The sequence below is a fragment of the Pseudomonas sp. Wu6 genome (genome assembly GCF_019891515.1).
Lineage (GTDB): Bacteria > Pseudomonadota > Gammaproteobacteria > Pseudomonadales > Pseudomonadaceae > Aquipseudomonas > Aquipseudomonas orientalis_A.
This window is the reverse complement of record NZ_JAFLXH010000025.1, coordinates 1-96,042: the sequence shown is the minus strand read 5'-3', so window position 1 is coordinate 96,042 and position 96,042 is coordinate 1. Positions and strand designations below refer to the sequence as shown.

The 96,042-nt window shown below is 61.1% G+C and carries 85 protein-coding genes and 1 tRNA gene; 49 read left to right on the top strand and 37 right to left on the bottom strand.

Going from position 1 to position 96,042, the window contains the following annotated elements; translation table 11 throughout:
* Window positions 1-278 precede the first annotated feature (278 nt).
* From J1G34_RS17970 to J1G34_RS17955, 4 genes are all read right to left on the bottom strand, one after another.
* Window positions 279-1,319 carry an ABC transporter substrate-binding protein gene (locus J1G34_RS17970; RefSeq protein WP_065894189.1) on the bottom strand — a complete coding sequence of 347 codons (1,041 nt, stop codon included), beginning with the start codon at window positions 1,317-1,319 and terminating at the stop codon, window positions 279-281.
* Between the two features lie 43 nt (window positions 1,320-1,362).
* Window positions 1,363-2,475, bottom strand: coding sequence for an ABC transporter ATP-binding protein (locus J1G34_RS17965; RefSeq protein ID WP_222994434.1), 1,113 nt, complete (start codon window positions 2,473-2,475; stop codon window positions 1,363-1,365).
* Between the two features lie 204 nt (window positions 2,476-2,679).
* On the bottom strand, window positions 2,680-3,309 hold the full coding sequence (locus J1G34_RS17960) for a response regulator (RefSeq protein WP_057723679.1): 630 nt from the start codon (window positions 3,307-3,309) through the stop codon (window positions 2,680-2,682).
* Between the two features lie 18 nt (window positions 3,310-3,327).
* Complete coding sequence (locus tag J1G34_RS17955) at window positions 3,328-5,322, bottom strand: sensor histidine kinase (protein WP_222994433.1); 1,995 nt, start codon at window positions 5,320-5,322, stop codon at window positions 3,328-3,330.
* 75 nt (window positions 5,323-5,397) lie between these two features.
* Between J1G34_RS17955 and J1G34_RS17950 the strand changes: the two genes are divergently transcribed.
* The gene (locus J1G34_RS17950) at window positions 5,398-6,366 is read left to right on the top strand and encodes an alpha/beta hydrolase family protein (protein WP_065894186.1); all 969 of its coding nucleotides are present in this window, start codon (window positions 5,398-5,400) and stop codon (window positions 6,364-6,366) included.
* Window positions 6,367-6,957: 591 nt separating this feature from the next.
* On the opposite strand, the gene J1G34_RS17945 is transcribed toward J1G34_RS17950, so the two are convergent.
* From J1G34_RS17945 to J1G34_RS17935, 3 genes are read right to left on the bottom strand one after another with little or no spacing between them, the layout of a single operon-like run.
* A complete protein-coding gene (locus J1G34_RS17945) occupies window positions 6,958-7,725 on the bottom strand; it encodes a TerB family tellurite resistance protein (protein WP_222994432.1) in 768 nt (255 codons plus the stop codon).
* Between the two features lies 1 nt (window position 7,726).
* On the bottom strand, window positions 7,727-8,401 hold the full coding sequence (murU, locus tag J1G34_RS17940) for an N-acetylmuramate alpha-1-phosphate uridylyltransferase MurU (RefSeq protein ID WP_222994431.1): 675 nt from the start codon (window positions 8,399-8,401) through the stop codon (window positions 7,727-7,729).
* The gene (locus J1G34_RS17935) at window positions 8,398-9,423 is read right to left on the bottom strand and encodes an aminoglycoside phosphotransferase family protein (protein ID WP_222994430.1); all 1,026 of its coding nucleotides are present in this window, start codon (window positions 9,421-9,423) and stop codon (window positions 8,398-8,400) included. The genes murU and J1G34_RS17935 overlap by 4 nt, the downstream gene beginning before the upstream one ends.
* A 130-nt stretch (window positions 9,424-9,553) precedes the next feature.
* On the opposite strand from J1G34_RS17935, the gene J1G34_RS17930 reads away from it, so the two are divergent.
* The 11 genes from J1G34_RS17930 to J1G34_RS17880 all read left to right on the top strand — a co-directional run bounded on the left by J1G34_RS17930 (window position 9,554) and on the right by J1G34_RS17880 (window position 23,691).
* On the top strand, window positions 9,554-12,352 hold the full coding sequence (locus J1G34_RS17930; RefSeq protein WP_222994429.1) for an LPS-assembly protein LptD: 2,799 nt from the start codon (window positions 9,554-9,556) through the stop codon (window positions 12,350-12,352).
* Window positions 12,333-13,667, top strand: coding sequence for a peptidylprolyl isomerase (locus J1G34_RS17925; RefSeq protein WP_082632017.1), 1,335 nt, complete (start codon window positions 12,333-12,335; stop codon window positions 13,665-13,667). Before J1G34_RS17930 ends, J1G34_RS17925 begins: the two co-directional genes overlap by 20 nt.
* A complete protein-coding gene (gene pdxA / locus J1G34_RS17920; RefSeq protein WP_065937060.1) occupies window positions 13,664-14,653 on the top strand; it encodes a 4-hydroxythreonine-4-phosphate dehydrogenase PdxA in 990 nt (329 codons plus the stop codon). The genes J1G34_RS17925 and pdxA overlap by 4 nt, the downstream gene beginning before the upstream one ends.
* Entirely contained in the window at window positions 14,650-15,468 is an 819-nt protein-coding gene (rsmA, locus tag J1G34_RS17915; RefSeq protein WP_065885507.1) for a 16S rRNA (adenine(1518)-N(6)/adenine(1519)-N(6))-dimethyltransferase RsmA, read from the top strand. The genes pdxA and rsmA overlap by 4 nt, the downstream gene beginning before the upstream one ends.
* A 201-nt stretch (window positions 15,469-15,669) precedes the next feature.
* A complete protein-coding gene (apaG, locus tag J1G34_RS17910) occupies window positions 15,670-16,050 on the top strand; it encodes a Co2+/Mg2+ efflux protein ApaG (protein WP_065885506.1) in 381 nt (126 codons plus the stop codon).
* Window positions 16,050-16,901 (top strand): symmetrical bis(5'-nucleosyl)-tetraphosphatase, encoded by an 852-nt coding sequence (locus J1G34_RS17905; protein WP_065897251.1) that lies wholly within the window; start codon window positions 16,050-16,052, stop codon window positions 16,899-16,901. Before apaG ends, J1G34_RS17905 begins: the two co-directional genes overlap by 1 nt.
* Before the next feature lie 9 nt (window positions 16,902-16,910).
* Window positions 16,911-17,240 carry a thiosulfate sulfurtransferase GlpE gene (gene glpE / locus J1G34_RS17900; RefSeq protein WP_065894173.1) on the top strand — a complete coding sequence of 110 codons (330 nt, stop codon included), beginning with the start codon at window positions 16,911-16,913 and terminating at the stop codon, window positions 17,238-17,240.
* A gap of 285 nt (window positions 17,241-17,525) precedes the next feature.
* Window positions 17,526-19,448, top strand: a complete 1,923-nt coding sequence (locus J1G34_RS17895; protein ID WP_065885503.1) for a PrkA family serine protein kinase — start codon at window positions 17,526-17,528, stop codon at window positions 19,446-19,448.
* A gap of 113 nt (window positions 19,449-19,561) precedes the next feature.
* Window positions 19,562-20,833, top strand: a complete 1,272-nt coding sequence (locus J1G34_RS17890; protein WP_065885502.1) for a YeaH/YhbH family protein — start codon at window positions 19,562-19,564, stop codon at window positions 20,831-20,833.
* Entirely contained in the window at window positions 20,830-22,395 is a 1,566-nt protein-coding gene (locus J1G34_RS17885) for a SpoVR family protein (RefSeq protein WP_065885501.1), read from the top strand. The genes J1G34_RS17890 and J1G34_RS17885 overlap by 4 nt, the downstream gene beginning before the upstream one ends.
* Before the next feature lie 63 nt (window positions 22,396-22,458).
* Window positions 22,459-23,691 carry a multifunctional CCA addition/repair protein gene (locus J1G34_RS17880; protein WP_065937062.1) on the top strand — a complete coding sequence of 411 codons (1,233 nt, stop codon included), beginning with the start codon at window positions 22,459-22,461 and terminating at the stop codon, window positions 23,689-23,691.
* A 72-nt stretch (window positions 23,692-23,763) separates the two neighbouring features.
* Here the strand turns inward: J1G34_RS17880 and folK are convergent, their stop codons facing one another.
* Together folK and folB are read right to left on the bottom strand one after the other, a co-directional pair.
* Window positions 23,764-24,282, bottom strand: a complete 519-nt coding sequence (gene folK / locus J1G34_RS17875; protein ID WP_065894167.1) for a 2-amino-4-hydroxy-6-hydroxymethyldihydropteridine diphosphokinase — start codon at window positions 24,280-24,282, stop codon at window positions 23,764-23,766.
* Window positions 24,273-24,626, bottom strand: a complete 354-nt coding sequence (gene folB / locus J1G34_RS17870; protein ID WP_065894165.1) for a dihydroneopterin aldolase — start codon at window positions 24,624-24,626, stop codon at window positions 24,273-24,275. The genes folK and folB overlap by 10 nt, the downstream gene beginning before the upstream one ends.
* Window positions 24,627-24,700: 74 nt before the next feature.
* On the opposite strand from folB, the gene plsY reads away from it, so the two are divergent.
* On the top strand, window positions 24,701-25,270 hold the full coding sequence (gene plsY, locus J1G34_RS17865) for a glycerol-3-phosphate 1-O-acyltransferase PlsY (protein ID WP_057723660.1): 570 nt from the start codon (window positions 24,701-24,703) through the stop codon (window positions 25,268-25,270).
* An 18-nt stretch (window positions 25,271-25,288) separates the two neighbouring features.
* Here plsY and tsaD read toward each other — a convergent pair whose 3' ends face one another.
* Window positions 25,289-26,314, bottom strand: coding sequence for a tRNA (adenosine(37)-N6)-threonylcarbamoyltransferase complex transferase subunit TsaD (gene tsaD, locus J1G34_RS17860; protein ID WP_065885497.1), 1,026 nt, complete (start codon window positions 26,312-26,314; stop codon window positions 25,289-25,291).
* A 202-nt stretch (window positions 26,315-26,516) separates the two neighbouring features.
* On the opposite strand from tsaD, the gene rpsU reads away from it, so the two are divergent.
* From rpsU to J1G34_RS17825, 7 genes are all read left to right on the top strand, one after another.
* A complete protein-coding gene (gene rpsU, locus J1G34_RS17855; protein WP_002551877.1) occupies window positions 26,517-26,732 on the top strand; it encodes a 30S ribosomal protein S21 in 216 nt (71 codons plus the stop codon).
* Window positions 26,733-27,174: 442 nt separating this feature from the next.
* On the top strand, window positions 27,175-29,145 hold the full coding sequence (gene dnaG / locus J1G34_RS17850; RefSeq protein ID WP_222994428.1) for a DNA primase: 1,971 nt from the start codon (window positions 27,175-27,177) through the stop codon (window positions 29,143-29,145).
* A gap of 67 nt (window positions 29,146-29,212) precedes the next feature.
* The gene (gene rpoD, locus J1G34_RS17845; protein WP_065897245.1) at window positions 29,213-31,063 is read left to right on the top strand and encodes an RNA polymerase sigma factor RpoD; all 1,851 of its coding nucleotides are present in this window, start codon (window positions 29,213-29,215) and stop codon (window positions 31,061-31,063) included.
* Between the two features lie 135 nt (window positions 31,064-31,198).
* The gene (locus J1G34_RS17840; RefSeq protein WP_222994427.1) at window positions 31,199-34,570 is read left to right on the top strand and encodes a bifunctional diguanylate cyclase/phosphodiesterase; all 3,372 of its coding nucleotides are present in this window, start codon (window positions 31,199-31,201) and stop codon (window positions 34,568-34,570) included.
* Window positions 34,571-34,587: 17 nt separating this feature from the next.
* A tRNA-Ile gene (locus tag J1G34_RS17835) sits at window positions 34,588-34,664 on the top strand.
* Window positions 34,665-35,008: 344 nt separating this feature from the next.
* Window positions 35,009-35,299 carry a Phd-YefM gene (locus tag J1G34_RS17830; protein ID WP_065894157.1) on the top strand — a complete coding sequence of 97 codons (291 nt, stop codon included), beginning with the start codon at window positions 35,009-35,011 and terminating at the stop codon, window positions 35,297-35,299.
* A 9-nt stretch (window positions 35,300-35,308) separates the two neighbouring features.
* Window positions 35,309-35,596: a type II toxin-antitoxin system RelE family toxin gene (locus J1G34_RS17825; protein ID WP_122463041.1), complete on the top strand. Its 288-nt coding sequence runs from the start codon at window positions 35,309-35,311 to the stop codon at window positions 35,594-35,596.
* Between the two features lie 164 nt (window positions 35,597-35,760).
* On the opposite strand, the gene J1G34_RS17820 is transcribed toward J1G34_RS17825, so the two are convergent.
* Window positions 35,761-36,009 carry a CsbD family protein gene (locus tag J1G34_RS17820; protein ID WP_065885492.1) on the bottom strand — a complete coding sequence of 83 codons (249 nt, stop codon included), beginning with the start codon at window positions 36,007-36,009 and terminating at the stop codon, window positions 35,761-35,763.
* Window positions 36,010-36,272: 263 nt separating this feature from the next.
* Here J1G34_RS17820 and J1G34_RS17815 point away from each other — a divergent pair, with 263 nt between their 5' ends.
* From J1G34_RS17815 to pqqE, 9 genes are all read left to right on the top strand, one after another.
* Window positions 36,273-36,719, top strand: a complete 447-nt coding sequence (locus J1G34_RS17815; RefSeq protein ID WP_065885491.1) for an Lrp/AsnC family transcriptional regulator — start codon at window positions 36,273-36,275, stop codon at window positions 36,717-36,719.
* Between the two features lie 167 nt (window positions 36,720-36,886).
* Complete coding sequence (locus J1G34_RS17810) at window positions 36,887-38,569, top strand: flavin monoamine oxidase family protein (protein ID WP_065885542.1); 1,683 nt, start codon at window positions 36,887-36,889, stop codon at window positions 38,567-38,569.
* A 10-nt stretch (window positions 38,570-38,579) separates the two neighbouring features.
* Entirely contained in the window at window positions 38,580-39,374 is a 795-nt protein-coding gene (locus J1G34_RS17805) for a carbon-nitrogen hydrolase family protein (RefSeq protein WP_065894153.1), read from the top strand.
* A gap of 48 nt (window positions 39,375-39,422) precedes the next feature.
* Window positions 39,423-41,798, top strand: a complete 2,376-nt coding sequence (pqqF, locus tag J1G34_RS17800) for a pyrroloquinoline quinone biosynthesis protein PqqF (RefSeq protein WP_222994426.1) — start codon at window positions 39,423-39,425, stop codon at window positions 41,796-41,798.
* Between the two features lie 159 nt (window positions 41,799-41,957).
* Entirely contained in the window at window positions 41,958-42,032 is a 75-nt protein-coding gene (gene pqqA / locus J1G34_RS17795) for a pyrroloquinoline quinone precursor peptide PqqA (RefSeq protein WP_003194766.1), read from the top strand.
* 70 nt (window positions 42,033-42,102) lie between these two features.
* Window positions 42,103-43,014 (top strand): pyrroloquinoline quinone biosynthesis protein PqqB, encoded by a 912-nt coding sequence (gene pqqB / locus J1G34_RS17790; RefSeq protein WP_065894149.1) that lies wholly within the window; start codon window positions 42,103-42,105, stop codon window positions 43,012-43,014.
* A gap of 10 nt (window positions 43,015-43,024) precedes the next feature.
* A complete protein-coding gene (gene pqqC, locus J1G34_RS17785; RefSeq protein ID WP_065885487.1) occupies window positions 43,025-43,777 on the top strand; it encodes a pyrroloquinoline-quinone synthase PqqC in 753 nt (250 codons plus the stop codon).
* Window positions 43,774-44,049, top strand: coding sequence for a pyrroloquinoline quinone biosynthesis peptide chaperone PqqD (gene pqqD / locus J1G34_RS17780; RefSeq protein ID WP_065885486.1), 276 nt, complete (start codon window positions 43,774-43,776; stop codon window positions 44,047-44,049). Before pqqC ends, pqqD begins: the two co-directional genes overlap by 4 nt.
* Window positions 43,991-45,172 carry a pyrroloquinoline quinone biosynthesis protein PqqE gene (gene pqqE / locus J1G34_RS17775; RefSeq protein WP_065894145.1) on the top strand — a complete coding sequence of 394 codons (1,182 nt, stop codon included), beginning with the start codon at window positions 43,991-43,993 and terminating at the stop codon, window positions 45,170-45,172. Before pqqD ends, pqqE begins: the two co-directional genes overlap by 59 nt.
* A gap of 5 nt (window positions 45,173-45,177) precedes the next feature.
* Here pqqE and J1G34_RS17770 read toward each other — a convergent pair whose 3' ends face one another.
* The 4 genes from J1G34_RS17770 to J1G34_RS17755 form a co-directional block, all read right to left on the bottom strand.
* Complete coding sequence (locus J1G34_RS17770) at window positions 45,178-45,336, bottom strand: YqaE/Pmp3 family membrane protein (RefSeq protein ID WP_003194776.1); 159 nt, start codon at window positions 45,334-45,336, stop codon at window positions 45,178-45,180.
* A gap of 93 nt (window positions 45,337-45,429) precedes the next feature.
* A complete protein-coding gene (locus J1G34_RS17765; RefSeq protein ID WP_065885484.1) occupies window positions 45,430-45,750 on the bottom strand; it encodes a helix-turn-helix domain-containing protein in 321 nt (106 codons plus the stop codon).
* A complete protein-coding gene (locus J1G34_RS17760; RefSeq protein ID WP_222994425.1) occupies window positions 45,734-46,099 on the bottom strand; it encodes a type II toxin-antitoxin system RelE/ParE family toxin in 366 nt (121 codons plus the stop codon). The genes J1G34_RS17765 and J1G34_RS17760 overlap by 17 nt, the downstream gene beginning before the upstream one ends.
* A gap of 223 nt (window positions 46,100-46,322) precedes the next feature.
* A complete protein-coding gene (locus J1G34_RS17755; RefSeq protein WP_122463034.1) occupies window positions 46,323-47,585 on the bottom strand; it encodes an aspartate aminotransferase family protein in 1,263 nt (420 codons plus the stop codon).
* A 209-nt stretch (window positions 47,586-47,794) separates the two neighbouring features.
* Between J1G34_RS17755 and J1G34_RS17750 the strand changes: the two genes are divergently transcribed.
* Window positions 47,795-48,694, top strand: coding sequence for a LysR family transcriptional regulator (locus J1G34_RS17750; RefSeq protein ID WP_065885481.1), 900 nt, complete (start codon window positions 47,795-47,797; stop codon window positions 48,692-48,694).
* Window positions 48,695-48,920: 226 nt separating this feature from the next.
* Here J1G34_RS17750 and J1G34_RS17745 read toward each other — a convergent pair whose 3' ends face one another.
* The 10 genes from J1G34_RS17745 to bioB all read right to left on the bottom strand — a co-directional run bounded on the left by J1G34_RS17745 (window position 48,921) and on the right by bioB (window position 61,854).
* Complete coding sequence (locus J1G34_RS17745; RefSeq protein ID WP_065894139.1) at window positions 48,921-50,699, bottom strand: acyl-CoA dehydrogenase C-terminal domain-containing protein; 1,779 nt, start codon at window positions 50,697-50,699, stop codon at window positions 48,921-48,923.
* A gap of 145 nt (window positions 50,700-50,844) precedes the next feature.
* A complete protein-coding gene (locus tag J1G34_RS17740; protein ID WP_128876019.1) occupies window positions 50,845-52,614 on the bottom strand; it encodes an acyl-CoA dehydrogenase C-terminal domain-containing protein in 1,770 nt (589 codons plus the stop codon).
* Window positions 52,615-52,704: 90 nt separating this feature from the next.
* Window positions 52,705-53,994 (bottom strand): GGDEF domain-containing protein, encoded by a 1,290-nt coding sequence (locus J1G34_RS17735; RefSeq protein ID WP_222994424.1) that lies wholly within the window; start codon window positions 53,992-53,994, stop codon window positions 52,705-52,707.
* Window positions 53,995-54,335: 341 nt separating this feature from the next.
* Window positions 54,336-56,141, bottom strand: a complete 1,806-nt coding sequence (locus tag J1G34_RS17730) for a phenylacyl-CoA dehydrogenase (RefSeq protein ID WP_065885477.1) — start codon at window positions 56,139-56,141, stop codon at window positions 54,336-54,338.
* 795 nt (window positions 56,142-56,936) lie between these two features.
* Window positions 56,937-57,218 carry a pyrroloquinoline quinone biosynthesis protein PqqE gene (locus tag J1G34_RS17725; RefSeq protein WP_065894133.1) on the bottom strand — a complete coding sequence of 94 codons (282 nt, stop codon included), beginning with the start codon at window positions 57,216-57,218 and terminating at the stop codon, window positions 56,937-56,939.
* Between the two features lie 106 nt (window positions 57,219-57,324).
* Window positions 57,325-58,005, bottom strand: a complete 681-nt coding sequence (bioD, locus tag J1G34_RS17720) for a dethiobiotin synthase (protein WP_065897227.1) — start codon at window positions 58,003-58,005, stop codon at window positions 57,325-57,327.
* Window positions 58,002-58,814, bottom strand: a complete 813-nt coding sequence (bioC, locus tag J1G34_RS17715; RefSeq protein ID WP_222994423.1) for a malonyl-ACP O-methyltransferase BioC — start codon at window positions 58,812-58,814, stop codon at window positions 58,002-58,004. The genes bioD and bioC overlap by 4 nt, the downstream gene beginning before the upstream one ends.
* Window positions 58,807-59,538, bottom strand: coding sequence for an alpha/beta fold hydrolase (locus J1G34_RS17710; RefSeq protein WP_122685014.1), 732 nt, complete (start codon window positions 59,536-59,538; stop codon window positions 58,807-58,809). Before J1G34_RS17710 ends, bioC begins: the two co-directional genes overlap by 8 nt.
* Window positions 59,531-60,712: an 8-amino-7-oxononanoate synthase gene (bioF, locus tag J1G34_RS17705; protein ID WP_222994422.1), complete on the bottom strand. Its 1,182-nt coding sequence runs from the start codon at window positions 60,710-60,712 to the stop codon at window positions 59,531-59,533. The genes J1G34_RS17710 and bioF overlap by 8 nt, the downstream gene beginning before the upstream one ends.
* Window positions 60,713-60,795: 83 nt before the next feature.
* Window positions 60,796-61,854 carry a biotin synthase BioB gene (gene bioB / locus J1G34_RS17700; RefSeq protein ID WP_065937069.1) on the bottom strand — a complete coding sequence of 353 codons (1,059 nt, stop codon included), beginning with the start codon at window positions 61,852-61,854 and terminating at the stop codon, window positions 60,796-60,798.
* 92 nt (window positions 61,855-61,946) lie between these two features.
* Between bioB and J1G34_RS17695 the strand changes: the two genes are divergently transcribed.
* From J1G34_RS17695 to rarD, 5 genes are all read left to right on the top strand, one after another.
* Window positions 61,947-62,684 (top strand): ComF family protein, encoded by a 738-nt coding sequence (locus tag J1G34_RS17695; protein WP_222994421.1) that lies wholly within the window; start codon window positions 61,947-61,949, stop codon window positions 62,682-62,684.
* A 57-nt stretch (window positions 62,685-62,741) separates the two neighbouring features.
* Window positions 62,742-63,506: a TOBE domain-containing protein gene (locus J1G34_RS17690; protein WP_222994420.1), complete on the top strand. Its 765-nt coding sequence runs from the start codon at window positions 62,742-62,744 to the stop codon at window positions 63,504-63,506.
* A 79-nt stretch (window positions 63,507-63,585) separates the two neighbouring features.
* A complete protein-coding gene (locus tag J1G34_RS17685; RefSeq protein ID WP_222994419.1) occupies window positions 63,586-65,484 on the top strand; it encodes a PhoX family protein in 1,899 nt (632 codons plus the stop codon).
* A 167-nt stretch (window positions 65,485-65,651) separates the two neighbouring features.
* A complete protein-coding gene (locus tag J1G34_RS17680; RefSeq protein ID WP_003176519.1) occupies window positions 65,652-66,626 on the top strand; it encodes a serine/threonine protein kinase in 975 nt (324 codons plus the stop codon).
* A gap of 191 nt (window positions 66,627-66,817) precedes the next feature.
* Window positions 66,818-67,702: an EamA family transporter RarD gene (gene rarD / locus J1G34_RS17675; protein WP_222994418.1), complete on the top strand. Its 885-nt coding sequence runs from the start codon at window positions 66,818-66,820 to the stop codon at window positions 67,700-67,702.
* A 110-nt stretch (window positions 67,703-67,812) separates the two neighbouring features.
* Here rarD and J1G34_RS17670 read toward each other — a convergent pair whose 3' ends face one another.
* Window positions 67,813-68,325 carry a glycine cleavage system transcriptional repressor gene (locus tag J1G34_RS17670; protein WP_065937073.1) on the bottom strand — a complete coding sequence of 171 codons (513 nt, stop codon included), beginning with the start codon at window positions 68,323-68,325 and terminating at the stop codon, window positions 67,813-67,815.
* 363 nt (window positions 68,326-68,688) lie between these two features.
* Here J1G34_RS17670 and J1G34_RS17665 point away from each other — a divergent pair, with 363 nt between their 5' ends.
* Window positions 68,689-70,866, top strand: coding sequence for a malate synthase G (locus tag J1G34_RS17665; RefSeq protein ID WP_222994417.1), 2,178 nt, complete (start codon window positions 68,689-68,691; stop codon window positions 70,864-70,866).
* An 83-nt stretch (window positions 70,867-70,949) separates the two neighbouring features.
* On the opposite strand, the gene J1G34_RS17660 is transcribed toward J1G34_RS17665, so the two are convergent.
* On the bottom strand, window positions 70,950-71,396 hold the full coding sequence (locus J1G34_RS17660; protein WP_065894120.1) for a response regulator: 447 nt from the start codon (window positions 71,394-71,396) through the stop codon (window positions 70,950-70,952).
* Between the two features lie 244 nt (window positions 71,397-71,640).
* Between J1G34_RS17660 and J1G34_RS17655 the strand changes: the two genes are divergently transcribed.
* From J1G34_RS17655 to J1G34_RS17620, 8 genes are all read left to right on the top strand, one after another.
* Entirely contained in the window at window positions 71,641-73,563 is a 1,923-nt protein-coding gene (locus tag J1G34_RS17655; RefSeq protein ID WP_170876035.1) for a putative nucleotidyltransferase substrate binding domain-containing protein, read from the top strand.
* Entirely contained in the window at window positions 73,560-74,267 is a 708-nt protein-coding gene (locus tag J1G34_RS17650; protein WP_222994416.1) for a 3'-5' exonuclease, read from the top strand. The genes J1G34_RS17655 and J1G34_RS17650 overlap by 4 nt, the downstream gene beginning before the upstream one ends.
* Window positions 74,268-74,361: 94 nt before the next feature.
* Complete coding sequence (locus J1G34_RS17645; RefSeq protein WP_222994415.1) at window positions 74,362-74,880, top strand: RNA polymerase sigma factor; 519 nt, start codon at window positions 74,362-74,364, stop codon at window positions 74,878-74,880.
* On the top strand, window positions 74,877-75,845 hold the full coding sequence (locus tag J1G34_RS17640; protein WP_222994414.1) for a FecR domain-containing protein: 969 nt from the start codon (window positions 74,877-74,879) through the stop codon (window positions 75,843-75,845). Before J1G34_RS17645 ends, J1G34_RS17640 begins: the two co-directional genes overlap by 4 nt.
* Before the next feature lie 203 nt (window positions 75,846-76,048).
* Window positions 76,049-78,478: a TonB-dependent siderophore receptor gene (locus J1G34_RS17635; protein ID WP_065896280.1), complete on the top strand. Its 2,430-nt coding sequence runs from the start codon at window positions 76,049-76,051 to the stop codon at window positions 78,476-78,478.
* Between the two features lie 62 nt (window positions 78,479-78,540).
* The gene (locus J1G34_RS17630) at window positions 78,541-79,644 is read left to right on the top strand and encodes a PepSY-associated TM helix domain-containing protein (RefSeq protein ID WP_065885459.1); all 1,104 of its coding nucleotides are present in this window, start codon (window positions 78,541-78,543) and stop codon (window positions 79,642-79,644) included.
* Window positions 79,641-79,823, top strand: coding sequence for a hypothetical protein (locus tag J1G34_RS17625; protein WP_065894115.1), 183 nt, complete (start codon window positions 79,641-79,643; stop codon window positions 79,821-79,823). The genes J1G34_RS17630 and J1G34_RS17625 overlap by 4 nt, the downstream gene beginning before the upstream one ends.
* 165 nt (window positions 79,824-79,988) lie before the next feature.
* Window positions 79,989-80,618 carry a glutathione S-transferase family protein gene (locus tag J1G34_RS17620; protein WP_122561767.1) on the top strand — a complete coding sequence of 210 codons (630 nt, stop codon included), beginning with the start codon at window positions 79,989-79,991 and terminating at the stop codon, window positions 80,616-80,618.
* Window positions 80,619-80,637: 19 nt separating this feature from the next.
* Here J1G34_RS17620 and rloA2 read toward each other — a convergent pair whose 3' ends face one another.
* A complete protein-coding gene (gene rloA2 / locus J1G34_RS17615; protein ID WP_459077117.1) occupies window positions 80,638-81,153 on the bottom strand; it encodes a retropepsin-like aspartic peptidase RloA2 in 516 nt (171 codons plus the stop codon).
* A gap of 171 nt (window positions 81,154-81,324) precedes the next feature.
* Between rloA2 and J1G34_RS17610 the strand changes: the two genes are divergently transcribed.
* Window positions 81,325-82,206 carry an acyltransferase gene (locus J1G34_RS17610; protein ID WP_065937077.1) on the top strand — a complete coding sequence of 294 codons (882 nt, stop codon included), beginning with the start codon at window positions 81,325-81,327 and terminating at the stop codon, window positions 82,204-82,206.
* Window positions 82,207-82,208: 2 nt separating this feature from the next.
* On the opposite strand, the gene J1G34_RS17605 is transcribed toward J1G34_RS17610, so the two are convergent.
* Complete coding sequence (locus J1G34_RS17605) at window positions 82,209-82,781, bottom strand: DUF2780 domain-containing protein (protein ID WP_065885455.1); 573 nt, start codon at window positions 82,779-82,781, stop codon at window positions 82,209-82,211.
* A gap of 124 nt (window positions 82,782-82,905) precedes the next feature.
* Between J1G34_RS17605 and J1G34_RS17600 the strand changes: the two genes are divergently transcribed.
* Window positions 82,906-83,364, top strand: coding sequence for an anti-sigma factor domain-containing protein (locus tag J1G34_RS17600; RefSeq protein ID WP_065894111.1), 459 nt, complete (start codon window positions 82,906-82,908; stop codon window positions 83,362-83,364).
* A 157-nt stretch (window positions 83,365-83,521) separates the two neighbouring features.
* On the opposite strand, the gene fdhA is transcribed toward J1G34_RS17600, so the two are convergent.
* The 8 genes from fdhA to J1G34_RS17560 all read right to left on the bottom strand — a co-directional run bounded on the left by fdhA (window position 83,522) and on the right by J1G34_RS17560 (window position 93,531).
* Entirely contained in the window at window positions 83,522-84,721 is a 1,200-nt protein-coding gene (gene fdhA / locus J1G34_RS17595; protein ID WP_065885453.1) for a formaldehyde dehydrogenase, glutathione-independent, read from the bottom strand.
* 196 nt (window positions 84,722-84,917) lie between these two features.
* Window positions 84,918-85,775, bottom strand: a complete 858-nt coding sequence (gene purU / locus J1G34_RS17590; protein ID WP_016977808.1) for a formyltetrahydrofolate deformylase — start codon at window positions 85,773-85,775, stop codon at window positions 84,918-84,920.
* Between the two features lie 161 nt (window positions 85,776-85,936).
* Window positions 85,937-86,569: a sarcosine oxidase subunit gamma gene (locus J1G34_RS17585; RefSeq protein WP_065892464.1), complete on the bottom strand. Its 633-nt coding sequence runs from the start codon at window positions 86,567-86,569 to the stop codon at window positions 85,937-85,939.
* Window positions 86,570-86,685: 116 nt separating this feature from the next.
* Complete coding sequence (locus tag J1G34_RS17580) at window positions 86,686-89,703, bottom strand: sarcosine oxidase subunit alpha (RefSeq protein ID WP_065892463.1); 3,018 nt, start codon at window positions 89,701-89,703, stop codon at window positions 86,686-86,688.
* Complete coding sequence (locus tag J1G34_RS17575) at window positions 89,700-90,002, bottom strand: sarcosine oxidase subunit delta (protein WP_065885450.1); 303 nt, start codon at window positions 90,000-90,002, stop codon at window positions 89,700-89,702. Before J1G34_RS17575 ends, J1G34_RS17580 begins: the two co-directional genes overlap by 4 nt.
* 15 nt (window positions 90,003-90,017) lie before the next feature.
* Window positions 90,018-91,268 (bottom strand): sarcosine oxidase subunit beta, encoded by a 1,251-nt coding sequence (locus tag J1G34_RS17570; RefSeq protein WP_010207084.1) that lies wholly within the window; start codon window positions 91,266-91,268, stop codon window positions 90,018-90,020.
* 22 nt (window positions 91,269-91,290) lie between these two features.
* Window positions 91,291-92,544, bottom strand: coding sequence for a serine hydroxymethyltransferase (gene glyA, locus J1G34_RS17565; protein ID WP_065896284.1), 1,254 nt, complete (start codon window positions 92,542-92,544; stop codon window positions 91,291-91,293).
* Between the two features lie 258 nt (window positions 92,545-92,802).
* The gene (locus tag J1G34_RS17560) at window positions 92,803-93,531 is read right to left on the bottom strand and encodes a TraX family protein (protein WP_222994413.1); all 729 of its coding nucleotides are present in this window, start codon (window positions 93,529-93,531) and stop codon (window positions 92,803-92,805) included.
* Window positions 93,532-93,621: 90 nt separating this feature from the next.
* Between J1G34_RS17560 and J1G34_RS17555 the strand changes: the two genes are divergently transcribed.
* The 3 genes from J1G34_RS17555 to J1G34_RS17545 all read left to right on the top strand — a co-directional run bounded on the left by J1G34_RS17555 (window position 93,622) and on the right by J1G34_RS17545 (window position 95,670).
* Entirely contained in the window at window positions 93,622-94,662 is a 1,041-nt protein-coding gene (locus J1G34_RS17555) for a threonine aldolase family protein (RefSeq protein ID WP_057723604.1), read from the top strand.
* A 187-nt stretch (window positions 94,663-94,849) separates the two neighbouring features.
* On the top strand, window positions 94,850-95,053 hold the full coding sequence (locus J1G34_RS17550; RefSeq protein ID WP_065892460.1) for a hypothetical protein: 204 nt from the start codon (window positions 94,850-94,852) through the stop codon (window positions 95,051-95,053).
* A gap of 83 nt (window positions 95,054-95,136) precedes the next feature.
* The gene (locus J1G34_RS17545; protein WP_065892459.1) at window positions 95,137-95,670 is read left to right on the top strand and encodes an REP-associated tyrosine transposase; all 534 of its coding nucleotides are present in this window, start codon (window positions 95,137-95,139) and stop codon (window positions 95,668-95,670) included.
* Window positions 95,671-96,042 lie beyond the last annotated feature (372 nt).

Sequence of the window (96,042 nt, the reverse complement as noted above, 5' to 3'; positions counted from 1 at the left end):
CACGGGCCAGGCGCTGCTTGAGGGTGGGAATGGCGAGGGCCATGACTGAACTCCGGATCTTGAAGATAAATGCAGATCCCCTGTGGGAGGGGGCTTGCCCTAATGCCAGTCTGTAGGAGCGAGCTTGCTCGCGAAAAACTCACAGGCGCCGCGTTCATTCAGGAAGCACGCGTTATCGTTGACGTTTTTCGCGAGCAAGCTCGCTCCTACAGCGGGCGTACGCTTAACTGACTGGCATTAGGGCAAGCCCCCTCCCACAGGGTTAGCGGTGCTGCTGGTTATTTAGCGGCCCAGGAATTGAAGCGCTGCTCAAGCTGCTCGCCGTTATCGGCCCAGAAGCTCACATCGATCTGCACCTGATTGGCGATATTTTCCGGCGTGGTCGGCATGTCCTTGAGCACGTCTTTGGCCAGCAACGGCACGGCCTGGGTGTTGGCCGGGCCGTAGGCGATGTTTTCCGAATAGATCTTCTGCTGCTGCGGCTGCACCGAGAAGGCGATGAATTTTTTCGCCGCTTCGGCGCGATCCTTGGCCAGGCCTTTTGGAATGGCCCAGGCGTCGAAGTCGTAGATGCCGCCGTTCCACACCACTTTGAGGTTGCTTTCTTTCTGCACGGCGGCGATCCGGCCGTTGTAGGCCGAGCTCATCACGACGTCACCCGAGGCCAGGTATTGCGGCGGCTGTGCACCGGCCTCCCACCACTGGATCGACGGCTTGAGTTCGTCGAGTTTCTTGAATGCACGGTCCTGGCCATCTTTGCCGGCCAGCACTTTGTAGACATCCTTGGGCGCTACGCCGTCGGCCATCAGCGCGAATTCCAGAGTGTATTTGGCGCCTTTGCGCAGGCCACGCTTGCCCGGGAATTTCTTGGTGTCCCAGAAATCCGCCCAACTGGTCGGTGCACTGGCGAGTTTGTCGGCGTTGTAGGCCAGCACTGTCGACCACACGAAGAAGCCCACGCCGCAGGGCTGGATCGCGCCTTTGACGTAGTCGGCGCCGTTGCCGAACAGTTTCGGGTCGAGGGGCTCGAACATGTCTTCGTCGCAACCACGGGACAGTTCAGGCGACTCCACTTCCACCAGGTCCCAGGACACGCTCTTGGTGTCGACCATGGCTTTGACCTTGGCCATTTCACCGTTGTATTCACCTGCAATGATCTTGCCGTTGCCCGCGCTTTCCCACGGGGCATAGAAGGCCTTGACCTGGGCCGCCTTGTTCGCGCCGCCAAAGGAAACGACGGTCAGGTCCGGGCCTGCCATGGCCTGTGTCGCGCCCATCAGGCCGATAGCCAGGGCCGAATACTTAAGGGATCTCAACATTGTTGTGCTCTCCACGTGCAGGGTTGGTGAAGCCAGGGGGCGATCAATTCGCCTCTAGAAGTGGGTCGAGTGCGCGAACGTGCTCGACTTGCCAGCCAATCGGTACTACGTCGCCGACCGTCAGGGCCGGGTCCAGCTCGGCGATCGGTTGTTTCACGAAAAAATCGGTCTTGCCGCAAACTTCCAGGCGCACACGCACGTGGTCGCCCAGGTAGATGAACTCCGCCACCCGCCCGGAAAAACGGTTGATGCAGCGGTCACTTGCGCCATTGAGGCTGACGCGCTCCGGACGCACCGACAGCGTCACCGGGCCGTTGATCGAGCCGACGTTCACCGCCAGCGCCTCGACCTTTTCGCCGCGCGCCAGCTCCACCACACAGCGCTCGCCGGTGTGGCTGTGCAGACGGCCATTGAGACGGTTGTTTTCGCCGATGAAGTTGGCCACAAAGGTATTTTTCGGCTCTTCATACAGGCTGCGCGGCGCGGCGATCTGCTGGATTTCGCCCTGGTGGAACACCGCCACGCGGTCGGACATGGTCAAGGCTTCGCCCTGGTCATGGGTCACATACACCACGGTCACGCCGAGGCGCTGATGCAGGTGCTTGATTTCCATCTGCATGTGTTCGCGCAATTGCTTGTCGAGGGCGCCGAGGGGTTCGTCCATCAGCACCAGCTGCGGCTCGAACACCAACGCGCGAGCCAACGCCACCCGCTGTTGCTGGCCCCCGGACAGTTGCGCCGGGTAGCGCTGGGCGAACGCGTCGAGCTGGACCATGCTCAGCACGCGCTTGACCCGCTCGCTGATGTCGGTCTTGCTCAAGCCACGCACGGACAGCGGAAACGCCAGGTTCTCGGCCACGGTCATGTGCGGGAACAGCGCATAGTTCTGGAACACCATGCCGATGTCGCGCTTGTGCGGCGGCACGTTATTGATCGAGCGCCCGGCCAGCTGGATTTCGCCGGCGGTGGGTGTTTCAAAGCCGGCCAGCATCATCAGGCTGGTGGTCTTGCCCGAACCGGACGGCCCGAGCAGGGTGAGGAACTCGCCCTTGCGAATCTCCAGGTTGAGGTCTTTGACGATCAGGTTTTCGCCATCGTAGCTTTTCTGCACGCCACGAAAGCTGACCAGCACATCATTTGAATCCACCTCGCTCATACCCGCACCTTTGTGTTTTGGACCGCTGTGACACAAGCGTAGTCCAGGCGCGAGGCCCCGGAAATCGGGGGCCAGGAGAGAATTCCATCAGCCGGATGGAAGGTTCGGGGTAGGGATCGCCCTACACGGATGGCGGGCATGGGACAGTGCAGCGGCAAGCCTTCGCCGGGCGGCGCTTGCGCGGTGTCGTTAATGGATACGCCGCTACAGCAGCTTGTGTTCCATGGCGTATTTCACCAACTCGGCCAGGGAGGTGATGTTGAGCTTTTGCATCAAGCGCGCCTTGTGCGTGCTGATGGTTTTGCTGCTCAGGGCCAACTGCAGGGCGATGTCGTTGACGTTGGCGCCTTGTGCCAGACGTTCGAACACCGAAAACTCGCGCTCCGACAGCAGCGAGTGCAAGGGGCGCGAATCCGTCAGGCCGACTTCGAAGACCATGCGGTCTGCCAGGTCCGGGTCGATATAGCGCCCACCCGCCGCGACCTTGCGAATCGCCATCAGCAGCAATGCCGGGTCGCTGTCCTTGGTGGCATAGCCGGCCGCACCCACCTTCAGGGCGCGGGCGGCCATTTGCGCCTCATCGTGCATGGACAGCACCAGGATCGCCGGCGGGTTGCTCAGCGCGCGGATACGCGCGATAGCCTCCAGGCCATTCACGCCGGGCATGGAGATATCCAGCAACACCACCTCGCACGGCACATGGCGCAGGGTCTCGAGCAATTGCTCGCCATTGCTCGCTTCGCCTACCACCAGCAGGTCCTTGGCCAGGCCGATCAATTGCTTGATGCCTTCGCGGACAATGGTGTGGTCTTCGGCTACCAGTACGCGGATCACAGGGGTTTCCTCTTATCGTTATGCATCCAGCGGCACCGTGACGCTCAGGGTGGTGCCCTCTCCCAACTCGCTGACCAGGCTCAACTGCCCGCCCATGATCAGTACCCGTTCGCGCATGCCGACCAGGCCGAACGATACCGCTCGCCCCTGCGTCTGCACGAAGCCGATACCGTCATCGCTGATGGTCAGCCGCAGGTTCGGGCCATCCACGCCCAGCGTCAGCTCCACAGTATGCGCCTGGGCATGGCGCATCACATTGGTCAGCGCCTCCTGCAGGATGCGGAACAGGCCGATGGCCTTGGCGTCGCTCAGTAGCGGCGGGTTTTCCGGGACGCGTACCAGGCAGGGAATCTGCGTGCGCGCTTCGAAGCGTCGTGCCTGCCATTCGATGGCCGAGGCAATGCCGGCGTCGAGAATCGGCGGGCGCAGCGCCGTGGCGACATCACGTACCAATTGAAAAAGCTGGGCTATCAGGCGCTTCATGCTGTTCAAGCGCTCGTTCAGGCCCGGGTCGAGTTGCGCATAGGCCAATTCACACATTGAGGTTTCCAGCTTGAGCACGGTGAGCATCTGCCCAAGCTCGTCGTGTACTTCGCGGGCGATACGCGCCTTTTCTTCTTCGCGCACCGTTTCCAGGTGGGCTGACAATTGGCGCAACTGTGCCTCGCTTTGCAGCAGGGCGGCCACATAACGGCGGCGCTCGGTGACGTCAGTCAGGTAAACCACCAGGTACTCGCCGTCGGCAAAGCGCAGGAAACTCAACGACACGTCTGCCGGCAGGATGCTGCCGTCGGCGCGCAGGCAGTCGGTGGCGAAGGTCTGCGCGCCCTCCTCGCTGGCCCGCCCTCGTTTCCACAGATTGAGCCAGCGGTCCATGGTCAATGTCGGGTCGAAATCGATCAGCGGTCGCTCGATCAATGCGCCAGCGCCATAGCCGAGCATGGTTTCGGCGGCGCGATTGGCGTAACGCACGTGACTGTCCCAATTGACCCACAGGATGCCGACCGTACTTTGATCGATGGAAAACTGCGTCAGGCGCAAGGCTTCAGCGCCAGCGGCGCGCGCCGCACTTTCCTCTCGCGCCGCCAACAGGTCGTGCTCCAGGTTGCGTTGTTGGCGGCGCTGCCAGAGCACCGCCGCGAGGCTGGCGAGCAGCATCAGGCCCAGCAGCACGCTGAGGTTTTTCCACACACCCATGGCGTTTGATAAGCGCGGGTACTGAGGCTGCAGCCAGCGGCTGTGCAATTGGTCGAGGTCGCGGGCGGGTATCGCCCGCAAGGCGCTTTGCATGATGCCGGCCAGCTGCGGCCATTCACGCCGCGTGGCCACCCGCAGCAACTGCGGCAGGCCGATATCGCCGACCACCGCCAGCCCGGCAAACTCCGCCTCGCCGGACAACCGGCCCAGTTGCGCCTCATCCACCACCGCATAGCGGGCCTGCCGGCTCACCAGTAACTGCAGGGCCTGACGCTCCATGGGCACGCCTTGCAGGTTGAGGTTGGGATAGGTGCTGCGCAGGTAGTCGGCCACCGTGCTGGGCATGCGCACCGCGATGCGCGATTGTGCGTCGAGTTTTTCCAGCTCCACCGCGCCGCCGCCTTCACGAATACCGACAATATGCTGGGGCACGCGCATATAAGGGTCGCTGAACAACCACAGGCGCAAGCCGGCCGGGGTTTGCTGCAGGCCGGGGGCGATGTCCACCTCGCCGTCGCGCACGGCGGCCTCCAATTGCTGCTGATCGGTAAAGTTGCGCCAGGTCAGCTCGATGCCCAGTGCCCTGGCCAGCCACTGCATCAACTCGACATTGGCCCCGGACAACCGCTGCAGCCGTCGGTCGTATTGCGCGTAAGGCGCCTGCAACACCAGGCCCACCCGCAATTGCGGGTGCTGCGCCAGCCACGCACGCTGCTGCGCATCCAGTTGCGCCTGGGGCACGACGGGGGCAGGCGCTGCGTTCGCCATCAAGGCAACACACAGACAGCCGATAACCAGCAGCAAGCGAAAACCCATGATCCACGTCTCACATCACTGACAAATACCGATCAACCCATTAGGCTGCTGAGATCTTCCGGCCGGGATTTAACGATGCCACCTCTAAACCGTTCGGCACTGCCAGCATTGTGCCTGTCGCTGCTATTTACCAGCGCCTTTTCTGTTCAAGCCGCCGATGCGCCTGCAGCCGTCGCGGAAAAACCCGCCGAGCGCCAGCCCTTGCCCGAGCGCAGCGAGGCAGAAGCCCGCGCGCTCGAACGCCAGGTTGCGCAACAGGAACAACAACAATTGCAGGCCGGCAGCGAGTCGTTCCTGGCCCTGTGGAGGCCCGCCAACAGCGCCGAACCCCAGGGCGTGGTGATTATCGTGCCAAGTGCCGGCGAAAATGCCGACTGGCCGCAAGCGATCGGCCCGTTGCGGCGCAAACTGCCGGACGCTGCCTGGGGCACCCTCAGCCTGTCATTGCCGGACGTCAATCTGGACACCTTGCCGCCACGCGTCATCGAGCCGCCCAAAGCGGCGGTCGATACCAGCAGCAAGGACGGCAGCACGGTCGCCAAACCCGTCGAACAGGCCGCCAGCGCGGAAGCCGAAGGCACTGACCCGGCGGTGGTACCGGGCGCGGATGAACAGGACAAGACCGACGCCAAACGTATCTTCGACCGCATCGACGCTGCCGTCGCCTTCGCCCAGACCCAGGGCGCCCGCAGTGTGGCACTGCTCGGTCACGGCACCGGCGCATGGTGGGCTGCGCGTTACCTGAGCGAGAAACAACCCGCCCAGGTGCAGAAATTGGTGATGGTGGCCGGCAAGACACCCGCCGCTCGTCAACCGGACCTGCAGCAATTGGCCCCAGCGCTGAAAGTACCTACGGCGGATGTGTTCTACCAGGACGGCGCCCAGGACGGCAAAAACGCACTGGCCCGTATCCAGGCGGCCAAGCGCGGCAAGAACGAAGGCTACAAGCCGGTGCAACTCCACGCCCTGCCCGGCAACGATGCCGCCGAGCAGGAACAGCTCTACCGGCGAGTTCGCGGCTGGTTAAGCCCGCAGGCCGATTGAACACATTTTTCGAAAGTGTTGAATAACCAATGTGGGAGGGAGCTTGCCCCCGATAGCCATAAGTATCTACACAACTCAACAGCGCCCAACCGTAACCACGATGCGAAGCGAGCCGCTCTTGACTTGATCTGCTTTTGATCTCAGGCGCCCCGTTAAACCACGCTGGCCGAACGCAGGCTTGAATCCGTGGGCAACCCGGCAGGACGCCGGGTTAGCCGCCCCGCGCCATGGATGGCGCGTGGCGGCGGCCCACGGATTCAAGCCTGCGTTCGGGCACACCGAGCCTAGGCGAGGTGCCGAGTGGTGGGGCAAGAGCGTTTTGCTTACTTTTGCGCTTTTCAAAAGTGAGCCGCCGTCAGGGCGGAACCCTAAGCAGCCGTTACCGCAGAAACGGATATGTACTCGGTCCAATCCAACATCCTGGCTAGCCCAGAGGCCGCCATCGGGGGCAAGCCCCCTCCCACATTTTGACCTCGGAGCGTCAGGTAGATACGCGTTAGCTCCCTCGCCACAGGTGCGGTGTAGCACCAAAACTGTGTAGATACCTATGGCCATCGGGGGCAAGCCCCCTCCCACATTTGATCGGCGCTCTCAGCGAAAGTCCCGCCGCTCGCGAATCAACGCATAAGCGTTATGCAACTCACGGGTACGCTCGGTCGCCTCACGCACTTGCGCGGGGCTGGCGCCACTGCCGGCGATCTTGTCCGGGTGATGGCGGCTGAGCAGGCGGCGATAGGCGCGCTTGATCACCGACGGCTCAGCGGTCGCCGTCACCCCCAGAATCCGCAGCGCCTCCTGATAAGCCCCGACACGGTCCACCAACGGCTTGCGCGTCGGCGCGTAATCGGAGGCCAACGCGCGGATTTGTTGCGGCGTCCAGCCCAGCCATTTGCCCCACCGTTCGATCAGGTCACGCTCGGCATCATCCGCCCGGCCATCCGCCCAGGCCATCCGCCAGCACGCACGTAGAACGCCCTCGGCGGCATGGGGTTGCGCCTTGAGCACGCGCAGATAACTGCGCACACGGTCAGTGCCGGACTTGCCACGATTAAACGCCATGATGGCTCGGCGCTGGGCCGGCTCGGTCATGTCCAGTGCGCGCATTTCCTGGCGCGCCTGCTGGATATGCCCGTCCACAATGCGACCGTTGCTTTTGGCCAAGCGCCCCAGCAGCACGAACAACAATTCGTCGTTGCGCAACGCGGGGCGGCCGCCAAGGCGTTCGCGCAACTGCGCCCAGCTGTGTAATTGCAGGCGCCGGTCCAGCGCCTGCCCCAGCAATGCACCCAACAAAGCCCCCGGAATGCTGGCAATCGCAAAGCCAGCCCCGGCGCCGATCAGCGTCCCTGGCCACAGCATCCTATCGTCCCGCTGTCAGCAAGGTTTCGACCTGCGCCAGACGTTCAAGCGTTCCGACATCCACCCAGCGTCCCTTCATGTGTTCACCCGTCACCCGACCGTTGGCCATCGCCGCGCGCAGTAACGGCGCCAGCTTGAAGGCACCCGCACTGCAACCCGCGAACAATTGAGGGTCGAGCACGGAAATGCCACTGAAGGTCAGGTTATCGGCACCGGGCGCCGCATCATGAAGCACGCCGTCGTCCAGGTAGAAATCCCCGCCGGACGGATGATGTGCCGGGTTGTCGACCATCACCAGATGGGCCAGGCCCTGGAGCGGTCGCTTCAATTGGCTGAAGTCGTAATCGGTCCAGATATCGCCGTTGACCACCAGGAACGGCTCGTCACCCAGCAACGGCAGCGCCTGGAAAATCCCGCCGCCGGTTTCCAGCGGCTCGCCTTCGGCTGAATAACGGATACGCACGCCGAACTGGGCACCGTCACCCAGGTAGCTTTCGATCTGCTGACCGAGCCAGGCATGGTTGATCACGATCTCGGTGAAGCCGGCCTTGGCCAGCGCTTCAAGGTGATACTCGATCAGCCGTTTGCCGCCTACCTGCACCAGCGGTTTGGGCGTATGCAGCGTCAGCGGGCGCATGCGCTCGCCCTTGCCGGCCGCCAGGATCATCGCTTTCATACGCAAGCCTCGGCCGGTTGGCGCAGGCTGCTGAGCAGCTCACCCAGGTCACTTAACTCCGGCCGGTCGGCCAGCACCGCTTCTATATAAGCAAAGAAGCGCGGCACGTCCGCCAGATAGCGTGGTTTGCCATCGCGGTGGCAGATCCGCGCGAAGATGCCGATGACCTTGAGGTGACGCTGCACGCCCATCAGGTCGCTGGCACGCAGGAACTCTTCAAAATCATCCTGCACAGGGATGCCCAACTGCCCGGCGCGTTCCCAGTAGCCGCGCTGCCACGCGCGCACGCGGGCCTGGGGCCAGCTGAGGAAGGCGTCTTTGAACAGACAGGTAATGTCATAGGTCACCGGGCCATAGACCGCATCCTGGAAATCCAGCACCCCAGGGTTAGGCTCGCTGATCATCAGGTTGCGCGGCATATAGTCGCGGTGCACCAGCACATTGGGCTGGGCCAGGGCGCTGTCGATCAAGCGGTCACTGACGCGTTGCCAGAGGGCCTGCTGGCAGGTATCAAGCTCGATACCCAGGTGCCGGCGTACGTACCATTCAGGGAACAACTCAAGCTCGCGACGCAGCAGGGCGACGTCATAGCTGGGCAACGGCGCGTCCATCGGCAACTGCTGGAACGCCAGCAGCGCATCGATGGCGTCGGCGAACAATTGATCGGCGTTTTGCTCGTCAATCACGTCCAGATAGGTTTTTCGGCCCAGGTCATTGAGCAAAAGAAAGCCTCGGGGCAAATCTTCTGCATAAATTTTTGGCACATTAATTCCCGATTTCGCGAGCAAATGTGCGATATCGACGAAAGGTTTGCAGTTTTCCTGGGGCGGTGGCGCGTCCATTACGACGAATGTATGCGCCCCACCCTCCCACCGGAAGTAACGCCTGAAACTCGCGTCGCTGCTGGCCGCGGTCAATGTGGCCGGGGGTACGGGGCCCCAGTCCTGAGCGTTGAAGAGAATCGGTAACTGCTCATCCAGCCAGACTTCCAGCTGTTGTAAACGTAGATCGTGCTCGGGCATTACAAGGGTCTCCGACGGCGCTAGCCGTCAAGCGGGGCATGCTTTATTATCACGCATCTTTTTCAGACCATCGAGAGGCGTGCGGCCCAAACCGCGGGCAGATGGCACGCAGGAAGCCCGGACTAATAAGATGGCATTGAAATCCCCCGCGTTTCGTAGAAAATTTCCGTTGCTGGTAACCGGCAGTCTGCTGGCCTTGCAACCTTTCGCCACCTCATTCGTGGTCGCCGCGGAACAGTATGACTGCTCAGTCTCTGCTTCGGGTGCCTGGGATTGCGCGCCGAAAACGGCCGCCGCCCCATTGCCACCGCGCCCGGTGCATGACGGTTCTGCCGTCAGCTCGGCCAACAGCACGCCGCAGGGCGAGGCTGGCGGCAGCGTCGACGCCGAGCCCAAGACCATGCTGGTCACCGAAGCCAAGGGCCGTGGGCTGCGTTCGCGCAGCAAAGACTACAGCCACCTGGACTGGGTGCCTCGCGAGAAACTGACCGCAGCACAGTTGGCCGAAACCGGCCCTTACTGCGGCGGTGCCTACATCGAGCCGACGCGTCCTGGCATGAATGACAAGACGAACAAGAGCGATGCGCCGACCTTCATCGGTGCCAAGGCTTCTCGTTACGAGCAGGAACAGCAGGTCGCCACACTGGCCGGTGACGTCGTCATGCGCCAGGGCAGCATGCAGCTGGAGTCCGACGAAGCCAGCCTGTACCAGGCCGAGAACCGTGGCGAGCTGAACGGCAACGTGCGCCTGCGCGACAACGGCGCGCTGATCGTGGGCGACCGTGCCCAGGTCCAGCTCGACACCGGCGCGGCCCAGATCGACAACGCCGAATACGTGATGCACAAGTCGCGTATCCGCGGTAACGCGCTGTACGCCAAGCGTGCCGAGAACGCGATCATCCGTCTCAAGGACGGTACGTACACCACCTGCGAGCCGGACAGCAACGCCTGGCAGCTCAAGGGCAACAACATCACGTTGAACCCGGCCACCGGTTTCGGTACGGCGACCAACGCGACGTTGCGGGTCAAGAACATCCCGATCCTGTACACCCCTTACATCTACTTCCCGATTGACGACCGCCGTCAGTCCGGCTTCCTGCCGCCGAGCTTCAGCACCGGCAGTGAAACCGGCTTTACCCTCGTGACGCCGTACTACTTCAACCTGGCACCGAACTACGACGCCACGTTGTACCCGCAATACATGACCAAGCGCGGCCTGTTGATGGAAGGCGAATTCCGCTACCTCACCAAGTCCAGCGAAGGCCAGTTCGGCGGGGCGTACCTGAACGACGACAACGACGAGCGCAAGAACCAGACTGATAGCGAAAAAACTCGCTATATGCTCAATTGGCAGCATAAGGGCGGGTTGGATTCACGTCTGACGTCGATGGTTGATTACACCAAGATCAGCGACCCCTACTACTTTCAGGATCTGAAGTCCTATGAAGAAGGCGTGGAGAATCGCAACTTCGTCAACCAACAGGGCACCCTGACCTATCGCGGTGATACATATCAGGCCCGCGTGAACGCTCAGGCGTACCAGCTGGCAACGGTTTCGGAGTTCACTCCGTACGACCGCCTACCGCAGATCACCTTTAATGGTGCACTGCCGTATCATCCCGGCGGCCTGGACTTTGCCTACGAAACTGAAGCAGTGCGGTTCGATCGAGATCTCCAGAAGGGCTCCTACACCGACAAAGACGGAGCGGTCTCCTCCCGCCTCGACAACAACGTCTTAGGGCTGAGCCGTGCCAATGGTACTCGTCTGAGCGCCGCTCCTAGCGTCTCTCTGCCGCTGAACTGGACCTACGGATTCATTACGCCAAAACTCAAATATGTCTATACCAAATATGACCTCGATTTGGACAACACCGGCAAGAACGACCTGCTAGTCAACAGATTAGGGGCCTCGTCCCTGGGTGAGACCTTCAATAGCTCCCAAGACCGTGCCTTACCCATTGCCAGTATCGACAGCGGCCTCTACTTCGACCGCAACACTCAATATTTTGGTAGTAATTACAGGCAAACTCTGGAACCACGCTTGTTCTATCTCTATGTCCCCGAGAAAGATCAGAAAAACATTCCAGTATTCGACACCAGCGAAACTCCGTTCAGCTTTGACTCGCTGTTCCGCGACAACCGCTTCACTGGCGGTGACCGTATAGGCGATGAAAACAAACTGTCGCTGGGCCTAACCAGCCGCTGGATACGAGACGACGGCCTCGAACGCCAACGTATTAGTATTGGCCAAGCTGTGTACTTCAAAGATCGCGAAGTGCAACTGCCTGGTGTCGATGCAAAAACGCGTGACGACGCCCACGAGGATGTTTCTCCGATCGCTCTGGACTACTCATTCCGTTTCAACCGCGATTGGCGTGCTACAGCCGACTACAATTGGGACCCTACAAGCCACAGTCCTCGCTCCGGCAGCGCAATGTTTCACTACCAGCCGGAAGACAACCCGAACAAGGTTATTAACGTCGGCTACCGCTATCGCAATGACCAAGTGGTATACAACCAGCTGACCGGCAAATGGCAATTCGGGGGTGACTACGGCTCTGAAGGTAATCCTAATTTCATCAAGGATTACTACAAAATCCAGCAACACGACTTCTCGATGATGTGGCCGATCATTCCTCAATGGAACCTGATCACCCGCTGGCAGTATGACTATGCACGTAACCGTACCCTGGAAGCCTTTGGTGGTTTCGAGTACGACAACTGCTGCTGGAAACTGCGCGTCATCAACCGTTACTGGGTTTCCAACGACGAATACAGCCAGATCGCCCCGCTTAACGAAAAGGGTGACCACGGGCTCTTCTTCCAGATCGTCCTCAAAGGACTCGGCGGCCTGACCGGCGCCAAGGTAGAGAGCTTCCTCGACAAAGGCATTGAAGGTTATCGTGAACGTGAAGACAAAGCTTTCTGAGTGTTTGCGCCCGCTAGTGCTGGGCGCGCTGTTCCTGGGTGCCGCCTCGGCGCATGCCGCGGTGCAACAGCTGGATAAAGTCGCAGCCATCGTCGATAACGACGTGATCATGCAGAGCCAGCTGGACCAGCGGGTCAAGGAAGTTCAGCAGACCATCGCCAAGCGTGGCGGTGGTGTGCCGCCGACCAGCGTCCTGGAGCCCCAGGTGCTGGAACGCCTGATCGTCGAAAACCTGCAACTGCAGATCGGCGAGCGCTCCGGCATCCGTATTTCGGACGAAGAGCTCAACCAGGCCGTCGGCACCATCGCTCAACGCAACAACATGAGCATCGATCAGTTCCGCGCAGCCCTGGCGCACGATGGCCTGTCCTATGAGGACGCGCGCGACCAGATCAAGCGTGAAATGATCATCAGCCGTGTACGTCAACGTCGCGTAGCGGAGCGGGTGCAGGTGTCGGAGCAGGAAGTGAAGAACTTCCTGGCCTCGGACCTGGGCAAGATGCAACTCTCCGAAGAGCTGCACCTGGCCAACATCCTGATCCCGACGCCGGACAGCGCCAACGCCGAGCAGCTCAATGCCGCCGCAGCCAAGACCCAGGCGATCTACGACCGCCTCAAGGCGGGTGCTGATTTCGCTCAAATGGCGATTGCCCAATCCGGCAGCGACAACGCGCTCGACGGTGGTGACATGGGCTGGCGTAAAGCCGCTCAACTGCCGCCGCCGTTCGACCGTGAGCTCAGTGCCATGAACGTGGGTGACATTACCCAGCCGGCACGTACTCCAGGCGGCTTTATCATCCTCAAGCTGCTCGGCAAGCGCGGCGGCGAGACCTCGCTGAAGGACGAAGTACACGTTCGTCATATCCTGGTCAAACCCAGCGAAATCCGCACCGAAGCACAAACCAAGGAACTGGCCCAGAAGATCTATGACCGCATCGAAAGCGGTGAAGACTTCGCCACCCTGGCCAAGAGTTTTTCGGAAGACCCAGGCTCGGCCCTCAACGGCGGCGACCTGAACTGGATCGACCCGAAAGCCCTGGTGCCGGAGTTCCAGCAGGTGATGGCCGATACGCCGCAAGGTGTGCTGTCCAAGCCGTTCAAGACCCAATACGGCTGGCATGTACTGGAAGTCCTTGGCCGTCGCGCCACCGACAACACCAACCAGGCCCGCGAGCAGCAAGCCCTGACCGTACTGCGCAATCGCAAGTACGACGAAGAGCTGCAAACCTGGCTGCGTCAGATCCGTGACGAAGCCTACGTAGAAAACAAACTGCCGGCCGCTGAGCAAACAGGCACAGACCAGGCAGCGCAGTGAAACCCCAGCGTTTCGCGGTAACACCCGGCGAGCCGGCCGGCATTGGTCCAGACCTGTGCCTGCTGCTCGCCTCGCAACCCCAGCCACACCCCCTGATTGCCATTACCAGCCGCGACCTGCTCCTTGAGCGGGCCGCGCAGCTGGGTGTGGCTGTCAACCTGCTGAGCGTTGCACCGGGCAACTGGCCCGACCTGCCGGCGCCGGCGGGCAGCCTGTATGTGTGGGACACCCCGCTGCATGCCAAGGTCGTCGCCGGGCAACTGGACAAGGCCAATGCGGCCTTTGTGCTGGAAACCCTGACCCGCGCCGGCCAAGGCTGCATCGACGGCGACTTCGCCGGCATGATCACCGCGCCCGTTCATAAAGGCGTGATCAACGAATCCGGTATCGCCTTCTCCGGCCATACCGAATTCCTGGCCGAACTCACCCACACCGAACAAGTCGTGATGATGCTGGCCACCCGTGGCCTTCGCGTCGCGCTGGTCACCACCCATCTGCCGCTGCGCGATATCGCCGACGCCATCACCGCCGAGCGCATAGAACGCGTCACGCGCATCCTGCACGCCGACCTGCAACACAAATTCGGCATTGCCCAACCGCGCATCCTGGTCTGTGGGCTCAACCCCCACGCCGGTGAAGGCGGCCATTTGGGCCATGAAGAAATCGACATCATTGAACCGACATTAGAGCGTCTGCGCCAGGAAGGCATGGACCTGCGCGGCCCATTGCCCGCAGACACTCTGTTTACCCCCAAATATCTGGAGCACTGCGATGCAGTGCTGGCGATGTACCATGACCAGGGGCTGCCCGTGCTGAAATACAAAGGCTTCGGCGCCGCAGTCAATGTGACACTGGGCCTGCCGATCATCCGCACCTCCGTCGACCATGGCACTGCCCTGGACCTGGCGGGCAGCGGCAAGATCGATACCGGCAGCCTGCACGTGGCCCTGGAAACCGCCTATCAGATGGCCGAGACCCGTATATGACCGAGCATTACCAACACCGGGCGCGCAAGCGCTTCGGGCAAAACTTCCTGCACGACGCTGGCGTGATCGACCGCATCCTGCGCTCCATCCATGCCAAGCCAGAAGACCGCCTGCTGGAAATCGGCCCGGGCCAGGGCGCACTGACCCAAGGCCTGCTGGCCAGTGGCGGGCAACTGGATGTGGTGGAGCTGGACAAGGACCTGATCCCGATCCTCAATCAGCAATTTGCCGGCAAGCCCAACTTCAACCTGCATCAGGGCGATGCGCTGAAGTTCGACTTCAACACCCTCAACGCCGCGCCCAACAGCCTGCGCGTTGTCGGTAACCTGCCGTACAACATCTCCACCCCGCTGATTTTCCACCTGCTGAACAACGCCGGGATCATCCGCGACATGCACTTCATGCTGCAAAAAGAAGTGGTGGAGCGCCTGGCCGCTGGCCCAGGTGGCGGTGATTGGGGCCGGCTGTCGATCATGGTCCAGTACCACTGCCGCGTCGAACACCTGTTCAACGTCGGCCCGGGCGCGTTCAACCCGCCGCCGAAGGTCGACTCGGCCATCGTGCGCCTGGTGCCCCATGCCGTCCTGCCGCACCCGGCCAAGGACCACAAACTGCTCGAGCGCGTCGTACGCGAAGCGTTCAACCAGCGCCGCAAGACCCTGCGCAACACGCTCAAGGCGCTGTTGAGCAATGCCGAGATCGAAGCTGCCGGCGTCGATGGCAGCCTGCGTCCCGAGCAACTGGACCTGGCCGCATTCGTGCGCCTGGCCGACCAGTTGGCTATCCAGCCTGCGCCAGCAGCAGAGCAGGTGTAAGGACAAATGTGGGAGGGGGCTTGCCCCCGATGAGGTTGTGTCAGTGCAGGAAGGTTTAACTGAACCACCGCTATCGGGGGCAAGCCCCCTCCCACACTTGAACCCTGTCATACCCGACAGCATGTCTGGCCTAGTGCCCACCTCTTGGCCTAGACTGATCCGCATCTGCTGTCCTCCGCTTTTGCTTTTAAGGCCTCTTGCATGTCCGATCCTCGCTACCAGATCGACGTCAGCGTCGTCACCCGCTTCCTGGCGGACCAATCGCAACCCGAACTCAACCGCTTTGCCTTTGCCTACACCATCACGGTGAAAAACAACGGGCTGGTGCCGGCCAAGTTGCTGTCACGCCATTGGGTGATCACCGACGGTGACGGTCAGGTTGAAGAAGTACGCGGCGCGGGCGTTGTCGGCCAGCAACCGTTGATCGACATCGGCGCCAGCCATACCTACAGCAGCGGCACGGTGATGACCTCCAGGGTCGGCACCATGCAGGGCTCGTATCAGATGAAAGCCACCGACGGCCACTTGTTCGACGCGACCATCAAGCCCTTCCGCCTCGCGGTGCCCGGAGCCCTGCACTGATGGCGACGTACGCGGTCGGTGACCTGCAAGGGTGCCTGGAGCCCCTCAAGTGCCTGCTTGAACAGGTCGCCTTCGACCCCGTGAATGATCGCCTGTGGCTGGTCGGCGACTTGGTCAACCGTGGCCCGCAGTCGCTGGAAACCCTGCGCTACCTCTATAACCTGCGCGATTCGCTGGTCTGCGTACTGGGCAACCATGACCTGCACCTGCTCGCGGCCGGCCAGAACATCGAGCGCCTGAAAAAAGGCGACACCCTGCGCGAGATCCTCGAAGCACCGGACCGCGCCGAGTTGCTGGAATGGTTGCGCCGACAAAAGCTCATGCACTACGACGAGGCCCGTAACATCGCCCTTGTCCACGCCGGCATCCCACCGCAATGGACCTTGAAGAAAGCCCTCAAGTGCGCCGCCGAAGTCGAAAGCGCCCTGGCCGATGACAATCTGTACACCGCCTACCTCGACGGCATGTATGGCAACGAGCCAGTGAAGTGGGACAACGAGCTCACCGGCGTTGCCCGCCTGAGAGTGATCACCAACTATTTCACGCGCATGCGTTTCTGCACGGCGCAGGGCAAGCTGGACCTCAAGAGCAAGGAAGGCGCCGACACCGCCCTGCCCGGCTACCAGCCCTGGTTCGCCCACAAGGAACGCAAGACCCGGGACACGAAGATCATCTTCGGCCATTGGGCCGCCCTTGAAGGCAAATGCGAAGAACCCCGCGTGTTCGCCCTCGACACCGGCTGCGTGTGGGGCGGCGCCATGACCCTGATGAACATCGACACCGGCGAGCGTATCAGTTGCCAGTGTGAATCCCCTGCACCCACCCTACAGACGGCCGCCGCCAAGCCCTAGGAGCCCGCCATGAGCGAATTCAAACGTATCCCTCCCGAACAAGCCCAGGCCCTGCGCGAGCAAGGCGCCGTGGTCGTCGATATCCGTGACCAGCCGACTTACGCTGCAGCCCACATTGCCGGCGCCCAGCATCTGGACAACGTCAACATCGCCGACTTCATCCGCGCCGCCGACCTCGACGCGCCGGTGATCGTGGCGTGCTATCACGGTAACTCCAGCCAAAGCGCCGCAGCCTATCTGGTCAGCCAGGGCTTCTCCGACGTTTATAGCCTCGATGGCGGCTTTGAGCTGTGGCGCGCGACCTATCCTGCGGAAATTTCTTCAAGCGATTCGCAATAATTTTTTTCACACCCCGCTACCCCGCGTGACGCTTGGGCTTGCGCCGTTTCTGACGAACGGCGCAGCCAAACTAATTACGTATCGCGCCTTGAACTCCCCGATTACCAACTATCCTTAAGTGCAGGCCATCCAAATCAGGGGAGAGCCGGTACACCGGCGCGCGGGTCATCGGTAGCGTTTCAGGGTGTTCTGGGGGGAAAACAGCCATTGGGGAACGCCAATGGCTGCCAGCATCGACTGATTGATCCGGCGTCGGCTCCACGTATCGAGCGAGGTGACGACGTCATGAGTATCTTTAGCCACTTCCAACAACGTTTCGAGTCCACACAGCAGGAAGAACTCACGCTTCAAGAGTATCTTGAGCTGTGCAAACGGGACCGCAGCACCTATGCGTCTGCCGCCGAACGCCTGCTGCTGGCGATTGGCGAGCCGCAGCTGGTAGACACCTCGAACAATTCGCGCCTGTCGCGAATATTCTCCAACAAGGTGATCCGGCGTTACCCGGCCTTTGAAGACTTCCACGGCATGGAGGAATGCATCGACCAGATCGTCTCCTACTTCCGCCATGCGGCCCAGGGCCTGGAAGAGAAGAAACAGATCCTCTACCTGCTCGGTCCCGTTGGTGGCGGCAAGTCGTCCCTGGCGGAAAAACTCAAACAACTGATCGAGAAGGTGCCCTTCTACGCCATCAAGGGCTCACCGGTGTTCGAGTCGCCTTTGGGGCTGTTCAACGCCACCGAAGACGGTGCGATCCTCGAAGAAGACTTCGGCATCCCCCGGCGCTACCTCAATACCATCATGTCGCCCTGGGCCACCAAGCGCCTGTCCGAGTTCGGCGGCGATATCAGCCAGTTCCGGGTGGTCAAGCTCTACCCATCGATCCTCAACCAGATCGGCGTCGCCAAGACCGAGCCGGGCGACGAGAACAACCAGGACATCTCGGCGCTGGTGGGCAAGGTCGATATCCGCAAACTCGAAGAATTCCCGCAGAACGACGCCGACGCCTATAGCTACTCGGGCGCACTGTGCCGGGCCAACCAGGGCCTGATGGAGTTCGTGGAGATGTTCAAGGCGCCGATCAAGGTGCTGCACCCACTGCTCACGGCCACCCAGGAAGGTAACTACAACAGTACCGAAGGCCTGGGCGCGATTCCGTTCACCGGGATCCTGCTGGCGCACTCCAACGAATCGGAATGGCACACCTTCCGCAACAACAAGAACAACGAAGCCTTCATCGACCGTATCTACATCGTCAAGGTGCCGTACTGCCTGCGGGTCAGCGATGAAATCAAGATCTACGACAAACTGCTGTTCAACAGCTCGCTGGCCAAGGCCCATTGCGCCCCCGACACCCTGAAGATGCTCGCCCAGTTCACCGTGCTGTCGCGCCTCAAGGAGCCGGAGAACTCGAATATCTACTCGAAAATGCGCGTGTACGACGGTGAAAACCTCAAGGACACTGATCCCAAGGCCAAATCAATCCAGGAATACCGTGACACGGCGGGCGTCGATGAAGGCATGAACGGCCTGTCGACACGCTTCGCGTTCAAGATCCTCTCCAAGGTCTTCAACTTCGACCCCCACGAGATCGCCGCCAACCCGGTGCACCTGCTCTACGTGCTGGAGCAGCAGATCGAACAGGAACAATTCCAGGCCGAAACCCGCGAGCGCTATCTGCGTTTCCTCAAGGAATACCTGGCGCCGCGCTATATCGAATTCATCGGCAAGGAAATCCAGACCGCCTACCTGGAGTCCTACAGCGAGTACGGCCAGAACATCTTCGACCGCTACGTGCTGTACGCCGACTTCTGGATTCAGGACCAGGAATACCGCGATCCCGAAACCGGCGAAATCCTCAACCGCGTGGCGCTCAACGAAGAGCTGGAGAAGATCGAGAAACCCGCCGGCATCAGCAATCCGAAGGATTTCCGCAACGAAATCGTCAACTTCGTGCTGCGCGCCCGCGCCAACAACAACGGCAAGAACCCAACCTGGCTCAGCTACGAGAAACTGCGGGTGGTGATCGAGAAGAAAATGTTCTCCAACACCGAGGATCTGCTGCCGGTTATCAGCTTCAACGCCAAGGCGAGCAAGGAGGACCAGCAAAAACACAACGACTTCGTCACACGAATGGTCGAGCGCGGCTACACCGACAAACAGGTACGACTGCTCTCCGAGTGGTACCTGCGGGTGCGCAAATCGCAATAAGGCAGCGACAGGTGCTCACTGCCAGGCGTTACGCCTGGCAGTCGACCGCTTGTCCTTAAGCTTCCAGCTCGCGGCTTGAAGCTTGTAACGTGAAGCTGCCCGGAGGGCTCCCCATGAGCTATGTGATCGACCGACGCCTCAATGGCAAGAACAAGAGCACGGTAAACCGCCAGCGTTTCCTGCGGCGTTACCGTGACCATATCAAAAAGGCGGTTGAAGAGGCCGTCAGCCGCCGCTCCATCACCGACATGGAGCATGGCGAACAAATCAGCATTCCGGGACGCGACATCGACGAACCCGTGCTGCACCACGGCCGGGGCGGCAAGCAGACCGTTGTGCATCCCGGCAACAAGGAGTTCACCACGGGTGAACACATTGCGCGCCCTCAAGGAGGCGGTGGAGGCAAGGGCGCGGGCAAGGCCGGCAACTCCGGCGAGGGCATGGACGAATTCGTGTTCCAGATCACGCAGGAGGAGTTCCTCGAATTCATGTTCGAGGACCTGGAGCTGCCCAACCTGGTCAAACGCAACCTGACCGGCACCGACACCTTCAAAACCGTACGCGCCGGTATCAGCAACGAGGGCAATCCGTCCCGTATCAACATCATCCGCACTTTGCGCTCAGCCCACGCCCGTCGGATCGCCCTGTCAGGCAGCAGCCGTGCAAAGCTCAAGCACGCCAAGGAAGAATTGGCGCGTTTGAAGCGCGAAGAACCGGATAATTTCGGCGATATCCAGGAAATAGAAATCGAAATCGAGAAACTCAGCGCGCGTATTCACCGTGTGCCGTTTCTTGACACCTTCGATTTGAAATACAACCTGCTGGTCAAGCAACCCAACCCCAGCTCGAAGGCCGTGATGTTCTGCCTGATGGACGTGTCCGGCTCCATGACCCAGGCCACCAAGGACATCGCCAAGCGTTTCTTTATCCTGCTGTACCTGTTCCTGAAACGGAACTACGACAAGATCGACGTGGTGTTTATCCGCCATCACACCAGCGCCCGGGAAGTCGACGAAGAGGAATTCTTCTACTCGCGCGAAACCGGTGGCACCATCGTCTCCAGCGCACTGAAACTGATGCAGGAAATCATGGCCGAACGCTACCCGGCCAATGAGTGGAACATCTATGCGGCCCAGGCTTCCGACGGTGACAACTGGAACGACGACTCGCCGATCTGCCGGGATATCCTGATCAACCAGATCATGCCTTTCGTGCAGTACTACACCTACGTCGAAATTACCCCCCGTGAGCACCAGGCGCTGTGGTTCGAATACGAGCGCATCGGCGAAGCCTTTGCCGACACGTTCGCCCAGCAGCAACTGGTCTCGGCCGGCGATATCTACCCGGTCTTCCGTGAACTCTTCCAGCGCAGGTTAGTGACATGACCGCCAAAAAAGAGCATAAGCGCCAACCTATCTCCACCGGGTCCGAGTGGACCTTTGAACTGATCCAGGCCTATGACCGGGAAATCAGCCGCATCGCGGCCGGTTATGCGCTGGACACCTACCCCAACCAGATCGAAGTGATCACCGCCGAACAGATGATGGACGCCTACGCCTCCGTCGGCATGCCGCTGGGTTATCACCATTGGTCCTATGGCAAACACTTCCTCAGCACCGAAAAGTCCTACACCCGCGGCCAGATGGGCCTGGCCTACGAGATCGTGATCAACTCCGACCCGTGCATCGCCTACCTGATGGAAGAAAACACCATCTGCATGCAGGCGCTGGTGGTGGCCCACGCATGCTACGGGCATAACAGCTTTTTCAAGGGCAACTACCTGTTCCGCACCTGGACCGACGCCAGTTCGATCATCGATTACCTGGTGTTCGCCAAGCAGTACATCATGCAATGCGAGGAGCGCCACGGCATCGACGCGGTAGAGGATTTGCTCGACTCCTGCCACGCCCTGATGAACTACGGCGTCGACCGTTACAAACGGCCCTATCCGATTTCGGCAGAAGAAGAGCGCCTGCGCCAGCAGGAGCGTGAGGAACACCTGCAGAAGCAGATCAACGATCTGTGGCGCACCATTCCAAAGCGTGCCGGCAAAAACAGTGACAAGGACAATGCACGCTTCCCCGCCGAACCTCAGGAAAACATCCTGTATTTCCTGGAAAAGCACGCCCCGTTGCTGGAACCCTGGCAGCGGGAAATCGTGCGCATCGTGCGCAAGATCGCCCAATACTTTTATCCGCAGCGCCAGACTCAGGTGATGAACGAGGGCTGGGCGACGTTCTGGCATTACACCCTGATGAACGACCTGTACGACGAAGGCCTGGTCACCGACGGTTTCATGATGGAGTTCCTCACGTCCCACACCAGCGTGGTGTTCCAGCCCGGGTTCGATAGCCCCTATTACAACGGCATCAACCCCTACGCACTGGGCTTTGCGATGTACCGCGACATCCGGCGCATGTGCGAGCACCCAACCGAAGAGGATCGCCGCTGGTTCCCGGAAATCGCCGGCAGCGACTGGCTGTCCACCATCAAGTTCGCCATGAGCAGTTTCAAGGACGAGAGCTTCATCCTGCAGTACCTGTCCCCGCAGGTGATTCGCGATCTGAAGCTGTTCAGCATCATGGACGACGACCTCAAGGAGGACCTGGTGGTGCCGGCCATCCATGACGAGCCGGGCTATCGGACTATCCGCGAGACCCTGGCGGCGCAGTACAACCTGGGCAACCGCGAGCCCAACGTGCAGATCTACAGCATCGATGTGCGCGGGGATCGCTCGCTGACCTTGCGTCACCAGCAGCACGACCGCAAACCCCTGGGCGAATCTACCGAAGAAGTGCTCAAGCACCTGCACCGGCTATGGGGCTTCGACATCCACCTGGAAACCCTGCAGGGCGACCAGGTGATGAAAACCCACCATGTCCCACCGCGCAGCGATCACAACGATAACGACTACGGCCGCCTGGACCTGGCCGTCGTGCATCTCTGAAACGGCAAAGCATCCATTGGCCAGGCACAGGCGGTATCCTGTGCCGCTAATGGAGGCTTTTTCATGAAAATCTACAAAGTCGGCGGTGCGGTGCGTGATCGCCTGCTGGGCATCAAGGTCACCGACATCGACCGCGTCGTTGTCGGCGCTACCACCGAAGAGATGCTGGCCAAAGGCTTCAAGCCGGTCGGTGCTGACTTCCCCGTGTTCCTGGACCCAAAAAACGGCGATGAATACGCCCTGGCCCGCACCGAACGTAAAAGTGGCCGGGGTTACGGCGGCTTCGTATTTCACGCCAGCCCCGAAGTCACGCTGGAAGAAGACCTGATTCGTCGCGACCTGACCATCAATGCCATGGCTGAAGACGATGAGGGCAATCTGACCGACCCTTACCACGGCCAGCGCGATCTGGACGCGCGTATTTTACGTCACGTATCGCCCGCTTTCGCCGAGGATCCCTTGCGAGTGCTGCGCGTTGCGCGCTTTGCCGCGCGTTATGCGCACCTCGGATTCACCGTGGCTGCGCCAACGCTTGCGTTGATGCGTCAGCTCAGCGAATCCGGCGAACTGGAGGCGCTGACCCCGGAGCGCAGCTGGAAAGAAATTTCCCGGGCACTGATGGAAGATCAGCCTCAGGTGTTTATCCAGGTGCTGCGCGACTGCAATGCGCTGAAAACCTTGATGCCGGAGGTGGATGCGCTGTTCGGCGTACCGCAGCCCGCAGCCCATCATCCCGAGATCGACACGGGCCTGCACACATTGAGCGTGTTGGAGCAGGCGGCCTTGTACAAGCAACCGCTGACCGTACGCTGGGCCTGCCTGCTGCACGACTTAGGCAAGGGCCTGACGCCTGTGGATAAGTTGCCGCAGCATATTGCCCACGAACATCGGGGCTTGAAGCTGATCAAGACCGTCAATGAACGCTTCAAAGTGCCAAGGGATTGCCAGGAACTGGCGCTGCTGGTGGGCCAATATCACACCCACGGCCATCGAGCCTTGGAACTGAAGGCCTCGACACTACTGGAGTTGCTGCAGAGTTTTGACGTCTACCGTCGCCCGCAACGCTTTGAGGAGTTTGTGCTCGCCTGCGAGATGGATGCGCGGGGTCGCAAGGGCTTTGAACAGCGAACTTATCCACAGGCCGATTATTTGCGTGGCGCGGCGAAGGTTGCGCGCGAGGTGCAGGTAGCACCGTTGCTGGAAAAAGGCTTCAAAGGCCCCGCGCTGGGTGAGGCGCTCAAGCGCGAACGGCTTAACGCACTCAAAGCCTACAAGGAACAACAAAGCCCATTGTAGGAGCGAGCTTGCTCGCGAAAAACCTGAGAGCGCCGCGTTATCGTTCACGTTCTTCGCGAGCAAGCTCGGCTCCTACAGAAGCACGTCTGCCGTGAGTTGCCGGCCCTGCCATTCAAACGCCACGGGCGCCAGCACCTGTTCAATTTGCGCATCTCGCCACAGCTCGGCCATGGTCTTGCCCGCCTCCGGGTGAACACGATCCGGCGCCATCATCGACAGCGGCCACAGCACAAAAGCGTTTTTCAGGATTTCTGCGCGCGGCAGGATCAAACCGTCGAAATTACCCACCAGGTCGCCATACAGCAGCACGTCGATGTCCAACGGCAAGCCTTTGCGATCGGGCGCATAACGACCATTGTCGGCCTCGATGGATTTCAACCGGCGGTCCAGCTCCATCAACGGCAGGTCGGTGCAGCCCGACACCACCAGATTGAAGAACGGCCCGCTCTTGATACCCACCGGCTGGCTTTCGAACACCGCCGAACAGCGCATGTCCGTCAAAAAGCTCGCCAGCGCATCAAGGCCCGCACGTAAATTGAGCTCGCGCTCGATATTACTGCCAAGGCCAAGGTAAACCTGAGTCAGCGACATCCGCGCTCGATCTCCACGCCCACGCCCTTGGCGGCCGGGACGGCTCCTGGCTTGGTCAATTTGAGGTGCAGCCAGGGAATCTGGAATTCACTCATCAGCACTTGGGCAAGGCGCTCGGCGAAGGTTTCCACCAGTTGGTATTGGGACTGTTCGGCAAAGGCCTGGATACGCGCGGACACGCTGGCGTAATCCAGGGCCAGGCTCAGGTCGTCACCGGCGGCGGCCGGACGGTTGTCCCAGGCAAAGCTCAGGTCCAGGCGCAGGCATTGACGGATGCCGCGCTCCCAGTCGTAGGCGCCGATCACGGTGTCGACTTCCAGGCCTTCGATAAACACTCTGTCCAAGCACTCTTCTCCGCAGCACGACAAGGGCGCGATGCCCCGTTAGAATCAGGGCGTCCTCGCCCGGAATAGTTAGCATGTTTTGGTCACTGGCGATTCTCGCCTACCTGCTCGGCTCGCTGTCCTTTGCCATTTTGCTCAGCCGCCTGACGGGAAATCCCGATCCGCGAATGAGTGGCTCAGGCAATGCCGGCGCCACCAATATGTTGCGCCTGGCCGGCAAAAAACTTGCCGTACTGACGCTGCTGGGCGACCTCTGCAAGGGCCTGCTGCCCGTACTGATCGCCAGCCTCGCGGGCCTTACCCTGCAACAGCAGGCCTGGGTGGGCATCTGCGCCGTCCTCGGCCACCTGTTCCCCCTGTACTTCCGCTTTCGCGGCGGCAAAGGTGTCGCCACGGCGGCCGGCATGCTGCTGGGCATCTACCCTCCGGCAGCCTTACTGGCGGTACTTGCCTGGCTGCTGACGTTCTACCTGACCCGTACCAGCTCACTGGCGGCACTGATCGCCACACCGCTCACCCTGCCCTTGCTGGCCTGGCAGGAACCGGCGGCGCTGCTGCCGATGAGCGTACTGACACTGCTGATCGTCTGGCGCCACCGCGGCAATCTACGCGACCTGTTTGCCGGGCGCGAACGGCATTTTTAACAGGGTCCACGTTACCCCCTACAACGGCGACAACTGCTCCATCGGCCAACGCGCCTGCACGCTGATCGCCAGGCTTTCATGCTGCCCGGCCTGCAGGCGCTGGCAGCCGGCGTAGGCGATCATTGCGCCATTGTCGGTGCAAAACTCAGGACGCGCGTAAAACACATCGCCCTTCATCTCCCCGAGCATCTTCTCCAGCGAACTGCGCAAGGCCTTGTTGGCGCTGACGCCGCCGGCAATCACCAGCCGCTTCATGCCGGCCTGCTTCAGGGCACGCTTGCACTTGATGGTTAAAGTCTCTACCACGGCCTGCTGGAACGCCAGCGCGATGTCGCAACGGGCTTGCTCGCCGTCGTCCCCGGCGCTGACGCTCTGCTGCCAGGTATTCAACGCCGAGGTTTTCAGGCCGCTGAAGCTGAACATCAAACCAGGGCGATCACACATCGGCCGTGGGAATGTGTAACGACCGGCCACGCCTTTTTCGGCGAGCCGGGCGATTTCCGGACCGCCGGGATAATTGAGCCCCATCATCTTCGCGGTCTTGTCGAATGCTTCGCCGGCGGCGTCGTCCAGCGACTCGCCCAACAACGTGTATTGACCGATGCCGTCGACCTGAACCAGCTGCGTATGCCCCCCCGAAACCAACAAAGCGACGAACGGGAACGCCGGCGGTGTTTTTTCCAGCATCGGGGCCAGTAAATGACCTTCCATGTGGTGCACACCGAGGGCCGGAATGCCCCAGGCAAATGCCAGCGCCTGAGCACAGGAAGCCCCAACCAGCAGGGCTCCGACCAATCCGGGGCCTGCGGTATAGGCAATGGCATCGATCTCGGTCGGCACGCAGCCGGCTTCATCCAGCACCTGGCGGATCAATGGCAGCATACGTTTGACGTGATCACGGCTGGCAAGCTCCGGCACCACGCCGCCATAGGCGCGATGCAGGTCGATCTGACTGAACAGTGCATCGGCCAGGAGCCCGCGTTCACTGTCGTAAAGTGCGACACCGGTTTCGTCGCAGGAGGTTTCAAGTCCCAGTACTAGCATGGGTTTGCGCCTTGTAGAGGCTGAATTCGAAGGCGCGCATAATAGTCGCCACTCCCCCTCCCGCCTAGCGGTTTTCGATCAGAGGCTTTGCATTCCTGCCAATGAGGGGTTAACATCCGCAACCCTTAAAAACCGACGACCTCAGCCGCGAATTTTTTGCGACGAGAACGTTGATCCCGGTAATGAAAGAAGGTAGCTCTGGATGCCAGCCGTCAAAGTAAAAGAGAACGAACCCTTCGACGTAGCTCTGCGTCGTTTCAAGCGCTCCTGCGAAAAAGCCGGTGTTCTGGCTGAAGTTCGTAGCCGCGAATTTTACGAGAAGCCAACTTCTGAGCGTAAGCGTAAAGCAGCAGCCGCTGTTAAGCGTCACGCCAAGAAAGTTCAGCGCGAGCAGCGCCGCGCCGTTCGTCTGTACTAATACACAGACGTTCGTAGCAAGCTTCTGCCAAGCCCGGCCCTCAGCCGGGCTGTTGGCATTTGCGGATATCGCTTGATGCTTCATCGTCGACGCCGCACACGCGACCGAGACACCGCTTCAAACGTCAGGACTGGCTCTTTTGCCAGCGGTGCACGTCTCTTCTGACGAGCCTAACAAGGCTACTGACGAGCACACCTAATTCTTCAAGCAGGCGATCATACTGTGTCGACTGTGCCCATAGCTGAGCTTCCGAGACCGCCCACAGGTCAAGACCGGACTCACGGGCAACTTTTATTCGTCGAACACTGATAGAAACTAACGTCAGCGAATGTTCGACAGATACACTCTCTGACATCCCATGCAGACGATAATGATCAGGCACCCAACGTGCGCTTGAACATTTCACGGGCCCTCATTTACACGCAGTGATGACGAGAACGCCATGGCCGGGCTGATTCCCCAGAGCTTTATTGACGACCTTCTGAACCGCACCGATATCGTCGATGTCGTCAGCTCACGCGTGCAACTGAAAAAAGCCGGCAAGAACTACACCGCCTGCTGCCCGTTCCATAAAGAAAAAACCCCGTCGTTCAGCGTAAGCCCGGACAAGCAGTTCTATTACTGCTTCGGTTGCGGTGCAGGCGGCAACGCCCTCGGCTTCCTGATGGACCACGACAACCTGGATTTCCCCCAGGCCGTCGAGGACCTGGCAAAAGCCGCCGGCATGGAGATCCCCCGCGAAGAAAGTGGCCGCGCGCACAAACCGCGACAGCCCACTGACTCGCCGCTGTATCCACTGCTGACCGCCGCCGCCGACTTCTATCGACAGGCACTTAAAAGCCATCCGCAGCGCAAAGCCGCCGTCGATTACCTCAAGGGCCGCGGCCTCACCGGTGAAATCGCCCGGGACTTCGGCCTCGGTTTTGCACCGCCCGGCTGGGACAATCTGTACAAGCACCTGAGCAGCGATACGCTCCAGCAAAAAGCCATGATTGATGCCGGCCTGCTGGTGGAAAACGCCGAGACCGGCAAGCGCTATGACCGCTTCCGTGACCGCGTGATGTTTCCGATTCGCGACAGCCGCGGCCGCATCATCGCGTTCGGTGGCCGCGTGCTGGGGGACGACAAGCCCAAGTACCTGAACTCTCCGGAAACCCCGGTTTTCCATAAGGGCCAGGAACTCTACGGACTGTTTGAGGCACGCAAGAACAACCGCAACCTCGACGAAATCATCGTGGTTGAAGGCTATATGGACGTGATCGCCCTGGCCCAGCAAGGCCTGCGCAATGCGGTGGCAACGCTCGGTACCGCCACCAGCGAAGAACACATGAAACTCCTGTTTCGCGTGGTGCCCAGCGTGCTGTTCTGCTTCGACGGCGACCAGGCCGGCCGCAACGCCGCCTGGCGCGCACTCGAGGCCACGCTGTCGAGCCTGCAGGATGGGCGCCGCGCACGTTTCCTGTTCCTGCCCGAAGGCGAAGACCCGGACACCCTGGTGCGTTCAGAAGGTACCGACGCGTTCCGTGCCCGCATCAATCAACACGCACAGCCGCTGGCGGACTATTTCTTCCAGCAACTGACCGAAGAGGCGGACCCGCGCTCGCTTGAAGGCAAGGCCCATATGGCCACCCTCGCAGCGCCGCTGATCGATAAAGTCCCCGGCGCCAACCTGAAATCACTGATGCGCATGCGCTTGCTGGAAATCACCGGCTTGAGCGGCGAAGCCGTCAGCCAGCTGGTGCATAACGCACCGCAAGATGCTCCACCGGCCTACGACCCTGGCATGGATTACGACGCCATGCCGGACTATTCCGACTTCCACCAACCGCAGGAGGCGTATGCGCCCCAGCAGGAATGGACGCCGAAAAAGCCCGGTGCCGGCGGCAAGAAATGGGACAAGAAGCCCTGGAGCAAGAATGGCAAACGCGGCGACCGCGATGAGGCCCATGCCCCGCGCACTCCGGTTGCCGTGGAAGCGCCGACGCTGATTGCCTTGCGCACCCTCATCCATCACCCGCAATTGGCGGGCAAGGTTGAAAGCGCCGACCATTTCGCCAACGCGAGCAACACCTACGCTCAGGTGCTTATCGCCTTGATCGAGGCCGTGCAGAAAAATCCTAAGCTAAACTCAATCCAGCTGATGGCTCGCTGGCATGGCACGGAACAGGGCCGTTTGTTGAAGGCACTTGCGGAAAAGGAGTGGCTAATTGACGGCGATAACCTTGAACAACAGTTTTTAGACACCATTAATAGGTTATCCGCGGGTCAGCACACACAGACCCTCGATGAGCTCATTAAGAGAGCAAGACAGCCGGGATTGTCGGCTGAAGAGCAAATTCAGATAGCAAAACAGATGCGCGACCTTTTAAAACAGAACGTTTGCACATCAAACCCGACCTCAGCTGGCGTGTGAGGTCATAGCTCGGGTATAATCCTCGGCTTGTTTTTTGCCCGCCAAGACCTTCAGTGGATAGGGTGTTATGTCCGGAAAAGCGCAACAGCAGTCTCGTATCAAAGAGTTGATCACCCTTGGTCGTGAGCAGAAGTATCTGACTTACGCAGAGGTCAACGACCACCTGCCTGAGGATATTTCAGATCCTGAGCAGGTGGAAGACATCATCCGCATGATTAATGACATGGGGATCCCCGTACACGAGAGTGCTCCGGATGCGGACGCCCTTATGTTGGCCGACGCCGATACCGACGAGGCAGCCGCTGAAGAAGCCGCTGCCGCGTTGGCCGCGGTGGAGACCGACATCGGTCGCACGACTGACCCTGTGCGCATGTATATGCGTGAAATGGGTACCGTCGAGTTGCTGACACGTGAAGGCGAAATCGAAATCGCCAAGCGTATCGAAGAGGGCATCCGTGAAGTGATGGGCGCAATCGCGCACTTCCCTGGCACGGTTGACCACATTCTCTCCGAGTACACTCGCGTCACCACCGAAGGTGGCCGCCTGTCCGACGTCCTGAGCGGTTATATCGACCCGGACGACGGCATTGCGCCACCTGCCGCCGAAGTACCGCCGCCGGTTGATCCAAAAGCGCCGAAAGCGGACGACGATACCGACGAAGACGAGGCTGAAGCCAGCACCGACGACGAAGAAGAAGTCGAAAGCGGTCCGGACCCGGTCGTCGCTGCCCAGCGTTTCGGTGCGGTTTCCGATCAAATGGAAATCACCCGCAAGGCGCTGAAAAAGCATGGTCGTGGCAACAAGCAGGCCATTGCCGAGCTGCTGGCCCTGGCTGAGCTGTTCATGCCGATCAAGCTGGTGCCCAAGCAATTCGAAGGTCTGGTTGAACGGGTTCGTAGCGCCCTCGAGCGTCTGCGTGCACAAGAGCGTGCCATCATGCAGCTCTGTGTCCGTGATGCGCGCATGCCGCGTACCGACTTCCTGCGCCAGTTCCCGGGCAATGAAGTTGACGAAACCTGGAGTGACGCCCTGGCCAAAGGCAAGTCGAAATACGCCGAAGCCATTGGTCGCCTGCAGCCGGACATCATCCGTTGCCAGCAGAAACTGAGCGCACTGGAGACTGAAACTGGCCTGACGATCGCCGAGATCAAGGACATCAACCGTCGCATGTCGATCGGTGAGGCCAAGGCCCGCCGCGCGAAGAAAGAGATGGTTGAAGCCAACTTGCGTCTGGTGATCTCCATCGCCAAGAAGTACACCAACCGCGGCCTGCAATTCCTCGACCTGATCCAGGAAGGCAACATCGGCCTGATGAAGGCTGTGGACAAGTTCGAATACCGTCGCGGCTACAAGTTCTCGACTTATGCCACCTGGTGGATCCGTCAGGCGATCACTCGCTCGATCGCCGACCAGGCCCGCACCATCCGTATTCCGGTGCACATGATCGAGACCATCAACAAGCTCAACCGTATTTCCCGGCAGATGTTGCAGGAAATGGGTCGCGAACCGACCCCGGAAGAGCTGGGCGAACGCATGGAAATGCCTGAGGATAAAATCCGCAAGGTATTGAAGATCGCTAAAGAGCCGATCTCCATGGAGACGCCGATTGGTGATGACGAAGACTCCCATCTGGGTGACTTCATCGAAGACTCGACCATGCAGTCGCCTATCGATGTCGCCACTGTTGAGAGCCTCAAGGAAGCGACTCGCGACGTACTCTCCGGCCTCACTGCCCGTGAAGCCAAGGTACTGCGCATGCGTTTCGGCATCGACATGAATACCGACCACACCCTCGAGGAAGTCGGTAAGCAGTTTGACGTGACCCGTGAGCGGATCCGTCAGATCGAAGCCAAGGCGCTGCGCAAGTTGCGCCACCCGACGCGAAGCGAGCATCTGCGCTCCTTCCTCGACGAGTGATACCAGAACCCCCGGCCCAGGCCGGGGGTTTTGCTTTCCAGCCATTTCTTTCTACACATTTACTCCCCCGCAACGCCCCGCCCTCGCAATGCCCGTCTACACTCGAGACATTCCCCGTGCCATAACGAGACCGTTATGCCCAGATTGCCGACCGTGATACTGCTGTCGCTGCTGACCTGGACCGCAACGGCTGGCGCGATGACTCTCACTGATGATGAGCGTAGCTGGCTGACGGACCATCAGGAGCTGCGCCTTGGGGTGGATGCGTCATGGCCACCCTTTGAATACCGTGATGAAAATGGCCGCTACCAGGGCCTGGCCGCCGATTATGTACGCCTGATCCAGGATCGCCTGGGCATCAGGGTCAAGTTGATCGAGCCGGCGAACTGGACCGCCGTGCTCGAACAAGCGCGCAACAATCAGCTCGATCTGCTACCCGGCGTCATGTCCACCCCGGAACGCCAGAGCTTCCTGGCCTTCACGCGCCCCTATATCGACTTTCCCATCGTGATACTGGCCCATGAAGGCGGTGCGAAACCACGCAGCCTCAAGGACTTGTACGGACTGAAAATCGCCGTGGTGGAAAACTACGCGCCCCATGAATTACTGCGCACCCACCACCCGGACCTCAATCTCGTCGCGATGCCTAACGTCAGCTCCACGCTGCAGGCCCTGGCCATCGATGAAGTGGATGCGGTAGTCAGTGACCTGGCGTCCAGCGTCTGGAGCCTGCGCCAACTGAAACTCGATGGTTTATACGTCAGCGGTGAAACGCCCTACCGCTATCAGTTGGCAATGGGCGTGCCACGGGATGAAAAAATACTGGTGGGCATCCTGGACAAGGTCCTCGCCGATCTCAGCCCAACCGAAACCGATGCGATCCAGCAGCACTGGGTGGGCAGTTTCAGCGATCACCGCACGTTCTGGGCAGATTTGTTGATGTACGGCCTGCCTGCGGTGTTGCTGCTGAGTACCGTGCTGGCCATAGTCATTCGAATCAATCGCCGGCTCAGCTCGGAAATTTCCCGCCGAGTGGCCCTTGAGCAGCAACTGCGCAGCAGCGAGTACCACTATCGCGGCCTGGTGGAGAGCCTGTCCGCCATCGCCTGGGAAGCCAGCATCAGCGATTTCACCTACAGCTACGTGTCGCCCCATGCTGAGGAACTGCTTGGCTACCCCCGTGCCCACTGGCTGATCCCCGGCTTCTGGCGCAACATCATTCACCCCGCCGACCTGGTGCGCGCCGAAACCTATTGCTACCGTGAAACCCGCGCTAACCGTGATCACAGCATCGACTACCGTGTCATCACTGCCGACGGCCGCTGCCTGTGGGTGCGCGACATTGTCAGCCTGATCAAATACGGTCCGGAACCGGTGCTGCGCGGTCTGATGATCGACATCAGCGAGGCCAAACGTACGGAAGAGGCACTGCTGCTGTCCGAGCAGAAGTTCGCCAAGGCGTTTCATGCCTCCCCCGATGGCTTGTTGCTGAGCCGTCAAAGCGATGGCCTGCTGATAGAAGTGAACGAAGGCTTCAGCCACCTGACCGGTTACACCAGTGCCACCTCGCTCGATCAATCCACCCTGGACCTCGGCATATGGGTCGACCTCAATGAACGCAAGCACATGCTGGAATTGATGGAGCGCGACGGCTTTGTGCGCGACTTCATCTGCCGTATTCGCCACGTCGATGGCCGGATTCGCCTCTGCGAACTGTCCAGCCGCCCGCTGCCCATCGGCGAAGAAGACTGCATGCTGACCATCGCCCGCGACATCACCGAACGCCAGCAAATGCAGGAAAAACTGCAACAGGCCGCCACCGTGTTCGAAAGCACCGCCGAAGGCGTCTTGATCACCGATACGCGGCAGAACATCAGCGCCGTCAATCGCGCGTTCAGCGAAATCACGGGCTACAGCGAAGCCGAAGCACTTGGCCACACCCCGCGCCTGCTCGCCTCCGGCCTGCACGACAGCGCCTTCTATGCCGCAATGTGGCACCAGTTGACGACCCAGGGACACTGGCAGGGCGAGATTTCCAACCGCCGCAAGAACGGTGAGCTCTACCCAAGCTGGCTCACCATCAGCGCGGTGCGCAATAGCGACCAGGTGGTCACCCACTTCGTCGCGGTATTTGCCGACATCTCCAGCCTCAAGCTTGCCCAAGCGCGCCTCGACTATCAGGCCCATCACGATCCACTGACCGGCCTGCCCAACCGCACGCTGTTTGAAAGCCGTCTGCAAGCCGCCCTCACTGGCCAGCAGGAAAGCGGGAATCAAGGCGCCGTGTTGTTTCTCGACCTGGACCGCTTCAAGCACATCAATGACAGCTTGGGCCACCCGGTCGGTGACCTGCTGCTCAAAGACATCGCCGTACGCCTCAAGGATCAACTGCGCGATATCGACACCGTCGCCCGCCTGGGCGGCGATGAATTCATCATCCTGCTGCCCGGCCTGCAACAGGCCAGCGACGCGCAATACCTGGCGAACAAACTGCTCGATTGCTTCACACCGCCCTTCCAGGCCGGCGAACACGAGTTCTTTATCAGCGCGAGTATCGGCACCAGCCTGTACCCACAGGACGGCACCGATGTCGCCACCCTGGTCAAAAACGCCGACGCCGCGATGTACCGCTCCAAAGCCAAGGGCCGCAACCGCGTTGAAAGCTACACCCGCGACCTGACGGCCCAGGCCAATGAACGCGTGGCGCTGGAGCACGAGCTGCGCCGCGCCATCGAACGTGACGAATTGAGCCTCTATTACCAACCCAAACGCAGCCTGATCACCCACGAACTGATCGGCGCCGAAGCCTTGATTCGCTGGCACCACCCCACCTTCGGCGACGTCCCGCCCGAACACTTCATCGCCCTGGCCGAAGAGAACGGCACTATTTTGCAAATTGGCGATTGGGTACTGGAACAGGCCTGCCGACAGCTGCATGCCTGGCAAGGCGCTTTCGAGGACTTCGGGCCGCTGTCGGTCAACCTCGCCGGCGCGCAGCTGCGACACCCCAATCTGTTGTCGCGCATCGAACAACTGCTGCGCGATTACCGCCTGGAACCCGGCTGCCTGCAACTGGAGATCACCGAAAACTTCATCATGAGCCAGGCGGAAGAAGCACTCGCGGTGCTGCACCAGCTCAAAAGGCTGGGCGTACAACTGGCAATCGATGATTTCGGTACCGGCTATTCGTCCCTCAGCTACCTCAAGCGCCTGCCGCTGGACTTCCTCAAGATCGACCAATCCTTCGTCCGCGGCCTGCCCGACGACCCTCACGACGTCGCCATCGTGCGCGCCATCATCGCCCTCGGCCACAGCATGCAATTCACCATCATCGCCGAAGGCGTGGAGAACCCCGCCCAGCAAGCATTCCTCGCCGCAGAAGGCTGTGAACAGATGCAAGGCTACATCGTCAGCCTGCCCCTGCCACCGGAGCTATTTGCCGAAACCTTCCTTCGTACACGGATGAGGGATTTTACGGATGGCACAGCGAGGAAACCGTCGTTATAATCCGCGTCCAGTTACAAGGGCCTATAGCTCAGTTGGTCAGAGCAGAGGACTCATAATCCTTTGGTCCACGGTTCAAGTCCGTGTGGGCCCACCACCTTCAAGGCCACGTATTACGTGGCCTTTGTCGTTTTATAATTCCCCTTTTTTGCTCTGTCTATTGCTCCATAAAGCCAAAAGTGTCCAAAAAGCGTCCACTGTCATTTTCTCCGCTACGCCCTCATTCCGCTCAGTTACCAACCTTGTTGGGAATCCCATGAGCTCCGAAGTCATTGCGAGTACACGAAGCGAAAACACCACGTTTCGTACATAAATATATTCAACCAATGGTTGAATAGCGTGAAATGCTGCGCAATACTTTACGCAGGTAAACGCACAGTATTTAACGCATCATCGTATGCATATCTGTGTTTCATGTGTATTTCGTATGGAGTAACAGTCATGGCAGCGTTGCTTGAGCGAGCTGATCAGGCCGTATCGGTTACCGCGATGGTTCGAGGATTCAGTGCGAAGCTCAAAGAGGTATCGAGCCGCACCACCGATCATCTGGTTGTGTTCAAAGATAATGAGCCCGCAGCAGTCATCGTAAACGTCCAGGCTTACCAAGAGATGCTTGATGAGCTTGAAGACCTTCGTATTGAAGCGACGGCACGTGATCGATTGGCAAATTTCGACCCACAAAAGGCTATTTCCCACGCAGATATGCGGACCAGGTACGCCAGAAAAGACTAAGGATTTGCGATGGCTTGGGTCGTCATATACCACCCGGATACAGAAGAAGACTTCGATAAGCTTGGTTCTGCGGCGGCAAACCGGATCCTTGACGTGATTGAAGACAGGATTGAAAACGGCGAGCCTGATAAAAGCGGAAAACCTTTAAGCGGCAGCTTGGCTGGGTGTCGCAGAATCCGGACGGGCGACACTCGAATCGTCTACCGGGTCGATGGGAAGAAAATCGAGGTTCTAATCGTTGCTGTCGGAGCTCGCCGTGACAGCGAAATTTACGACACTGCTAAAAAACGAGTCTAAGCCCGCAATGGCGGGCTCCCCTTTGTTACGAGGCAGTAACAACCATTACTGAGAGACTTGAGCCTCCCACCAGCGTGCCGCGAGCATCCATAACAAACGAGTTCACGGAATGCAGCAGCCCACCATTGGCAGCCTGTTAACAGGCGTGGGAGGCCCCACTCACCTCAACGGCGCAACAAACGGTCCAGCACCAACAGAGCCACTGCACCAATCGCGATGGCCGCAACCGGTTTTTCCTTAACGAAAGTCGATACGCTGTCCAGCGCGTCGCCATAAGTTTGAGTCAGTTGCCCGGCAGCTTGGCGCCCAGCACCTTCGGCTTCCAGCTTCGAATCACCAAACAATTTACCCACGGCGCTCTGTGCCTTGCCGGCAAGCTTCTCTGTAACGCCTTCGACTTGTTCACTCTTCATAACTCACCAAACCTTTGCGTGTAAGTGGGAAACCCAGGGTCTGCCTGGGCCAGGGTTATCTGCAAATCTTTAGGGGGATGGGGTCTGGGATAAGTTCAAAGTAGATAAGGCGCCAGAGAGGCCAAACCACGGTTGGAGGGTGGCACTTGAGCCAAAAAAAGCCGCGCATTGCGCGGCTTTCGTGTGTCTGGCGTAGCGGTTCTGTAAGCCGAACCAAGCCTGTAACATGCATGCCCACGACCCCCGCACTGGAGCTTCTCCCCTTGCCCACCCTGGACGAGATCGACCGCCAACTGATCGCCGCCTTGCAGCTCAACGCTCGCGAAAGCGTGGCAATGCTTGCCCGGCAACTCGGCATTGCGCGTACCACGGTGACGTCGCGCCTGGCCCGTCTGGAGAAAACCCAGGTGATTACCGGTTATGGCGTGCGCCTGGGCCAGCGCTTGGCGGATGGCGGTTTGCAGGCTTATGTCGGGATTACCGTGCAGCCGCGTTCGGGCAAGGAGGTGCTGCGCAGGTTGAGTGCAATGGCTCAGGTCCAGCAGTTGTGCGCGGTGAGCGGCGAGTTTGATTATGTGGCGTGGCTGCGCACTGAGTCGCCGGAGCAGCTGGATCAATTGCTCGATCAGATCGGCAGTGTCGATGGTGTGGAGAAAACCACGACTTCGATCATTCTCAGTAACAAATTGGACCGTGGACAACCTATCTGACCAAACAGCTCGTCATAATGACTAAAATAAGTGCAATCCGACGACACATTGCGTCTTATTAACGAGCGCGACGCTCCCTAAACTGGCTGCCATCTTTTCCTATACTCAACGGGCCCTCTCCCGCCGAGTCGTCAGTAAGGTCAGCCATGAGCATTCCGTCCAGCAGCATCGCCAAGCCCCATCGCCACCCCACTGACGGTAAAAAACCCATCACGATCTTCGGCCCGGATTTTCCGTTTGCCTTTGATGACTGGATCGAGCATCCCGCCGGCCTGGGCAGTATTCCTGCCGCCAATCACGGCGCTGAAGTGGCGATCGTAGGCGCCGGCATTGCGGGACTGGTGGCGGCCTACGAACTGATGAAGCTGGGCTTGAAGCCGGTGGTGTACGAAGCCTCGAAGATGGGCGGTCGCCTGCGCTCCCAGGCTTTTGAAGGCGCCGAAGGCATTATCGCCGAGCTGGGTGGGATGCGTTTTCCAGTGTCGTCCACCGCCTTCTATCACTATGTGGACAAACTGGGCCTGGAAACCAAACCCTTCCCCAACCCGCTGACGCCGGCATCCGGCAGCACCGTTATCGATCTGGAAGGCCAGACGCACTACGCGCAAAAACTGTCCGACTTGCCCGCGCTGTTCCAGGAAGTGGCCGACGCCTGGGCCGACGCCCTGGAAGCCGGTTCGCAGTTCAGCGATATCCAGCAAGCGATCCGCGACCGCGACGTGCCGCGCCTCAAGGCACTGTGGAATAAGCTGGTGCCGCTGTGGGACGACCGCACCTTCTACGATTTCGTCGCCACCTCCAAAGCGTTCGCCAAGCTGTCGTTCCATCATCGCGAAGTCTTCGGCCAGGTCGGTTTCGGCACCGGCGGCTGGGACTCGGACTTCCCCAACTCGATGCTGGAAATCTTCCGCGTGGTAATGACCAACTGTGACGACCATCAACACCTGGTGGTCGGCGGTGTGGCGCAAGTGCCCATGGGCATTTGGCGTCACGTACCCGAGCGCTGTGCCCACTGGCCCGCCGGTACCAGCCTCAGCTCATTGCACAGAGGCGCGCCACGGGCCGGGGTGAAGCGCATCGCCCACGCCGCCGACGGTCGTTTCGCCGTCACCGACAACTACGGTGACACCCGCGAGTACGCCGCCGTGTTGACCACCTGCCAGAGCTGGCTGCTGACCACCCAGATCGAATGCGACGAAACCCTGTTTTCGCAAAAAATGTGGATGGCCCTGGACCGCACGCGTTACATGCAGTCATCGAAAACCTTCGTCATGGTCGACCGCCCGTTCTGGAAAGACAAAGACCCGCAAACCGGCCGCGACCTGATGAGCATGACCCTCACCGACCGCCTGACCCGTGGCACCTATCTGTTCGATAACGGCGACGACAAGCCGGGCGTGATCTGCCTGTCCTACTCGTGGATGAGCGACGCGCTGAAAATGTTGCCCCAGCCCATCGACAAGCGGGTCAAGCTGGCACTCGACGCGCTGGCCAAGATCTACCCGAAAGTCGACATCAAGGCACGCATCATCGGCGACCCGATTACTGTGTCCTGGGAAGCTGATCCGCATTTCCTCGGTGCCTTCAAAGGCGCGTTGCCCGGCCATTATCGGTATAACCAGCGCATGTATGCGCACTTCATGCAGAAGGACATGCCCGCCGAGCAACGTGGGATTTTTATCGCCGGCGACGACGTTTCCTGGACACCGGCCTGGGTTGAAGGCGCGGTGCAGACCTCGCTGAACGCGGTGTGGGGCATCATGACCCACTTCGGCGGCAGCACCCACCCGGAAAACCCGGGGCCCGGCGATGTGTTTGACGAAATTGGGCCCATCGCCCTGCCCGAATAAGGAGCCTGACATGCGTGTCGCCCTGTACCAATGCCCGCCACTGCCGCTGGATGTCGCCGGTAATCTCACACGCCTGCGGCAACTGGCGCACGAAGCAGCGGGAGCCGATGTGCTCGTGTTGCCGGAGATGTTCCTCACGGGCTACAACATTGGCGCCGAGGCTGCAGGCGCCTTGGCCGAGGCTCAGAATGGCGAGTCTGCCCAAACCATTGCCGACATCGCGCAAAGTGCCGGGTTGGCGATTCTGTACGGTTATCCGGAGCGGACCGAGGATGGCCAGGTCTACAACGCCGTGCAGTTGATCGACGCCCACGGCACACGCCTGTGCAACTACCGCAAGACGCATCTGTTTGGCGACCTGGACCATTCGATGTTCAGCGCCGGTGACGACGACTTCCCGTTGGTGGAATTGAACGGCTGGAAGCTGGGTTTGCTGATTTGCTACGACCTGGAGTTTCCGGAAAACACGCGTCGCCTGGCCCTGGCCGGTGCCGAGTTGATCCTGGTGCCCACCGCCAATATGGTGCCGTTCGACTTTGTCGCCGACGTCACCGTGCGAGCGCGGGCGTTCGAGAACCAGTGTTTCGTGGCCTACGCCAATTACTGTGGGCACGAGGGCGATATTCACTACTGCGGCCAAAGCAGCATTGCCGCGCCGGATGGTCAGCGCATCGCCCAGGCGGGGCTGGATGAAACGTTGATCGTCGGCACGCTTGAGCGGCAAGCGATCCTCGACGCCCGCGCCGCCAATCACTACTTGCAGGACCGTCGCCCCGAGCTTTACGGCGCACTGCACAAGCCCTGACCCACCGGGTTTGCTAGCATAGGCACTTGCCCCGTTTCGGAAGTGCCCATGCCTGCGCCGGTTCACCCTCACCCTCTGCACCTGACTTTGGCCAATGGCCTGCACCTTTGCCTGCGCCATGCGCCGCGCTTGAAGCGCTGCGCCGCCGTTTTACGCGTGGCGGCGGGCAGTCATGACGCGCCGTTGGCATGGCCGGGGCTGGCGCATTTTCTAGAGCACTTGTTGTTTCTGGGAACTGAGCGTTTTCCTACAGGCGAAGGGCTGATGGCCTACGTACGGCGTCATGGCGGGCAAGTGAATGCCAGCACCCGGGAGCGCGTCACCGAGTTCTTTTTCGAGCTGCCGGTGTCGACCTTCGACGAAGGGCTGGTGCGCTTGGCCGACATGCTGACGCACCCTCGCCTGGCCATTGACGACCAACTGCGCGAGCGCGAAGTGCTGCATGCGGAGTTCGTGGCATGGTCTCGGGATGCCAAGGCGCAGCAACAGGTAGCCTTGCTGAAAGGCCTGGCCGCTGATCATCCGCTGCGCGGCTTTCATGCGGGCAATCGCGACAGCCTGCCAGTGGAACGTGAGGCCTTTCAGCAGGCGCTGCGCGAATTTCATCAGCGCTTCTATCAAAGCGGGCAGATGACATTGAGCCTGGCCGGCCCGCAATCCCAGGAAGACCTGGAAGCGCTGGCGCAGCGATTCAGTACGCAGTTGAGCCCTGGCCCGCGGCATCCCCAGGCTGCGCCACCGGCGCTGATGGACGGGCAAGCGCGGGGCTATCAGCACGTTGCCGATCATCATCTGCACCAGGTCATCACCTGTGATGCACCGCGCGAAGCGCTGGCGTTTCTCTGTACCTGGCTCAACAGTGCGGCGCCGGGCGGCTTGCTCGCTGAACTCAAGGATCGACGCCTGGCAACGGCAGTGCACGCCTCGGTGCCGTATCACTTTGGCGGACAGGCCGTGCTGGATATCGACTTTACCCTCGACACCCAAAGCGACTCGACCACACAGATCGAGGCGCTGTTGTACGACTGGCTGAGTTTTTTCGCACACAGCGACTGGGCGCCGTTACGCGAAGAGTTCGCCTTGCTCACTGCGCGCCAGCAGCAGGTCCAGGGCGCCCTGGCGCTGGCACGCAACGACACCGAAGATTTATCGGAGCAAAGCCTCGCAGCCCTCAAGGCCATGCTCGACGCCTTGCACCTGCCGCCTGCCACGCGCGGGTGGCAGCTTCCACCGAATAACCCGTTCCTGCGCCCGCCCGTCAAGGAAGAACGGGCCGGCTTGATTCGCGGCCAGACCAGCGCCCACCGTGGCTTGCGCACATTCGCCCAGGATCGCTCACGGGGACGACGGGACCTGTCGGCGCTGACCTTCAGCCAGGCCTTGGCCAATGACACTGACGAAGGCGCGCTGTACCTGCGCTGGCGATTTGACTGCGGCGTGCCTGCCGGTCTGGAAAACCTGTTGCAGCCGCTGCGCGAGCGTGCCGCTCAGGCAGGTGTCGAGTTGTGTTTCGAAACCATCGCCAATGACTGGCAGGTAAAAATGCTTGGCGTCCACGAACCCATGCCCGCCGTGCTCGAAGTGCTGGCGCACTGCTTGACCACTGCCGATGCACATCTGCCGCCACCGCCCTCGGCACCGATGATCGCCATCCGCGAACTGCTCAAGGCATTGCCCGGTTGCTGTGCCGGTGTTCAGCCAACGTCCCAGGCAACCCCAGCCTCATGGGCCACCGCGCGTTGGCATGGGCTGGGCGCAGGTTTACCGGCAGCCTGTGAAGCGGCCATCAAAACCGCCTCGGCACGACTGCCTGGGCAACCTGCACCGCTTCAGTATCCGCCTGAAAATCTCCAGGACCAGCGTCTCTGGCATGAGATAAACACCGATTCCGGCGAAGCAGCGCTGTTGCTGTTCTGCCCGACACCCACCCAGGCCCTGAGCGATGAAGCCGCCTGGCGCTTGCTCGGTCATCTGCTGCAAGGGCCGTTCTATCAGCGCCTGCGCGTTGAACTACAAATCGGCTACGCGGTTTTCAGCGGCATCCGACAGCTCAATGGACAAACCGGCCTGCTGTTCGGCGTGCAGTCCCCCAGCGCTTCCCTGGATGAAATCGTCGAACAGGTGCAGACCTTTCTGGCACAACTGCCGTCATTGATCGAGCGCAGCGCCGACATGGGTAACGAGGCTCTGGCGCAGCAATTCAGGGTCCAGTCACTGCCTATCACCCAAGCCGCCGATTTGCTGTGGCACGCGCACCTGGCGGGTCGCCCATCGGACTACCTGGAGCAATTACAAGATTTGATACAAACCTGCTCGCGGCAAGATGTACAGCGCGCCGCTCAACAGCTGAACGACGCCACAGGCGGCTGGCGTTGCCTCGCCAACGGGCCGTGCCCCCTACGGGCGTGGCACTCGGCCGATTGATCGTTGCCAACCCTGCAACAGGCTTTTTCTTTCAAGACAGCGCTAACTCGAAAAGAATTGCGTAATATTCACACGCAATATCTGAACATCTCCCATGGGAGGTGGACTATATGTACTACTTGGTAGTGAACATCCCCATCCCTTGATAGGAGTATGAATATGACCTGGTCCAAACCTGCCTACACCGATCTGCGCATCGGTTTCGAAGTCACCATGTACTTCGCCAGCCGTTAATTCGCTGGGTACTACAACGCCTCGGTTCGCCCGGGGCGTTTTTGTTTTGAGCTTTGCTGATGGAGCGATCATGTTTGTCCAGATTCTAGGTTCCGCCGCCGGCGGTGGCTTCCCGCAGTGGAACTGCAACTGCGTGAACTGCGCAGGTTTTCGTGATGGCAGCCTGCGGGCCCAGGCGCGTACCCAGTCGTCCATTGCGATTTCCGACGATGGTGTGAACTGGGTGCTGTGCAATGCGTCGCCGGATATCCGCGCGCAGTTGCAGGGGTTTGCGCCGATGCAACCGGGCCGCGCCCTGCGTGACACCGGCATCGGCGCGATCATCCTGATGGACAGCCAGATCGACCACACCACCGGCCTGCTGAGCCTGCGCGAGGGTTGCCCGCACCAGGTGTGGTGCACCGATATGGTCCATGAAGACCTGAGTACCGGCTTTCCGCTGTTCACCATGCTCACTCACTGGAACGGCGGCCTGGCCTGGAACCGTATCGAGCTGGACGCCAGCTTCACCATCAAGGCGTGCCCCAACCTGCGCTTCACCCCGCTGCCGCTGCGCAGCGCGGCGCCGCCTTATTCGCCGCATCGCTTCGACCCGCACCCGGGCGACAACATCGGCCTGATCGTCGAAGACCTGCGCACCGGCGGCAAACTGTTCTACGCCCCAGGCCTGGGCAAGGTCGACGCGCCGCTGCTGGAGATCATGGCCGGCAGCGACTGCCTGCTGGTGGACGGCACGATGTGGGACGACGACGAAATGCAGCGCCGTGGCGTCGGCACTCGCACCGGCCGCGAAATGGGCCACCTGGCGCAGAACGGTCCTGGCGGTATGCTCGAAGTGCTGGAGCAGTTGCCAACGCAGCGCAAAGTGCTTATCCACATCAACAACACCAACCCGATCCTCGATGAAGACTCCCCCGAGCGAGCCGAGCTGGTGCGGCGAAATGTCGAAGTAGCCTACGACGGCATGAGCATTGAGTTGTAGGAGACCTCAGATGACTGATACACCGATGACCCCTGAAGCATTCGAACAGGCCCTGCGCGCCAAAGGCGCCTTCTACCACATCCACCACCCCTACCATGTGGCGATGTACGACGGCCGCGCCACCCGCGAGCAGATCCAGGGCTGGGTCGCCAACCGCTTCTACTATCAGGTGAACATTCCCCTGAAGGACGCCGCGATCCTGGCCAACTGCCCGGACCGGGAAATCCGCCGTGAATGGATCCAGCGCCTGCTCGATCACGATGGCGCGCCCGGAGAAGACGGCGGCATCGAAGCCTGGCTGCGCTTGGGCCAGGCCGTTGGCCTCGATCCCGACCAACTGCGCTCCCAGGAACTGGTGCTGCCCGGCGTACGCTTTGCGGTGGATGCCTACGTCAACTTCGCCCGCCGCGCCAGCTGGCAAGAGGCCGCCAGCAGTTCGTTGACCGAACTGTTCGCGCCGCAGATCCACCAGTCGCGCCTCGACAGCTGGCCGCAGCATTACCCGTGGATCGACCCGGCCGGCTATGAATACTTCCGCACCCGGCTGGGCCAGGCCCGTCGTGATGTGGAACACGGGTTGGCGATCACCCTGCAGCACTACACCACCCGTGAAGGCCAGGAGCGCATGCTGGAAATTCTCCAGTTCAAACTGGACATCCTGTGGAGCATGCTCGACGCCATGAGCATGGCCTACGAACTGAACCGCCCGCCGTACCACAGCGTGACCGCAGAGCGGGTCTGGCATAAAGGGATCACCCTATGAGTTTTGATCGCAGCAAAAAACCGACCTGGCGCCCGGGTTATCGCTATCAATACGAGCCCGCACAAAAAGGCCATGTGCTGCTCTACCCGGAAGGCATGATCAAGCTCAACGACAGCGCCGCGCTGATTGGTGGACTGATTGACGGCGAGCGCGACGTGGCCGCCATCATCGCCGAGCTGGACCAGCAATTCCCCGGCGTGCCGGAACTCGGTGATGACATCGAGCAATTCATGGAGGTCGCCCGTGCCGAGCACTGGATCACCCTTGCCTGAAAAACCCGCTATCGGCCTGCCGCTCTGGCTGCTCGCCGAGCTGACTTACCGCTGCCCGCTGCAGTGCCCGTACTGTTCCAACCCGCTGGATTTTGCCGAGCAGGGCAAGGAGTTGAGCACCGAACAGTGGATCAAGGTATTTCGCGAGGCCCGCGAGATGGGCGCCGCGCAGCTTGGGTTTTCCGGCGGTGAACCGCTGGTGCGCCAGGACCTGGCCGAGCTGATCGGCGAGGCGCGCAAGCTCGGTTTCTACACCAACCTGATCACCTCCGGCATCGGCCTGACCGAACAGAAGATCAGCGACTTCAAAAAGGCCGGCCTGGACCATATCCAGATCAGCTTCCAGGCCAGCGACGAACAGGTCAACAACCTGCTGGCCGGTTCGAAGAAAGCCTTCGCGCAAAAACTCGAAATGGCCCGCGCGGTAAAAGCCCACGGTTACCCGATGGTGCTGAACTTCGTCACCCACCGGCATAACATCGACAAGATCGACCGCATTATCGAGCTGTGTATCGCGCTTGAGGCGGACTTTGTCGAGCTTGCCACTTGCCAGTTCTACGGCTGGGCACAGCTCAACCGTGTGGGGTTATTGCCGACCCGGGAACAACTGGTGCGCGCCGAACGCATCACCAACGAATACCGCGCGAGGCTCGAAGCCGAAGGCCACCCGTGCAAGTTGATTTTTGTCACGCCGGATTACTACGAAGAACGTCCGAAAGCCTGCATGAATGGCTGGGGCAGTATTTTCCTGACAGTCACGCCGGACGGTACCGCCCTGCCCTGTCATGGTGCCCGACAGATGCCGGTGCAGTTTCCCAATGTGCGCGACCACAGCATGCAGCACATCTGGTACGACTCGTTCGGTTTCAACCGCTTTCGCGGCTACGACTGGATGCCCGAGCCGTGCCGTTCATGCGATGAGAAGGAAAAGGACTTCGGCGGCTGCCGCTGCCAGGCTTTCATGCTCACCGGGGATGCGAGTAACGCAGACCCGGTGTGCAGCAAGTCCGAGCAGCACGGCATCATCCTGCAAGCGCGGGAAGAAGCCGAACATGCCACCCAGACCATTGAACAGCTGGCGTTTCGCAATGAGCGCAATTCACGCCTCATCGCAAAAGGCTGAGGGCCTCAGCGCTTGGCGATGATGTACACGGCGTGAATGATGCCGGGGAAGTAACCGCACAGGGTCAGCAGGATGTTCAGCCAGAATGCGCCGCCAAATCCTACTTGCAGGAACACACCCAGTGGCGGCAGCAGAATGGCGATGATGATACGAATGATGTCCATGGGTCAGCTCCAGAAAATCGGCTCGTGTGAGCCGTGTAGCTAATCGACATTGGCGCTTCGTGAGGGTTCAGTGGTTTCTGGCATTGGGCCATCTCATGCCAGAATCTGCAGGCCATGCTTTTGAACAATGCTCAACAACTTGAGCGCCATGCCGCTGGGTTGTTTTTCGCCGGACTCCCACTGCTTAACAGTCGATGCGCTGGTGTTCAGGTAGCGCGCGAACACGGGCTGGCTGACGTGGCTGCTTTCACGCAAGTGTTTGATCTGCTCGGCTGGCATATGTGCAGGCACCGTTGCTAGACACGTTTCGTCGAACTCACGAAGCGTGGTTTTGCTGATGGCGCCAATTGTATAAAGCGCTTCGGCGGACTGGTGAATAGACTCAAGCGCCTCACTTTTATATTTCCTGGTCATGATGTATCTCCACAAACTCTTTTAAATCCAGCAATTGCTGAATCTGGACATGGTTTAAGTCTTCGTAGAGCTTGGCCAGCAACCGAAAGCCATCCAGTTCACGCTGACTGATATTGCTCTGACTCTGCTTGGCGAACAGCAATTGGTAGACCCAGTAGTGCCTGCCTTTAGCCAGGACAATGGAGCGATGGCGATTTTGGTTCAGCCGCTTCTTCCAAACGCCGGCGCCCAAATTTTCAGCCTGCCCGTTCAGCAAATCGCTGAATGCTTCTTTTAGCTCAGAATCGCTTATCCAAGCTTTGCTGGCTGCTTTCGCAAAATTCCGAGTTTTGAACAATCTGAGCTTCATGAAAATCCTTCTCGAAAACATACCACTCGGTGGTATAGATTAGAAGAGGGCGTTGGGCGCCCCCATCGACATTCCTTGCCGAAGCCCGCTAAAAAGCCATTGTTTCCAACGACGCACAAGCAACCTTTTCAATCCAAAAATTACGCACGCAAAAAAACGCCCCCAGCCAAAAGAATCAGGCTGGAGGCGCCGCGTATCCCGCGAGACGGTTCAGGAAATGGGATCAGACGGCAATGCCCTTGCGGCATTGCAGTTGGGCGGTGCGTACCCGAGAGAAGGCACGGGCCAGGCGTAGGAGCATTTCGTCAATGTGGTTCTTACCGATGTTCAGGGCGGGGGTGAAACGCAGGGAATCCGGCTGCGCAGCCGTGAGGATCAGGCCTTCGTGCAGCGCGGCCTTTACCACCGCAGCCGCGCAATCGTCCGACAGCGTCAGGCCCCATATCAGTCCGTTGCCGCGCAGTTGCCCATGCTCGTAACGGTAGGCCAGGCGGGTAAGGCCTTCTGCCAGGTAGAGGCCGGATTCGCGTACGTGTTCGAGAAAGCCGTCGGTCAACACGGCCTCGAGCACCGCGATCCCCGCTGCGGCCATCAGCGCATTGCCGTGATGGGTACCGTCCAGCTCGCCCGTTTCGAAGCAACAGGCGGTGCCGCGTGCCAGCAACGCCGCCAGCGGCACGCCACCGCCCAGGCCTTTGCCGAGGGTAATGATGTCGGCGCGAATGCCATATTGCTGCTCGGCGAGCAGACTGCCGCAGCGGCCGATCCCGGTTTGCACTTCATCGAGAATCAGCAGGATGCCCAGTTCGCGGCACAGACGTTCGACGCCCTTGAGGTAGTGTTCGGTCGCAGGGATGACACCGGCGGCGCTTTGGATCGGCTCCAGCATGATGGCGACGGTATGCGCATCGACGGCGGCGTGCAAAGCCGGCAGATCGTTGAAAGGTACATGACTGAAACCCGGCAATTGCGGCTCGAAACGGTTTTCCCAGGCAACGGCCGAAGCCGACATCGCGGCGAAGCTCTGGCCGTGGCAGCCGTTGCTCACCGTAATGATGTGATAAGCGCCGCCGCGATGCAGTTGGCCCCATTTGCGCGCCAGTTTGATTGCGGCTTCGCAGGCCTGGGCACCGCTGTTGAGCAGGTAGGCCTGATCGCTGCCGGTGTGATGGCACAGGCGATCAACCAGGTCGAGCTGCGCCCGGTTGTACAAGCCCATGCCCGGGTTGATCACGGTTTGCATCTGTTCGGTGATGGCGTCGCGCACCGCTTGTGGGCTATGGCCGAGGCTGTTGGCGCCGCCGCCCTGGCTGAAATCCAGGTAGGCACGGCCGTTACTGTCCGAAAGCCAGGCGCCTTGACCCTGGACGAACACCTCGCAGGGACGCGCGACAGTGGGCATCAGGCATTGGTTGGAAAAATCATCAGGCTGAGCATGAAGTACCAGGTCGTCAAGACTGGGCGCCGGACGCCGGAACAGGTTCACAGTTCAGCCCCGATAGCAACCGCACCTGGGTAGGTGTCGGGTACCAACAGCGCGACGCGGTGTTTTGTCTTGCCTATGTAAACGCCATTACCAAAAACGTGAGTCATTGCCCGATTCGGCCCTGTAAGCCCTGCGAATAGGCGCTAGACTAGGCCGCTCGGAGGCCAACGGCCATTTCGATTTTCCAGCTTTTTCGATAAGCAAATCTTATGGATTTCAAGCAACTGCGTTATTTCGTCGCGGTTTATGAGGAAGGCCACGTAGGGCGTGCCGCAGAGCGTCTGTCGATCTCCCAGCCGGCCTTATCGCAGCAGGTTCGCCAACTGGAGCAGAACCTCGACGTGAGCCTGTTCGAACGCAGCAGCAAGCGCCTGCTCCCCACACTCGCCGCACACACGCTGTACAACCACGCCTTGCCCCTGATCGACGGCATGCAGCAAGCCGTGGAGGCGTTGCGTAACTTCAAGGGCCAGGCGATGCGCACCTTGGCCATCGGTGTGCTGCAAACCGTGCACACCAGCCTGGTGCCGCAAATGCTCGAGCGGGTGCGCAAGGCCCAACCGCACCTGGTCGTGCAGATCTACGAATTGACCGGGCTTGAGATCGAGCGGCGGCTGCTCAACGGCTCGCTGGACATCGGCATCAGCTACCTGCCACCCCGCCAACCGGGCCTGCATGGCGTGTTGTTGTACGAGGATGAATTGAAGGTGGTCATCCCTGAGCAACATCCCTTGCGGGAATTCAAGAAGGTCTCGCTGAAACAGGCAGCGGAGTTGCCGATGTTGCTGCTGGGGGAGGAATTCCAGGTACGGCAGATCTGGCAGGGTCAGTTGGCCAACCTGGGCCGACGCCCGCAGGTGCAGGCCGAGCTCAATACCATGGCGGGGATTCTCGACAGCCTGCCTCATACGCAGTTGGCCACTGTGTTGCCGGGGCGTTCCCAGGACGAACACAACAGCCAGTCGCTGCTGTGGAAACCCTTGAGCGAACCCAGGGTGCCGTTGAAAGTCGGTTTGGTGTGCCGTGACGTGCAGCGCCAGCAAGCGACGGTGGCGTTGCTGCGCACGTTGCTCGAAGACGTGATGAATGCCCCGCAGGCGGGCGCCTGACTTTTTCGCGGGCAAAAGAAAACCCCGCCGAAGCGGGGCTTTGCAGACTGTTTCCCTGACATCCATTTCACTCCGCCATCCTGGCAGAATCCTACGTGTCCGTGTTGTTGCTTTGCGCTTCCTGCGCGACGTCCATGTGAAGTAGATTATCCGTGGATCCAATTTGGCGATAGAGGACGATTAGCAGCACGTCATGTAAGAGATTGCTTACACGCACGCTTCGCCCCTAGAACAGTGCTTCATCCATCAGGAACAGCGACTCGCTACCGGCCTTCACCGACGCGCTCAACGAATGAATACGCGGCAACAGGCGCGCAAAGTAAAAGCGCGCCGTGCCCAGCTTGCTGGCATAGAAATCGTCTTCGGCCTCTTTGCCCAACGCGGCCTTGGCCATGCGTGCCCACATATAGGCATACGCCATGTAACCAAACGCGTGCAGGTATTCCACCGATGCCGCGCCGATTTCATTCGGATTGGTCTTGGCACGGTCCAGCACCCAGGCGGTCAATTCGTCCAGGTTGTCCACCGCCGCGCCGAGCGGGCGGGTGAACTCGCCCAGTTGCGCGCCGGCACTGGCGATGAACTGGCGGATCTCATCGGCGAACAAGGTGTAGAACGCGCCGCCGCTGCCGACAATCTTGCGCCCCATCAAATCCAGTGCCTGGATACCATTGGTGCCTTCGTAGATCTGGGTGATGCGCACGTCACGCACCAATTGCTCCTGACCCCACTCGCGAATGTAGCCGTGGCCACCGAACACTTGCTGGCCGAGCACGGTGGTTTCCAGGCCCAGGTCGCTGAGAAACGCCTTGGCGACCGGCGTCAGCAGCGCCACCAGGTTGTCGGCGCGCTCACGGGCAGCAGCGTCTTCGCTGAATTTGGCGATGTCCAACTGCGTGGCCACATAGGTGGAGAACGCACGACCGCCCTCGTTCGCCGCCTTCATGGTCAGCAGCATGCGGCGCACGTCCGGGTGCACGATGATCGGATCGGCCGGTTTATCCTTGGCTTGGGCGCCCAATGGCGAACGGCTCTGCACCCGATCTCGGGCATATTCAATCGCGTTCTGATAGGAGCGCTCGCCGGAAGCCAGGCCCTGGATACCTACCCCCAGGCGCTCGTAGTTCATCATGGTGAACATCGCCGCCAAGCCACGGTTGGGCTCACCGACGAGGTAGCCGACGGCTTCGTCGAAGTTCATCACGCACGTCGCGGAGGCCTGGATGCCCATCTTGTGTTCGATCGAGCCGCAGGTCACCGGGTTGCGGGCACCGAGGCTGCCGTCGGCGTTCACCATGAACTTGGGGACCAGGAACAGCGAAATGCCCTTGGGCCCCGCCGGCGCATCCGGTAGCTTGGCCAACACCAAGTGGATGATGTTTTCGGTCAGGTCGTGTTCACCGCCGGTAATGAAAATCTTGGTGCCGCTGACTTTGTAGGAACCATCCGCCTGCGGCTCGGCCTTGGTGCGAATCATGCCCAGGTCGGTACCAGCATGGGCTTCGGTCAGGCACATGGAACCGGCCCATTCGCCGGAATACATCTTCGGCAGGTAGGTGGCCTTGAGTTCGTCGCTGGCGTGGGTATTGATCGACACGCAAGCGCCCGAGGTCAACATCGGGTACAGGCCGAACGCCAGGCTGGACGAGTTGATCATCTCCTCGACCTGCGCCGACACCGCCTTGGGCATGCCCATACCGCCATACACCGGATCGCCGCCGACGCCCACCCAGCCACCTTCGGCATAGGTCGCGTAAGCCTGTGGGAAACCGTCCGGCGTGCTGACGGCACCGTCCACCCAGCGGCAGCCTTGCTCATCACCGCCACGGCTTAACGGCGCGATGGACTTGGCGGTGACCTTGCCGGCCTCTTCGAGGATGGCTTCAACGGTTTCGGCGTCAACCGTGTCTGCCAGGGCAGGCAACTGCGCCCAGGTGGTGGCGACGTCAAAAACTTCGTTGAGGACGAAGCGCATATCACGCAACGGCGCTTTGTAATCAGCCATGGCAAACCTCGTGAGAACGTGAAAAGTGATTCGATAGGATCGGTTTTACAGGCTCCGAGTGTACCCGAACAACTTTTAAGACACATAGGGTCCGTTCGTGACCGACAAGTATTTGTAAGTCACGAACCAGGCTGTTGCCGCACGTTTACAATGCGAATGCCTGCGCCGGCAGGCTCATCAGGCATTCGCTGCCCGCCTCCACTGCTGCCCTGTGCATCGTGGTGCGCGGTAACAGGCGCTTGAAATAAAAGTCACACGTGGCCTGCTTGGCCTGGGCAAACCCTGGGTCGTCGTGCGCCTGCGCCGCAATCGCCATGCGTAGCCACAGGTAGGCGAGGATGATGTAGCCGCTGTACATCAGGTAGTCCATGGCCGCCGCTCCCACTTCGTCGGGATTGCTCATCGCCGCCGTACCGACCTTCAGCGTCAGCTCGCCCCATTGCTGGTTCAACTGATTGAGCTGTTCGACATGGGCCTTGAGTTGCGGATGTTCGGCATTGGCGGCACAGAACTTATGCACGATTCTGGTAAAGCCGCGCAGCAACTTGCCCTGGCTGCCCAGCACCTTGCGCCCCAGCAGATCGAGCGCCTGGATGCCGTTGGTGCCTTCGTAGATCGGCGCAATCCGCGCATCACGCGCCAGTTGCTCCATGCCCCACTCGCGAATATAGCCATGGCCGCCGAACACTTGCATACCGTGGTTGGTCACCTCCAGCCCGGTTTCGGTCATGAAGGCTTTGCAGATCGGCGTGAGGAAGGCCAACAGGTCCTCGGCCTCCTGGCGCTGGGCGGCGTCGCGGCTCAAGTGCGCGGTGTCGAGCAACTGGGCGGTGAAGTAGGTCAGCGCACGGTTGCCCTCGTTGAAGGCTTTCATGGTCAGCAACATGCGACGTACATCAGCATGCACGATGATCGGGTCGGCGGGTTTGTCCGGGGACTTGGCGCCGGTCAGCGAGCGCATTTGCAGGCGCTCCCCGGCATATTTGATCGCGCCCTGAAAGCTTGCCTCGCCATTGCACAGCCCCTGCATCCCGGTGCCCAGGCGCGCGTGGTTCATCATGGTGAACATGCAGTTGAGGCCTTTGTTGGCTTCGCCAATCAGGAAACCCCTGGCGCCGTCGAAGTTCAGCACACAGGTGGCCGAAGCCTTGATGCCCATCTTGTGTTCGATGGAGCCGCACTGCACGGCGTTGCGTTCGCCGGAATCGGCATGAAACTTGGGCACGATGAACAACGAGATGCCTTTGGTCCCCGCCGGTGCATCCGGCAGCTTGGCCAGCACCAGATGGATGATATTGGCACTCATGTCGTGCTCACCGGCCGAGATGAAGATCTTGCTGCCGGTGAGCGCATAACTGCCATCGGCCTGGGGAACGGCGCGAGTCTTGATCAAACCCAGGTCGGTGCCGCAGTGGGCTTCGGTCAGGCACATGGTGCCGGTCCACTCGCCGGCGGTGAGTTTGTGCAGGTACGTGGCTTTCTGTTCGTCGGTGCCGTGGGCGTGAATCGCCGACATTGCGCCGTGGGTCAGGCCCGGGTACATGCCCCAGGACGTATTGCTGGAGCCGATCATCTCGCTCAGCACCAGCCCGAGGGACTGCGGCAACCCCTGGCCGCCGTAGGCCGGGTCCGCCGCCACGCCGTGCCAGCCGCCTTCGACGTACTGGGCGAAGGCTTGCTTGAACCCCTTGGGCGTGGTCACGACGCCATTGTCAAAATGGCAGCCCTCCTCGTCGCCGCTGCGATTGAGCGGCGCGAGGACGTTTTCGCAGAACTTCGCGCCTTCTTCGAGAATCGCACTGACCATGTCGGGGCTGGCGTCCGTCGCGCCCAGGGCCGCGTAGTGACCATGGAAATCGAACACGTTATCGATCAGAAAGCGCATGTCGCGCAGGGGAGCTTTGTACTCAGGCATGGCGATGTCTCCGGCGGCAGATGGACTCAACCTACTGCCGGCCAACGCCGCGAACAATCACTGTAGCGCTGCTGAATACAGCGCCATTACTCAACCGGCAGCGCTTTCCATGCGCACGGCGCCGCGACGGTTCTGCCCGGCCGCGATCACGCAATTGCGCCCGGCGCCCTTGGCGGCATAGAGCGCCTGATCGGCGCACTTGAGCACTTCTTCAGGACTACGCTGCTCGGCCTGACGTTCGGCCACGCCGATGCTGACCGTCACCGACACACTGGACGCACCACTGGCGGCCCGACGCTGGCGACCTTGATGGTCGTCATTGGGGCGGTCCGGGTTGCGCAACTTGATCGCATAGCTGGCGATGCTTTCGCGGATCGCCTCCAGGTGCGGCAGGCATTCATCCAGGCTCTTGCCGGCAAACACCACGGCGAACTCTTCACCGCCGTAACGGTAGGCGCGCCCGCCGCCGCTGACCTTGGACAGTTTGCTCGCCACCAGGCGCAACACCTGGTCGCCCACGTCATGGCCGTGGGTATCGTTGAAACGCTTGAAGTGGTCCACATCGCTCATCGCCAACACATAGTTGCGCCCCAGCCGCTGCATGCGTTCGTTCAGGGCGCGGCGGCCCGGCAAGCCGGTCAGCTCATCGCGAAAGGCCATTTGATACGCCTCATGCGCCACACCGGCAGCGATCATCAGCATCACCTGGCTGCACATGATGTTGAGCGTAAACGGCAGGATGAAGGTTTGCGGCAGCATCCAGAACATCCCCAGCAACCCCACCAATTGCGCAGCGTGCAGCGGGCGCGGCTGATACCAGTACTGGGCGGCCAGGGTGATAAAGCCAATCAGAAACATCGGGTATGAAAGCTGGATCAAGCTCATCCACGCGCCATGCAGCGCCGGCCAGCGAATCTCGGCCAGCCAGTCCAGCACGCCCTGTGGGTAACGTTGCTCCAGCGCAAACGCCACGCTGCCGACGGCCAACAGCACCGCGCAACGCGCGACGAAGTCACGGAACAGGTGAGTCTTTTCCTGCCACAGCGCGTACACGCTGAACAGCAAGGGCAGCAGCAGGCAGCACAGGTGAAACACGACGGCGGCGTCTTCGCGCACGCGACCATTGTCGCGGTAGAAATCGGTCTGGGTGTCCAGCAGGAAATAGACGACGTACACCGTGACCATCAGGAACAACTCACGCTGGCGCCGATACACCGCGCAGTACGCTCCGCCGAGCAACAGCACCAGGGTCGGCAGCACGTTGAACAGCGAGGTGAAGAAAACGTTGAGGTCCTTGAGATAAGCAGCCGAGAGCCCAGCCATCAACAGCAGCAACGAGGGTAGGAAATGACTGAACCGCACAGCGGACACGCGTAACAAGGGTAGAACTCCGACCCGCAAAAAGTAATGGCATGGTGCTTCTACACAGCCAGTTAAACACAACCCGTCCGACCTGTATCACATTGCCATCACTGTAACGGCACGCTTCATTAAAGCCTTAGCGTCAGCGCGCATTTTTCGGATCGGCACAGAACGCATGTGGGAGGGGGCTTGCTCCCGATTGCAGTGTGACAGCCGCCGAATCGTGTAGCTGACATACCGCAATCGGGAGCAAGCCCCCTCCCACATTCACCGCATTTCAATGCTTGGTCAGCGGCCTTCGCACACACAAAAAAAACCGCTTCCCCGGAAGGAAGCGGTTTTTCTGAACCCGGTAAGGCTTAGTAAGCCAGGCCGAAGTCTTCTTCTTTCATGTCCATCAGGTTTTTGGCGCCCGACAGCATGGTCGCTACATGGGTGCGGGTACGCGGCAGGATGCGCTGGAAGTAGAAGCGCGCGGTCTGCAGCTTGGCGGTGTAGAACGCCTCTTCGCTGGTGCCGGCGGCCAGTTTCTCGGCAGCCAGGCGCGCCATGTCGGCCCAGAAGTAAGCCAGGCAGGCATAACCGGAATACATCAGGTAGTCCACCGAGGCGGCGCCGACTTCTTCACGGTCTTTCATCGCAGCCATGCCGACCTTCATGGTCAGCTCGCCCCACTCTTTGTTCAGCGCCGCCAGCGGCGCAACGAATTCCTTGACGGCTTCGTTGCCTTCGTTGGCCTGGCAGAACTTGTGCACGATCTTGGTGAAACCCTTGAGCGCTTCGCCCTGGGTCATCAGCACTTTACGGCCGAGCAGGTCGAGGGCCTGGATACCGGTGGTGCCTTCGTACAGCATCGAAATGCGGCTGTCGCGAACGTTCTGCTCCATGCCCCACTCGGCGATAAAGCCGTGACCGCCGTAGATCTGTACGCCGTGGTTGGCGGACTCGAAACCGACTTCGGTCATGAACGCCTTGGCGATCGGGGTCATGAAGGCCAGCAGGCCATCGGCCTGTTTCTTGGCTTCGTCATCGGTGCCGTACTTGACGATGTCCACTTGCTTGGCGGTGAAGTACACCATCGCACGGTTGCCTTCGGCGAAGGCTTTCATGGTCAGCAGCATGCGGCGCACGTCAGGGTGCACGATGATCGGGTCGGCGGCTTTTTCCGGCGCTTTCGGGCCGGTCAGGGAACGCATTTGCAGGCGGTCACGCGCATATTTCAGGCCACCCTGGAAACCGATCTCGGCGTGGGCCAGGCCTTGCAGCGCGGTTCCCAGGCGAGCGGTGTTCATGAAGGTGAACATGCAATTCAGGCCTTTGTTCGCCGGGCCGATCAGGTAACCGGTGGCCGCGTCGAAGTTCATCACGCAGGTGGCGTTGCCGTGGATGCCCATCTTGTGCTCCAGGGAGCCACAGGTCACCGCGTTGCGCTCACCGATCGAACCATCGGCGTTGGGCAGGAATTTGGGCACGATAAACAGCGAGATACCCTTGGTACCGGCCGGTGCATCGGGCAGGCGCGCCAGTACGATGTGGACGATGTTGTCGGCCATGTCGTGCTCACCGGCCGAGATGAAGATCTTGGTGCCGGAGACTTTGTAGGAGCCGTCAGCCTGAGGTTCGGCCTTGGTGCGCAGCATGCCCAGGTCGGTGCCGCAGTGCGGCTCGGTCAGGCACATGGTGCCGGTCCACTCGCCCGACACCAGCTTGGTCAGGTAGGCCTCTTGCTGCTCCGGCGTGCCGTGCTCGGAAATAGTGTTCATCGCGCCGTGGGACAGGCCTGGGTACATGCCCCACGACCAGTTGGCTTCGCCGACCATTTCACTCACGGCAAGGCCCAGGGACTCCGGCAGGCCTTGGCCACCGTGCTCCACGTCATGGGCCAGGCTTGGCCAGCCGCCTTCGACGAACTGTTTGTAGGCTTCTTTGAAACCGGCAGGGGTTTTAACGCCTGACTCGCTCCAGGTACACCCTTCGATGTCACCCACGCGGTTCAGCGGCGCCAGCACTTGCTCACAGAACTTGGCGCCTTCTTCGAGAATGGCGTCAACCATGTCCGGGGTAGCGTCCTGGCAAGCCGGCAGGCTCTGATAGTGCGCTTCATAACCGAGCAGTTCGTCACGAACGAAGCGAATATCACGCAAGGGGGCCTTGTAGTCAGGCATAGCGATAAACCTCTGCTGATGTATCTGGGATGAACAACCGCGTGAAAGGATGATGGCGGTCAAACAGGTGTTTGAAACATACGTTTACGACCTGGGGTTGTCAAGCGTCGGCCCGACGCCGTTTGTCTTGATGCGGGTCAATGGCGCGCACGGCCAAGCCTGTGGCGTGATGCCACATGATTAAGAAGTGTAGGAGTTAAGCGAGAGGGCACAAAACAATGTGGTAGGGGGCTTGCCCCCGATGGCCATAGGCATCTACACAATTTCGGTGCGACACCGCACCTTTGGCGAGGGAGCTAAAGCGTATCTACCTGACGCTCCGAGGTCCAAATGTGGGAGGGGGCTTGCCCCCGATGGCGGCCTCTGGGCCGACCAGGATGTTGGATCAGATTGAGTACATATCCGTTTCTGCGGTAACGGCTGCTAGTGGTTCCGCTTTTACAGCGGCTCACTTTTGAAAAGCGCAAAAGTAAGCAAAACGCTCTTGCCCCACCACTCGGCACCTCGCTTGGGCTCGGTGTGCCCTCTCTCCGGCTTGAATCCGTGGGCCGCCGCAATGGGCCATCCATGGCCCAGTGCGGCTAACCCGGCGTCCTGCCGGGTTACCCACGGATTCAAGCCTGCGTTCGGCCAGCGTGGTTTAACGGGGCGCCTGAGATCAAGATCAAAAGCCAGATCAAGAGCGCCTCGCTTCGCATCGTGGTTAGCGTTCGTGGCTATAGCCTAAGTTGTGTAGATATTGGCTATCGGGGGCAAGCCCCCCTCCCACATTTTAAATGGCATGCCTCAGGGGAATCAGGCGTAGGTATCGATCAACGTACCGAGCATTTCGTCCGAAGCCTTGGCGACTTTCGCGCCCAGCTCCACTTGAAACTTGCCTTGGGCCATTTCGACCATATTGCTCGCCGAGTTGGACGCCTGAGCACGATCATTGGCTTGCAGACGGTCGCTTTGCGCGGCCGATGGCTGGGTCGTCGACGCGCTGGCGATCTTCCCAGCGGCCTGGTCGACACGGTTCTGCCCGGCCTGGATGGTGCTCAGGCCCGAATAAAACGCGCTGCTTCCAGAGATTTCCATGGCGTAAGCCTGCCTTTAGAGAATCGTGAAGGCCAATTGAACCAGACATCCTGGCGAAAGGCCCGTTAAAAACACTAATGGCACATTGCCTTAGCGATAGCCAAAATCAGTCAAGCAGGTCCATTTGCAGGTAAGCGGCCACCTCGGCTGCCCCGGCATGCTTGAGTTTCGGCACCCGTCCAAGGCAGGGCGCCGGCAAACGCTCGGCCAGGGTGGCGAGGTTCTCTTCCAGACGAGAGGTCTTCGGGTCGATGATATTGGCCACCCAACCGGCCAGCGGCAATCCATCGCGCGCGATCGCTTCGGCGGTCAGCAACGCATGGCTGATACACCCAAGACGCACACCCACCACCAGGATCACCGGTAATTTGAGGGCCATGGCCAGGTCCGACAGGTTGGCTTGATCGGCCAGCGGCACGCGCCACCCCCCTGCGCCCTCGATCAACGTGAAGTCCGCGTTGTGTCCGAGAATCCGCTGCATGGGCTGGAGCAAGGATTGCACCGTCAGCGCAACGCCCGCCTCACGTGCCGCCAGATGCGGCGCAATCGCCGGTTCCAACGCCACCGGGTTGACCTCGGCATAGGTCAACGGCAACGAACATTCGGCAAGCAGCGCCAGGGCATCGGCGTTACGCAAGCCCTTGGGCGTGACCTGGCAGCCCGACGCCACGGGTTTTCCCGCAGCCGTGGTTTTACCCGCCTGGCGCGCGGCATGCAGAAGGCCGGCGGCAATGGTGGTCTTGCCCACGTCGGTGTCGGTGCCGGTGATGAAATAAGCGGCGTTCATAGCGGTTTCTCCAGTACGGCGTACACCACTTGGTAAGTGGCCGGCAGGCCCTGGGCCTGACGGAACTGCTCGTAGGCCTGCACCAGCGCCGCAATCCGTGCGCGCCCCGTCAACCCTCCCGGGCGCCCTGGGTTGAGGTTGTGTGCGCCCAATGCTTTCAACTCATGGGTCAGGCTGCGCACGTCCGGGTAATACAGGACATGGGGCCGCCGTTCCAGGCTCGTCACCCGAAAGCCACTGGCTGCGCACAGCTGCTGATAGGCCTCGAAGGTGCGAAAACGGTTGACGTGAACCCAGCCATCCGCCGCGCGCCAGCTCTCGCGCAGCTCATCCAGCGTGCCTACGCACAGGCTGGCAAAGGCCAGCACACCGCCCGGTTGCAGCACGCGAAAGGCCTCACTGAGGACTGCGTCGAAGTTCGCACACCACTGCACCGCCAGGCTGGAGAACATCAGCTCGAAGCTGCCAGTCTTCAGGGGCAAGCGTTCCGCATCGCCGGCGATGAAGTGCTGCGCGCCGCCAGCAGGCCGCGCATGCTTGAGCATGCCTTCGGCGATATCCAGCGCGGTGCCCTGGCTGGCAGGCAGGCGCTCACCCAGCGCACGGCTGAAATAGCCCGTGCCGCAGCCCAGGTCGAGCCAGCGTTGTGGCGCGAGCCCCGGCGGTAATTGCGCGAGCAGGGCATGCCCCACCGCCCGCTGCAGCTCGGCCACGCTGTCATAACTGGCCGCAGCCCGGGAGAACGAAGCGGCCACCTGGCGCTTGTCGGGCAAGGCGCCCGGCAGGTGGGGATGGGATAGATCAGTCATCGACGCACTCATGCAAAAAAGCCTGGATGGCCCCCGCTACACCGTGGGGGTCCTCCAGAAGAAAAGCGTGACCGGCCTGTTCAATAAGGCCGATTTCCACATCGGGCAGCAGCGCCAGCAAGTCACTGGCGGCTTCGGCGGGCACCAGCCCGTCCTGACCGGCAAACAGGTGCAGTTGCGGCCCGCGAAACGCCTGCAAGGCGGCGCGGGTGTCCAATTGGGCAAGCAATTCCAGGCCGGGCATCAACACGCTGGGCGAGGTATTCGGTGCGCCACTGACCAGCAAACGCGAGAGCCCGCGCGGGTCGGCCGCGCCCTTGGCGCACAACAGGCCGAAGCGCTTGAGGGTGACCTGGGAGTCGGCGTGGCAGCCGGCGAGGAACGCGTCGAATGTTTCGGCAGGCATCGCCTGCGGCCAACCGTCATGGGCGACAAAACACGGATTGCTCGCTAGGGTGAGCAATCCGCAGCAACGCTCTGCACGGCGTGCCGCCAGCTCCGAGGCGAGCATGCCGCCCAGGGACCAGCCGCCGAGCCAGGTATTGTCCGGCAGCGTGGCATCCAGTTCGTCGAGCCATTCGCTCAAGTCGCTGGAATCCAGGGCCGGCAACGGTTCGATCTGCACGTGCAGGTGTTCATTCAAGCCGTGCAACGCTGCGGCCAGCGGTTCCAGCGGCGACACACCCAGGCCCCAGCCGGGCAGCAATACCAGTCGATCACGCATGCTCGGGCTCCGTGGTGTTTAACAACCGGAAACACGCTTCCAATGCGTTTAACAATAGCTGCACCTGGACTGCGCTGTGGGCCGCCGTCAATGTCACGCGCAAACGGGCGCTGCCGGCGGGCACGGTGGGGGGGCGGATCGCCGTCACCATCAGCCCGCGCTCGCGCAGCATCTGCGACAGGCGCAAGGCTCGTGCGCTGTCGCCCATCAGGATCGGCTGGATCGGTGTAAAGCTGCCCATCAACGCCAGGCCGATCTGCTCGGCGCCCTGGCGGAACTGACGGATCAACCCGTTGAGGTGCTCGCGGCGCCAATGCTCGGTACGCAGCAGCTCCAGGCTTTTGAGGGTGGCGCAGGCCAGCGCCGGCGGCTGGCTGGTGGTGTAGATGTAGGGCCGGGCGAATTGAATCAGGCTCTCGATCAGTTCTTCACTGCCCGCCACAAAGGCACCGGCGGTGCCGAAGGCTTTGCCGAGGGTGCCGACCAACACCGGCACGTCTTCCTGGCTCAAGCCAAAATGCTCGACGATCCCCGCGCCATTGGCCCCCAGCGGGCCGAAACCGTGGGCGTCGTCCACCATCAACCAGGCGCCCCTGGCCCTGGCTTCGCGGGCCAGTGCCGGCAGATCGGCGAGGTTGCCATCCATGCTGAATACGCCATCGGTCACCACCAGTGCGTTACCGGTGGCTTTCTCCAGGCGCTTGGCCAGGCTGGCAGCATCGTTATGCAGGTAACGGGTAAACCGTGCGCCGGACAACAAACCGGCATCCAGCAACGACGCATGGTTCAGACGATCTTCCAGCACGGTATCGCCCTGCCCCACCAAGGCGGTGACCGCGCCGAGGTTGGCCATGTAGCCGGTGGTAAACAGCAACGCACGCGGACGCCCGGTCAGGTCGGCCAGGGATTCTTCCAGCTCATGGTGCGGCGTGGCATGCCCCACCACCAGGTGCGACGCGCCACCGCCCACGCCCCAGCGCGACGCACCGGCGCGCCAGGCTTCTATCACCTGTGGATGGTTGGCCAGGCCAAGGTAGTCATTGTTGCAAAACGCGAGCAGCGGCTTGCCGTCCACCACCACTTCCGGGCCCTGGGGGCTCTCCAGCAAGGGGCGTTGACGGTAAAGGTGTTCGGCACGGCGGGCAGCGAGGCGCGCGGCGAGATCGAAAGACATGCAGGCCTCGATTCAGCAGGGTGTTCGCGGTTCAAAAGGTGGGAGGGGGCTTGCCCCCCTCCCACCTTTTGAATGCATTTCAATCAAACGGCGGCGGCGTTGTAGAACTGTTCGCTGCTCTTCTGCTCCACCAACGCCTGTTCAATGGCCGCCTGATGCACTTCGTCGGCATGCTCTTCACGCGCCTCCGGCAGAATCCCGAGGCGCGAGAACAGTTGCATGTCCTTGTCCGCCTGCGGGTTGGCGGTGGTCAGCAGCTTGTCGCCGTAGAAAATCGAGTTGGCGCCGGCAAAGAACGCCAGGGCCTGCATCTGCTCGTTCATCGCCTCACGGCCGGCCGACAGGCGCACATGGGATTGCGGCATCAGGATGCGCGCCACCGCCAGCATGCGGATGAAGTCGAACGGGTCGATGTCCTTGGCGTTTTCCAACGGCGTACCGGCCACCTTGACCAGCATGTTGATCGGCACCGACTCCGGATGCTCCGGCAGGTTGGCCAGCTGGATCAGCAGGTTGGCGCGGTCATCGAGGGACTCGCCCATGCCGAGAATACCGCCGGAGCAGATCTTCATCCCCGACTCACGCACATAGGCCAGGGTCTGCAGGCGTTCGCTGTAGGTACGCGTGGTGATGATCGAACCGTAGAATTCCGGCGAGGTATCGAGGTTGTGGTTGTAGTAGTCGAGGCCGGCCTGGGCCAACGCGGCGGTCTGGTCCTGATCGAGACGGCCGAGGGTCATGCAGGTTTCCAGGCCCATGGCCTTCACGCCCTTGACCATCTCCAGCACGTAGGGCATGTCTTTGGCCGATGGATGTTTCCAGGCGGCGCCCATGCAGAAACGCGTCGAACCGATGGCCTTGGCGCGGGCAGCCTCTTCGAGGACTTTCTGCACCTCCATCAGCTTTTCTTTTTCCAGGCCGGTGTTGTAGTGACCCGACTGCGGACAATATTTGCAATCTTCCGGGCAGGCGCCGGTTTTGATCGACAGCAGGGTGGAGACCTGCACCCGATTGGCGTCGAAATGCGCGCGGTGCACGGTCTGCGCCTGGAACAACAGGTCATTGAACGGCTGCACGAACAGGGCTTTGACTTCGGCCAAAGACCAATCGTGACGCAGGGTGGCAGAGGTGCTGGCGCTCATGGGCGATTCCTTGATTATGCTTTGGCTAACGCTGCGGGAAGGGCAATACCCACAGGTACGACACGGATGCTCGGCATATTTAAGGAAGATTCATGCGCTGTCAACCAAGCCACAAACACCAGGTTTACATCTGGTTAAAAAGCGTACAAACCTGTTTGATCTGCGATGAACGCGCTGAAAGCGACGATTGTGTGTGCAACGCCTGCGAAACCGAACTGCCGTGGCTGATGGAGCGCTGTGACGTCTGCGCCCTGCCCTTGCCCATGGACGGCTTGGTGTGCGGCCAATGCCAGAAACATCCGCCTGCGTATCAACAAGTGATTGCGCCCTGGACCTACAGCTTCCCGGTGGACAGCCTGATCAGCCGGTTCAAGCATCAGGCGCGCTGGCCGTTGGGGCACCTGCTGGGACGCTTGCTCGGGCGACTGCTGCAACATCGGTTCGAAAATGCCGAACTCAGCCGCCCCGATTGCCTGCTACCGGTGCCGATGCCCCCCAAGCGTCTGCGCCAGCGTGGCTATAACCAGGCGGTGATGCTGGCGCGCTGGCTCAGTGCCGATCTGGACATCCCCTGCGATGAGCACCTGTTGCTACGCCCCCAGGAAACCGTCGCGCAACAAGACCTCGACGCCAAAACGCGCAAACGCAACCTGCTCAATGCCTTCGCCCTGGCACCCGGCGCCTGGGTGCAGGGCCGGCACCTGGCGCTGGTGGACGATGTGCTGACCACCGGTGCCACCGCCCACAGCCTGGCGCGGTTATTGATGAAGGCCGGTGCGCGTCAGGTCGATGTGTATTGCCTGGCCCGCACGCCCAAACCCGGCACATGACTTGACTCCCGGGCCGCCGGGCGGCAACGTCCGCTCATTCCAGCCAGGCGTATCCCCATGTCCCTGCCCTCGCCGCTCAGCCAGCACATCATCCGCCGCCCTCAGCGCATCGCGTTGCTGGCGCATATCGCCGAACAGGGGTCCATCACCCGTGCCGCCAAAAGTGCCGGGTTGAGCTACAAAGCCACGTGGGACGCCATCGATGAACTGAACAACCTGGCGCAAACGCCGTTGGTGGAGCGCAGCGTCGGCGGCAAAGGCGGTGGCGGCGCCAGGCTGACAAGCGAAGGTGAGCGCGTGCTGCGCCTTTATCAGCGCCTGCAAGCCTTGCAAGCCGAGGTGCTCGCCACCGACGAAGCGGCCCGCGACTTCAATTTGCTGGGCCGCCTGATGCTGCGCACCAGTGCGCGCAATCAGCTGCATGGCCAAGTCAGCGCCATCGAGCGCCATGGCCGTAATGACACGGTGCGCCTGGAACTGGCGGGTGGCCTGTACCTGGATGCGCACATCACGCACGACAGCACGCAACGGCTGGAGCTGGAGCCCGGGGTGGAAGTGGTGGCCCTGATCAAGGCCGGCTGGCTGGAATTATTGGCCATCGGGCAAACCGCAACACTTGGACACAATTGCCTGAGCGGTGTCATCGAGACGATTCTCGACGCTGAAGACGGTCCCAGCGAAGTCCGCATCGGCCTGCCCAGCGGTCAGGTGCTGTGTGCCCTGGCGCAGCCCGCCGTACTGAGCGCACTCGACGCCGCGCCTGGCCGGCCGATCCAGGTGCAATTCGCCCCCGGCCAGGTATTGCTCGGCACCCCGGTGTAGCGAGCACCCGCCATCAAACTGCAACAATTTCGTCACGCCCGCTCCTTAAGGTGTCTGCAAAAACCGTAAGGAGCCTGACATGAGCCTGCTGGAAGAAAACCAAGCCACTGACCTCGAACAGATGATCGGCCTTACCCGTCGCCGCTTTATCGGCGCCGGCGCCCTGTGCGGCGCGGCGATGTTCCTGGGTGGCAACCTGCTCAGCCGCAGCGCCCTGGCCGTGAACGCCGCGTCTGCCAGCCCGTTGCTGGGCTTCACCGGCATCGCCGCCGCCACCAGTGACACCATCACCCTGCCGCCCGGCTACAGCGCCTCGGTGCTGATCAGCTGGGGCCAGCCCTTGAGCACCCAGGCGCCGGCCTTCGACCCCTCCGGCAACGGCACGGCCAAGGCCCAGGAACAGCAGTTCGGCGACAACAATGACGGCATGAGCCTGTTTCCCTTCCCCGGCGATGACAACCGCGCCTTGATGGCGATCAACAACGAATACACCAACTACCGCTACCTCTACGCCCACGGCGGCGCACCGCAATCGGCCGAAGACGTGCGCAAGGCCCTGGCCAGCGAAGGCGTGTCGGTGATCGAAATTCAGCGCAAGGGCGATACCTGGCAGTTCGTCCAGGATTCACGCTACAACCGGCGCATCCACGGCAACACGCCGATCCGCCTGAGCGGCCCCGCCGCCGGCCACGACTGGCTGAAAACCAGCGCCGACAACACCGGCAAGCACGCCCTGGGCACCTTCCAGAACTGCGCCAACGGCAAGACCCCGTGGGGCACTTACCTCACCTGCGAAGAGAACTTCACCGACTGTTTCGGCAGCAGCAACCCACAGCAGGCCTTCGACGCCGGGCAAAAACGCTACGGCGCGGTCGCCGCCAGCAAGGACATCAACTGGCACCCCCACGACCCGCGCTTCGACATGGCCAAGAACCCCAACGAACTCAATCGCCACGGCTGGGTGGTGGAAATCGACCCGTTCGACCCGCAATCCACCCCGGTCAAGCGCACCGCCCTGGGCCGTTTCAAGCACGAAAACGCGGCCCTGGCCGAGACCCGCGACGGACGCGCGGTGGTGTACATGGGCGATGACGAGCGCGGCGAATTCATCTACAAGTTCGTCAGCCGCGATCCGATCAACCACGACAACCCGAAAGCCAACAAGGATTTGCTCGATCACGGCACCTTGTACGTGGCGATCTTCGACGCGGGCAATGGCGATGCCGATCATCCCAGGGGCAAGGGCCAATGGGTCGAACTCACCCACGGCAAAAACGGTATCGATGCCGGCGCAGGCTTTGCCAGCCAGGCCGAAGTGCTGATCCATGCGCGCCTGGCCGCCAGCGTGGTGAAAGCCACGCGCATGGACCGCCCGGAATGGATCGTGGTCAGCCCCATGGACGGCCAGGTCTACTGCACCCTCACCAACAACGCCAAGCGCGGCGAAGACGGCCAGCCGGTGGGCGGGCCCAACCCGCGCGAGAAGAACGTCTACGGCCAGATCCTGCGCTGGAAAGCCGACGCCGATAACCACGGAGCCACGGACTTCACCTGGGACCTGTTCGTCGTCGCCGGCAACCCCGGCGTACACGCGGGCTCGCCGAAGGGCGGCTCGTCCAACATCAACCCGCAAAACATGTTCAACAGCCCGGACGGCCTGGGTTTCGACAAGGCCGGGCGCCTGTGGATTCTCACCGACGGCGACTACAGCAACGCGGGCGACTTCGCCGGCATGGGCAACAACCAGATGCTGTGCGCCGACCCGGGCACCGGGGAGATTCGTCGCTTCATGGTCGGGCCGGTGGCGTGTGAAGTCACCGGGATCAGCTTTTCGCCGGATCAGAAAACCCTGTTTGTGGGTATTCAACACCCTGGCGAAACCGGCGGCTCGACGTGGCCGGAGCATCTGCCGAACGGCAAGCCGCGTTCGTCGGTGCTGGCGATTCGGCGCGATGATGGTGGGGTTGTCGGCGCCTGACAGGGCCTCATCGGGGGCAAGCCCCCTCCCACACTTGATTTGTGAATACAGTTAAATGTGGGAGGGGGCTTGCCCCCGATGGCGATCCCACAGTCGCCCCCTATCTCAAGCCCGCTGGGTTACCATACCCGGCCGGACGCGGCGACCTGCTGCGCGCAGGAGTTCGCATGGCCCACCCGTTTGAAACACTCACTCCCGACCTGGTCCTCGACGCCGTCGAAAGCATCGGTTTTCTCAGCGATGCGCGCATTTTGGCGCTCAACAGCTACGAAAACCGCGTGTATCAGGTGGGCATCGAAGATTCCGAACCGCTGATCGCCAAGTTCTATCGGCCCCAGCGCTGGACCAACGAAGCGATCCTGGAAGAACACCGCTTCACCTTCGAACTGGCTGAGTGCGACGTGCCGGTGGTCGCCCCGCTGATCCATAACGGCGCAAGCCTGTTCGAGCACCAGGGTTTCCGCTTCACCCTGTTTCCACGCCGTGGCGGCCGCGCGCCGGAGCCGGGCAACCTCGACCAGCTGTACCGCCTCGGGCAACTGCTCGGTCGCTTGCACGCGGTGGGGTCCACCCGCCCGTTCGAACACCGCGAAGCCCTGGGCGTGAAGAACTTCGGTCACGATTCCCTGACCACCCTGCTCGAAGGCAACTTCATTCCCAAAAGCCTGTTGCCGGCCTACGAGTCCGTGGCGCGCGACCTGCTCAAACGTGTGGAAGAGGTCTACAAGGCCACCCCGCACAAGAACATCCGCATGCACGGCGACTGCCACCCCGGCAACATGATGTGCCGCGACGAGATGTTCCACATCGTCGACCTGGATGACTGTCGCATGGGCCCTGCGGTACAGGACCTGTGGATGATGCTCGCCGGCGACCGCCAGGAATGCCTGGGTCAACTGTCGGAATTGATGGACGGCTACCAGGAGTTCCACGACTTCGACCCCCGTGAACTGGCCCTGATCGAACCCTTGCGCGCCCTGCGCCTGATGCACTACAGCGCCTGGCTGGCGCGGCGCTGGGACGACCCGGCCTTTCCCCACAGCTTCCCGTGGTTTGGCAGCGAGCGCTATTGGGGTGACCAGGTGCTGGCGTTGCGTGAGCAGCTGTCGGCCCTCAATGAAGAACCCTTGAAACTGTTCTGAGCAACGCGACGCTCTCCTGTAGGAGCGAGCTTGCTCGCGAAAAACCCGAGAGCGCCATTGGGCAACAGGCCTCCCGCGTTATCGTTGACGATCTTCGCGAGCAAGCTCGCTCCTACAAAAAGCAGGTCCCCATTGCCTGACAAATATCCTTACAATTGCGCTTTGTTAGCTGCCTAAGCAAGGATTCTGCAATGCACGCCGCAACCCCCCGCAAGGGGTACATCCTGGGCCTAAGCGCCTATATCACCTGGGGCCTGTTCCCGCTCTATTTCAAAGCCATTGCCAGTGTCCCCGCCGCCGAGATCATCGTGCATCGCGTGCTGTGGTCGGCACTGTTCGGTGGCTTGCTGCTGATGGTGTGGAAACACCCGGGCTGGTTTCGCGAACTGCGCGACAACCCCAGGCGCCTGGCGATCCTCGCCCTCAGCGGTTCGTTGATCGCGGCCAACTGGCTGACGTATGTGTGGTCGGTCAACACCGGGCGCATGCTGGAAGCGAGCCTGGGTTACTACATCAACCCGCTGGTCAACGTACTGCTGGGGATGCTGCTGCTCGGCGAACGCCTGCGCCGCCTGCAATGGGTGGCCGTGGTTCTGGCGGCGGTCGGTGTGGCGCAACAGGTGTGGCAAGTGGGCAGTTTGCCGTGGGTATCGCTGGTACTGGCGCTGACCTTTGGCTTCTACGGGCTGATCCGTAAACAGGCGCCGGTCAAAGCCCTGCCGGGGCTGGTGGTGGAAACCTGGATGCTGGTGCCGATTGCCATCGCCTGGTTGCTGTTCAACCCGACGGCCCACAGCGCACAGCTGGAATTCTGGAGCACCTCCGAGGCCTGGTGGCTGGTGGCCGCAGGCCCCGTGACGCTGATCCCGCTGGTCTGTTTCAACGCCGCCGCGCGGCATCTGCCTTACACCGCACTGGGCTTTTTGCAGTATGTAGCGCCCACCCTGGTGTTGCTGGAAGCCGTGCTGCTGTTCGGCGAACACCTGGCGCCCAGCACGCTGACCGCCTTTGCCTTTATCTGGGCGGGCCTGGTGGTGTACAGCGTGGATATCTGGCTGAGCGTGCGCAAACGCTGATCAAAAAACGCTCAAAGCTCTGCAAGCCTTAGCCGGCCTGGCTTGCAGACATTGACCCAAAGGTTATCCACAGGTCCATGCAAGATTTCCATGCATAACCTCATGGGTGCTCATTCATCGTTGCGCAATTCCACCATCAGATCGTCTGCCAGGGTTTCCAGGGACGCCTGCAACGCCTCCAGGGACAGGCTTGACGGCACTTGCAACAAGGCCTCGGCGTTGAACAGCGGATCGCCGCTCATCGGGGCCGGGCGCACGTCGGTGCTCAAGCGCTCCAGGTTGACGCCCTGCTTGCTCAACAGTGCAGTGATCTCCCGCACGATGCCGGCGCGATCATTGCCCACCAGGGTCATCACAATCGATTTGCAAGCCGATGCCTGGCCGGAACTGCCCTCGCCCACCAGCACGCGAATGCCGTGGGTGGATAAATCCTCCAGCGCTCCCACCAGTTCCTGACGGTTCTCTGCGGGAACGCTGACGCGCAGAATCCCGGCAAACTGCCCGGCCATATGGGCCATGCGGCTTTCCAGCCAGTTGCCACCCTGGGCGGCGATGGTGTGCGCGATGCGTTCAACCAGGCCGGGTTTGTCGGCGGCAATAATTGTGAGTACAAGATGATCCATGGCGAAATACCTCGGGTGCGATTCCTGTAGGAGCGAGCTTGCTCGCGAAGGTCATCAACGATAACGCGAAAAAACTGACATCAGCGGTACGCTCAGGTTTTTCGCGAGCCAGCTCGCTCCTACAAGGTGGACGCGCGGTAGCTCGAAAACAAATCGTGTACCATTTTTATATTTATCTGGAACAATCCAATAGTTTTTTGAGAACATCCGATTCTCCGCTGTGACCGTCCGACCAAAGTGGGTCGCTAAACGACGTATTTAGTCTAATTTTCACAACCGCAAGTCATCATGTAGTATGCCCAACCGTGCACTACATAATGAAAATCTGAAAAAGCGCATAAGCTCCGCAGAGTGAGGCAAGCAATGACTGAACACGTTCAAGTCGGTGGCCTGCAGGTCGCCAAAGTCCTGTTCGACTTCGTGAACAACGAAGCCATTCCCGGTACCGGCATCACTGCCGACCAGTTCTGGGCCGGTGCCGACAAGGTCATTCACGACCTGGCGCCGAAGAACAAAGCCCTGCTCGCCAAACGCGACGATTTCCAGGCGCGCATCGATACCTGGCACCAGACCCATGCCGGCCAGGCCCACGACCCGGTGGCCTACAAAGCCTTCCTGCAAGACATCGGATACCTGCTGCCAGAAGCCGCAGACTTCCAGGCCTCGACCCAAAACGTCGACGACGAAATCGCATGCATGGCCGGCCCCCAACTGGTGGTGCCGGTGATGAACGCCCGCTTCGCCCTCAATGCCTCCAATGCACGTTGGGGTTCGCTGTATGACGCGCTGTATGGCACCGATGCCATCAGCGAAGCCGACGGCGCGGAGAAGGGCAAGGGCTACAACAAAGTGCGCGGCGACAAGGTCATCGCCTTCGCCCGCGCATTTCTCGACGAAGCCGCGCCGCTCAGCGCCGGCAGTCACGTTGACTCCACCGGCTACAAGATCGTCGACGGCAAGCTGATCGTCAGCCTCAAGGGCGGCAGTAACAGCGGCCTGCGTGACGACGCGCAGCTGATCGGGTTCCAGGGCCCGGCGGCCGAGCCGATTGCGATCCTGTTCAAGCACAACGGCCTGCACTTCGAGCTGCAGATCGACGCCGGCACCCCGGTCGGCCAAACCGACGCCGCCGGCGTCAAAGACGTGCTGGTGGAAGCTGCGCTGACCACCATCATGGACTGCGAAGACTCCGTCGCCGCCGTGGATGCCGACGACAAAGTGGTGATCTACCGCAACTGGCTCGGCCTGATGAAGGGCGACCTGGCCGAAGAAGTGGCCAAGGGCGGCAAGACCTTCACCCGCACCATGAACCCTGACCGCGTCTACACCGGCGTGGATGGCAACGACGTCACCCTGCACGGCCGCTCACTGTTGTTCGTGCGCAACGTTGGCCACTTGATGACCATCGACGCGATCCTCGATAAAGACGGCAACGAAGTGCCGGAAGGCATCCTCGACGGCCTGCTCACCAGCCTGGCGGCGATCCACAGCCTCAACGGCAACAGCTCGCGCAAGAACAGCCGCACCGGCTCCGTGTACATCGTCAAACCGAAGATGCATGGCCCCGAAGAAGCGGCGTTCACCAACGAGCTGTTCGGCCGTATCGAAGACGTGCTGAACCTTACGCGTAACACCCTGAAAGTCGGGATCATGGACGAGGAGCGCCGCACCACGGTCAACCTCAAGGCCTGCATCAAGGCGGCCAGCGAACGTGTGGTGTTTATCAACACCGGCTTCCTCGACCGCACCGGCGACGAAATCCACACCTCCATGGAAGCCGGCGCCATGGTGCGCAAGGCCGCCATGAAAGCCGAGAAGTGGATCGGCGCCTACGAAAACTGGAACGTCGATATCGGCTTGAGCACCGGCCTGCAAGGGCGTGCACAGATCGGTAAAGGCATGTGGGCAATGCCCGACCTGATGGCCGCGATGCTCGAACAGAAAATCGCCCACCCACTGGCCGGCGCCAACACGGCCTGGGTACCGTCGCCAACGGCGGCTGTACTGCATGCATTGCACTACCACAAGGTCGACGTGTTCGCCCGCCAGGCCGAGTTGGCCAAGCGTGAACGCGCCTCGGTGGATGACATCCTGACGATTCCTCTGGCGCAAAATACCGAGTGGTCCGAAGAAGAGATCCGCAACGAACTGGACAACAATGCCCAGGGCATTCTTGGCTATGTGGTGCGCTGGATCGACCAGGGCGTCGGTTGTTCAAAGGTGCCGGACATCAACGATGTGGGCCTGATGGAAGACCGCGCCACCCTGCGCATCTCCAGCCAGCACATTGCCAACTGGTTGCGCCACGGCATCGTCAATGAAGCCCAGGTCATGGAAAGCCTCAAGCGCATGGCGCCAGTGGTGGACCGCCAGAATGCCGGAGACGCGCTGTACCGCCCGCTGGCGCCGGATTTCGACAGCAACATCGCGTTCCAGGCGGCGGTGGAGTTGGTGATTGAAGGGACTAAACAGCCGAATGGCTATACCGAGCCGGTGTTGCACCGCAGGCGTCGGGAGTTCAAGGCTAAAAATGGCCTGTAAATGAAAAAAGCCCTGATCGTGAGATCGGGGCTTTTTATTTGCGGTTGATAGATCGTTCCCACGCTCCGCGTGGGAACGATCAGTCAAGAATCCATCCCCAACTCCCGCTTCACCAGCTTCGCCAACTTCTCGCTATCAATCGGCTTGAGCAGAAAGTCCACCACGCTTAAATGCATCGCATCAATCACATCCGGCGCTTCGGCGTCCCCCGATATGATGATGATCGGCAACGCCGCACGGGGCGATTCGCGCACCTGGCGGATCAACTCCAAGCCGTCGCTCGGCGCCATGCGCAAATCGGTGATCAGCAACCCAATGGAACTGTGCGACTTCAACAACGCCCACGCGCTCTCCCCGTTGTCAGCCGTCATGCAGCGAATACCGTCCAGCCCGAGGATTTCCGCCAACAGTTCACGCGCATCCTTGTCGTCGTCCACGATCAACACGCGTTGTGGCGGTAAATCAGGCTCCAGCATCACGGCGCTCAGCGCCTCGCGCTCGGCATCACTCAAAATATCGTGGTCGGACATACGTTTCTCAGCAATTCTTATCAATCTCCCAGCACTCGTCAGACATCTGCGGAAGGGCGAACAATGTGCACTTCGTCGGAAAGTTTGCCTAGTGGGCGTTCTACGGGTTTTGGACGATAGTCATGTAAGGCTTTTCCCTAGTTTTGCGCAGGGGTCCCCGACCTAGACTTACGTCCAATGGGCACCCGCCGTGCAGCAGTCGACCATGCAGCACGATAACGACAAAAAAACTGCGGTCACTGTTATGAGTAAAGCTGATGCTTTCACGCAGGCGGGTAAAACCGCCGTGTTGCAGAACATCCACGGCACCCTGCAATTCCTGCAGCGCTTCCCGCCGTTCAACCAGATGGAAAATGCGCACCTGGCGTTTCTGGTGGAGCAGTGCCAACTGCGTTTCTATGGCCCCGGCGACAGCATCCTCAAACCGTCGGGCGGGCCGGTCGAGCATTTTTATATCGTCAAGCAGGGCCGCGTGGTCGGCGAGCGGCCGGACGCCACAGACCCCACGTTCGAAATCACCACCGGCGAGTGTTTCCCCCTCGCCGCCCTGCTCGGTGAGCGCGCCACCCGCACCGAGCACAAAGCCTGCGAAGACACCTTTTGCCTGCAACTGAACAAGATGGCGTTCATCAAGCTGTTCGCCCTTTCCAGCCCGTTTCGTGACTTCGCCTTGCGCGGCGTCAGCAGCCTGCTCGACCAGGTCAACCAGCAGGTGCAGCAAAAAGCCGTGGAAACCCTCGGCACCCAATACTCGTTGAACACCCGCTTGGGTGAACTGGCCATGCGCCACCCGGTCACCTGCAGCCCTGACACTGCGCTGCGCGAAGCGGTGCGGCTGATGCACGAGCAGCAGGTCGGCAGCATTGTGATTGTCGATGAACACAAGGCGCCGCTGGGCATCTTCACCCTGCGTGACCTGCGCCAGGTGGTGGCCGACGGCACCGGTGATTTCAGTCAGGGCATTGCCGGTCATATGACCCAGGCGCCGTTCTTCCTGAGCCCGGACCACAGCGCGTTCGACGCGGCGATCGCCATGACCGAGCGGCATATCGCCCATGTATGCCTGGTGCAGGACCAGCGCCTGTGCGGCGTGGTCTCGGAGCGCGACCTGTTTTCCCTGCAGCGCGTCGACCTGGTGCACCTGGCGCGGACCATCCGCAACGCATCCCGTGTGGAACAACTGGTGGCGATCCGCGGCGAGATCGGCCAGTTGGTCGAACGCATGCTGGCCCACGGTGCGTCGTCTACGCAGATCACCCACATCATTACCTTGCTTAACGATCACACCGTGTGCCGGGTCATCGAGCTGACCCTGGCGGAAAAAGGCGACCCCGGCGTGCCCTTCAGCTGGCTGTGCTTTGGCAGCGAAGGCCGCCGTGAACAGACGCTGTACACCGACCAGGACAACGGCATCCTGTTCGAGGCCCGAGACGCCGTGGAAGCCGCCGAGATTCGCGAGCGCCTGCTGCCCCTGGCGCAGCAGATCAACCAGAGCCTGGCGCTGTGCGGCTTCAGCCTGTGCAAGGGCAATATCATGGCCGGCAACCCGCAGTTGTGCCTGTCACGGGCCGAATGGGCCCGCCGGTTTGCCGCGTTCATTCGCGAAGCCACACCGGAAAACCTGCTGGGTTCGAGCATCTATTTCGACCTGCGCGTGGTGTGGGGCGATGAGCAGGGTTGCGAGCAACTGCGCCAGGGCATTCTGGATCAGGTGGCGGACAATCGGCTGTTCCAGCGCATGCTGGCCGAGAATGCCTTGCGCCAACGCCCACCCGTAGGGCGCTTTCGCGAGTTTGTGCTGACGCGCAAAAGCGGGGAAAAGGCCACCCTGGATCTCAAGGTGCAGGGCCTCACGCCGTTCGTGGACGCTGCGCGTGTGTTGGCCCTGGCCCATGGCATCCACGCCAACAATACGTTGGAGCGGCTGCGCCAGTTGGTCGCCCGGCAGGTGATCGAGCGGCTGGACGGCGCGGCGTATGAAGAGGCTTACCACTTCATTCAACAAACCCGCATGCAGCAGCATCAGATGCAGACCCGGGAAAACCTGCCATATTCCAACCGCGTCGATCCCGACAGCCTCAATCACCTGGACCGGCGCATCCTGCGCGAATCCCTGCGTCAGGCCCAGCGCCTGCAAAGCAGCCTGACCTTGCGGTATCAGCTGTGAGCCTGTTCAACTGGTTGCGCGCGAAAAAACCGCGGCTCGATGCGGCGCAGCAGCAACGCCTGGGCCAACTGCCCGCGCCCGCCGCACTGGGCAATGAGCCCTTGCGCAGCCAGCGCTGGGTGGTGGTCGACCTGGAAACCAGCGGCCTGCACCTCAACCGTGACCAGGTGCTGTCCATCGGCGCCGTGGTGATCGAGGACGGCGCGGTGGATTTCTCGCAGATGTTCGAACGCACCCTGCAACGCACCGCCAGCAAACTCAGCCCCAGCGTGTTGATCCACGGCCTGGGGCCCAGCGCCATCGCGGCCGGCAGCGACCCGGTGGATGCGCTGCTCGATTTCATGGCGTTCGTGGGCGACAGCCCGCTGCTGGCCTTCCATGCGCCGTTCGATCAACACATGCTGGGCCGGGCGCTCAAGGAGAGCCTGGGTTATCGCCTGGTCCATCCCTTTCTCGATGTGGCCGATATCGCCCCGCTGCTGTGCCCCGAGGCGAACATCCGTGAGGCCGGTCTGGATGAGTGGATCAACCATTTCAACTTGCAGGTGGGCGAGCGCCATCACGCCAGCGCCGATGCACTGGCCACGGCGGAGCTGATGCTGATCCTGTTCAGCCGTGCACGCCGGCAACACATCGACACGCCCCAGGCGCTGCAGGAGCGCTTGAGCCAATGGCGGCGGCGTAAACAGGCGCCATCGTTTTAGTGGCATTGCCCGACAGACGCCAATTGCGCCCACATCACCGCTCTGACACAATCGCGAATAATTCTCGTTAGTTTAAACTTTATTCGGTGATGCCTTGTCGTCGGCCCAGACCCCACACAGTGAGCTTGTTGGCGCGTTGTATCGCGACCATCGTGGCTGGCTGTTGGCCTGGCTGCGGCGCAACGTGGCCTGCCCGAGCCGCGCCGAAGACCTGAGCCAGGACACCTTCATGCGCCTGCTCGGCCGTGACGGCCTGCGCGAACCCCGCGAGCCACGCGCCTTTCTGGTAGCGATTGCCAAGGGTCTGCTGTTCGACTACTTCCGCCGCGCCGCCCTGGAACAGGCCTACCTCACCGAATTGATGCTGATCCCGGAAAGCGAACACCCATCGCCCGAAGCACAGCAACTGATCGTCGAAGACCTCAAGGCCATCGACCGCCTGCTCGGCAAACTGTCGAGCAAAGCCCGCGTCGCCTTCCTCTATAACCGCCTCGACGGCCTGGGCCATGCAGACATCGCCCAGCGCCTGGGTGTGTCGGTGCCGCGCGTGCGCCAGTACCTGGCCCAGGGCATTCGCCAGTGCTACATCGCGTTGTATGGCGAGCCATCATGAGCCTGATCAGTGGCAAGCCGGTGTCGGCCCGCGTGCTGGACGCCGCGATTGCCTGGCAGCTGTCCCTTGATTCCGGCGACGGCGGCGTGGTGGAACAGGAAGAGTTCGCCAAGTGGCTGACCAGCGACGAAGAACACGCCCGCGCCTGGCGCCAGCTGGGCATGCTCGACCAGCGTTTCAGCGCAGCGTCCGGCCCCGCGCGAGCCGCGCTGTTGCACTCCCACGACAGTGCGCGCCAGCGCATGCGCAAACTGGGCCGTGGCCTGGCGAGCATTGTGCTGGTGTGCGGGCTGGCATTGTTTGCCGGTGAGCGCTATGTGCCCATCCACTATTGGCTGGCCGATCAACGCACCGCCACCGGTGAGCAGCGCACCCTTGAGCTGGCTGACGGCACCCGGATCAGTCTCAATACCCACACGGCCATCGACGTGCGCTTCGACGATAAACGCCGATTGATTGTGTTGCAGGAGGGCGAAATCCTGGTCGAGACCGGCCATGACGATGCACGTCCATTCTCTGTACAGACCCGCGACGGCAACCTGCGGGCGCTGGGTACGCGGTTCATCGTGAGGCGCGAAGACCACGCCACGCGCCTGAGCGTGCTGCAATCGGCGGTGGCCGCCCAGCCTGAAGCACTGCCTCAGGAACGGATTTTCAAGGCCGGCCAGCAAGTACTGATGCGCAGCGACGGCCTTGGCGCGCTGCTTGCCGTCCCACCGGCCAGCGACGCCTGGACCCGCGGCATGCTGGTGGTCGACAACGCCCGCCTGGGCGATGTGGTGGCCGAACTCGGTCGTTATCGCAGCGGCCATCTGGGTGTGGATGACAGCGTCGCCGACCTGCGCATCACCGGCAGCTTCCCGCTGCACGACACCACCCTGGCGCTCAATGCGCTGTTGCCGACCCTGCCGGTGCGGATCGAGCAGCACACGCCGTGGTGGGTGACCGTCAAGGGTAGGCCTTAGGTTCTGCGGCATCTGAAGATCGCCATCGGGGGCAAGCCCCCTCCCACATTTGACTGTGTTCACAAATCAAAGTGTGGGAGGGCTTGCCCCCGATAAGGCCCTCAAAAACACCACCGAAAAAATATTTCCACCCCGCCCTATCACTTTCCGATTCTCGTCCGGCACCTAGGCAATTGAGAAATATTTTCATTCAGGAGCCACCCATGTCCCGCACGCTAGACACTCTGTTGCGCCCCAGCCTGTTAGCCGTGGCCATTGCCCTCGGTGCCCCGCTGATCAGCCCCACGCTGATCGCTGCCGAACAGTCCGCCAGCGTGCGCGCCTACAACCTGCCGGCCGCCCCACTGGCCGCCACCCTGAACCAGATTGCCAGCCAGGCCGGTCTCGCGCTCACCCTCAACCCGACGCTCGCCGCCGGCAAGACCTCGGCACCGGTCAAGGGCCAATTCGATGCCCAGGGCGCATTGCGCGAAGCCTTGCGCGGCACTGGGCTGCAGCTGGAGCAAAGCAGCGCCGGGACCTTTACCCTGGTGGCGATTGCGGACGGCGTGGTGGCATTGCCGCAGACCAGCATTATTGGGCAAGGTAATTACGAGAGCGCCTGGGGGCCGGTGGAGGGCTACCTGGCCAAGCGCACTGCCGCCGGCACCAAGACCGACACGGCCCTGGTCGAGGCGCCGCGCTCGATCTCGGTGGCGACCCGCGAGCAAATGCAGGATCGCAACGTGCAGAACCTCGACGACGCAGTCAAATACATGCCCGGCATCGTGTCCGCCAGCTACGGCAGCGACACCCGCTACGACTGGATGCGCGTGCGTGGCTTCGAACCCACCCAATTCCTCGACGGCCTGCCGCTGCCCCGTGGTGTGTACGCCAACCCGAAAGCCGAAACCTGGAACCTCGATCGCCTCGCCCTGCTGCGCGGCCCAGCCTCCTCGGTTTACGGCCAGACCCCGCCGGGCGGCCTGTTGGACATGGTCAGTCGCCGCCCCAGCGCCGAACAGAGCAGCGCCATCCAAGTGCAATACGGCAGCGACAACTATCGTCAGATCAACTTTGCCAGCACCGGCAAGATCGATGACGAAGGCCAGTTCCTGTACGGCTTGAGCGGCGTGGTGCGCGATGCCGGCACCCAGGTCGATCACATCGACAACAAGCGCTACAACATCGCGCCAAGCCTGACCTGGAATATCGATACCGATACCAAGCTGACGTTCCTGTCGCAGTTCACCCGTGACGATACCGGCACCACCAGCCAGTTCCTGCCGATCCAGGGCACCAAGATCAAATCGCCCCTGGGGGACATCTCGCACCACAAGAACCTCGGCGATCCGGATTACGAGTATTACGACCGCACTTACTACGCACTGGGCTATGCCTTCGAACACCGCTTCAACGACACCTGGCAGTTCAGGCAGAACCTGCGCTACACCAAGTCGGAACTGGCTTTCCAGCAACTGACCGTGGGCTCGTTCGCCTTCTCGCCAGCGGACGCGGCCGGCAATATCAGCCGCTCGTCGACCAACGTGGACGAGGACATTGGCCAGTTCGCGGTGGATAACAACTTCCAGGCGGATTTCGCCACGGGCGATATCACCCATACCCTGCTGCTGGGCCTGGACCATCAGCGCACCGACACTTCCTACACGTCGATTTTCGGCCTCGCCGGAACGATCAACATCTTCAACCCGGTCAATACCCAGCCGGTCGTGCGGCCGGCGCGTTCCACCGCGTTCTATGACTACAACCAGAAAACCATCCAGACCGGCCTCTACGTGCAGGACCAGATGGCCCTGGACAACTGGCGCCTGACCCTGGGCGGTCGTGAAGACTGGGTGCACCAGGGCACCACGTACTTCAACAAAAACGATGCGACCAACACCGACCGCAGCAAGAACTTCAGTGGCAACGCGGCGCTGAGTTATGTGTTCGACTCAGGCTTCGTACCCTATATCTCATACGCCGAATCGTTCCAACCGGCGAGCAACGCCAGCGTCTCCCCCACCGAGTCGTATAAACCCACGGAGGGCAAGCAGTGGGAACTGGGGATCAAGTACCAGCCACCCGGTTCGAACACCCTGCTGAGCGCGGCGGTGTATGACCTCACCCAGAAAAACGTGCTGGTCACCAGCTTCCAGTCCGGTGGCGTGTCACTCACCGACCAGACCGGCGAAGTGAAGGTCAAGGGCCTGGAGCTGGAAGCCATCTCTGACGTCACCGAAAACCTCAAGGTGATCGCGGCGTATACCCTGGCCAAATCCGAAGTGCAAAAAGGCGACTTCAAAGGCAACCGCCTGCAATTGATGCCTAACCAGCAAGCCTCCCTGTGGACTGACTACACCTGGCATACCGGCGCCCTCGACGGTTTCGGCATCGGCTTTGGCGCCCGCTACACCGGCAATACCTACGGCGACCAGGCCAACACCTGGTCCGGCAAAGCCAACGCCTACACGGTATTTGACGGTGCCGTGCACTACGACCTCGGCCGCCTGGACAACAGCCTCAAGGGCGCGTCGGTGAAAGTGAACGCGACCAACCTGTTCAACAAGGACTACATTTCCACCTGTGACGGTTCCTACTGCTACTTCGGCGACCAACGCAGCGTTGTCGCCAGCGCCACCTACCAGTGGTAATCGGCTGAGTTAACAACCAGGCCGTCCACCAGGGCGGCTTTGGTGTGTCTGAAGGCGAGAAAATGAAAAGCAAAACCATCCGCCGCTGGTCCTTCATCCACACCTGGACCAGCCTGATCTGCACCGTATTCTTGCTGCTGCTCGCCCTCACCGGTCTGCCGCTGGTGTTCCATCACGAGATCGATCACCTGCTGGGCAACGAACCCGAGCTCAAGCAGATGCCCGCCGATACGCCGCAGCTCAACCTGGAGCAGCTGGTGGCCAAAGCGCAGGCCCATCGCCCCGGCGAGGCCATGCAGTACCTGGCCTGGGACGAGGATGACAAAAATGGTGTCATCGCGATCATGGCCGCCACGGCCGGTACCGAGCCGAATGCGTCGCATACCTTCATGCTCGACGCGCGCACCGGCGAAACGGTGGAGATGCCGTCAGCCAATGGCGGGCTCACCCTGTTCCTGTTGCGCCTGCATGTGGACATGTTCGCCGGGCTGCCCGGCAAGCTGTTGCTGGCGTTCATGGGTTTGCTGTTCGTGCTGGCGCTTGTCTCGGGGACGGTGCTGTACCTGCCGTTCATGCGCCGCTTGAAGTTCGCCACCGTGCGCCAGGACAAATCCACGCGCCTGCGCTGGCTCGACCTGCACAACCTGATCGGCGTGGTCACCCTGACCTGGGCGCTGGTGGTGGGTGTGACCGGTGTGATCAGCGCCTGTGCCGACCTGATCATCGCCGCCTGGCGCCAGGACAGTCTCAGCGCCCTGATCGAACCCTATAAAGACGCCCCGCCGCTGACCCAACGCGCGCCGGCCAGCGATTTGCTGAGCATCGCCGCCAAGGCTGCGCCCGGCATGCAACCGGACTTTATCGCCTTCCCCGGTACGCGCTTCTCCAGCGAGCATCACTACGCCGTGTTCATGAAAGGCAGTACACACCTCACCTCCCATCTGCTCACACCGGTATTGATCGACGCCAGCACCCTGGCCGTCACCGCCATCGCCCAACGGCCGTGGTACATGGACGCCATGGGCATGTCCCAGCCGCTGCACTTCGGAGACTACGGCGGCATGCCGATGAAAATCCTCTGGGCGCTGCTGGATGTGCTGACCATCGTGGTGCTGGTCAGCGGCATTTACTTATGGATCGTGCGACGCAAGGCGGGCAAGGCATGAAGCCGAGGCAGTCGAATTTCTGGAAGGTGTTTGGCATCCCGCTGGGGATCGGCCTGCTCAGCGCCGCCGGGTTGTTTGCGGCGTTGCTGGGGGATGGGTGGTGGGATTCCTTGAGTTGGGTGGGGTTGGGTATACCGGCTGGCATTGGGGCCTGGGGGTTGGTCAGGCGGCGTGGCTGATGGCCTCATCGGGGGCAAGCCCCCTCCCACATTTTGACTGTATTCACACATTTAAGTGTGGGAGGGGGCTTGCCCCCGATGAGGCCATCAGCTCCAGCGAAAATCCCCCTCGCCAGCCACCCCGCAACCCTCTAGGCTAACCCCAGCCTATTTCGAGGAATGCCCATGTCCGCCCCCAGCATGACCTTGTTCCACAACCCCGCTTCACCCTTTGTACGCAAAGTCCGCGTGTTGTTGAGCGAGACCGGTCAGCAGGACCGCGTCGCCCTGCACGCCTGCCTGCCCACCCCCGTCAACCCGGACGCCGAGGTGGTGCAAGGCAACCCGGTCGGCAAGATCCCGGCCCTGCGCCTGGCCGACGGTTCGGTACTGCATGACAGCCGGGTGATCCTCGATTACTTCGACCACCAGCACGTCGGCAACCCGCTGATCCCCCGCGACGGCTCGGCCCGCTGGCGCCGCCTGACCCTGGCCTCGATGGCCGACGGGATCATGGACGCCGCCGTGCTGGTACGCTACGAAACCGCCATGCGCCCGGTCGAGAAGCATTGGGAGCCGTGGCTGGACGAGCAGCGCAACAAGATGCGACGCGCACTGGCCGAGCTGGAACAGGACGCCATCGCCGAACTGGCCAGCCACTTCGACATCGCCGCCATCAGCGTGGCCTGCGCCCTGGGCTACCTCGACTTCCGCCACCCGGACCTGCACTGGCGCGCGGATAACCCCAAGCTGAGCGCCTGGTACGCCGAAGTCAGCCAGCGGCCTTCGATGCAGCAGACCCAACCGCCCGCCTGATATCACCCATGTGGGTCCGTCAGCAGTCCGGTTTGTCGGCGGTGTAGCGACGCGCCGGGTTCACCGCCGCACCGAATTCACGCAGGGCCTTGGCGCCGATCAGCAGCGGATAGTTGAAGCTGCTGCGGTCGGTAAGGTTGACCTCCACGGTACGCTTGACGTCGCCCAGGCACATTTCCAGGTCGATCACCGGGCGCTTGGCCACGCCGGCTTCGTCCTTGTCGTCATCTTCGTCGGCGCGGCTCTTGATCTTGCTGATGCGTGACACCTTGTGTTCGTAGACCTTGTTACCCGCATCGCTGCCGCCGAGGCGGAAGCGCACCCAATCGTCGCCATCACGGGTGAAGGTCTCGATGTCACGGGCCGACAGCGAGGCGGTCAGCGCGCCGGTGTCCATCTTGGCCTTGAAGGTCTGGCCGATTTCCGGCAACTGGATGTATTCGTAGCGACCGTAGAGGGTCGGTTCGGCGGCCATGGCAGGCGCAGCAGCCAGAACGGGAATAGCTAGGGCAAACGCGGCAAGGAGCAATTTCACGGCATGATTTCCTCGAAAGAAGTGGGCGAATTCTAGACCGCGCACACAGCACTTAGTTGGATGACCGAGCATAACCGGCACATTGTGAAACATTCGTCCGGCCATTTGCGATTTGGCCTCTAGACTCACCTTGCTTATGATGGCAAGCCCACAAGATTCCAAGAGTTATTTATGCGCCGCCTGCTCACCGGCTGTCTGGTCACACTGCTGCTGTTGCTCAACACGCTGATCCTGATCGGCCCCTTGATGGTGTTCGCTCTGCTCAAGCTGGTGGCGCCGGGCCGCTCGCGTGACTATGCGTCCCGGGCAGTGATGTGGATCGCCGAGACCTGGGCCGAGATCGACAAGCTGATCTTCGCCGTGTGCATTCCCACCCAATGGGATATTCGCGGCGGTGAGAGCCTGCGGGGTGACACCTCCTACCTGGTCATCAGCAACCACCAGTCCTGGGTGGATATTCCGGCATTGATCCAGGCGCTGAACCGGCGTACGCCGTTCTTCAAATTCTTCCTGAAAAAAGAGCTGATCTGGGTGCCCTTCCTCGGCCTGGCCTGGTGGGCGCTGGATTACCCGTTCATGAAACGCTACACCAAGGCGTTCCTGGCCAAACACCCGGAGCTGGCCGGGCAGGACCTGAAAATCACCAAAGAGGCCTGCGAGCTGTTCAAGCGCCAGCCGGTGACCGTGGTCAATTACCTGGAGGGCACGCGGTTCAGCGAGGCCAAACGCGCACAGCAGGATTCACCGTTCAGCCGGCTGCTCAAGCCCAAGGCCGGCGGCGTCGCGTTTGTGCTGGCGGCAATGGGTGAGCAACTGGACGCCATCCTCGACGTGACCGTGGTCTACCCGCAACCCAGGATTCCAGGGTTCTGGGATTTGATCAGCGGCGCGGTGCCGAAGGTGATCGTGGATATCCGCACCCGTGACCTGGACCCGGCGTTGTGGCAGGGGGATTACGAGAACGATCCGGCGTTTCGCCAGACCGTCCAGAACTGGGTCAACCAGCTCTGGAAGGAGAAGGATGCGCGCATCGAACAATTGCGCGCGGAGTAGCCTTAGCTGCCGGTGCCCCAGGCCTGGGCCAGCTTGCTCAGCAATGAGCTGTTGGCGCCTTGACCGCCCAGGTATTGCAGGATCACCGGGGCAAACTGGCCGATCATGCCGCTGTCCATGCCCAGGGCGCTGAACGCGGTGTTCAAGTCATTGGTATTTTTCACGTTACCCAGCAGGCCGTCCAGGCCACTGGTCTTGCTGCCGCCGTTCTGGCCGAGCATCCCGCTCAAGGCGCCAAGGCTGCCCAATGCATTGTTACCCGACAGTTGATCGAGGCCCGGCACGCTGTTGCCCAGCTGCGAAAAGTCGTTGCCGCTCAGTTTGTTCTTGGCAAGGCCCAGCATGGCGCCGGTGCCGCCGACCGCTTGCTCGGGGGTGATATTGAGTTGCGAGGTCAGGGCCGTCAGCAGGTCGGCCGTTTCCGATGTCGGCGCGGCGGCGGCAGCTTTGTTGTTGCCACCCTGCATGCCGGAAATGGCGTTGGCTGCATCGCCAAGGCTGAAACCTGCGGCGAAGACCGGGCCGGCGGCGACGCTCAACAGGCAGGAAAGGGCAAAACCGCGTGAAATCTTCATCAAGACAACCTCAGGAGATAGGTGCAAAGCACGCTTTGGACTGGGTATACCGACGGATGTTCCGGAACCCATTGGGGATAAGCGGGTCCATGAACTGACTACAAAATTTGTCAGGAAGAGACTTATGACTGCGATCCACCCCGAAGCGATTGAGCACAAGCCTGCATTCTGGAGCCGCCCTCGCCTGTTCATTGGCGCCTGCGCGGTGGTTGTTGCCGGTATTGGTGGCGCGCTCTATACCCAGGACAGCGTCAAGTCCGCAGCGACCCTGGTGACCACTACCCAGCAGCCGGCCGCACAAATCATGGCCCACAAGGATTACCTGGAAGTGCAGCCGATTGCCGCCACGGCACCTGCGCCGGACCAGAGCCTGGAGCTGTGGGCAATTCCCAAAGATGGCACGCCGGTGTCCCTGGGCCTGTTGCCGGAGGACGGCAAGGGCATCATCGGCCTGAACCCGCGTCAGCAGGAAACCATCAGCAAGCCGGTGGAGTTGATGGTGAGTTCGGAGACCAAGGGTGGTTCCATCAGCAAACAACCCACAGGCCCGACCGTCTACCAGGGCGCATTGGCCACACGCTGATCCCCAAACACCACAACACCCATGTGGGAGGGGGCTTGCCCCCGATAGCGGTGGATCAGTCGTACATCGATTGACTGACACACTGCCATCGGGAGCAAGCCCCCTCCCACAATGAAAAGGGCGACCCATGGGTCGCCCTTTTTAATTGCCGAACGCTTTACGCCGCACTGAACAGCTTATGCGGATCGATCACAAACTTCTTCGGCACACCCGCATCGAACTCGCCATAACCGCGTGGCGCGTCATCCAGGCTGATGACCTGCACGCCGACGATCTCGGCGATGTTGATACGGTCCCACATGATCGCCTGCATCAGTTGGCGGTTGTACTTCATCACCGGCGTCTGCCCGGTATGGAAGCTGTGGGATTTGGCCCAGCCCAAACCAAAGCGAATGCTCAGGCTGCCCATTTTTGCGGCGGCATCGACGGCACCTGGATCTTCAGTGACGTAGAGGCCGGGGATACCGATCTTGCCCGCCACGCGCACCACGCCCATCAGCGAGTTGAGCACGGTGGCCGGGGCTTCGGCCTTGACGCCGTCATGGCCGTGGCCGCGCGCTTCAAAGCCGACGGCATCGACGGCGCAGTCTACTTCCGGCTCGCCGAGCAGCGCGGCAATCTGTTCGTGCAATGGCGTGTCGGTGGACAGGTCGGCGATCTCGAAACCCTGGGCCTTGGCGTGAGCCAGGCGGATCGGGTTGACGTCGCCGATAATCACCACTGCAGCGCCCAATAGACGTGCTGACGCGGCAGCGGCCAGGCCGACCGGGCCGGCACCGGCGATGTAGACCGTGCTGCCTGGGCCAACGCCGGCAGTGACGGCACCGTGGTAGCCGGTGGGCAGGATGTCGGAGAGGCACGTCAGGTCACGGATTTTCTCCATGGCCTTGTCGCGGTCCGGCAGTTTCAGCAGGTTGAAGTCGGCGTAAGGCACCAGCGCATATTCGGCCTGGCCGCCCGTCCAGTCGCCCATGTCGACATAGCCATAAGCACCGCCCGGGCGCGCCGGATTGACGCTCAAGCACACGCCGGTGTGCATTTCCTTGCAGGAGCGGCAACGACCGCAGGCCACGTTGAAGGGGACGGAGACCAGGTCGCCGATCTTCAGGTTTTCGACGTCGCTGCCCTTCTCGATCACTTCGCCAGTGATTTCATGCCCCAGCACCAGGCCGGTCTGGGCAGTGGTGCGGCCGCGCACCATGTGTTGGTCGGAGCCGCAGATGTTGGTGGAAACCACGCGCAGGATGACGCCATGCTCGATCTTCCTGCCGCGCGGGTCCTGCATTTTGGGATAGTCGATTTTCTGTACTTCGACCTTGCCGTTGCCGAGATACACGACACCACGATTACCAGACATGCTTTCACCTCGCTGTTGTTTTTATGGAACTGCGTTGCCCGTTGAGTGGGCAGCGCGTTAAGTGCTTGGGTACAGATGCTGTTTCTTGTGTTGTGGGTGAGGGCCTCATCGGGGGCAAGCCCCCTCCCACAGGGCAACGCATTTCAAATGTGGGAGGGGCGGTGCGACGATTCGACTTGCCCCCGATTGGCGCCAGTCAGAGCACCACCGTCCGATTGGCATTCAAAAACACCCGCCGCTCAATGTGATACCCCACCGCCCGCGCCAACGTGAGCCCTTCGATATCCCGCCCCTTGGCAATCAGATCCTCGGGATAGTGACTGTGGTCCACCACTTCCACACCCTGGGCGATGATCGGCCCTTCATCCAGATCGTTGTTGATGTAATGCGCCGTGGCGCCGACCAGTTTCACGCCCTTGTTGTACGCTTGGTGATACGGCTTGGCGCCCTTGAACCCCGGCAGCAACGAGTGATGAATGTTGATGGCCTTGCCGTCCAGCTTGCGGCACAGCTCCGGCGACAGCACTTGCATGTAGCGCGCAAGGATCACCAGTTCGGCGCCGGTGTCTTCCACCACTTGCCACACTTGACGCTCCTGGGACGGTTTGTCGTTGGGGTCGAGGGGGAAATGGTAGTAGGGAATTTGATGCCAGTCGGCCAAAGGTTTCAAATCGGGGTGATTGGACACCACCGCGACCACGTCCATCGACAGCTGACCGATGCGCTGGCGGTACAACAAGTCGTTAAGGCAGTGATCAGCCTTGGAGACCATGATCACCACTTTTGGCCGGTAGTTCGGCGCCGTCAGCTCGAAGATCATGCCAAACGCTTCACCGCGCGTGGCCAGGCCATCGCGGAAACCCTGCTCGTCAAATCCATCGGGCTGACGGAATTCCACCCGAATAAAAAAACGGCCCGAGAGGCGGTCATCGAACGAATGGTGCTCGGTGACATAGCAGCCCTGCTCGAACAGATAGCGGGTGACCGCGTCCACCGTGCCGAGCACGCTGGGGCAGTCGGCGGTCAGAATCCATGTGTCGGGTGCGCGGCTCATAGCGGGTAACTCCTCAAACAACGCTATCTACTGTAGGAGCGAGCTTGCTCGCGAAGAACGCCAACGATGATGCGTGCATGCTGAATGAACGCGGCGTCTTTGAGTTTTTCGCGAGCAAGCTCGCTCCTACAGTGAAGGGGTGAGACAGCGCGAGCGCCATGTCAGGCTTGAACGCTCAGGCCAAATTCGGCCGAGGCATCCTGCAACCACAACCACCAGTAATCCGAGAAGCTGCGGCGAATCAGCAGTTCCCAGGTGTCCTCAGCGGTATGCCGGATCACCAGTTGTGACTTGGCGAACACCGTGCCCACCGCCTTGCCCACCGGAAAGTTATCAGGGTGCACGTCGTAGCTGGTGGACTTCATCAGCACATCGCGCACATTCGGGCCGCTGAGCTCGAGGATCTGCTGGCCGCCGCTGACGTTGACGATCTGGATATGCAAATCAGCCAGGGCCGCGCGCAGGTTTTGTTCGGCGGCGAACTCTTCGCCGCTCGGGACAATGAGCAGCCATTCATCCGGGCCGAGCCACTGCAGGCTCGTCTCACCCTTGAAGATCACGCTCAGGGCGCCGGGCAGCTCGATGCCAAGGGCCTTGTGCACCCCGGCGGCGAACGCTGCATCGTGGCCATCGCCACGAATGGTGAGGTGGCCGAGGAGTTTCTTTTCACGCACGGTTACGCCGGCGTTCTTGCGGCCCTTGCCGACCAGGCTGGCGAGGTCGGCATGGTGCAGCGACGACTCGGCTTTGGCGCCGGTGGTGGGGCGTTGTTGGTAAACATTGGCTGCTGTCATAAAGCACCTGTTCTGAATTCTGTTGTGAGGCTGATGGCCTCATCGGGGGCAAGCCCCCTCCCACAGGGGAATGCATTTCAACATGTGGGAGGGGGCTTGCCCCCGATGCAGGCGACTCAAATGTTCTGCCGATCACCCTTGGGGTCAAAGAACACCGAAGACACAATCTCCGCCTCGATCACACTGCCATCGGCCTGCGGCGAAAAAACCCGCTCGCCGATGCGCTTCAAGCCACCTTTCACCACGCCCATGGCAAACGAATAACCCAGGGAGTTGTGCGCATAGCTTGAAGTCACGTGGCCGACCATTTTCATCGGAATCGTCTGCTTCGGATCGAACACCAACTGCGCGCCTTCCGGCAGCCACACATTCGGATCGATCGGCTTCAATCCCACCAGTTGCTTGCGTTCTTCACGCACGCAATCTTCGCGGTTCATCCCACGCCAGCCGATCCACGAGAACGGTTTGGTACGGCCCACGCACCAGCCCATGTTCAAGTCGTCCGGGGTCATCGAGCCGTCAGTGTCCTGGCCGACGATGATGAAGCCCTTCTCGGCACGCAGGACGTGCATGGTTTCGGTGCCGTACGGGGTCAGGTTGTACTTTTTGCCGGCCTCGACGATCTTTTCCAGCACGCCCATGGCGTAGTCGGCCTGCACGTTGACTTCATACGACAGCTCGCCGGTAAACGAGATACGGAACACCCGCGCCGGTACGCCGCCGACCAGGCCTTCCTTCCAGGTCATGAACGGGAAGCCGTCCTTGTCCAGGTCGATATCAGTCACTTCCGCCAGCAGCTTGCGGCTGTTGGGGCCGGACAGGGTCATGGTCGCCCAATGGTCGGTGACCGAGGTGAAATACACCTTGAGGTCCGGCCATTCGGTCTGCTGGTAGATTTCCAGCCACTGCAGTACGCGGGCGGCGCCGCCGGTGGTGGTGGTCATCAGGAAGTGGTTGTCGGCGAGGCAGGCAGTCACGCCGTCATCGAAGACCATGCCGTCTTCCTTGCACATCAGGCCGTAGCGCGCCTTGCCCACGTCCAGCTTGGTCCAGGCGTTGCTGTAGATGCGGTTGAGGAACTCACGCGCGTCCGGGCCCTGGATATCGATTTTGCCGAGGGTGGACGCATCCAGCAGGCCGACGCTGTCGCGCACGGCCAGGCATTCGCGCTTCACGGCGGCGTGCAGGTCTTCACCATTACGCGGGAAGTACCATGGGCGTTTCCACTGGCCGACGTCTTCAAACTCGGCGCCGTTTTTCACGTGCCAGGCTTGCAGCGCGGTGTAGCGCACCGGCTCGAAGATGTGCCCACAGTGACGGCCCGCTATCGCACCGAACGTCACCGGCGTGTAGTTGGGGCGGAACATGGTGGTGCCCATCTGCGGGATGGTCACGTTCAGCGAACGCGCCGCGATGGCCAAACCGTTGACGTTACCCAGCTTGCCTTGGTCGGTGCCGAAGCCCAATGCGGTGTAGCGCTTGACGTGCTCGACCGACTCGAAACCTTCGCGGGTCGCCAGTTCGATGGCGGCGGCGGTGACGTCGTTCTGCAGGTCGACGAATTGCTTCGGCGCCCGAGCAGTGGCTTTTTCGTGAGGCACTTGGAACAGCGCCAGGGTCGGTTCTTCAAGGCGGCTCAGGGCTTTAGGCAGTACGCCTTCAACCGGGGCGAAACCGGCTTCGCTGGCCGCGCGCACGCCGCCTTCAAAACCGTCGGCCAGGGAATCACCGAGGCCGTAGACGCCGTTGATACCACCGACGCACACGCGTTTTTGCGGCGCTTCGCCCGGCACAAAACCGAGGATATCTTCACGCCAGGTCGGCTTGCCGCCCAGGTGCGAAGCCAGGTGGACCACCGGGCTGTAGCCGCCGGAGCTGGCCACCAGGTCGCAGTCCAGCCACTCGCCGGGGCTGGTGACTTTATGGGCTTTAACATCGATCGCAGCCACTCGCGCAGCGCTCACACGCTTGGTGCCACGGGCTTCGACCACGGCGCTGCCGGTGAGGATACGAATGCCCTTGGCGCGAGCCTCTTCAACCAGGGCACCGCGTGGGTTGTGGCGCACATCAGCCACCGCAACCACTTGCAGACCCGCATCGAGCCAGTCCAGCGCAACGCGGTAGGCGTGGTCGTTGTTGGTCGACAGCACCAGTTTCTTGCCCGGTGCCACGCCGTAGCGACGCACGTAGGTAGAGACCGCACCGGCCAGCATGTTGCCCGGCACGTCGTTGTTGCCGTACACCAGCGGGCGCTCGCACGCACCGGTGGCCAGCACCACACGCTTGGCACGCACACGGTGGATACGCTGGCGCACCACGCCAATCGGCGCGCGGTCGCCAAGGTGGTCGGTGAGGCGCTCGTGAATGGTCAGGAAGTTATGGTCGTGGTAGCCGTTGACGGTGGCGCGGGGCAGCAGCACCACGTCCGGCAGGGCTTTGAGTTCAGCGAGGACGCTGGCAACCCATTCGGTGGCCGGCTTGCCGTCGAGGCTTTCGCGGGAATCGAGCAGCGAACCCCCGAACTCTTCCTGCTCATCGGCGATGATCACCCGCGCACCGCTGCGCGCAGCCGCCAGTGCTGCGGCGAGACCGGCAGGGCCTGCGCCGACCACCAGTACGTCGCAATGACGGTTGAAGTTGTCGTAGGTGTCCGGGTCGTTCTCGGTCGGCGAGCGGCCAAGGCCGGCTGCCTTGCGGATGTACTTCTCGTAGGTCATCCAGAACGATTGCGGGTACATGAAGGTTTTGTAGTAGAAACCCGGCGGCATCAGCTTGCCGCCGACCTTGCCGAGAATGCCCATCATGTCGTTGTTGACGCTCGGCCAGCCGTTGGTGCTGGTGGCGACCAAGCCCTGGTACAGCGCCTGTTGCGTGGCGCGCACGTTGGGGATCTGGGTGGCTTCGGTGGCGCCGATCTGCAGCACAGCGTTCGGCTCTTCGGCGCCGGCGGCAAAGATGCCGCGCGGGCGCGAGTATTTGAAGCTGCGGCCGATGATATCGACGCCGTTGGCCAGCAGGGCGGCGGCCAGGGTGTCACCTTCAAAGCCTTTGTAGCTCTGGCCGTTGAACGTGAAGGTCAGGACTTTATTGCGGTCGATCCGGCCACCGTTGGACAGGCGATTGATCTGGCTCATACCTTCTCTCCAGAGGCCTTGGCGGTGAACTGAGGCTTCTCACCGATCTTGTAGGTTTCAAGAATTTCGTAGGTCACAGTGTCGCGGGTGGCGTTGAAATACTGGCGGCAACCGGCGGCGTGAATCCACAGTTCGTGGTGCAGGCCACGGGGGTTGTCGCGAAAGAACATGTAGTCGCCCCACTCGGCGTCGGTGCAGGCATTCGGGTCCAGCGGGCGCGGGATGTGCGCTTGGCCGGACGCGTGGAATTCCTCTTCGGAGCGCAGTTCGCCACAGTGAGGACAGAAGATATGCAACATGAGGTGGTTCTCCTGTTAGTGGGCGACGGCCGCAGCGCCGTGTTCGTCGATCAGCGCACCGTTGTGGAAACGGTCGATGGAGAAAGGTGCGGCCAGCGGGTGCATTTCACCCTTGGCCAGGCTCGCGGCAAACACGTTGCCTGAGCCCGGCGTGGCCTTGAAGCCACCGGTGCCCCACCCGCAGTTGAAGAACATGTTCGGGACCGGGGTCTTGGAGATGATCGGGCACGCGTCCGGCGTGGTGTCGACGATGCCGCCCCACTGGCGGTTCATGCGCACGCGTGAGAGCACCGGGAACATCTCGACGATGGCCTGGATGGTGTGTTCGATCACCGGGTACGAGCCGCGCTGGCCGTAGCCGTTGTAGCCGTCGATACCGGCGCCGATCACCAGGTCGCCCTTGTCGGACTGGCTGATGTAACCGTGCACGGCGTTGGACATGATCACGCTGTCGATAATCGGCTTGATCGGCTCCGATACCAGTGCTTGCAGTGGATGGGATTCGATCGGCAGGCGGAAACCGGCCAGCGAAGCCATGTGCCCGGAGTTACCGGCGGTCACCACACCGACGCGCTTGGCGCCGATAAAGCCCTTGTTGGTTTCCACGCCGATGCACACGCCGTTTTCCTTGCGAAAGCCGATTACTTCGGTCTGCTGGATCAAGTCCACGCCGAGTGCGTCGGCGGCGCGGGCAAAGCCCCAGGCCACGGCATCGTGACGGGCCACGCCGCCGCGACGTTGCACAGTGGCGCCGAGCACCGGGTAGCGGGTGTTCTTCGAGCAGTCCAGGTACGGAATCTCGTCGGCCACCTGCTTGGCATTGAGCAGTTCGCCGTCCACGCCGTTGAGGCGGTTGGCGCTGACGCGACGCTCGGAATCACGGATGTCCTGCAGGGTGTGACACAGGTTGTACACGCCGCGCTGGGAGAACATCACGTTGTAGTTCAGGTCCTGGGACAAACCTTCCCAGAGTTTCATCGCGTGTTCGTACAGGTGCGCCGACTCGTCCCACAGGTAGTTGGAACGCACGATGGTGGTGTTGCGCGCGGTGTTACCGCCGCCCAGCCAACCTTTCTCGACCACGGCCACATTGGTGATGCCGTGCTCTTTAGCCAGGTAGTAGGCGGTCGCCAGACCATGCCCGCCGCCGCCGACGATGACCACGTCGTAGACCTTTTTCGGGGTCGGCGTGCGCCACATCTTCTGCCAGTTTTCGTGATGGCTGAGGGAGTGCTTGAAGAGGCCGAAGCCTGAGTAGCGTTGCATAGTCATTACTCCAAAACCGCGCTCAGCGATAAACCGGGAAATCAGCGCACAGGGCAGACACGTGCTTGGCCACGTTGGCCTCGACGTCGGCGTCGCCGAGGTTGTCGAGGATGTCGCAGATCCAACCAGCCAACTCGACGCACTGCGGCACCTTGAAACCACGGGTGGTCACCGCCGGGGTGCCGATACGCAGGCCCGAGGTCACGAAGGGCGACTGCGGGTCATTGGGCACGGCGTTCTTGTTGACGGTGATGTGGGCGCGACCGAGGGCGGCGTCCGCCTCTTTGCCGGTGAGGCCCTGACGGATCAGGCTGACCAGGAACAAATGGTTATCGGTGCCACCGGAGACCACGTCGTAGCCGCGCTTGATGAACACCTCGGCCATCGCCTGGGCGTTGTCGATCACCTGCTGCTGATACGCCTTGAAGCCGGGCTCCAGCGCTTCCTTGAAGCACACCGCCTTGCCGGCGATCACATGCATCAGCGGGCCGCCCTGGGCGCCGGGGAATACGGCAGCGTTGAGTTTTTTCTCGATGGCTTCGTTGGCCTTAGCCAGGATCAGGCCGCCACGCGGACCGCGCAGGGTCTTATGGGTGGTGGTGGTGACCACGTCGGCGTAGGGCAGCGGGTTCGGGTACAGACCGGCGGCAACCAGGCCGGCGACGTGGGCCATGTCGACGAACAACAGCGCGCCCACCTTGTCGGCAATCTGACGGAAGCGTGGGAAATCCAGGGTCTTGGAGTAGGCGGAGAAACCGGCCACGACCATTTTCGGCTGGTGCTCCACGGCCAGGCGCTCGACTTCGTCGTAGTCGATCAGGCCGGTGTCGGTGTTGATGCCGTATTGCACCGCGTTGTACAGCTTGCCCGAGGACGACACTTTGGCGCCGTGAGTCAGGTGGCCGCCGTGGGCCAGGCTCATGCCCAGGATCGTGTCGCCGGCATTGATCAGCGCCAGGTACACCGCGCTGTTGGCGGACGAACCGGAGTGCGGTTGCACGTTGGCGTAATCGGCACCGAACAGTTGCTTGGCACGCTCGATGGCCAGGGCCTCGACCTTGTCCACATGCTCGCAGCCACCGTAGTAACGCTTGCCCGGGTAACCTTCGGCGTATTTGTTGGTGAGGCCGCTGCCTTGCGCTTCCATCACACGTTTGCTGGTGTAGTTCTCCGACGCGATCAGCTCGATATGGTCTTCCTGACGCTGCTCCTCGGCATTCATCGCCGCCAGCAGTGCGTCGTCATATCCCTGGATCTGGTCTTGTTTGCTGAACATCGCGTCTCTCCCAGCCTTTCGTATTGTTGAGGCCCTCGCAGGGCCCTTTGATGCGATGGTAGGGCTGGCGCGTGCGGGCCAAATGCCTGCGCACGCCACGCAAAGGTGCGTTTACGACATGGCCTGAGCAAATGCTAACTGAGGGCCGACAAACTGTAGGAGCGAGCTTGCTCGCGAAAAACCTGAGGGCGCCACGCTCAATCAGGCAGCGCGCGTTATCGTTGACGTTTTTCGCGAGCAAGCTCGCTCCTACATGGGTTAGGCGATGAGTTTGCGGACGAGGAGCAGCAGGAGAAAGTGCATTGGATAGAGGGCATAGGCCCAACGGCGCATGGCCGGTGGAGAGACGTTTCTGGCGTGTCGCAATAAGACCAATCCTGCCAGCGGCGCAACCAGACACGTCGCCAACCCAAGCATCGCCACCAGGCTGCCGCTATTGAGCAGAATCTGCCATTGATTGGCGGCGACGCAGACCAAACCCGGCACCACGCTGAAATACCAGGGCCGGCGAAACACCAGCAGCATCGCCAACGGCAGCAATACACCAAAGAAACCGAACATCAGCTGGGTTGAAAACACGGCCGCTATTGTGAGAGCGATCAGCGCCAATCCTCGATCAACCACCGCCTTGTGCTGCCATCCTCGGGCAACCAGCAGGCCCAGCGCCAGGGTCGGCAATACGTTCAAGGTATCGGCATCCTCGATGAACATCCGATACGGCACTTCGCTGATCACGCTGAACAGCAACAACCAACCCAAGTAGCGCCAGTGGCCGGTCACCGGGGCGTTTCGAGCCCGATGCAGATTCGCCGCAATCGCCAGGCAAAACCATGGGAACGCCAGGCGCCCGGGCACATACAAGCCATCGAGGCTCAGGCCCACATAGCGCAGGTGATCCAGCACCATGCTCAGCAGCGCCAGCCACTTGAGCAGGTCCAAAGCGCCATCTCGGACATGTCCGACAGGCAAGGTGTCAGTACCGTGCATAATTCCCCACCGACTTTGCATTTACAGTGCGTGCGCCGCCCTCCCAATCTTGGTTAAAGTGCGCACCAACATCGACCACAGGAATGGGCCATGACCGACAAGAGCCAACAATTCGCCAGCGACAACTATTCCGGCATCTGCCCGGAAGCCTGGGCCGCCATGGAACAAGCCAACCAGGGCCATCAACGTGCCTATGGCGATGATGAGTGGACCCACCGCGCCGCCGACGGTTTCCGCAATCTGTTCGAAACCGACTGCGAAGTGTTCTTCGCCTTCAACGGCACCGCCGCCAACTCCCTGGCGCTGTCTTCGCTGTGCCAGAGCTACCATAGCGTGATTTGCTCGGAAACCGCCCACGTCGAGACCGATGAGTGCGGCGCGCCGGAGTTTTTCTCCAACGGCTCCAAGCTGCTCACTGCACGCACCGAAAACGGCAAGCTGACGCCGGAGTCGATCCGCGAAATCGCCCTCAAGCGCCAGGACATTCACTACCCGAAACCGCGCGTGGTCACCCTCACCCAGGCCACCGAAGTCGGCAGCGTCTACACCCCGGAAGAAATCCGCGCCATCAGCGCCACCTGCAAAGAGCTGGGCCTGAACCTGCACATGGACGGCGCGCGCTTCTCCAACGCCTGTGCGTTTCTGGGCTGCTCACCGGCCGACCTGACCTGGAAGGCCGGCGTGGACGTGCTGTGCTTCGGCGGCACCAAGAACGGCATGGCGGTGGGCGAAGCGATCCTGTTCTTCAACCATAAGCTGGCCGAAGACTTCGACTACCGCTGCAAACAGGCCGGCCAGCTCGCGTCGAAAATGCGCTTCCTGTCCGCGCCATGGGTGGGCCTGCTCGAAAACGACGCCTGGCTCAAGCATGCTCGCCACGCCAACCACTGCGCGCAATTGCTCAGCAGCCTGGTGGCGGACATTCCCGGCGTGGAACTGATGTTCCCGGTGCAGGCCAACGGCGTGTTCCTGCAACTCTCGGAACCGGCTATCGCAGCCTTGACGGCCAAGGGCTGGCGCTTCTACACCTTCATCGGCAAAGGCGGCGCGCGCTTCATGTGTGCGTGGGATACCGAAGAAGAGCGTGTAAGAGAATTGGCGGCCGACATCAGGGAAGTGATGAACGCTTGAAGTAGAAATCAGAACGGTGCGTGCTGGCCGATTGCCGAGTCTGTTTTTTGATATTTCTGACAGCAGCGCACTCGAATTTCATTGTCTAGCCTCTTGGAACCCGCAAGGAAAACGCAGCGATCACTGCCACCTTCCGGGTTTATTGCCTGCCGAATAGTCGGCTGCAAATCCAATGGAGAGCTCAATCATGGAATATCAAAGCAACGTCAATAGCCTGGTGCAAGGCGACAACACTACCAGCACCACCGTTATCGACTGGGACGAGTTCAGGAAATACGCAAAGGTCGGCGACACCATCCGCGAGCCATCGAGGACGCTGAGGGTCTACGACAAAGTCTATGAACTGACAGCCTCAGGCCAGCACTTCGTCGTACACATCTACGCCCAGTAACCCTTCACTCCGATCGTTCCCACGCTCCGCGTGGGAACGCTTCCCCGGACGCTCTGCGTCCACTCGAAGTCAAGGATGAACACGTGGGTAGAAGCCGCTACGTCATCACCGAACCCGAAAAGCCGCATTTCCTGACCTGTACAGTCATGGAGTGGCTGCCACTCTTCACCCGCAGTTACCTGGTAGAGCGCCTTTTAGATTGCTGGCGATATCAACAGCGTCATCACGCTTTAAGTCTGTTTGGCTACGTCATCCTGGAAAATCACCTGCACTTCATTGCTCAAGCGCCTGACTTGGATAAATGTATCAGCCAATTCAAATCCTACACCGCCCGCACCCTAATCAATGATCTGCAAGACAAAGGCGCCGAACGTGTTTTACAACGCCTGCGTTTCAGCAAACGCGCACACAAGTCCGATCGGGTTTATCAACTGTGGCAGGAAGGTTCACATGCAGAATTGGTGTACAGCGAGACCGTAATGCGCCAGAAGCTCGATTACATCCACCACAACCCTGTGAAACGGGGTTACGTGGACCTGGCAGAACACTGGCGGTACTCAAGTGCTCGCAATTATGCCGGTATGGAAGGATTGATCGAGATACAACACTGGTCCTGAAGATCAATACTCAAGCGGGACGCGGAGCGTCCCGGGAGGCGTTACCACGCGGAGCGTGGGGAACGATCAACCACCCAGCAACCCCTCACTCTGATCGTGCCCACGCTCTGCGTGGGTATGCAGCCGTGACGCTCTGCGTCACCGCCACTCAAGCGGGACGCGGAGCGTCCCAGGAGGCGTTACCACGCGGAGCGTGGGAACGATCAACCACCCAACAACCCCTCACACCGATCGTGCCCACGCTCTGCGTGGGTATGCAGCCCGTGACGCTCTGCGTCACCGCCACTCAAGCGGGACGCGGAGCGTCCCAGGAGGCGTTACCACGCGGAGCGTGGGAACGATCAACCACCCAACAACCCCTCACACCGATCG

Coding starts and splice junctions, on each gene's coding strand:
- J1G34_RS17760 (WP_222994425.1), bottom strand. CDS start 46,099: ATGAAGCTCAGATTGTTCAAAACTCGGAATTTTGCGAAAGCAGCCAGC.
- tsaD (WP_065885497.1), bottom strand. CDS start 26,314: ATGCTAGTACTGGGACTTGAAACCTCCTGCGACGAAACCGGTGTCGCA.
- J1G34_RS17885 (WP_065885501.1), top strand. CDS start 20,830: ATGACCGCCAAAAAAGAGCATAAGCGCCAACCTATCTCCACCGGGTCC.
- J1G34_RS17710 (WP_122685014.1), bottom strand. CDS start 59,538: ATGCGTGATCGACTGGTATTGCTGCCCGGCTGGGGCCTGGGTGTGTCG.
- bioC (WP_222994423.1), bottom strand. CDS start 58,814: ATGACTGATCTATCCCATCCCCACCTGCCGGGCGCCTTGCCCGACAAG.
- J1G34_RS17635 (WP_065896280.1), top strand. CDS start 76,049: ATGTCCCGCACGCTAGACACTCTGTTGCGCCCCAGCCTGTTAGCCGTG.
- J1G34_RS17880 (WP_065937062.1), top strand. CDS start 22,459: ATGAAAATCTACAAAGTCGGCGGTGCGGTGCGTGATCGCCTGCTGGGC.
- J1G34_RS17625 (WP_065894115.1), top strand. CDS start 79,641: ATGAAGCCGAGGCAGTCGAATTTCTGGAAGGTGTTTGGCATCCCGCTG.
- J1G34_RS17620 (WP_122561767.1), top strand. CDS start 79,989: ATGTCCGCCCCCAGCATGACCTTGTTCCACAACCCCGCTTCACCCTTT.
- murU (WP_222994431.1), bottom strand. CDS start 8,401: ATGAAAGCGATGATCCTGGCGGCCGGCAAGGGCGAGCGCATGCGCCCG.
- pqqC (WP_065885487.1), top strand. CDS start 43,025: ATGACTGATACACCGATGACCCCTGAAGCATTCGAACAGGCCCTGCGC.
- J1G34_RS17905 (WP_065897251.1), top strand. CDS start 16,050: ATGGCGACGTACGCGGTCGGTGACCTGCAAGGGTGCCTGGAGCCCCTC.
- J1G34_RS17805 (WP_065894153.1), top strand. CDS start 38,580: ATGCGTGTCGCCCTGTACCAATGCCCGCCACTGCCGCTGGATGTCGCC.
- J1G34_RS17965 (WP_222994434.1), bottom strand. CDS start 2,475: ATGAGCGAGGTGGATTCAAATGATGTGCTGGTCAGCTTTCGTGGCGTG.
- bioD (WP_065897227.1), bottom strand. CDS start 58,005: ATGAACGCCGCTTATTTCATCACCGGCACCGACACCGACGTGGGCAAG.
- J1G34_RS17895 (WP_065885503.1), top strand. CDS start 17,526: ATGAGTATCTTTAGCCACTTCCAACAACGTTTCGAGTCCACACAGCAG.
- J1G34_RS17670 (WP_065937073.1), bottom strand. CDS start 68,325: ATGGATCATCTTGTACTCACAATTATTGCCGCCGACAAACCCGGCCTG.
- J1G34_RS17640 (WP_222994414.1), top strand. CDS start 74,877: ATGAGCCTGATCAGTGGCAAGCCGGTGTCGGCCCGCGTGCTGGACGCC.
- J1G34_RS17660 (WP_065894120.1), bottom strand. CDS start 71,396: ATGTCCGACCACGATATTTTGAGTGATGCCGAGCGCGAGGCGCTGAGC.
- J1G34_RS17765 (WP_065885484.1), bottom strand. CDS start 45,750: ATGACCAGGAAATATAAAAGTGAGGCGCTTGAGTCTATTCACCAGTCC.
- dnaG (WP_222994428.1), top strand. CDS start 27,175: ATGGCCGGGCTGATTCCCCAGAGCTTTATTGACGACCTTCTGAACCGC.
- fdhA (WP_065885453.1), bottom strand. CDS start 84,721: ATGTCTGGTAATCGTGGTGTCGTGTATCTCGGCAACGGCAAGGTCGAA.
- J1G34_RS17680 (WP_003176519.1), top strand. CDS start 65,652: ATGGCCCACCCGTTTGAAACACTCACTCCCGACCTGGTCCTCGACGCC.
- pqqB (WP_065894149.1), top strand. CDS start 42,103: ATGTTTGTCCAGATTCTAGGTTCCGCCGCCGGCGGTGGCTTCCCGCAG.
- J1G34_RS17750 (WP_065885481.1), top strand. CDS start 47,795: ATGGATTTCAAGCAACTGCGTTATTTCGTCGCGGTTTATGAGGAAGGC.
- J1G34_RS17955 (WP_222994433.1), bottom strand. CDS start 5,322: ATGGGTTTTCGCTTGCTGCTGGTTATCGGCTGTCTGTGTGTTGCCTTG.
- J1G34_RS17930 (WP_222994429.1), top strand. CDS start 9,554: ATGGCATTGAAATCCCCCGCGTTTCGTAGAAAATTTCCGTTGCTGGTA.
- J1G34_RS17725 (WP_065894133.1), bottom strand. CDS start 57,218: ATGGAAATCTCTGGAAGCAGCGCGTTTTATTCGGGCCTGAGCACCATC.
- J1G34_RS17630 (WP_065885459.1), top strand. CDS start 78,541: ATGAAAAGCAAAACCATCCGCCGCTGGTCCTTCATCCACACCTGGACC.
- J1G34_RS17935 (WP_222994430.1), bottom strand. CDS start 9,423: ATGCCCGAGCACGATCTACGTTTACAACAGCTGGAAGTCTGGCTGGAT.
- pqqD (WP_065885486.1), top strand. CDS start 43,774: ATGAGTTTTGATCGCAGCAAAAAACCGACCTGGCGCCCGGGTTATCGC.
- J1G34_RS17605 (WP_065885455.1), bottom strand. CDS start 82,781: ATGAAGATTTCACGCGGTTTTGCCCTTTCCTGCCTGTTGAGCGTCGCC.
- J1G34_RS17585 (WP_065892464.1), bottom strand. CDS start 86,569: ATGACAGCAGCCAATGTTTACCAACAACGCCCCACCACCGGCGCCAAA.
- J1G34_RS17600 (WP_065894111.1), top strand. CDS start 82,906: ATGACTGCGATCCACCCCGAAGCGATTGAGCACAAGCCTGCATTCTGG.
- rsmA (WP_065885507.1), top strand. CDS start 14,650: ATGACCGAGCATTACCAACACCGGGCGCGCAAGCGCTTCGGGCAAAAC.
- bioF (WP_222994422.1), bottom strand. CDS start 60,712: ATGTCTTTCGATCTCGCCGCGCGCCTCGCTGCCCGCCGTGCCGAACAC.
- pqqF (WP_222994426.1), top strand. CDS start 39,423: ATGCCTGCGCCGGTTCACCCTCACCCTCTGCACCTGACTTTGGCCAAT.
- rpsU (WP_002551877.1), top strand. CDS start 26,517: ATGCCAGCCGTCAAAGTAAAAGAGAACGAACCCTTCGACGTAGCTCTG.
- J1G34_RS17770 (WP_003194776.1), bottom strand. CDS start 45,336: ATGGACATCATTCGTATCATCATCGCCATTCTGCTGCCGCCACTGGGT.
- J1G34_RS17970 (WP_065894189.1), bottom strand. CDS start 1,319: ATGTTGAGATCCCTTAAGTATTCGGCCCTGGCTATCGGCCTGATGGGC.
- J1G34_RS17580 (WP_065892463.1), bottom strand. CDS start 89,703: ATGAGCCAGATCAATCGCCTGTCCAACGGTGGCCGGATCGACCGCAAT.
- J1G34_RS17655 (WP_170876035.1), top strand. CDS start 71,641: ATGAGTAAAGCTGATGCTTTCACGCAGGCGGGTAAAACCGCCGTGTTG.
- J1G34_RS17560 (WP_222994413.1), bottom strand. CDS start 93,531: ATGCACGGTACTGACACCTTGCCTGTCGGACATGTCCGAGATGGCGCT.
- rarD (WP_222994418.1), top strand. CDS start 66,818: ATGCACGCCGCAACCCCCCGCAAGGGGTACATCCTGGGCCTAAGCGCC.
- J1G34_RS17840 (WP_222994427.1), top strand. CDS start 31,199: ATGCCCAGATTGCCGACCGTGATACTGCTGTCGCTGCTGACCTGGACC.
- J1G34_RS17950 (WP_065894186.1), top strand. CDS start 5,398: ATGCCACCTCTAAACCGTTCGGCACTGCCAGCATTGTGCCTGTCGCTG.
- rpoD (WP_065897245.1), top strand. CDS start 29,213: ATGTCCGGAAAAGCGCAACAGCAGTCTCGTATCAAAGAGTTGATCACC.
- pqqE (WP_065894145.1), top strand. CDS start 43,991: ATGACATCGAGCAATTCATGGAGGTCGCCCGTGCCGAGCACTGGATCA.
- bioB (WP_065937069.1), bottom strand. CDS start 61,854: ATGAGCGCCAGCACCTCTGCCACCCTGCGTCACGATTGGTCTTTGGCC.
- glpE (WP_065894173.1), top strand. CDS start 16,911: ATGAGCGAATTCAAACGTATCCCTCCCGAACAAGCCCAGGCCCTGCGC.
- purU (WP_016977808.1), bottom strand. CDS start 85,775: ATGAGCCGCGCACCCGACACATGGATTCTGACCGCCGACTGCCCCAGC.
- glyA (WP_065896284.1), bottom strand. CDS start 92,544: ATGTTCAGCAAACAAGACCAGATCCAGGGATATGACGACGCACTGCTG.
- J1G34_RS17945 (WP_222994432.1), bottom strand. CDS start 7,725: ATGCTGTGGCCAGGGACGCTGATCGGCGCCGGGGCTGGCTTTGCGATT.
- J1G34_RS17665 (WP_222994417.1), top strand. CDS start 68,689: ATGACTGAACACGTTCAAGTCGGTGGCCTGCAGGTCGCCAAAGTCCTG.
- J1G34_RS17685 (WP_222994419.1), top strand. CDS start 63,586: ATGAGCCTGCTGGAAGAAAACCAAGCCACTGACCTCGAACAGATGATC.
- J1G34_RS17610 (WP_065937077.1), top strand. CDS start 81,325: ATGCGCCGCCTGCTCACCGGCTGTCTGGTCACACTGCTGCTGTTGCTC.
- J1G34_RS17555 (WP_057723604.1), top strand. CDS start 93,622: ATGACCGACAAGAGCCAACAATTCGCCAGCGACAACTATTCCGGCATC.
- J1G34_RS17890 (WP_065885502.1), top strand. CDS start 19,562: ATGAGCTATGTGATCGACCGACGCCTCAATGGCAAGAACAAGAGCACG.
- J1G34_RS17745 (WP_065894139.1), bottom strand. CDS start 50,699: ATGGCTGATTACAAAGCGCCGTTGCGTGATATGCGCTTCGTCCTCAAC.
- J1G34_RS17830 (WP_065894157.1), top strand. CDS start 35,009: ATGGCAGCGTTGCTTGAGCGAGCTGATCAGGCCGTATCGGTTACCGCG.
- J1G34_RS17550 (WP_065892460.1), top strand. CDS start 94,850: ATGGAATATCAAAGCAACGTCAATAGCCTGGTGCAAGGCGACAACACT.
- J1G34_RS17825 (WP_122463041.1), top strand. CDS start 35,309: ATGGCTTGGGTCGTCATATACCACCCGGATACAGAAGAAGACTTCGAT.
- J1G34_RS17690 (WP_222994420.1), top strand. CDS start 62,742: ATGTCCCTGCCCTCGCCGCTCAGCCAGCACATCATCCGCCGCCCTCAG.
- J1G34_RS17570 (WP_010207084.1), bottom strand. CDS start 91,268: ATGCAACGCTACTCAGGCTTCGGCCTCTTCAAGCACTCCCTCAGCCAT.
- J1G34_RS17730 (WP_065885477.1), bottom strand. CDS start 56,141: ATGCCTGACTACAAGGCCCCCTTGCGTGATATTCGCTTCGTTCGTGAC.
- J1G34_RS17820 (WP_065885492.1), bottom strand. CDS start 36,009: ATGAAGAGTGAACAAGTCGAAGGCGTTACAGAGAAGCTTGCCGGCAAG.
- folK (WP_065894167.1), bottom strand. CDS start 24,282: ATGTCGCTGACTCAGGTTTACCTTGGCCTTGGCAGTAATATCGAGCGC.
- J1G34_RS17740 (WP_128876019.1), bottom strand. CDS start 52,614: ATGCCTGAGTACAAAGCTCCCCTGCGCGACATGCGCTTTCTGATCGAT.
- apaG (WP_065885506.1), top strand. CDS start 15,670: ATGTCCGATCCTCGCTACCAGATCGACGTCAGCGTCGTCACCCGCTTC.
- J1G34_RS17695 (WP_222994421.1), top strand. CDS start 61,947: ATGCGCTGTCAACCAAGCCACAAACACCAGGTTTACATCTGGTTAAAA.
- plsY (WP_057723660.1), top strand. CDS start 24,701: ATGTTTTGGTCACTGGCGATTCTCGCCTACCTGCTCGGCTCGCTGTCC.
- J1G34_RS17575 (WP_065885450.1), bottom strand. CDS start 90,002: ATGTTGCATATCTTCTGTCCTCACTGTGGCGAACTGCGCTCCGAAGAG.